Source organism: Lacinutrix sp. C3R15 (genome assembly GCF_018860825.1).
Lineage (GTDB): Bacteria > Bacteroidota > Bacteroidia > Flavobacteriales > Flavobacteriaceae > Oceanihabitans.
The window spans coordinates 403,701-519,043 of the sequence record NZ_JAHKPZ010000015.1 but is presented as its reverse complement, the minus strand read 5'-3'; the positions used below and the strand labels follow the sequence as shown (position 1 = coordinate 519,043).

The following is a 115,343-nucleotide window of genomic DNA, read 5'->3' as shown; positions in this document are numbered from 1 at the left end:
ACAGCATTGATTCTATATTACCAAACACTACGTTATTTGATAATGTTATTGAAGTTGGTGTAATTTACGAAGGCAAGAACCGAGCTATCATATTAAACTCACTAGACATTATTGCTACTCAAGATGCTTTACTAAACGAGCAGAATTTAGCAGAAACATACAGACAAATAGCTATTTACAATTTTAGTGAAGTTTCGCTATTTAATGACGTTTTTTCACCATTAATCACTTTTAAAAATGCTAACTATTATGCCAACATAAATGACTTTTTTGTTTTTACTAATACAAAAGAAGTCTTAGAAAACATTATTGCTAATTACCAAAACAAAACAACATTTAGCGAAAAAGACTATTACAAAAGCACAAAAGAACACCTTACAGACGCCTCCTCTTTACTTGTTGTTGCAAATCCTTCAAGTTTAAAAAACATAATAAACAATAATTTAAAGGAAGATTTAAATCTTAAATTAGAAGATTATAAAACTTCGGCTTTACAGTTTGTTTATGACACCAACTTTGCCCATGTAAACGCTATTATTAAAAAAAGCGAAACAAAGGCGCGAGAAAACTCGGTAACCGAACAATACAACATTAAGCTAGAAGCAGATTTAATAAACAATCCGCAATTAGTCACTAACCACATTACCAAGCAAAAAGAAATTGTTGTACAAGACATAAACAACCATTTATATCTTATTTCTAATAGAGGAAAAGTGCTTTGGAAAAAACAATTACAAGGTGCTATTTTAGGTGAAGTACAACAAATAGACATGTATAAAAACGGAAGACTGCAATTAGCATTTGTAACTCCTAACAGACTTTATGTTTTAGACAGAAACGGAAAAGACGTTGCTCCTTTTCCTTTAAAGTTTAAAGATAAAATTACACAACCGCTTTCTGTTTTTGATTATGATAAGAATAAAAAATACCGACTATTAGTAACCCAAGACAAAAACGTTTTAATGTATGATGCTAAAGGAAAAACAGTAAAAGGTTTTAATTTTTCATCTGCAGAAAGCACCATAAATCACCAACCGCAACATTTTAGAATTGGCCGTAAAGACTATCTAACTTTTAAAACAGACAACAAGCTCTATATTCTAGATCGCGTTGGTAAAACAAGAGTGACTCCAAAAAACAAGTATCTTTTTTCTAATCAAGCTTTATACTTATATAACAACAAATTTACAACTACAACAAAAGATGGTAAATTAGTACATTTTGATACTAAAGGAAACAGCGCTACGCAAAACCTTAACCTTGGTAAAAAACACCATTTAGTAACTACAACCAAAACATTAGTAGCACAGACAGAAAACAAACTAACTATAAAAAATAAAACTTTAGATTTAGATTTCGGAAATTATGATACACCTAAACTCTTTTATATAAACAATAAAATTTACGTTTCTGTTACAGACCTACAAACGCAAAAGGTGTATTTATATGATAGTAATGCAATATTACAAAACAATTTTCCTGTATATGGTAATTCTGCCATAGCACTAGATAATCTAGATAAAGACAGTAATCTTGAGTTTGTTACCAAAGGTGAAAACAACACAATCATCATCTACCAAATAAACTAACAACCAGCAGCTTAAACAAAATAACCTTACTTTTTTTAATGTTTTTTTTGAAAAATTGTTAACTTTAGTTTCTCCTTATTATTAACTAACTACAGTGTAACTCAAAACCAAAACATTAAATTATGAAAACACGTTATGTAGTATTAGTCTTTTTATCCTTGATCTTATTCACAAATATAAGTTGTGAGGAAGATGAAAACAATAATGAAAACGATGAACAAGTAGCATTTACAGCAACCAATTATATTTACGAAGGTGACCTGCGTGCATATTATTTAGAAACAAAAAACACAGAATTAGAAGCACAAATAGCTATTTGGCAACAAGTACCAGATAGCGATCCTGCTTATAATGATGCCCAAGCAAGCATAGCAGAAGCAAATGCTGAGATAGCAAATAATGAAGAAGAAGCTAGTTCTATTGTTAGTCCTTCTAATGCTTTTTTCATCATTAACCCTACATTTCCTCCACTACCTCCTCCATTACCTTGTTTATGTTTAGATGTATTCAATAGTATTGATTATATTGTTTTTCAATCTGGAAATGACCAAGGCAGCATCACTATTACATCTGTTACAGACCAAAGTATTTTAGTAAATACCAATCCTAATTCTACAACAGGTACAATACCAAACACCAATGATTTAGGAAGCTACCAAAGCTTAGAGTTTTCACAATATGAATTTACAGGAGAAGCAATTATTACAGTACAGACAGATACTGGTAGTTACTCGATTCTTTCTTATTTTCAAAATCCATAGTAACTTCTAATAGTAGCTTAAATATTTGTAAATTAGTCTTTAATTCATTTTGAAGACTTTTTTTATGAAAATCAAACTGCTAGTATTACTTACCTTATTTTTATTAAATAATGTGATTGCCCAAAAAGCTACAGATTCTGTTTATCAAAGTAAAATGTATTCTCTTTATGCCAAAGCATACAATTATGTCTACTCGAATAAAGATTCAGCATACCATTATTTTAACAAAATAAATATTGAAGCCATTAAACAAAATGATTTTGAAGCGTTAGTAACCAGTCTTAATGCATACAATAAAAGTGCTGCTCATTTTAACGATTTAGAAATTATGAAAGCTAATTTTAAAAAACTAGATTCTATAGTTTTAAAAAATAAAACCAAACTACAAGAAACCGGAAATGCTTTATTTTATTCTAATTCCATAAACTTAGATAAAGGAATATATTATTTTACTTTAAATGATTATAATTCATCTAGAGTAGCTTTTGAAAACATCATTCATACTACTAAGGCTTTACATGATGAAGATTTAAACACTTATCATATAGACCTGCTAACCAGTGCTTATAGTTTTGTTGCAAAAACGTATGTAAATGATGGCAAATATGATTTAGCTAAAGATTACTATAAAGAAAGTATTCAAATACTTGAGCAAAAAAAACCAGACGATATTAAAAGAATAAATAGAATCTACAGTTTACTTGCCGAGGTTTTAAAAAACCAAAAACAATACAGGCTATCTAATTCGTACTTTAAAAAATCATTAGAATTCAACTTACTCCATAACGGAAACTCTAGCAGTATCATTACAGAAGCAAATCATTTATTAGAAAATTATTTGGTTACTTATAAAATAGACAGCTCTACCTACTATCTAAAAATTATAAAAGATCATTTAACCCAAAACCACCCAAGACAGTATGTTTTTCACGAAGCAAAATCTAAAATTCTACAAGCAGAAAACAACTATCTAGAAGCAGAAAAAGAACTACAAACTGCTTTACAACTTGTAAAGCAAAAATGGCAAAACCAACCTCATAACACTATTGCAGAAGCATATAACAATTTAGGCTTGCTACATGCTAAATTTAATAAACCAGAGAAAGCTTTAGAAAATTACAATCTTGCATTGCAGCAATTTTCAACAAACAAAAACCCTTCAACTATTAACCAAACTACGGTTTTAAGGATTTTAAAAAATAAAGCAAAAGCTTTAAATATTGTAGAAAAAGCATCAGAAAGTATACAAACAGTAAATCAAGCACTTCAAACTTTAGATGCATTAAAGCCTAGTTTTCAAAACAACACAGACAAACTCTTTTTAATGGAAGAAGCTTTTCCTGTTTTTGAGTCTGGTTTAGAAGCAACTTATCATCTATATCAAAAAACAAAACAAGATTCGCTTATTGATAAAGCCTTCTTTTATTCCGAAAAAAGCAAATCTGCATTATTATTAGAAGCCCTTTTAAGTACAAAAGCAACAACCTTTGCTAATATACCCATAGATATAACCGAAAAAGAGCAATTATTAAAATCTAAAATCAATCATATTGAAAAACAATTAAATCGTTCAAGAAACAACAAACTAGAAGATGAATTATTTCAACTAAAAAACAATTACAGAAATCTTATTACTACCATTGAAACCAATTACAAAAGTTATTATAATTTAAAATACAACACACAGGTAATTTCAGTTGCAGAAACACAAAAATTACTACAAGCCCAAGATGTATTGCTTTCTTATTTTTATGGCAACCATGCTATCTACACTATAGCTATTACTAAAAACACTAAAACCATTAAGCAATATAAAACAGACACAACTCTAGAAAATGAGATTATTGCCATCTACCAAATGCTAAACAACCCAAAATCAGATTTAAAAACACTACATACCAAAACCTACCATTTATACAAAAAACTGGTTGCTCCTAGTTTGGCTAATCTGCAACAAAAAAATCTTATTATTATAGCAGATGGTTTATTAAATTACATTCCGTTTTCCAGTTTAAACACAAATCGGGATAGTACTAACTATATAATAGAAAACTATGCTACCTGCTATGCTAATTCGGCAACCTTACTAAAACAATTATTAGAAAAAAAGGAAGCAAACAACAAAGTACTTGCCTTTGCTCCTAGTTTTAATACTGCATCTTCAAACTTATTAGCATTACCAAATAATATTGCAGAAGCTACAGATATTCTACACTATTTTAAAGGAAAAACATTAACCAGTAGCCAAGCTACGCTTGAAAATTTTAATACAGAAAGTAGCAAGTACGGAATTCTTCACTTTGCAACACATGCTATTTTAAATGATAAAACTCCAGAATACTCGTATTTAGCGTTTCAACCAAATAAAGAAAATAACAACCTTTTATATGTAAGTGACTTGTATAATTTAAACCTCAACACCAATTTAGTAACCTTAAGTGCTTGCGAAAGTGGTATAGGAAATTTAAAACGTGGCGAAGGTTTTATGAGTCTTGCTCGTGGGTTTTACTTTAGTGGTGCTTCAAGCATATCTAGTACATTATGGAAAATTAACGATGCTTCTGCCTTAAACATTATGGATGCTTTTTATAAAAACCTGTCTAAAAAAGAAACTAAAAACGTTGCTTTACAAAATGCTCAAGTAGAATTTATACATACCAACAAAGAGAATGCTTTAGTGCATCCTTATTATTGGTCTGGATTTGTAATTTCTGGTAATACTAACGCTTTAGTTACTGGCAGTAATTTTATATGGTATCTGTTAGGTGCTGCTACTTTTATTATTATTGCATTAGCGTATAAAAAACGTAGAAAGTTTAATTAAGTTTTTCTAAAAGTGCTGTTGCTGCATCTTTATTATAACTGTAATTTTCTATTAAATTTTCAAGATGCTGTATTGCTTGGTTTTTGTTTTCTTCTTTTATAGCTATTAAAGCTAAATACCAAATAGACTCTGCAACAAAGCCTGTGCTATCTTTAACAACTTGTGTAAATAATTGTTCTGCTTTTTCTGTATCTTCTAGATTTAAATAGGCTTGTGCTTTATAAAAATTAAAATACGCTTTGTTTGCATCAGCAGGAATAGCGTTTAACTTCTCAATGGTGGTTTTATACTCTTTACTTTCAAAAGCTACAAAGGCTTCACGCTCTAAAGTGTTTTTGGTATCTCCTCTTGTAATGGTATATACTGTATTTGGGTATACACTAAAATTATCATTGTAGATACTAGAATAGTTGGTTTTAAAAAATGAATTATAACCAAACCAACCCATTAAAATTGCAATAGATGCAGCTACAGCAAAGGTTTTATAGTTAAATACAAAGGTTTTAGACTTTGTTTTTTTGGTATTAAAATTTTCTATTCTTGTTGTTTTAGTAGCTGCTAAATCTTTTTCAAAACCTTTAAGTTTTGCTTTTAAAATATCTATTTCATTACTTTTTATTACTTCCTTTAAATTTTGTTCAAACAAAAACTGCGCTTTAAATTCTGCATCATTTTCTAATAATTTTTTAAACACCTCTTCCTGTTCAGCTGTTAAGCTGTTAGAAAAATAATGATATAGTAGGTCTTGATTTTTCATTGCTATTAATTTTGTGCGTTTATTCTCTCTTTTAGGGTTTTCATACATCTGGATTTAGCACTTTTTACTACGTTTTCACTTGTGTAATCTCCAGCTTCAATAATGTCTTTAATAGTAAAACCTCTGTAATAAAATAAGGTTAATAATTCTTGACATTTTTTTCCAAGAGTAACAAAATACTTTTTTAATAAAATTTGTTCTGTAGTCAACTCTTGTTGCTCTAGTTCTAGAGCAGGATCTACAAGCGCTTCCTTTTCTCTAACAATAGACAAATCAAAATCAGGATTTATAGTCTTATTGTTTTTTTTCATTTTATCAAAAATTAAATACTTACCAATGCTAAATAAATAGGTAGAGATACTACTAGTAAACTCTGTAACCTTTCCTTGCATAACATTATTATAAAAGATAATGTATGCGTCTTGATAGACATCAATATTATCATCTTGTGATAAGTTATACTTTTTAGCAAAATTTAAAAACTTGCTTCTGTTTTCTTCATATATACTTTTAAATAATAGATCAGATCCTTGTTTTAAATCTTGAACAGTAATGTTCTCTTGAACTCTATGCATTTAATGTAACTAATTATTAAAGGTTAACACACTACTGCTAATTTAACTTTTTTAATCATAACTACTTCATTTTACACTACATATATATTTACACTGTTTTTGTAATAAAAAATATCAACCTTAAAATACTGTTTGTATTAAACTACACTATTAATCATTAAACCTTATATATTATGGCAACAAAACAATGTACAGCAAACTACTACAAAGCAGCTTTAGGCTATTAAAACGCTACAACTTGCGTAAACATTAGTATTAAAATTCAAGTTTACATTACCTGTTATGGTAGTGACCATAGATTTATTATGTATTTCTTACATAAAGCAAGCCAGGCACCACAACCAACCTACAAGTTGGTGCTATCTTTTTACCTTTTAAAGACATGCATATTTATTTAAACATGGTAAAAAATGGAAACAATCTATGCGTATTTAAATTCTAGTAAACTAGAATGGAATAGCTAAAAACAGGCTCTGAGCTTGTAGGAGAAGAGGAAGAAAGCCAAACACATTTTGTGTATAACCTAAGTGAACATGCTTGTTTTTTTTATGCTGTTATGTTAACCTTTTTCAAACTAATGCATAAAAAAGCTGTATTAATATTTAAACTTAAAGATCATGAAAAATTTAAAATTTTTATTTCTGTTACTATTAGCCTTTAGCTTTTCTTGTGTTACAGATGATAATGCTTCTGAAGAACAAGAGCAAGAACAAGAAGTTGTTGGCTTCTCTACTATTAAAAACGATACTTGGCGAGACCATCTTGGAGAAGAATTTGAAGCAGAAGGTATTCTTGTTGTAGAAAACCAGGCTGCTAAAATATTAGTGAGTGCAGACGATTATTATGTTGACGGACTTTTAGACGAGCAAAATTATATTCATATTAACTTAAATAGCGACTTAGAAAATGAAGTCAACCTATGGGAACACTATGGTAAAAAAGTTAAAATCACAGGGACTCTGGAGGTAAGCAATAACGAAAGCTATTTATCAACTTCGCAAATTCTTGGTGACATTTCTTTAGCCTCATTATTAATAAATAATGTTTCTGGCCTACAAATTTTAGATCCTAGCATATATATTGTTCGACCTGAATTATATAATATATGTACTCGATATCCGCAATTATGTGAGGTAGAATTTTCGCAAGAAAATAAAACCGCTCTTATTTATAGTGGCGGAATTAACGATGGTTATGCTTACTTGCGCTATTGGAACGATGTAAAACTTATGTACTCTATTTTATTAGATAAAGGCTATCCTGAAGAAAATATTCGCGTGGTATATAAAAATGGTATTGGTGAAGACAGTGACATTCCTGTGCATTATGCCGCAAACCAAACCGGTTTAAATAATGCTTTTACTTATTTAGGAAGCAGAATGAATAACAGTACCAAATTCTTTTTAATGATGAATAATCATGGTGGCGGAAATGACACCTACAGCACTAGATATGGTAACTCTGGTGTTACAGATAGTGATGGTGATGACAATAGAGCTGGAATTAATGACAATGTAGACGAACAGTTTTTTTATTATAACTCTTCTACTGCATTAACCGATGATTTTTTAGCCAGTAAAATTAATGAATTACCAATGGGTTCTATGATTGCTGTAGTAAAACCATGTTATAGTGGTGGTGTTATTTGGGATTTTAAAGGACCAAATAGAGTAATCATGACTTCTGGAACAGAATTTCAAGTTACCTACTCACATACTTCTGGACAGTTTGGCGAATTCACTTATCATTTTTTTGCTGCAGTAACAGGTAAAGATCCCCTTACAGGAAACACAGTTAATGCAGATTTAAATGCTGACGGTAATATTTCTATGTACGAAGCACAAGTATATATTCTTGCTAATGACGCTAGAAATGAACAACCACAATATGAAGATGATAATGATGGTGTTGGTACTTCATCACCTAGTGCTTCTGGTGTTGGCGCGTCTACTTACTTATAAAAACAAATCACTAAAATTTAAACCGAAGCTAGTCTTCGGTTTTTTTTATGCCACATGTTAACCTTTTATAAACTAAGCTATTAAATAATGTAATCTAAAAACATATAATCATGAAACTTTTAAAATTAACACTAATCGCTTTATGTATATGCATAACTACAAATATGCAGGCACAACTTTTAAAAAAATTAGGTAAAACAGCAGAACGTGCTGTAGAGCGTACTTTAGACAAAAAGGTAGATAAAAAAACGACCAAAGAAACCGAAAAAACTTTCGATTCTACTTTTAACAACACAAAATCTAGCACAAAAGAAAAAGGTCAAGTTTCTAATAACAGCAATTATACAACACAAGAAACCTACAGCTTTACACATAAATATGTAATGCAAATTGAAGGTAAAAAACATGCAACTACCATTAATTACTTTTTAAATAATGATGCAAACTATATTGGTAGCAGTATCGATTTAGAAAACAACCCTACCTCTATGCTTACGGTAATGAACATGACTAACAAAACAGCAACTATGTTTATGGATATGAATAATCAGAAATCACAAATGTCTATTGCTTTAGATCTAGAAAGTATGACAGATGAGTCTATAGAAGATCAGCAAGTAAAAATTACACCAACAGAAAAAACAAAAACCATTTTAAATTTTACCTGTCATGAATATAAAGTTGAAGGTAAAGATTACTACGGTAATATTTGGGTAACACAAGATGCAGGTGTTTCCTTTTCAAAATCTTTTTACAAAACAAAATCAAAACAAGGATTAAACCAATCTTGGATGGCTATGGTAAACGGATTAACCATGGAAATGCATATTACAAACACATCAAAAAGAAAAGAAGAAAATATTGTTATGAAATGTATCGCTTTAGAAAAAAGCAACCTAATTATTAAAAGTAGCGATTACAAAAAAATGATGTAACCTAAACAAAATACAATAGTTATAAAAATAACAAGCATAACAGTTAACCTTTTGTATCAAAAAAACATAAATCAAAACAACTATAAAACTTAAAAAATGAAAACTACAATTATGAAATTATTAAAACCAAGCAGCAAGCCAATTCTTAAAAACAGATCTCTTTTAATAGTAGCAATGCTCTTTATGTTTGCTACACCAACTATAGCACAAACAGCTGTTGGTGGAGGTTTAGGATATAATGAAAAAATATCTGGACCAGGAATAACCCTTAAAGGCGTATTTAATATTACCGATAATATTGCTATTTCACCAAGCGCTTCATATTTTTTTGGAAGCGAGGTATTTGGTTACAATCGCAATCTATTAGCAGGAGATATAAATGCACATTATTATTTTAATATCATTGAAAGCAAACTAAATGTATATCCTGTAGTAGGTGCTAATTTTTCTAGCTATAAAACCGGAAACTCTTATTATGACATTTACTATGATTACGAAACCGAAGAAATTACAGATAACGCTTTTGGTGCAAACATAGGCGCAGGAGCTACTTGGGCTTTTACAGAAAAACTAAAAGTGTATTTAGAACCAAAATATGTAGTTAGTGACTTTAGTCAAGTGGTTATAAACGCAGGTGTTTTACTAAATCTTTAATCTACATTTTAATTAATATTTAGAATCTATTAGAAACAATTCCTGCTATTTTAATCTATTTATTTTATTTGAATTAGTCTTCAATGGTAAAAGCTTCAGAAGTTTTTCTGAAGCTTTTTACTATTCTGTAAATCTTTGGTTATAAAAACATAACAAGCTATAGTGTTTTTGTTGAGTTACTACAGCCAGACAGAATACTGCTTTATTAAAAAACAGAAAAAGTTTTTTATTTTTTTTTCAAAAAATGTTAACCTTTTAAAAAAGCATCTATTAAACAGTAAATAAATAATAATCAATAAATTTAAAAATTATGAAATTCTCAAAAACAACAATTTCTAAAACAAAGTATTTTCTATTAGCACTTTTAGTGACTTTTAGTTTTTCATGCTCACCAGAAGATGGTGAAGATGGAGCTACTGGTCCTGCAGGACCTGCTGGCGCAAATGGAACTGATGGTAATGCCAACGTGCAAACATTAACTTTTGATGCTACTACTTTTGCAGGTTCTTATGACTCTATAGCAATAACAGAACTAACACAAGATGTAATAGATAACGATGTAGTATTAAGCTATTTAACAGAAAATAACTCTGTATGGGTGCCAATACCTTGCCCTTACGATACTGTTGCCTTTAACTTTTCTGTACATGTAGCTCTTTACAATGGTGGAATGGACTTAGATTACCAAGATGCATCAGGTTCTGCATATACCATTACAGCCGGAGATTTACAAACTCTTAAAGTTGTTATTATAGAATCTACAAGTACAACAGTAGGAAAAACTAATAACGGTAAACAACAAATTTACAACGAGCTTGCTCAAGCTGGTGTAAATATTAAAGACTATCAAGCTGTATGCGAATATTACGGAATTGCATATTAATCTTTATTATCCATTCATTAAAAACCGAAGTTAAAATGCTTCGGTTTTTTTATGTCTTTTTCTATTGAAATGACTAGTATTGTACTTCTAAAAACAAACTTCAATTTCAAGATGATTACACGTAAAAACGCAACCATTTCAAAATTTATTATTCATAAAGTTGGTAATAAACATAACGATACAAAAAATGCATTTTCAGACAAAGAAGTACATTTTGATGAAGAAAGTTATGAGCTTATGCTGCCTTTTTTATTAAGACCTTTTGGTTCTGTGGTGCAGAGTTATCGTTTTAATCACCATTCTAATGTAGAACTTAATGAAATTAATGCTTACGCCAAAACTATTTTTACCGATGACGATGCCTTTGTTGAAACTTCAAAAAACATAGTAAAGCATTTATATGAGCAAAGTGATTCTGCACAAATAAAAACAGGAGATGTTTTAGTTGCTCTTTTTGAAGGCATAGAACACAAAGAAATGGTTACTAATGCTATTGGTATTTTTAAAATTGAAAATAAAACCAGTTTCTTTCAAACCTATTTAGAAAACAATAGTTATGATGTTTTGGTACAACAAGGTATTTCTTCTAAAAAAGTAGATAAAGGCTGTTTAATTTTAAACCAAACAGACATGGAAGGCAATATCATTTTAAGTGTAGATAACAATAGTTATGATGCACAATATTGGTTAGATAAATTCTTGAATATTAAATACGCAGATGACATGAATAACCATACACATAACTACCTAGATATGTGTAGTGAGTTTTCTAGCGAAATATTAAAAACCAGCTATGGCGAACAAGAACGAAACATTTTTCTAGCAAAAACTATTGACTACTTTAAAGAAAATGAAATTATAAACGTTGAAAATTTTAAAGAAGAAGTTTTTACCGAAGAAAAGCACATACAACTGTTTGAAGATTTTAAAAAGGAATATGAAAGCGAACAGAACGTACTGCTACGTAACCAATTTGATCTAGCTGAAGCTGTAGTAAAAAAAGACAAAAAGAAAATTAAAACAGATATTAAACTAGATACTAATATACAGATTAAACTAGATATTGATGCTCCTGATGCTGCTCAAGAATATTTAGAGCGTGGTTTTGATGAAGATAAGAAAATGTATTACTACAAAGTTTTCTTTAATGCCGAAGGCTAACAAAAAAACTCATATTAAAAAAACCATTGTAAAACGCTATAAAAATAAGGTTTTACAATGGTTTTAAATGTATTATTCACTTTCTTGTATTAGCAAGAATTTTACATTCTTTCTGGCACCTGAACTCCTAATAAGCCAAAAGCATTTTTAATAGTATTAGCAACTACTTGCGCTAATTGTACTCTAAACACTTTTTCATTATCTGTATCTGCGCCAAGAATAGAAACATTCTGGTAAAAAGAATTAAACTCTTTTACCAGATCATAGGTATAGTTGGCTATTAAAGCAGGACTATGGTTATCTGCAGCGCTTTGTATAACTTCTGGAAAAAACTGTAATTGTTTTACTAATTCTTTTTCTTTTTCATGTAAAGTAACTTGTTCTACGCTTAAAGAAACAGTAGTATCTACTTCTGCTTTACGTAAAATAGATTGTATTCTGGCATAGGTATATTGTATAAAAGGACCTGTATTACCTTGAAAATCTATAGAACTTTTAGGGTCAAATAAAATACGTTTTTTAGGGTCTACTTTTAATATAAAATATTTTAAAGCACCAAGACCTATGGTTTTGTATAGTTCTTGTTTTTCGGTATCTGAGTAGTTTTCTAGTTTACCTAGTTCTTGTGAAATTTCTCCTGCAGTAGTTGCCATTTCCACAATTAAATCATCTGCATCTACAACAGTACCTTCTCTACTTTTCATTTTACCAGAAGGTAAATCTACCATTCCGTAACTTAAATGAAATAGATTTTTTGCCCAATCAAACCCAAGTTTTTTAAGAATTAAAAACAATACCTGAAAGTGATAATCTTGTTCATTACCTACAGTATACACCATACCACCAACATCTGGAAAATCTTTTACACGTTGTATTGCTGTACCAATATCTTGTGTCATGTAAACAGCAGTACCATCACTACGTAAAACAATTTTTTCATCTAAACCATCTTCGGTTAAATCACACCAAACAGAACCATCTTCTTTGGTATAAAAAACGCCTGTTTTTAATCCTTCGGCAACAAATTCTTTTCCTAATAAATAGGTTTGGCTTTCATAATAAAGCGTATCAAAATCTACACCTAAATTTTTATAGGTAATATTAAAACCATCATAAACCCAATTGTTCATTTTGGTCCATAGTGCAACAACCTGATCATCTCCTGCTTCCCATTTACGCAACATTTCTTGTGCTTCCACTAAGATTGGTGCATTCTTTTTAGCTTCTTCTTCGGTTTGCCCTTTAGCAATTAAATCTTGTATTTCTTTTTTATATTCTTGGTCAAACTTCACATAGTAATTACCAACCAACTTATCTCCTTTTAAGCCTGTAGATTCTGGTGTTTCATTATTACCAAATCGTTTCCAGGCCAACATACTTTTACAAATATGTATTCCTCTATCATTAATAATTTGTGTTTTGTACACTTTTTTACCAGAAGCTTTAATAATTTCTGCAACACTATAACCCAATAAATTATTACGCACATGTCCTAAATGCAAAGGCTTATTGGTATTAGGTGAAGAATACTCTACCATTACAGCTTTTTCATTAGCTGCTGGTGCTACAAAACCGTATGTAGCATTGGTTTTAATACTATTAAAAAAATCTACATAATAGCTATCACTAATTTCTATATTTAAAAAGCCCTTTACTACATTAAAAGCTGTTACATCTTCTACATGTTCTACCAAGTAATTACCAATAGCTTCTCCTATTTGCATTGGATTTCCTTTAATAACTCGTAACATAGGAAAAACAACAACGGTTATATCACCAGCAAATTCTTTTCTGGTAGCTTGAAATTCTATAGTTTCTAAGGTTACATTATAAATAGAGGTAACTGCTTGTTTTATGGTATTTGATAAAGTACTTTGAAGACTCATTTTTCTTTTCATTTTAAAGCAACAAAGATAGTATTTTATTGCCGAAAATATTTGCTAAAAAATAGAAACTAAAAGAGCGATACCTTTTCCTTTTATTTATAAAAAGAAAACACATTTCTTACTTATTTTTAAGGTTCTAACTATCTAATTATTACTCTAATTACAAATATTTTCACTTTATCTATTTTTTTTGCATTAAATCGCTTTAATTAGTTTATTAAATATGTTTTAATCAGTTTTGTGTATTAACGGTTTTATTCTACTTTTAAAATAGAATGATTCTTATTTTATAACTATAATTTAACAAAGCGTTTTTAATTCCCTCAAAAAAAGACTCTTAGTTGATACCTTACATATGTAAATGTATTAAATGAGGAAACTGATTACTCTTATTTTTGGTCTTACTGTCTTTTTTGGTTTTTCACAAACCGAAGACCTTGACAGTCTTACTATTCAACTAGCATTTCAGAAACCTGATACTTCAAAGGTTAATACCTCTATACAGATAATTAAATTATTATACCACAACAAAGAATTTAATAAAGCGCTACAATTTATTAGAGAGAGTGAAAAACTATCTAATAGCTTAAGTTACAATGCTGGTATTGCTGAAATAACTTATTACAAAGCACTTATTTTTGCAAAAAAAGAAGATTATATAAATGCTATTGATAACTACACAAGATCTAAAGAACTTTATATTGAGCTAGGAGACACTTTAGGTGTAGCAAAAATTAACAATTGTATTGGTTTAATTGAAATTGCTAGAGGTAATTATGATAAAGGCTTACAATTTTCTCTTTCTGCAATAGAAGCCCTTGAAAAACGTAATTTAAAAAATGACCTTTGTGATGCTTACAAAAATCTAGCAGAAGCTTACCATAATATGGAAGCTTATGACCAAGCAATTACTTTTTATAAAAAAACACTTAACTGTTCTGAAAGTCTAGATAGAGAAGCAGCTATTATTGAAACCAATAAAAATTTAGGAGATTTATTTTATATCAAAAAAGACTACCAAAAAGCCATTTATTATTTTAATAATGTACTAACTAGTATAGATAGCACAGACTCTATATTAAAAGGTGATGTTTTAACAAAAACAGGAAGTGCTTACTTGGCTTTAAACAATTTAAACCAAGCCAAAGAATATGTTACTAAAGGTTTAAGACTAAGCAGAAAGCTTAATTATGACAAAGGTATTTTACAAGGTTTAAATACTGCAGGAGAACTATACCTAAAAGAAAAGAAACCAATTGTAGCAGAAAGATTATTGTATGAAGCAACAACTATTGCTAGAAATTTAAAAGACAATACTGAGTTAATAAAAAATTACGGCTTAAGAGCACAATTAGATTCTTTAGAAAGCAATTATAAGCTTGCCTATATTTGGCAAAAAAGACACTACGAACTTAAAAGCGAAGTTGAAAAACAACAAGAAGCTGCTTCAAAAAAAATAACTCAAGCACCTATAAATAATACTATTACTCCTGTTGATTTAGATGTTAATTTACAAGAAGCAAATCAAGCATTAATTAGTCAGCATGAAGAAGAAAAGAAAGCAAATCAAGTAGAAATAGAACGGCTAAAGTTTGTTTTTTATGCCTTGCTTGCTGCTTTAGCAATGGTAAGTACTTTTTTAATATTAATTTATTTAAGACGAAATAACAGAATTAAATACACTAAAGAGCTAGAAGCTAAAAACAAGCAAATTAATTTACAAAACGAAGCTATTTTAGACCAGTCTAGAAACTTAGAAGATATAAACACCGTAAAAGACAAGCTCTTTTCTATAGTATCTCATGATTTAAAAGACTCAATTACCTCTATTAAAGGATTTATTGATTTATTAAAAGATGGATCATTAAGCCAAGAAGAGTTTAACCATTTAATACCAGAATTAAGTGATAATGCTAACAATGCATCTTTACTTTTATTTAATTTATTGAATTGGTCTAAATCACAAATGCAATCTTTAGAGTCTAAACCTAGTTTGTTTGATGTACAAGAAGTATTTGAAGATAAAATAAAACTTATTGAACAAAAGACCGAAAAAAAAGGCATTAAGGTAGAAGATAATTCTTTACGCGATTTTGTTTATGCAGACAGAAGTATGGTTGAAATTATTATACAAAATCTACTTACTAATGCTGTTAAGTTTTGCACATATGGAGATATTATAACTATTGAAAACCATATTAGTAATGGTAAATCTTTAATTAGTATTGGAGATACTGGTGTTGGTATATCTAAAGAAAACCAAGATCAATTATTTAAAAACAACTCTTTTACCACAATTGGTACTAAAAATGAAAAAGGCACAGGATTAGGTTTAACAATTTGTAAAGAATTGGTAGAGCTTAATCAAGGTAGAATTTGGGTAGAAAGCACAGAAAATATTGGTAGTACCTTTTATGTAGAACTACCAAAAACAAATCCTGCTGGAGGTTTTTAGTTTTTTGGTAAAAACACCTCTGCCATCATACAACGTGCACTACCACCACCACAAGATTCTATAGTATTTAAACTACTACTAATAATTTGGCAATGCTTTTCAATAAGTTTAATTTGCGACGGAGTTAAACTTGTATGAGCAGCTTCACTCATAATTAAAAAACGCTTTTCATCTTTACCTTTTACTTGTAACATATTACCTGCAAAATTAGTAACCTGGTCTTCGGTTATTCTTATAACTTCTTTACCACTTTCTTGTAAATGTTTTACAACGTTTTTACGTTCTTTTTTATCATCTATACTATCTAAACAAATTACAGCAAAAGTTTCTGCAAGACACATCATAACATTGGTATGATAAATAGCTAGACGTTCTCCTTCTACTGTTTGATTAGCTGTAAAAACTACTGGAGTATACTCAAAATCTTCACAAAACTCTATAAACAAACCTTCGTCTGCTCGAGCAGATAAAGCACAATATGCTATACTATTTTGTCTATCAAGAATTAAGCTTCCTGTTCCTTCAAGAAAAACACCTTCTTCTTCGGCACTAGTATAGTCTACAATATTATCAATTACAAAACCTTCTTTTTCAAGAATTTCTAAAACATCTTCGCGTCTTTCATTTCTTCTATTTTCGGCAAACATTGGGTAAATACCTACGGTTCCGTTTTCATGAAATGAAATCCAATTGTTAGGAAAAATAGAATCTGGCGTATCAAATTCTTCAGTATCACTAACCACTACAACATGAACACCTATACCTCTTAATTTTTCTACAAAAGCATCAAACTCTTTTTGAGCTTTAACATTTTCTGTTTCAGGCAATACATTATCTGCTTCTTTTTGGTAATAATTGTTTACTGCAGTTTGCTCATTCCTCCTAAAGTTTATAGGACGAATCATTAGAATAGTATTTGTAGTTTGTTGCATGTTCTCTTTTTTTAGCAAAGCAAAACTAATCTAAATTATTGAAATTTTCATCTATAAATCAAACCCAATTGAAAATTGCCAAACTCTATTTCTTGGACTTCCTTGATCTTCATATATATCCCCTAAACCTAAATGATATCTTACACCAAGACTTACGCCATTATTTGTTTTAAATCCGCCTCCAAAATTAATTCCCCAATCTAATTTATTAGGTTCAAATTCTTGTGAAGTGTCAAATAAGTTAAAACTACTATCAAAAGTTTCTTTATGTGAGATAGCCAAACCTGCTTGTGGCCCAACCTCTAAATAAAAGCTGTCTTCTGGATATATTTTAAATAGTAATGGTACATTAATATAATCTAATTTTTGAGTAAAAGTTCCTCCATTACTCTTGACTTGATAACCTTGTTGAGAGTATTGTAGTTCTAATTGAAGTGCTACCGCTTTAGAAATAAAAGACTCGCCATATATACCAACATGAAAACTATGTCTTTGTGCTGTTTCTTCTTCTCCATCAAAACTTACTGCGGCTAAATTATATCCTCCTTTTAAACCAAAGTTAGATGCATTTGTGTTTTCTTCTTGTGCATTACTAGTCAAAAAAAGACATAACAATGCTATAGTTATTACATATACTTTTTTCATTTCTTTAAAATTTTATTAATTATTTACCTCCATTAGCTTGCAGGTCTGCAATGCATTGAGCGTCTAATTGTGGAGCAGATCCTCCAGAAATTAAATTGGCAATTCCGTCACCTGTTTCTGCAGACCAATACATTAAGCAATCTTCTTCATTACAATGTTTTGGGTGTGTTGCATCTTCATGATCAGATTGTAAATCGGTTCCTAAGTTAGTTAAGCCTAAAACATGTCCAAACTCATGTGTTATTACTGTAGTTTCTAATACACTTCTATTAGGTTCTAAAGCACTATCACTATAACCATGAATAGTTTCTTCGTATATTACAAAAGAGGTATTTCTATATGCTGTACCTAAAACTACTCCACTACTTGTATTGTTTGCAGAGGCTCCATCTGCAAAAAATGCCCAAACAGCTATTTGATTTTCTGTATTATATGCTGTTCTATTTGCATCTTCAATAGCTCTTATTTCTGTAGTTGTGTATGGTGAATTTCCTGGTGAAGCTATTGCTCTTGTTTCAACCGTTATACCATTTGGTTTAAAGGTTCTTGCTTCTAAAAAAGCTACAAAGTTATTGATTGCTGTTTGTGTTGGTTCAAAACCTTCAACATAAACTAACTCAATTAACATGCTAGTATAAGTAGCATCAGATAATAAGTCATTTGCAGAGCTTCCTGTTGTTTGTTGGTTTGCGCTTGTGTTATTATTGGTATTATTATTAGATGAATTGATTGAAGCATCATCTGTTGTACAAGCTACAATTGCTACCAAAAAACTGATTACAAATACTATCTTTTTCATCTCAGGTATTTATTATAAACAGCTGCTAGAAAATCTAACAGCTGTTTTATTATTATTGTTTTTAATGTATTAAAATACTATTATACTTGTGAAAGCACTAACGTTATTGCTGCATTTGTTGTACTTTGTAATACAATACTAGAATTACTATAACTTACTACTTCCCATTCATTATTTAATAAACTAAAAGTAGCATTACCTGTAAAATTAAGGCTTAAGTAAACTTCCATTTGCGAGGTTACTTCATAAGTACCTTGAACATCACTTACTGTTGTATTTACAATGTTTTCTGCAACTAGAGATAGATCGTTTGCAAAATCTATTGTAAACTCTGCATAATCATTGGCAGAATTAATTCCTGCATTAATAAAAGATTCTACTTGAAAAACACCATCTACTAAAATTTCTTCTAAAGCATCAGCATCTTCTTCTGCATCTTCCATAACTTCTTCATCATTTACACACTCGTTAATACTTGCTTGTAAAGAAGCATCACTAGTTATTGTTGTAGATGTACCACTGGTAAAATCTATATTTATTGGGTAACTAATAGAAAATAACTCATCATTACTAAAATCATTCATATAAGCATATAGTTGTTGTTCTGATTCTAATACAATACTACCTGTTTGTTCTAATGTAAGACTATACGTTAATATAGTAATAGGAAACTCTATATCTAAACAAGATATTGCTGCTTCACCTGCTGCTTCTGCAGCTTCACAAGCATCTACTAAAGCATCATACTCTGCTTGATTTGTTACCACAACTTCTGTATAATTGCTTAAACTAACGGTTAACGGAAACTGAAGTACTACTGTATCATCATCTGTATTAAATTCTCCTAAAATATTAAGAACTTGCTCATAATCTGTTTGGTTAATAATGGTTAACGTAGTTCCGTTTACTGTTGCTGTAACAGGTAATAAAATAGAAGAACATGAAACTCCATCTAAAAAATCATCAAAAGAGCCATCAAACATAGAGGTTCTTATTAGGTTATCTGCTGTTTGTGAATCTGCAGTATTAGTGTTTGGGTTTTCGCCACTTTCATTATCTATTTCGTCTTGACAAGATACCATTGAAAAGAATGTAATAAATAAGATAGAAGTGATTAATTTTAAATTTTTCATAATTTTTTATTGTTTACAAATTTAACTTTATTTTTTTAAAACGATTTTTTCGCTTTCTATAAGTAAGACAACTCATTTTCAATTTACCCTACCTTCATTTTAATTTATTGTACTCAAAATTAATATTGAAGTTACAATCAATGCCATGATAAATACTATTAAAATAAATTCAACAAACTCTAACACTCTGTCTTCCATGATAATTAGCTTTTTGGTTAATATACTTTTAAGACAATTAAAAAACATTGTACCCTACTTGTTTAAAAATATATTATCTTAGAATTTTAATATTTCTTTTTAAGAATATGGACCCAACCACTGATAACCTTTGCAAAGAATCTACTTTTAATACCTTTTACACAAAACAGGTACAAGCAGTAAGTAACTTTGCTTTTTACAAATGTGGAGATAAAGATCACGCCCTAGATTTAGTACAAGATGCTTTTTCTAAAATTTGGCAAAACTGTTCAAAAATTGACTATACAAAAGCAAAAACGTATTTGTTTACTACAGTCAACAATTTGTTTTTAAATACCATAAAGCATAAAAAAGTAGTTTTAGAATATGCAAAAGCTTCGCCTTATATAGATACTAACAACCAAAACCCTGAGTACTTATTAGAAGAAGAAGAATTTAAAATAAAATTGCAAAATGCTATAGCATCATTAACAGATGGACAAAGAGAGGTTTTTTTGTTAAATAGAATTGAAGGTAAAAAATACAGAGAAATTGCAACCTTATTAAACCTATCTCAAAAAGCAGTAGAAAAAAGAATGTCTGGAGCTTTAAAAGCTTTAAGAGCAGAAATAGATAACATTTAATCATATATTATGGTAGGGAAAAAACAAATGTAATTGTCTTACTATTAGAATGCTAAAAAATGAAACAGGAAAAAGACATATTAAAATGGTTTAACCAAGAGCTTTCTGAAAAAGAAATTGCAGATTTAAAAGCAAGCCAAAAAACAGAAACGCTTAGTAAAATAGCGCATTATGCTTCACAACTTGAAGCACCAAAAATTGACGCACAAAAAGCTTTAGAAGATTTTAAAACTAGAAAATTATCTAAAAAAGAAACTAAGGTTAAAACCTTAAACTATACACAGTTTTTAAGAATAGCTGCTGTTTTTGCTATCTTATTAACCTCATCTTATTTTTTGTTTTTTAACAATTTACAATCTTTTGAAACGCAATATGCAGAAACTGAAACCGTACAACTTCCTGATAATTCTGAAGTAATATTAAACGCTGGATCAAAACTGAGTTTCAATAAAAAAACCTGGAAAAACGAAAGAGATTTAGAACTAGATGGAGAGGCCTTTTTTAAGGTTGCAAAAGGCAAAAAATTTACCGTACATACAGATGCAGGAATTGTGCAAGTTTTAGGAACACAATTTAATGTAAAAGAAAGAGAAAACTTTTTTGAAGTTACCTGCTATGAAGGCTTAGTTAGTGTTACCTATAATAAAGAAACTGTAAAATTAGCTAAAGGAAAGTCTTTTAGAATGTTAAACAACAATGTACAATTTAAAGATATTCAAGCTACAAATCCGTCTTGGTTACAACAAGAATCTAGCTTTACTAATATACCTTTAAGCCAGGTTATTAAAGAATTAGAAAGACAATACAACCTACAAATTGATGCCACTAACGTAGACACAAACCAATTATTTACAGGAAGTTTTACACATAGTGACAAAGACATAGCATTACAAGCGGTAACTATTCCATTAAAACTAAGCTATAGTATTACTGGTAAAAAGGTTACTTTCAAAAATTATGAAGCTAACTAAATGTATTTTTTACATACTACTCTTTTTTACATGTATTAGTTATAGCCAAACTACTACAGTAAAAAAACCATTGACAGCTATACTTTACTCTATAGAAGAAAGGTTTGATGTAAAATTTTCATATTCTGTTGATGATGTAAAGAATGTATTTATTGAAAACCCACCAAAAGAATATACCTTAAACCAAACCATCACGTACTTAAATAACAAAACGCTATTAAATTTTAAGATATTAAATGAAAGGTATATAACCGTATCTGTAGTTAACAAAACCATAGATATTTGTGGAATGGTACTAGCACAAGAAAACAATGAGCCCTTATTAGGAACCTCTATTATTATTACTAATACACAAACCGGAACTGCTACTAACTACTCTGGTAAATTTAAACTTACAAATATACCAAGCAATGCTACTCTAAGCATTTCGTATTTAGGTTATGAAACCAAACAACTAAAAGCAACTTTCTTTTTTAATGAAGAAAACAATTGTAAAACCATTGTTTTAAAAGAAACAAATCAAGAGCTAAACCCTATTACCATTACTAAATTTCTAACTACAGGTTTACAAAAACGAATAGATGGTAGCACTGTTTTAAATACCGAAAAATTTGGTATACTTCCTGGACTGATAGAACCAGATATACTAGAGTCTATTCAAGCACTTCCTGGAGTTGAAAGCGCTAACGAAAGCATAGCTAACATAAACGTTAGAGGAGGAACCAATGATCAAAACTTAATGCTTTGGGATAACATTAAAATGTATCATTCTGGACATTTCTTCGGGCTCATTTCGGCTTACAATCCATATCTAACAAACAAAGTTATTGTTAGCAAAAACGGAACAAGCAGTGCGTTTAGTGATGGTGTTTCAAGTACCATAAACATGTTTAGTAAAGATAATATTACAAATACATTTTCTGGAGGAGCAGGTATAAATTTAATTAGTGCTGATGCTTTTTTACAAATACCTATTTCTAAAAAATTAGAGTTTCATGTATCTGGACGTCGTTCTTTTACAGATTATTATAGCACACCAACCTATGATAATTATTTTAAACGAAGCTTTCAAGATAGCGATATAAATACTCAAGAAATAAATGAGAGCAACACCGCATCAAACTTTTACTTTTATGATTACTCTGCAAAACTTTTATTTAATCTAAACAAAAAACATAAATTTCGAGCTAATATAATTGGCATTTTTAATAACTTAGATTATGCTGAAACAATTACAAATACAGACGATGAAACTACATCTAAAAACAGTAATTTATCACAAGAAAATTTAGGGTTTGGAGGAAATTGGCAAGCACAATGGAGTAAAAAATTTAAAACAAAACTAATTGCCTATTCTTCAAAATACACAGTAAATGCAGATGATTACAGAGTACAAACAGACCAACGTTTACAACAAGGTAATGAAGTATTAGAAACTGGGGTAAAACTTAATACACATGTTTTAGTTTCTAAATATTTTTCGCTATTAAACGGTTATCAATTTAATGAAACCGGAATATTAAACAAAACCAAAGTTAGCAATCCGTCATATCTTAAAGAGAAAAAAGATGTACTGTTAAATCACGCCTTTTTTACTGAAGGAGAATACAAAAAAAACAGCACCTACTTAAGGCTAGGTGTACGTGTTAATTACTTTCAAAAGTTTAACAAATTACTTATTGAACCTAGATTAAACTTCAAACAAAATATATTTAAACATCTGGCTGTAAAACTAGAAGGCGAATTTAAAAATCAGTCTACAACCCAAATAGTAGATTTTCAAGATGATTTTTTAGGTGTTGAAAATAGACGATGGATTTTAGCAAACCAAGAAAACATTCCAATAACTACAAGTAAGCAAGGCTCGCTTGGATTAGAGTTTAACAAAAACAATTTTCATGTAGACCTCACTGGTTTTTACAAAAAAGTAGATGGTATAACCGCATCTAACCAAGGCTTCTATAACAACTTTCAATACCTAAATGCTACAGGTAATTACACATCTAAAGGCGTAGAGTTTTTAACGAATATAACTACTACTAAATATAGTACTTGGCTAAGTTACACCTATAGCATAAATAATTACTTTTTTGAAAGTTTTACACCCAAACAGTTTCCTAATAATGCAGATATTAGGCATTCTGTTTCTTTAGCTTTTAATTATAACATTTTAAAAAGCTTACAAATTTCTTTAGGTAGTATTTATAGAACAGGAACACCTTATACTAAACCATTAGAAGATAATGAAACTATACAAGTTGGTAGCTTTTACCAAGTGAATTATGATGTGCCTAACAATGAAAACTTAGATCCTTTTATTCGTTTTGATGCATCTTTAAACTACAAACTTAACATTTCTAAAAAGGTACAATCATCACTTAGGGTTGGTATTAAAAATATCACCAACCAAGACAATGTAATACATCGTTATTATACTGTTGACGAAACCAATAAACAAAAAACAATTCAGGTTGATAACAAATCTTTAAGCTTCACTCCTAATGCTAGCATAAGACTTAATTTTTAAACTCTTTTTACATCAAATCAACAAAAAGAATGTTAAATTTTTATTAAACCAAATTAGATTATATATTTGCGCACAACTTATAAAACCAAAAGAAGTTCTGTTTTATTGTAAATAAAACCTAATCTCTTTTATTATAAGTATCACTATTAATCACACATACTCTCTCTCTCTCTCTCAGTATTAATTTTAATAATTAATACCATTACTATTTAACTTGTATTAACAAGAAGTTTCTGTATTTAAATACAGGTTTCTATCACTATTAACATGGTACTAATTATGCATATAATTAATACCACTCTCTCTCAATAATACTTAACAAAAATTATTCTTGTTAAGAAAACCTTAATTTATGTTAGGGTAAAATTAGATTCAATTGTCTTAACAATGTTAAGGGCATAATTTGTCTGTTTTTGTATTAACAAATCATGTCTTAACCAAAGTATGACACTAAGAGTTAGTGTTTTAATTTTCAACCACTTAATTACTATTATGATGAAACAAATTTTACTTTTTGCTTACTGTATGCTCCTATCTGGATATATGTATGCACAAAACAAAAAACAACAAAATCTTGAAAACAATTTAAAATCAAACTCTAAAATTGAATCGTACTTTATCAATCCGGATCGGCAAACACCATCTATGTTAAAAATGAAATCCAGATTTAATTTAACTGTAGAAAACCTTCCAGAATTTCTTAAAAACACACTTCAAATTGATACCGACTCCTATCAATTTACTATCTCAAACAAATCTACGTCTAAAAATGGTTCAGAAATTATTACTTTTTCTGCTACCTATAATGGTATTAGTTTGGCACATGCTAAATACAAAGCCTTTATTAAAGAAGGTAGTGTAAAGTTTATCACTTTAGAGCATTATTTATTAGACGATAGTATGAATCAATCTGTAAGTCTTTCTAAAGACCAAGCAAGAGATTATGCTACGCAACATGTTGGTGCAGAAAAATACGTTTGGGATATAATTGAAGAACAAATAGAAACTACTATTAATACAAACTTATTAAATGATCTTGAAGCAGAATATAATGCAAATTACCCTGTAGGAGAATTAGTGTATGTAGATGACTACAATACTCCTGAAGCAGATTTAAAACTAGCCTATAAATTTAATATTTATGCCTTTGAACCTGTGTACAGAGCTAATGTTTTTGTAGATGCGCAATCTGGTAAAGTATTACTTGCAGACGCTATTATTAAACATGCAAATGAAATAAACGAAAAAAGAGAAGAGGCTAAAAACAACTACACCTATGCTCCTCCATTTTTTGCTCAAGCCTCAGGGGATACAAGATATGCTGGTACCAGAAATTTTGAAACAACTTTTGATGACCAAGACGATATTGACCCTTTAAATGATAGATATTCTTTAGACGGAACAATAAATCTAGCTCCTTATGGCATTACAGATGACCCTTTAACAACAGAAATAGACGAATCTTTAGTACTTAATGAAACAAGATCTTATGATGGTGTTGGAGGGCTTCCTTTAAGCGTAAACGGAATTCCTTCGTATTCTATATATGATGGTTATTCAAGACCTGAAGAATCACAAATTATTACTGAAGTTGGAGACAATAACTGGTCTTCTGCAGAACATTACAGAAATGACTTTAGTCTTAGCTACCCTATTCATAATGAAACAAACAATGATGACATTGCTTTAGATGCACATTGGGGAGCAGAAATAGTTGTAAGATATTGGGCAGATGTTCATGGTAGAAGCAGTCATGACAATAAAGGAACTAAAATTCTTAACTACGTTCATTATGGTGATGCATATGACAATGCTTTTTGGAACGGTACTGCAATGACCTATGGTGATGGTAGTTACCAAGGAGGAACAAACCCTAATGGTTCTTTTGCTCCATTAACCTCATTAGATGTTTGTGGTCATGAAATCGGACATGGAGTGTGTTCTGCAACGTCAGATCTTGTTTATGCAAGTCAATCAGGAGCAATGAACGAAGGTTTCTCTGATATTTGGGCTGCTGCTGTTGAAAACTATGTATTAACACAAATTGATAACTCTTTACCATATGACCCTTGGGGAGTTGGGGAACAAATTGATGAAAGTGATGGAGGTATACAACCAGGACAAGCTGGAACTGCTGCGTTACGATGGATGGATGACCCTAATGCGGAAGGAGACCCTTCTGCTTATGAAGGTCAAAGCTGGACAGATACAGAAAATTGTGTACCAACTTTAGCAAATGACCAATGTGGTGTACACAGTAATAGTGGCGTGTTAAACAAATGGTTTTATTTATTAGTTGCTGGTTCAGGACAAACATTATCACCAGGAGATGGTAAATTAGCATCAGATCCTAGTGTTTCTGATAGAGGTGCAGGATATCCTTTTTTTGTAGAAGGTCTTGGTTTTGATATTGCAGAACAAATAACTTTTAAAGCAGAGGTGTTATTAACGCCTAATGCTACTTTTGAAGAAATGAGAAATGCAACAATTTTAGTTGCCGAAACAGATTATTCTATTCATGAAGTAGAGCAGGTTACTAATGCTTGGTATGGTGTACAAGTAGGAGATCAATATGTGGCTCCAGATCCTAATGTTTTATATTACGAATCTTCTAGCGTAAGTTTAACTACCGAAAAAACAGAAACAAATGGTTGTAATGAATTTAAAACCATTATTGTATCTGTTTCTGCTGCTTCAGTAACAGAAACACAAACTGCCAACTTTTCATTTGAAAACTCTACAGCTACTTTAGGTGAAGATTTTAACATTTCTCCTTCTAGCTTAACTTTTCCTGTGTCTGAAACTATTAACACACAAGATGTAACAGTTACTATTTATAATGACGGAATTATTGAAGGTACAGAAACCATAGAAATGAATTTTTTAAATGGTCCTAACACAGAAGACTTAAGAAACCATACCATCACTATTTTAGATGATGATTATGAGCCAACTGTAGGTTCTGGAACAATAGAATTATTAAATGAAACTTTTGACACTTCAGATACTCCAGAAAATTGGTTTGTAAATTCAGAGTTTGATGCAAATACATGGTTATTTAATGGTAATGGAGTAAATTCTGCAGGAAGAGCATATGTAGTACCTAGCCTTGCAAACACTACAGAACCTACGTATGATGGTACAGCAGACAGTAATATTCATTTAATTAGTAAAGTTGTTGATGCTCGTGGTATTAATAATGTAACTGTTTCTTTTGATTGGGAAGCTGGTGGTGAATATGATCAAACTGCCTATTTTGATTGGGGAGAATTCATGTATTCTTTTGATGGAGCAACTTATGAATCTGTAGAGAAATTTGCTACAACAGGATCTCCTGCAGGAATAGGTCCTAACGCAACAGGCACATTTAATCTAGTAATGCCAGCGTTAAATGACAAAGCATTTACATTAATATGGAGATGGTATAATGATGCATTAGTTCAAGGTCCATTTAGCTTTTCTATTGATAATGTATTAGTAACTGGTAATGCAACTCCAGTAGAAGGCAATATAGCAGATGCTGATAGTGAAACTGTAAAAGCAGGAAACCAAGTATATTTTATTAGTGACCAAGATGCTGAAGTTATTGGTATTATTGAAAACGCTACTGAAGATTTAGGCTGTGTCACTTTATCTGTTCAAGAAATTGGTTCTTCAGCAGATTTTTCAAACATAACGGGTTCCCATTCTGGTAAAGTATTTAATATTGAGGCTAACGGACCAAATGCAAGTACAGCCACTTATGATGTTACCTTATATTTCACAGATGCAGAATTAAATAGCTTTAGTGACCCAAGTACATTGCAGATAATAAAGGTAAGTAGCACAAATATTGATGATGCTTCAGATATTTCCAACAATTATACCATTGCTGGTGGCCTTTTAGAAACTAATGCAGAACAAGCATACAGAACATATAAAGGTACCTTTACAGGATTTAGCACATTTGCTTTATATGAATCTAACACCTTATCTAATTCAGAATTTGAAACTTCAGCATTTAAAATTTACCCAACCATTTTAAATAGTAGTGAAGTAATACATATTAAAAACACTACAAATACAATTGAAACAATTTCTGTTTACAATCTTAACGGAGCTTTAATTAACTCACAAACTGTTCATGCTAATCAAGCTACAGTTACTACAAACAAATTGTCTTCTGGAATGTATTTCTTAATCCTTAATAAGACCAATGTTTTTAAATTCATTATTAAATAGCATAAATAATAAAAAGCCTGATGGTTACCATCAGGCTTTTAAACCTATTAATTTAAATAAATTATTATGAAAAAAATCCCTATAATTTTTACAGTAATACTTTGCGCTTTTATGAGTATTTCGTGGGCACAAAATAAGACGAATGACTGGTCTAAAATAACACCCAAAAAAGATTTAAAAAATATTAGCTTCAATAAAGATAAAATGCCTACAGCGTATAGTTTATATTCTGTGAACCTTGAATCTATTAAAAATAAATTGCAAAACACTCCCATTCTTGGAGAATTCTTTGGTGCCTCTCCAAACATCATTCAAGTGCCTAATGCAGCAGGAGGATTAGAAAGTTACCGTGTTTTAGATACCGAAATTTTACACCCAACATTAGCTGCTCAACTGCCAAACATAAAAAGTTTTGTTGGGCGTTCTATAGAAAACCCTGGCACTTTTATTCGTTTTAGTGTTTCACAGGCTGGATTTCACGGACAAGTTTTTGAGCCTGGAAAATCAACATTCTTTATTGATCCTTATACTAAAGACAAATCGGTTTATATCGCCTATAAACGTAGTGATTTAGTCAATAGCTCTGATGATATTTTTTCTTGCGAAACAGATAATACAATGTATGAAAAAGCAAGCAATACACCTTCTAGTGAAATACTTCGTGCTACAGACGACAGTAAAATAAGACGTTATGAATTAGCAATGTCATGTACTGGAGAATATGGTGCTTTGTTTATTGGAAGTGCTACTACAGATTTTGAAAAAAAATCGAATATCATGGCACAAATGGTAATAACCATGACTCGTGTAAATGGTATTTATGAAAAAGAAATGGGTGTAACATTTCAGTTTGTACCAAACAATTTTGATATCATGTACTATGATGCAGCCACAGATCCTTTTGATGGAGAGTATAACGACAAAACACAAGAAGTTATAGATAATAATATTGGTGATGCTAATTATGATATAGGTCACAATTTTAATACCGATGGTGGCGGAAATGCAGGTTGCATTGGTTGCGTATGCACCTCTGGTACTAAAGGAAGTGGAATGACAGGTCGTTCTAATCCTACTGGAGATTCATTTGATGTAGATTATGTAGCACATGAAATTGGTCACCAAATGGGAGGTTACCATACACATAACGGAACAACCACTTGTTTAAAAAGTGGTAACAATACAGAAGTAGAGCCAGGAAGTGGTTCTTCTATTATGGGCTATGCAGGAATATGCACAGGACAAAATGTACAAGACAACTCTGATGATTATTTTAATTATGTAAACATTAGAGATATTAGTGCAAACATTCAAAGTGGTGTAAGTTCTACTTGTTTTGATGAAATTGTTGTAACAAACCTACCTCCTACGGCAGATGCTGGTGATGATTATATTATTCCTATTGGTACCGCATTTGTACTTACAGCTTCGGGTTCAGATCCTGATACTGCTACTAATGGAGATGTTATTACTTATACTTGGGAACAAAATGATAATGAAGATATGCAGTCTCCGCTTTTACCTATACCTACTGCAACTGCAGGACCAATGTTTAGATCTAGAAGAGGTAGCACTTCACCTAAAAGATACTTACCACAAATGAGTGATATTTTAAATAATGACCTTACGCCTACCTGGGAAGTAATTCCTTACGCACAACGTGCTTTTGAGTTTGCCTTAACCGTTAGAGATAATGTTATTTATGGAGGACAAACAGCTGATGATTTAATGACTATTAATACCGATATGTCTGCAGGTCCTTTTGAAGTATCTAGTCAAAATGAAAATACTACTTGGACTCAAGGTGCTACAGAAACCATTACTTGGGATGTGGCAAATACAACAAACATACTTACTGTTAATTGTCAATTAATAAACATTTCATTTTCTGCTACAGGTGATTTTACAGACACAGTAATATTAGCCAATAACGTACCAAATAATGGTACAGCAAATATAACTGTTCCTGCTACGCTTACAACAACAGGACGCTTAATGGTAAGTGCTGCAGACAACATTTTTTTAGATGTTAATGATGCTATAATAACTATTGAAGAAGTTAGTACTCCTACATTTTTCTTAACAGCAATAGATGTTACAAAATCAGAATGCAACAATACTAATAGTACTTCTTTTAGCTTTGACTATATACCTTCTTCTGGTTTTTTAGAAACGGTAACATTTTCTGCTACTGGTTTACCTGCTGGAGCGACAACTACCTTTACACCTGTTTCTGCTAGCACTGCAGAAGAAACAATTGTTATGACTATTGATGGTTTTAATGGAGCAACAGCACAAGATTACACCATAACTGCAGAAGGTACTTCTATAAGTACTAACAGAACTGCTGATGTTAATTTAACATTACAAGCTAGCACTTTTTCTGTTCCATCATTGGTAACTCCTGTAAATTATAGCACTAACCAAGCAACGTACCCTAACTATACTTGGAGTACAGATAATACTGAAGCAACAGTAGTTTATGATATTGAAATAGCAAGCGATTCTAATTTTAATACCATTATAGAAACAAGTACAGTAGCTAGTAATACATATACACAAACAACTAGTTTAAATGAAAACACAACATATTATTGGCGTGTTAAACAAAAAAATGAATGTGGAGAAAGTGTTTTTTCTACTGCCTATAGTTTTACAACTGGAGAAACAGAATGTTTAACAGCAAATAGTACTACTCCTTCTTTAATTCTATCTACATTAACAACAAGTAGTACTATTACTATTGAAAATGATATTCCTTTATCAGATATTAATATTAGTGTAGATATAACGCATCCTTATATTGGTGATGTAGTATTAGAGCTCATTAGCCCTCAAGGAACCACCATATCATTAATAGCTACACAGTGTGATTCTAATCCAGATATGCTGGTAACTTTTGATGATGCTGGATCTAGTGCTATTAATTGTTCTTCTACAAGTCCAGCTATATCAGGAACCCTACAACCTATACAAGCGCTTTCTGCTCTTAATGGAGAAAGTAGTCTTGGTGACTGGACATTAAATATTACTGATACTGGTATTGGTGACGATGGTTACCTTAATTCTTGGAGTATTACTTACTGTGGTGTTCAAAATGGCACCTTAGGTATAGATACTTTTTCTGAAAGTAGTATAAAAATGTATCCTAACCCTGCAACTAATTATGTTACTATAACTTCTAATGATGGCGAAGAACTTGCTGTTACTTTGTATGATTTATTAGGAAGAAAAGTACTTTACAAAGAGTTAGATAATACCAATAAAAGCATAAACACCTACAACCTATCTTCCGGAACTTATATTGTTAACATACAAACAAGTAACAACGTTAGAATAATAAAAAAGTTAATTATAGATTGAGAGACTCTATGGTTAATAGTGAAGAAAATGCGTCGCAAATGTGGCGCATTTTCTATTTAACACTAATCTCTTATTAAAGGCATGGTACTACAACGTAGCAATCCTTCTTGTTTAGCTATTTCTGCATAAGGTACTTCTTCTACAGTAATACCATTTTTGCGTAACCATGTGTTTAATCTAGTAAAGTTTTTTTCAGAAATTACTACATCTTCAGCAATAGAAAACACATTACTATTCATACTATACATTTCGTCTTTGGTAATAATAAAGCAGTTTTCTTTTCCAAAATAATGCAACAACCATTCATATTCTTCTTCTTCTAAAAACCCTTCTTTATGTAAAATGGCTTTATTTGTTCCTACTGGCTGAAAACAGCAATCTAAATGCAATGCATTATCTCTAGGATTGGTTTGTGATTTTCTTAGGTTAAAAGATTTTACCTTTTTATGCGGAAAGGTTTTTTCAAGAAATGCTACGCCTTGTATATTGGTTCTAGCAACAATATAATCTGCATAGTCTTCTTCTCTATAGGTACCTACAAAAATATAATCGTTCCACAGCATAACGTCTCCTCCTTCTATATGTACTTCTTCTGGCGGACGAATAACTTTTTCAGGATTAATTTGATCTATAACATATTGTATAGCATCTAATTCTTCTTCTCTATCTGGTAAGATATTTGCTTTTACAAAAACATCGTCTATTACAAAAGCAATATCTCTAGCAAATATTTGATTACAATCTTTTATTAATTCTGGTCTGTAAACCGCAACATCATACTTTTTAAAAACAGCTGCTACAGCTTCCATTTCTTTTACCATATCTTCTTCAACAGGATAGGTTCCTGCTTTTATATGTTCTAAAGATTTTGGATCATAAGCTTCTTCTAAGTTTGGTGTTGGTCCATTACTAACTGCAGTACCCAAAATAACTGCTCTTAACCTAGAAGTTTCATTTTTAACATTTAGTTTTAGCATAATGTAAATATATAAAAAAGCTTCATAATTACTTATGAAGCTTTAATGGATAAAATAAATTATATTATCTGTTTTTTATGTCTTTAAAAGTTCTACTGTTTTCTCCAATATACACTTGTCTTGGTCTTCCTATTGGTTCTTTACGTAAACGCATTTCACGCCATTGTGCAATCCAACCTGGTAATCTTCCAAGTGCAAACATTACAGTAAACATATCTGTAGGAATACCCATAGCTCTGTAAATAATTCCGGAGTAAAAATCTACATTAGGATATAGTTTTCTATCTACAAAGTATTTATCTTCTAAGGCTTCTTTTTCTAATCCTTTAGCTATATCTAAAATAGGATCTTCTACACCTAAATCACCTAAAACTTCATCTGCAGCAACTTTAATGATTTTTGCTCTAGGGTCAAAGTTTTTGTATACTCTATGTCCAAAGCCCATTAAACGGAAAGCATCACTCTTATCTTTAGCTTTTGCCATATATTTTTTAGTATCTCCACCATCTGCTTCAATACCACTTAACATTTCTAAAACCGCTTGATTTGCTCCACCATGTAAAGGTCCCCAAAGTGCAGAAATACCAGAAGAAATAGAAGCAAATAAACCTGTATGTGCAGAACCAACTATACGTACTGTAGAAGTAGAACAGTTTTGTTCATGATCTGCATGTAAGATTAATAACTTATCTAAAGCATTAACTAAAATTGGGTTTTGTGTATATTCTTCATTTGGTTTTTTAAACATCATTTTTAAGATGTTTTCTACATAACCTAAAGAGTTATCACCATAGTCTAATGGTAACCCTTGTTTTTTACGCATTGTCCAAGCTACTAACACAGGAAATTTACCTAGTATTTTAACTACGCTTTTATACATATCTTCTTCAGAATCTACATTTACAGAAGAAGGATTAAATGCTGTTAACGCGCTTGTTAAAGAAGATAACACTCCCATCGGGTGTGCTGTCTTAGGAAAAGCGTCTAATATCTTTTTTATATCGTCATCTACTACAGATTGTGCTTTTATATCTGCATGAAATTTCTCTAATTCTTCTTTTGTTGGTAATTCACCAAAAATAAGTAAGAATGCTACTTCTAAAAAATCTGCTTTTTCGGCTAATTCTTCAATAGAGTAACCTCTGTATCTTAAGATACCTTCTTCACCATTTAAAAAAGTTATTGCACTTTCACAAGAACCTGTATTTTTATAACCAGGATCTATGGTTGTAACACCACCTGTTGCTGTTCTTAACGTTTTAATATCTATAGCAACTTCGTTTTCTGTTCCTACAATTAAAGGAAACTCATACTTTTTTCCATCAATTTCTAATGTAGCTGTTTTTGACATATTTATTTTTGAATATTATTTGTTTTTGCGGAATGCTAAATTACGAAAAATCACACGATTTTTAAAGCGAAGTGACAAAGGTTTTTTCAATATTAATATATTTAAAATTTATAGTATAAAAAAAGTGCTTATTTTAAACAAATAAGCACTTTTTTGGGGTTACTATAAATAGTATTATTTGATTTTAAATGCTTTTTCTTGTGGATAATAAGCTACTTGACCTAACTCTTCTTCAATACGAAGTAATTGGTTATATTTAGCCATTCTATCACTACGTGAAGCAGAACCTGTTTTAATTTGCCCTGTATTTAAAGCAACAGCTAAATCTGCAATAGTATTATCTTCTGTTTCACCAGATCTATGAGACATTACAGAAGTATATCCTGCATTATGTGCCATATTAACTGCAGCAATAGTTTCTGTTAAAGTACCTATTTGGTTTACTTTAATTAAAATAGAGTTTGCTATGCTATTTTCTATTCCTCGTGATAAACGCTCTACATTAGTTACAAATAAATCGTCTCCTACTAATTGTACTTTATCTCCAATTTTTTCGGTTAAATATTTCCAACCATCCCAATCATTTTCATCCATTCCGTCTTCAATAGAAATAATTGGGTATTTAGCAGCTAATTCTGCTAAGTAATCTGCTTGTTCTTTACTAGTTCTTATTTTTCCTTTGTCACCTTCAAACTTTGTGTAGTCGTATTTACCGTCTACATAAAACTCTGCTGATGCACAGTCTAAAGCAATCATTACATCATCTCCTAACTTGTATCCAGCATTAGCTACAGCTTTAGCAATAGTTTCTAAGGCATCTTCTGTACCACCTTCTAAGTTTGGTGCAAATCCACCTTCATCACCAACAGCAGTACTTAAACCTCTATCGTGTAATACTTTTTTAAGATTGTGAAAAATTTCTGTTCCCATTTGCATGGCATGTGTAAAGTTTTTAGCCTTTACTGGCATAATCATAAACTCTTGAAATGCAATAGGAGCATCACTATGAGAACCACCATTTATAATATTCATCATTGGTACAGGAAGTGTGTTTGCACTTACACCACCAACGTATCTGTATAATGGTAAACTTAATTCATTTGCTGCTGCTTTTGCTACAGCTAAAGAAACACCTAAAATGGCATTTGCTCCTAGTTTAGATTTATTTGGTGTACCATCTAAATCAATCATAATTTGATCAATATCGTTTTGTTCAAAAACGGAAACACCTAATAACTCATCTGCAATTATAGTATTCACATTAGTTACAGCTTTAGTAACTCCTTTTCCCATAAATGTATCTCCTCCATCACGTAACTCTACAGCTTCATGTTCTCCTGTTGATGCACCAGATGGTACTGCTGCTCTTCCTAAGAATCCGTTTTCTGTAATAACGTCTACCTCTACTGTTGGGTTTCCTCTTGAATCTAAAATTTGTCTTGCGTGAATATTAATTATAATGCTCATAAAATATGTTTTTGTTACTCAAATTTACTTTTTAATTCTCTTTTTTTAAGTACGTTAATTAAATTATTATATAAAATAATTGCTAAAACGTTTTAGTAAAACAGAAAAGACAACAAATTTCTGTATTTGTTGTCTTTTCTATATTAATTAGATGCCATGTTTTTAATAAACGCATCAAATAAGTATGACGAATCATGTGGCCCAGGACTAGCTTCTGGATGGTATTGTACAGAAAAACAGTTTTTACTTTTCATTTTAATACCTGCAACGGTATCATCATTTAAGTGTACATGTGTAATTTCTATATCTGCATGTGCTTCTGTTTCTTCTCTATTTATTGCAAATCCATGGTTTTGCGAAGTAATTTCACCTTTTCCTGTAATTAAATTTTTAACAGGATGATTAATACCTCTATGTCCATTGTGCATTTTATAAGTAGAAATACCATTTGCTAGTGCAATTACCTGGTGCCCTAAGCAGATACCAAATAAAGGTAAATTTCTTTTAATAATTTCTTTTGCTACCTGTTGAGCTTCTACTAAAGGTTCTGGGTCTCCTGGACCATTAGATAAAAAGTAGCCATCTGGTTGCCATGCTTCTAAATCTTCAAATTTTGAATTATATGGAAATACTTTTATATAGACATTTCTTTTAGCAAAATTACGAAGTATGTTTTTCTTAATACCTATATCTAAAGCGGCTATTTTTAATGAAGCATTTTCATCTCCATAAAAATATGGCTCTTTAGTAGATACTTGTGAAGCAAGTTCTAGACCTTGCATATTTGGTATTTCGGCTAGTTGCTTTTTTAGTGCTTCTACATTTTCTACATCTGTAGATATTACAGCATTCATTGCTCCATGATCTCTTATATAGCTTACAAGAGCTCTTGTGTCTACATCTGAAATTGCTAAAAGGTTATTTTTATCTAAAAATTCTTCTAAGGAAGCGTCAGCAGCATCGCGAGAATATTCATAACTGAAATTTTTACAAATAAGTCCTGCTATTTTAATGTCATCAGATTCTACTTCATCTGCTTTTGTACCATAATTACCTATATGTGCATTGGTAGTTACCATGAGTTGCCCAAAATAAGAAGGGTCTGTAAAAATTTCTTGATAACCTGTCATTCCAGTATTAAAGCAAACTTCGCCAAAGGCTGTTCCTTCTTTATTAGCTACTGCTTTACCATGAAAAACAGTTCCATCTGCTAATAGAATAAGCGCTTTTCTAAGAGATTGGTATTTCATTATATATTTTATGTAGTGTTGTTTGTTTTGCAAAATTGCATAAAAAAAAGGATAAACTAAAATAGTTTATCCTTTATATTTTTTAGGTTTAAAATTTATTAGCTCAAAGTATTATAATAATTTAATATTTCAATAAGATCTTGCTCTTTTGTAATAGACAGTTTATTCTCTTTAATATAGGTTTTAACCTCATTTTTTTTGTCTACCATTACCTCCATTAACACCGCTTTTTTTAATTTTATTGGTTGTGTTTTGTTAGCTTTCTCTACATAATACTTCGTTTGTATTACTATTTTATCTTTTCCCATTTTTTGTTGGGTCATAGGGTTAACAGTAGCTTTAGTTATAGAAATATCATAGGCTTTAAATAAAGTTGTTTTATCACCTTCTTGTAATACTTCTACTAACCTATTATTGCCTTTAGTTGTATTCTTCTTTAAGAATACTTTATTATTAATTTCAACTTTAGTAATATCTCTAGTGTTAAATGCAAAAATTTTATCTTTTACATCATCTAATTGTGCTTCTATACGATTAGATTCTATATTAAAATTACAGTTTGGTAAATTGTAACTTTTACCTGACAAATCATAAATAATAGCATTATTGTTCCAATTTTCAAACAAATAAGAACTTCCTTCCATATCATTTACAACAGATGCGTTTTTAATCCAAAGTCCATTAGTAGAAGCACCATTAATTTCTGAGTTTCCATAACTTGAAGAACCATTAGTTACTATTTCTGCATCTTGACTAAAAGAATTTGTTATTAATAATAACACAGGCAATAAAAATAGATATTTCATAAGTATTTGTTTTAATGTTTATAGAGCAAATATTATACCATATATTTAATATGTGTTTATAAAAAAAGGCAAGCTAAATAGCTTACCTTTTTTATTATTTTTTATAAAGAATGATAATAATTAAATATTTTATGAAGGTCTGCTTCATTAGATACAGATAGCTTATTTTCTTTTATAAAGGTTTTAATTTGTTTCTTTTTACTTGCCATTAAGTTTAATATTACAGACTTCTTTTGTTTAAAAGGAGTAAGTACACCATCTTTTTCTGTATAATATTCTTCTGATATTTTAATCATGTCATTTCCTAACTTTTGAGAAGTCATTGGGTTTACTTGCGCGTAAACTATTTTAGAGCTGTATGCTTTATATAAGGTAAATTCACTTCCTAGAGCTATTAACTCCATAAAATAGTTACTTCCTTTACCATCTACTTTTTTCTTTAAAAATGTCTTGTTTGCAATAACAAACTTATTTATTGTTCTAGAATCAAAAGAGAAAACAGAATCTATAGATGCATCACTTAAATTAGATTCAAATCTATTATATTGAATATTAAAGTTACAATTTGGTAATTTATATCCTTTATCTTCAGTATCATAAACTACAGCTTTGTTAAGCCAATTTTTAAATAGGTAATTAGAGCCAACTAAATCTGTTTCTGTTTGCTTGCTTTTTACCCAAACTCCGTTGTTCATGTTAAAACCTCCATAATTATCTGCATCATGATTTAAAATTATAGATGCGCTTTGTTGCGAGAAAATAAAATTTGCGCATAATAAAAGTGTAATTAAAAGAAGTTTTTTCATAATATAAATATTGTTTTTTTTGTTTGGGTAAATTTAAAAAAAAAAGGCAAACTTATTAAAGTTTGCCTTTTTTACTGTGTTAAAAATATGTTATTTTTACTCTTCTTCGTTTGTAGCTTTAGTATCTACAGCTGGTGCAACAGTTTTGCTACCACCTCTTCTACTTCTACGCGTAGTTTTCTTAGCTTTTTTATCTGCATTATAGATTTCATTGTAATCTACAAGTTCAATCATTGCCATATCTGCGTTATCTCCTAAACGATTTCCTAATTTGATAATACGTGTATATCCACCTGGACGATCACCAACTTTAGTAGCTACTTCTCTAAATAATTCTGTAACTGCTTCTTTTTGTCTTAATCTAGAAAAAACAATACGTCTGTTGTGTGTTGTATCTTCTTTAGATTTTGTAATCATTGGTTCTACAAACTGCTTTAAAGCTTTTGCTTTTGCAACTGTTGTATTAATACGTTTATGCTCTATTAAAGAACAAGCCATATTAGCTAACATTGCTTTTCTGTGTGCTGTTTGTCTACCTAAGTGGTTTACTTTTTTTCCGTGTCTCATGACATTTTAGTTTTAGCTTCATCTTGCTCTAACTCACTATTGAGGAGCAAAATATGAAGTAATTAATCTTTATCTAATTTATATTTTGAAAGGTCCATACCAAAGTTTAAACCTTTAACATTTACAAGCTCTTCAAGCTCTGTTAATGATTTTTTACCGAAGTTACGGAATTTCATTAAGTCGTTTTTGTTGAAAGATACTAAGTCTCCTAAGGTATCTACTTCTGCTGCTTTTAAACAATTAAGAGCACGTACAGATAAATCCATATCTACTAGTTTAGTTTTTAGTAGTTGTCTCATATGAAGAGATTCTTCATCATAAGTTTCTGTTTGTGCAATTTCATCCGCTTCTAAAGTAATACGCTCATCAGAGAATAACATGAAGTGGTGAATTAATGTTTTAGCTGCTTCTGTTAATGCATCTTGTGGAGTAATAGAACCATCAGTAATAATTTCGAAAACTAATTTTTCGTAATCTGTTTTTTGTTCTACACGAAAGTTTTCAATGCTATATTTAACATTTTTTATTGGAGTGTAAATTGAATCTGTAAAGATAGTACCTATTGGTGCAGATGACTTTTTATTTTCTTCTGCAGGAACATAACCTCTTCCTTTTTCAATGGTAATCTCCATGTTAATATTTACTTTAGGATCTAAGTTACAGATTACTAATTCTGAATTTAATACTTGGAATCCTGAAATAAATTTTTGAAAATCTCCTGCTGTAATTTGTTCTTGACCAGAAATAGAAATAGAAACCGATTCGTTATCTACATCTTCTATTTGACGCTTAAAACGCATTTGTTTTAAGTTTAAAATCATTTCTGTTACGTCTTCAACAACACCAGCTATAGTAGAGAACTCATGATCTACACCTTCCATTCTTACAGAAGTGATTGCAAACCCTTCTAAAGAAGAAAGTAAAACTCTTCTTAAAGCGTTTCCAACGGTTAATCCATATCCAGGTTCTAAAGGACGAAATTCAAATTTCCCTTCAAAATCTGTAGAATCAATCATGATTACCTTATCAGGTTTTTGAAAATTAAATACTGCCATTTTTTTCTTCGTTTTAATTGTTATATAGTTGCGCGATTTAAAAGTTTGAAGAGCACTAATAAATCCTTTGGCTATATACCAATATGATTAATTTATTATTTAGAATATAATTCTACGATGAATTGCTCGTTGATGTTTTCTGGAATTTGAATTCTAGCAGGAACAGAAACATAAGTTCCTTGCTTAGTATCATTATTCCAAGTAATCCATTCGTAAACTTGACTTGAATTTGATAAAGATCTATCAATAGCTTCAAGTGATTTTGATTTTTCTCTTACTGCAACAACATCTCCAGCTTTTAATTGGTAAGAAGGAATATTTACTAATTCTCCATTAACCGTAATATGCTTGTGAGATACTAATTGTCTTGCTCCAGATCTAGAAGGAGAAATTCCCATTCTGTATACTACGTTGTCTAATCTAGACTCGCAAAGTTGTAATAAAACTTCACCTGTAATACCTTGTGCAGCAGTTGCTTTTTTAAATAAACCTCTAAATTGACGCTCTAAAATACCATAGGTATATTTAGCTTTTTGTTTTTCCATTAATTGGATTGCGTATTCCGATTTTTTTCCACGACGTCTAGCGTTTCCGTGTTGTCCTGGAGGGTAATTTCTTTTTTCAAAAGATTTATCTTCTCCATATATAGCTTCTCCAAATTTACGAGCTATTTTAGTTTTAGGACCAGTATATCTTGCCATAATAAATTGTTTTTTTAAGAGTGTTTGTGAATTAAGGTCTTAATCTTATCCTTCGACAAACGTTGATCTCTTTTTTTGATACTTGTTTGTAATAATTTTTTCAGTTTGCAAATTTACATATAAAAAATTAAATACCAACTATATAAAACAGTTGGTATTTATTTTTTTTTATAAAGTAAATTATACTCTTCTACGTTTTGGAGGACGACATCCATTATGTGGTAAAGGAGTAACATCAATAATTTCTGTTACTTCAATTCCTGCATTATGAATAGAACGAATAGCAGATTCTCTACCATTTCCTGGTCCTTTAACATAAGCTTTCACTTTCTTTAAACCAGCTTCTTGTGCTACACCTGCAGCATCTTCTGCAGCTAATTGTGCAGCATATGGAGTGTTCTTTTTAGAACCTCTAAATCCCATTTTACCAGCTGAAGACCATGAAATAACGTCTCCTTTTTTATTGGTAAGTGAAATAATGATGTTATTAAAAGAAGCAGTTATGTGCGCTTCTCCAACAGCATCTACTATAACTTTACGTTTTTTAGTACTTGACTTTGCCATATTATATTTAGCTTTTAGTTTTAGTTAATAGTCGCTAGAATCCTAAACCTTTAAATTTCAAACAGATTCTTTCCAACGTCTAAAGACTAAAGACTATATTATTATTTAGTTGCTTTTTTCTTGTTAGCAACAGTTTTTCTTCTACCTTTTCTAGTTCTAGAGTTGTTTTTAGTTCGTTGTCCTCTTAATGGAAGACCAGATCTATGACGAATACCTCTGTAACATCCAATATCCATTAATCTCTTAATGTTTATTTGAGTTTCAGAACGTAATTCACCCTCAATTGTGTACGTACCAACAGCATCACGAATGGCTGCTATTTGGTCATCGTTCCAATCTTGAACTTTAATACTTTCGTCAACTTTAGCTGCTGCTAAAATTTCTTTTGATCTGCTTCTACCTACTCCGTAGATATAAGTTAGAGATATTACTCCTCTTTTCTGTTTTGGTATGTCTACACCTGCAATTCTTGCCATAATTACCCTTGTCTTTGTTTGAATCTAGGATTCTTTTTGTTAATCACGTAAAGTCTACCTTTTCTACGCACTATTTTACAATCTGCGCTTCTTTTTTTAACTGATGCTCTTACTTTCATCGTATTGGTATTAGTATCTATAAGTTATACGAGCCTTCGTTAAATCGTAAGGACTCATTTCTAATTTTACTTTATCTCCTGGTAATAATTTAATGTAATGCATTCGCATTTTACCCGAGATATGTGCTGTCACAATGTGACCATTTTCTAATTCAACACGAAACATTGCATTAGATAATGCTTCAATAATTGTTCCGTCTTGTTCTATTGCTGCTTGTTTTGCCATAGTATTATAATTAAGCTACTGCTTTTCTATTTTTACCAGTTTTCATTAAGCCATCATAGTGTCTATTTAACAAGTAAGAATTTACTTGTTGCATAGTGTCAATTGCAACTCCAACCATAATTAATAGTGATGTACCACCAAAAAATAAGGCCCAACCAGATTGCACATTCATTAGCTTAACTATAAATGCTGGGAACACAGCAATAAGTGCTAAAAATATAGAACCAGGTAATGTTATTTGCGACATGATTTTATCTAAATATTCTGAAGTTTCAGACCCAGGACGTATACCAGGAATAAATCCTCCGCTACGTTTAAGATCATCTGCCATTTTATTTGTTGGTACTGTAATTGCTGTATAAAAATAAGTAAATATTATTATTAATAAAGCAAATATTAAGTTGTACCAAAAACCAAACATATCAGAAAAATTTGTTTGCATCCATTGTCCAGCTGCAGTATCTTTTAAGAATGAAGAGCTACCTATTAAACCTGGTACAAACATGATTGCTTGTGCAAATATAATTGGCATTACTCCTGAAGCATTAAGTTTTAATGGAATATATTGTCTTGATCCGAAAACATTCTTTTCATAACCTCCAGATGCTGTTCTTCTAGCGTATTGTACTGCTATTTTTCTAACAGCCATTACTAACATAATACTTGCTGCAATGATTGCTAACCAAATTACAAGTTCAAAAAGAATTAACATAACGTTATTTCCTTCTAATCTAGAAGAGGCGTTTAATAAGAAGTTTTTAGGTAAGGTTGCAATAATACCAACCATAATTAATAATGAAATACCATTACCAATACCTTTGTCTGTAATCTTCTCACCTAACCACATTGCAAAAATACATCCTGTTACTAAAATAATAACAGAAGAGAAATAGAATAAACCTCCTTGCCCTAATAAAAAGGCAGATTGAGGAATACCTAAAGCTGGTAAACTTGCTAAATATCCTGGTGCTTGTACCAAACATATTGCAATGGTTAACCAACGTGTAATTTGCGTGATTTTCTTTTGTCCACTTGCTCCTTCTTTTTGTAGTTTTTGTAAATAAGGAATAGCTATTCCCATTAACTGTACTACAATAGAAGCAGAAATGTAAGGCATGATACCAAGAGCAAAAACAGATGCATTAGCAAATGCTCCACCTGTAAATGCGTTTAGTAAACCTAATAAACCATCTTCAGTATTACCTTGTATACCTTCTAATTGTGAAGCATCTATACCTGGAAGTACTACTTGTGCTCCAAAACGATATACTAAGAGTAAACCTAATGTTAAAATGATTCGGTTTCTTAGTTCTTCAATTTTCCAAACATTCTTTAATGTCTCTATAAATTTCATGCTTCTTAATTAAATTATAAAGTTACTGCTTCTCCTCCAGCTGCTTCAATAGCTGCTTTTGCAGTTGCTGTAAATTTATGCGCTGTTACTGTTAATTTAGATTTTAATTCACCACGTCCTAATATTTTAACTAGTTCATTTTTACCAGCTAAACGTAACGTAATCATTGTATCTAAATCAAGAGTATCTTTAATTTTTTTATCGTCAATTAACTGTTGTAGCGTATCTAGGTTAATTCCTTGATATTCCTTACGGTTAATATTAGTAAAACCAAATTTAGGTACACGACGTTGAATAGGCATTTGCCCTCCTTCAAAACCTACTTTTTTAGAGTAACCAGAACGAGATTTAGCTCCTTTGTGACCACGTGTTGCAGTACCACCTTTTCCAGAACCTTGTCCACGACCTATACGTTTACCTTGATTTTTTACTGAACCTTCTGCAGGTTTTAAATTACTTAAATCCATTTGTAAGTGTTATATTATTTTGCTTCTTCAACAGAAACTAAATGTGAAACTTTAGCAACCATACCAAGGATATTTGGTGTGGCATCGTGCTCTACTACTTGACCAATCTTTTTAAGACCAAGAGCTTCTAATGTTCTCTTTTGTCTTTGCGTACGATTGATTGCACTCTTTACTTTTTTAACTTTTATCTTTGCCATCGTTTTCCTTTATTATCCTTTAAAAACTTTTTCAAGAGAAACTCCTCTATCACGAGCAATTGATCTTGCATCTCTTAATTGTAATAAAGCATCAAAAGTTGCTTTTACTACGTTATGAGGGTTTGATGAACCTTGAGATTTAGATAATACATCGTGTACTCCTACTGCTTCAAGAACAGTTCTTACTGCTCCACCAGCAATTACTCCTGTACCAGGAGCTGCAGGAATGATGTTTACTCTTGCTCCACCAAATTTTCCTTTTTGTTCATGTGGTAAAGTACTTTTTACTAGAGGAATACGTACTAGGTTTTTCTTTGCGTCTTCTACTGCTTTTGCAATTGCACTAGCAACGTCTTTAGATTTTCCTAATCCGTGTCCTACTACACCTGCTTCATCACCAACCACAACGATTGCTGAAAAACCAAATGCTCTACCACCTTTAGTTACTTTAGTAACTCTTTGTACACCAACTAAACGATCTTTAAGATCTAATCCACTTGGTTTTACTAGCTCTGCGCTTTTGTATTTTTGATACATAATTTCTTAGAATTTAAGTCCTGCTTCTCTAGCTCCTTCAGCTAATGATTTTATTCTACCATGATATAAATAACCACCTCTATCAAAAGAGATTGTATTAATACCAGCTTTTATTGCTTTATCGGCAACAGATTTACCTACTAAAGTAGCTATTTCAGATTTATTACCTTTTGCAGAACTAATGTCTTTATCTCTTGAAGATGCAGCACTGATAGTTTTACCAGTTACATCGTCAACTATTTGAGCATAAATTTCTTTATTACTTCTAAAAACAGATAATCTTGGTCTTGTAGCTGTACCAGATACAGTCTTACGAATTCTGTTTTTTATTCTTATTCTTCTTTCGAATTTTGATAGTGCCATAACTTACTTATTAAGCTGATTTACCTGCTTTTCTTCTTAATACTTCTCCTACAAACTTAACACCTTTTCCTTTATAAGGTTCTGGTCTACGGAAGCCACGAATTTTAGCAGCAACTTGACCTACTAGTTGTTTGTCAAATGAAGTTAATTTTATAATTGGATTTTTTCCTTTATCTGAAACTGTTTCAATTTTCACTTCTGGAGCAATATCCATTACTATATTATGCGAAAAACCTAAAGCTAAATCTAATTTTTGCCCTTGGCTTGAAGCTCTATATCCTACACCTACTAACTCTAAATTTTTAGTCCATCCTTTTGATACACCTTCAATCATATTATTGATTAAAGATCTATACAAACCATGTTTTGCTTTTTGATCTTTAGAGTCTGAAGAACGTGTAACTAATACGTTACCATCTTCTACTTTGATATCAATAGTATCAAAGTTTTGTGTTAATTCTCCTAATTTACCTTTTACAGTAACAACATTATCTTTAATGTCTACTGTTACGCCTTCTGGAATGGCTACTGGATTATTTCCTATTCTTGACATTTCTTTTGGGCTTTAAATTAGTAAACGTAACAAAGTACCTCACCACCTACATTCTCTCTTTGTGCTTGTTTACCTGTCATTACTCCGTGAGAAGTAGAAACAATGGCAATACCAAGACCGTTTAAGATTCTAGGCAATTCTTTTGAACTTGCATACTTACGTAAACCTGGTTTACTGATTCTTTGAATTTTCTTAATTACTGGTTCTTTTGTTTCTTTATTGTACTTAAGGGCAATTTTAATTGTTCCTTGTACTGAAGAATCATCAAACTTGTAACTTAAAATATATCCTTGATCGAATAATATTTTAGTAATTTCTTTTTTCAAGTTAGATGCTGGTATTTCCACCACTCTGTGGTTTGCTCTTACCGCATTTCTAACTCTAGTTAAATAATCCGCTATTGGATCTGTGTACATAACTAATTGATTTTGTGATCTTGGTTTTCAACGTTGGTGTTGAACCTAAAATCTGATTATATTTAAATTTACCAACTTGCTTTTCTAACTCCTGGGATTAAGCCTTGATTTGCCATTTCTCTAAATGTAACACGAGAGATACCAAAGGTACGCATGTATCCTTTTGGTCTTCCTGTTAATTTACATCTATTGTGCATACGCACTGGCGAAGCATTTTTAGGTAGTTTTTGTAATGCATCATAATCTCCAGCTTCTTTTAAAGCTTTACGTTTTTCTGCATATTTTGCTACTGTTTTTGCTCTTTTAACCTCGCGGGCTTTCATTGATTCTTTAGCCATAACTTAGTTCTTTTGAAAAGGTAATCCTAGTTCTGTTAATAATGATTTTGCTTCTTTATCTGTATCTGCAGAAGTTACAAATGTAATATCCATACCAGAGATTTTGTTTACCTTATCGATATCAATTTCTGGAAAGATAATTTGTTCTACAACACCTAAGTTGTAGTTTCCTCTTCCGTCAAATCCAGTAGCTTTAATTCCGTTAAAGTCTCTTACTCGTGGTAAAGCAGTTGTTATTAAACGGTCTAAAAACTCATACATTTTTTCTCCTCGTAAAGTAACTTTTGCACCAATTGGCATTCCTTTACGTAATTTAAAAGTAGCAACATCCTTTTTAGAAATTGTTGCTATAGCTTTTTGTCCAGTTATAGTTGTTAATTCTTCTAACGCGTAGTCGATTAACTTTTTATCTGCAACTGCAGCACCAACTCCTTTAGATAATACTATCTTTTTAAGTTGTGGTACTTGCATTACATTTTTATAACCAAATTCTTCTGTAAGAGCAGCAATTATTTTGCTTTTATACTCTTCTTTAAGTCTAGGTGTATATGCCATAACTATATTACTTCATTAGATTTTTTTGAAAATCTTACTTTCTTATCGCCTTCCATTCTGTATCCAACTCTTGTTGTTTCTCCTTTTGAAGTTAACAATGATAAGTTAGATATTTGAATTGCAGCTTCTTTTTCTACGATTCCACCTTGAGGACTTTGTGCACTTGGTTTAGTATGTTTCTTCACCATGTTTACGCCTTCAACGATCGCTTTGTTCTTATCTATTAATACTTTAAGTACTTTACCTTCTGATCCTTTGTGATCTCCAGCAATTACTTTTACTGTATCTCCTGATTTTATTTTAAGCTTTGTCATCTTTATAAATGTATTAAAGCACTTCTGGTGCTAATGATACAATTTTCATGAATTGTTTATCACGAAGTTCTCTAGCAACAGGTCCAAATACACGTGTTCCTCTCATTTCACCCGTTGGGTTTAAAAGTACACAAGCATTGTCATCAAATCTTATATAAGATCCGTCTGGACGTCTTACTTCTTTCTTAGTACGTACTACAACTGCAGTAGAAACAGCTCCTTTTTTAATGTTTCCATTAGGAGTTGCGTCTTTTACTGTAACAACTATTTTGTCACCTACAGATGCGTATCTTCTTTTTGTACCACCTAGAACACGAATGGTTAAAACCTCTTTTGCTCCAGTGTTATCAGCTACCTTTAATCTTGATTCTGTTTGTACCATAATTATTTAGCTCTTTCAATTATTTCAACTAATCTCCAACATTTAGATTTAGATAAAGGTCTTGTTTCCATGATCTTTACTGTATCTCCAATGTTACAGTCGTTTGTTTCGTCGTGTGCAACATATTTTTTTGTTTTTAACACGAACTTACCATACATAGGGTGTTTGACTTTTTTTACTTCGGCAACAACGATTGATTTCATCATTTTGTTGCTAGTAACTACACCTATACGTTCTTTTCTTAAGTTTCTTTTTTCCATCTTTTCAGCTGAATTATTGTAGTTCTCTTTTAGTTAATTCAGTCGCAATTCTAGCTACTGCTCTTCTTACAGAACGTAACTGTATTGGATTCTCTAAAGGGGATACTACATGAGCCATTTTAAGGTCTGAATAACTTCTTCTTGTCTCACTAAGTTTCTCTTGTAACTCAGCAGTAGATAATTCTTTAATTTCTGATTGTTTCATCATCTTAAATTATTATGCTTGATAATCTCTAGCAATTACAAACTTAGTTTTTACTGGTAGTTTTTGTGCTGCTAAACGTAATGCTTCTTGCGCTACTTCTAATGGCACTCCACCAATTTCGAATAAGATTCTTCCTGGTTTAACTACTGCTGCCCAATATTCTACAGCACCTTTACCTTTACCCATACGTACTTCTAGAGGTTTCTTTGTGATTGGTTTATCTGGAAAGATTTTAATCCACAATGATCCTTCTCTTTTCATGTAACGAGTAGCAGCAATACGTGCAGCTTCAATTTGACGTGAAGTTAAAAAGTTTGAATCTAATGATTTTATTCCAAAAGTACCGTATGATAATTGGTGACCTCTACCAGAGTTCCCCTTCATACGTCCCTTTTGCATTTTTCTAAATTTTGTTCTTTTAGGCTGTAACATTTTTTCTTTTCTTTAAAAAATTACTTTCTACGACGAGATTGATTCTTATTATCTCTTCCGCCTCTTCCACCTTTTCCTTGCTTCTTAGATAACCCAACAAGCGGAGAAAGTTCTCTTTTACCATATACTTCGCCTTTCATGATCCATACTTTTACACCCAATCTACCATAAGTAGTGTGTGCCTCAACTAAAGCATAGTCAATATCAGCTCTAAAGGTTGATAAAGGAATACGTCCTTCTTTATAGTGTTCGCTACGTGCCATTTCAGCACCATTTAAACGACCACTAATTTGAATTTTAATTCCTTCAGCATTCATTCGCATTGTAGCAGCAATTGCCATTTTGATTGCACGTCTGTATGAAATTCTGTTTTCAATTTGACGAGCAATACTTGAACCTACTAAAAATGCGTCAAGTTCTGGTCTTTTGATTTCAAATATATTAATTTGAACCTCTTTACCTGTAATCTTTTTAAGCTCTTCTTTTAACTTGTCTACCTCTTGTCCACCTTTTCCGATAATGATACCAGGTCTAGCAGTAGTGATAGTAACGGTTACAAGTTTTAAAGTTCTTTCAATGATTACTCTTGAAACACTAGCTTTAGATAAACGTGCGTGAACGTATTTTCTGATCTTATCGTCTTCGGCAAGCTTATCACCATAATCGTTTCCTCCGTACCAGTTAGATTCCCATCCTCTGATAATTCCTAAGCGATTTCCGATTGGATTTGTTTTTTGTCCCATATCTATCTTAGCTTTGTGTATTATTGTTTGCTCCTACCACTAATGTTACGTGGTTTGAACGTTTTCTTATTCTATGTGCACGACCTTGAGGTGCTGGACGCAATCTTTTTAACATTGCTCCACCATCTACTCTGATCTCTTTAACTATTAATTCTGCCTCTTCTATATTAGCGTCTTCGTTTTTAGCTTGCCAGTTTGCAATTGCAGACAATAACAATTTTTCTAAACGATTAGAAGCTTCTTTTTGGCTAAATTTTAATATGTTAAGTGCTTTTTCTACGCGTTCACCTCTTACTAAATCGGCTACTAAACGCATTTTTCTTGGTGATGTAGGACAGTTATTAAGTTTTGCAAAAGCGATTTCCTTTTTTGCTTCCTTAATAGCGTCTGCCATTTGTTTTTTACGACTTCCCATAGCTTTCTACTTTTTACCTTTATTTTTAGCACCAGCGTGACCTCTAAAAGATCTTGTTGGTGAAAATTCTCCTAACTTATGTCCTACCATGTTTTCTGTTACGTAAACTGGCACAAATTGACGACCGTTATGTACTGCTATTGTTTGTCCTACAAAATCTGGAGTAATCATACTTGCTCTTGACCAAGTTTTGATTACTGTTTTTTTGTTAGCTTCAACGTTAGCTTCAACTTTTTTCTCTAATTTATAATGAACGTAAGGTCCTTTTTTTAATGATCTTGACATGTCTTATTTCTTTCTACGTTCTACAATATATTTATTACTTGCTTTTGTTTTAGAACGGGTTCTATAACCTTTAGCAGGTATACCGTTTCTTGAACGAGGATGTCCTCCAGCAGATTTTCCTTCTCCACCACCCATTGGATGATCAACAGGATTCATTACTACTGGTCTAGTACGTGGACGTCTACCTAACCATCTTGTTCTACCAGCTTTACCTGATACTAACAATTGATGATCTGAGTTAGAAACCACACCTATTGTTGCCATACAAGTCACTAACACTAAACGTGTTTCACCTGATGGTAATTTAACTGTAGCAAATTTACCATCTCTTGCCATTAATTGAGCAAATGCTCCAGCACTACGCGCCATAACAGCACCTTGTCCAGGACGTAACTCTACACAAGAAATAATAGTACCTAATGGTATATTACTTAAAGGCATTGCATTTCCAATTTCTGGAGTTGCAGTTTCACCTGACACTACTGTTTGACCAACTTTAAGGCCGTTTTGAGCAATGATGTATCTTTTCTCGCCATCTTGATAATTCAATAACGCGATAAAAGCGGTTCTGTTTGGATCGTATTGAATAGACATAACTTCACCAGGAACTCCTGCTTTATCACGTTTAAAATCGATAATACGATACTTTCTTTTATGACCACCACCAATATAGCGCATGGTCATTCTTCCTTGACTGTTTCTACCACCAGACCTTTTATTCGGAGCTAATAAACTTTTCTCCGGCTTATCAGTAGTTATGGCGTCATACCCATTTACTACTCTAAATCGCTGTCCTGGTGTGATTGGTTTTAATTTTCTTACTGACATTTTAGTCTAATTACATGTTAGTGTATAAATCAATTATCTCACCTTCCGCCAGTTGTACAATTGCTTTTTTAACAGCATTTGTTTTACCATGTTGAATACCAGTTTTTGTAAACTTAGTACTTCTATCTGGACGGACATTAATAGTACGAACTTTTTCAACAGAAACTCCATAAGCAGCTTCCACCGCTTTTTTAATTTCTACCTTGTTCGCCTTAGTGTTCACTTGAAAAGTATAGCAGTTGTTTAACTCGCTATTAGCTGTCGCTTTTTCTGTGATTATCGGTTTAATTAAGATATTCATTTGTTTCTTATTTACTTAAATTCGTTTCAATTCCTTCTAAAGAACTCTCTAAAAGAACTACTTGATTTGCATTTAAAATCTTGTAAGTGCTTAATTCTGAGTTTGTTATCACATCAGAGCCTTTTAAATTGCGTGACGACAAATATACATTATTATTTGACGCACCCAACACAAACAGTGATTTTTTGTTTTCTAAACCTAAAGCTTTTAAAATTGCAGTGAAATTTTTAGTCTTTGGAGTATCAAAATTTAAATCTTCTAATACTACAATTGATTTTTCACTTGCTTTAATACTTAAAGCTGATTTACGTGCTAAACGTTTTAGGTTTTTATTTAATTTAAAACTGTAGTTTCTTGGTCTTGGACCGAACATACGACCTCCTCCTTTAAAAACTCCAGATTTAATAGATCCAGCTCTTGCTGTACCTGTTCCTTTTTGCTTTTTAATCTTACGTGTACTTCCAGTAATCTCACCTCTTTCTTTCGCTTTGTGAGTACCTTGTCTTTGGTTTGCTAAATATTGTTTAACATCCAAATATACAGCATGATTATTAGGTTCAATAGCAAACACATCTTTAGAAAGGTCTACCTTTCTTCCTGTGTCTTTTCCGTTAATATCTACAACTGCTACTTTCATTATTTTCTAATAATTACATAAGCGTTTTTATGGCCAGGAACACATCCTTTAACCACAAGTAGATTCTTATCAGTAACTACTTTTAAAACTCTTAAATTTTGAACTTTTACTGTGTCTCCACCCATTCTTCCGGCCATTTTCATTCCTTTGAATACTCTCGCAGGATATGAAGCAGCACCAATAGATCCTGGAGCTCTTAAACGGTTATGTTGACCATGCGTAGCTTGACCAACTCCACCAAATCCATGACGTTTTACAACACCTTGAAATCCTTTTCCTTTTGAAGTTCCTGCTACATCAACAAATTCACCTTCTGTAAAGTGATCTACTGTTATAGCATCTCCTAATTTGTACTCCTCATCAAAACCTTGAAATTCAACGATTTTACGCTTAACAGAAGTACCCGCTTTTTTAGCATGACCTAAGTCTGCTTTTGTAGCGCTTTTCTCTGTCGCGTCATCGAAACCAAGTTGTACAGCTTTATAACCGTCAACTTCTTCAGTTCTGACTTGGGTAACGATACATGGTCCAGCTTCGATTACTGTACATGGAATATTTTTTCCATTTTCATCAAAGATGCTGGTCATACCGATTTTTTTTCCAATTAACCCAGACATAATTATTATTTATTTATTTGTTACTATTTATTAAAAAACAAGGCTGAAAATACGTTTCAGCCTTGAATTGTATTTTTTCCGTTTTTCCCTAACCATCGTTAAGGACATGTAAGTTTAAACTTAAACTTTGATCTCTACTTCAACACCACTTGGCAACTCTAATTTCATTAGAGCGTCAATTGTTTTAGAAGATGAAGAGTAAATATCTAATAAACGCTTATAAGAGCTTAATTGAAATTGTTCTCTTGACTTCTTGTTTACGTGCGGTGAACGTAATACAGTGAAAATCTTTTTGTGCGTTGGTAATGGTATTGGACCAGTTACAACAGCTCCCGTACTTTTAACGGTTTTTACAATCTTTTCAGCAGACTTGTCTACTAAGTTATGATCGTAAGACTTTAATTTTATTCTAATTTTTTGACTCATTTTCTTAACTTTTTAAGATTGTTCTCCTTTAGCTGCTTTAATTACTTCTTCAGAAATATTAGAAGGTGTTTCCGCATAGTGTGAAAATTCCATTGTTGATGTTGCACGACCTGAAGATAATGTTCTTAATGTTGTTACATAACCAAACATTTCTGATAATGGTACGGTAGCTTTTACAGTTTTTGCTCCTGCTCTGTCTCCCATATCACTTACTTGACCTCTTCTTCTGTTTAAATCACCTACAATATCACCCATATTTTCTTCTGGAGTAATAACTTCTAGCTTCATAATAGGCTCCATGATTACCGCTTTTGCAGCTTTAGCACAGGCTTTAAATCCTAATTTAGCAGCTAATTCGAAAGATAACTGATCTGAATCCACATCGTGGTAAGAACCATCTTTTAATGTTACTTTCATTGCATCAATCTCGTAACCTGCTAAAGGTCCGTTTATCATTGCTTGTTTGAATCCTTTTTCAATTGAAGGGATAAATTCTTTAGGAACGTTACCACCTTTAATTATAGATTCAAATTGAAGTCCTTCTACACCTTCATCCGCTGGTTCAACAGTAAATACGATATCTGCGAATTTACCACGACCACCAGATTGCTTTTTATAAACCTCTCTATGATCTGCTGCTTGAGTAATAGCTTCTTTGTACTCAACTTGTGGTTGTCCTTGATTAACTTCTACTTTAAACTCACGTTTTAAACGGTCTACAATTACATCTAAGTGAAGCTCACCCATTCCTGATATAATTGTTTGTCCTGAAGCTTCGTCTGAACGTACTGTAAATGTAGGATCTTCTTCAGCTAATTTAGCTAATCCAATTCCTAATTTATCTACATCAGCTTTAGTTTTTGGTTCCACTGCAATACCAATTACTGGATCTGGAAAGTCCATAGATTCTAAAACAATAGGATGTTTTTCATCTGTAAGAGTATCTCCTGTTTTAATAGATTTAAATCCAACAGCAGCTCCAATATCTCCAGCTTCTATATATTCAATTGCATTTTGCTTATTAGCGTGCATTTGATAAATACGAGAAATACGTTCTTTTTTTCCAGAACGGTTATTTAACACGTAAGAACCTGCATCTAAACGACCTGAATACGCTCTAAAGAATGCTAAACGACCAACAAAAGGGTCTGTAGCAATTTTAAATGCTAAAGCAGCAAATGGCTCCTTTACATCTGGCTTACGTAATTCTTCTTTTTCAGTATCCGGGTTAATACCTCTAATACCTTCTTTATCTATTGGAGAAGGTAAATAACGACAAACAGCATCTAATAAGAACTGTACACCTTTATTTTTAAAAGCAGAACCACAAATCATAGGAATGATAGCCATATCCATTACAGCAGCTCTAAGTGCAGCATGCACCTCTTCTTCTGTAATTGAATCTTCATCTTCCATAAACTTTTCTAAAAGATTCTCATCATAACTTGCTACTTCTTCAATTAAAAGTGCACGATATTTACGAGCTTCTTCTTTCATATCCTCAGGAATATCGATTACATCGAAAGTTGCTCCTTGAGTCTCATCATGCCATACAATAGCACGGTTTTTTACTAAATCAATGATACCTTTAAATTCATCCTCGTCACCAATATTTAAAACGATTGGCACCGCGTTTGATTTTAACATATCTTTTACTTGTTGACAAACACCTAAAAAGTCTGATCCTTGACGGTCCATTTTATTAACGAAACCAATTCTTGGCACTTTATAGTTATCTGCTAGTCTCCAGTTAGTTTCAGATTGAGGCTCAACACCGTCAACTGCACTAAATAAGAAAACCAAACCATCTAATACACGTAAAGATCTATTTACCTCTACAGTAAAATCTACGTGACCTGGAGTATCAATAATATTAAAGTGATATCCTTTTGTTTCTGGAGTTGGCTGTGCATTTTCTAATGGAAACCTCCATGTACAAGTTGTCGCTGCAGACGTAATAGTAATACCACGTTCTTGCTCTTGCTCCATCCAGTCCATAGTTGCAGCACCATCATGTACTTCACCAATTTTATGTGAAACTCCTGTGTAATATAGTACACGCTCTGTTGTTGTTGTTTTACCAGCATCAATATGAGCCGCAATACCAATGTTTCTTGTATATTTTAAATCTCTAGCCATTTCTTATTAAAATCTAAAGTGAGAGAATGCTTTGTTTGCCTCTGCCATTTTATGAGTATCTACTCTTTTCTTAACAGCTGCCCCTTCTTCTTTAGCTGCTGCTAAAACCTCTGAAGCTAAACGTTGTGCCATAGATTTCTCGTTTCTTTTACGAGCATAACTAATTAACCACTTCATTGCTGTTGATACTTTTCTATCTGGACGAATTTGCATTGGTATTTGAAATGTTGCACCACCTACTCTACGACTACGTACTTCTACGTGAGGCATAACATTAGATAAAGCGTCTTTCCAAACCTCTAATCCTGTTTTCTCGTCATCTGTTTTCTTTTCTTCTACAATAGCAATTGCATCATAGAATACTTTAAAAGCTATAGACTTTTTACCATCCCACATCATCATATTAACGAAACGAGTTACTAACTGGTCGTTAAATTTAGGATCTGGTAAAAGCGGTCTTTTCTTCGCTGCTCTTTTTCTCATGTCTTCTTCTTAAAGTTTAAATTACTTCTTAGGGCGTTTTGCACCATACTTAGATCTACGTTGCGTTCTACCTGCAACACCTGCTGTGTCTAAGGCACCACGAACAATGTGATATCTAACTCCTGGTAAATCTTTTACCCTTCCACCTCTAACCAATACTATCGAGTGCTCTTGTAAATTGTGTCCTTCTCCACCAATGTATGCATTCACCTCGTTACCGTTTGTTAAACGAACCCTTGCTACCTTACGCATTGCTGAGTTAGGTTTTTTAGGTGTTGTTGTATAAACACGAGTACACACACCACGTCTTTGTGGACACGAATCTAAAGCAGCCGATTTACTCTTCTTGGTTATTTTGGCTCTTCCTTTTCGTACTAATTGTGAAATTGTTGGCATATATATTATATATAATTTTTTAAAATCCTCTTCTTAGAGGGCTGCAAATGTAGGAATTAATTTGAAAGAATCAAACTCTAAACCATTAATTTTTAATAGATTTTAAAATTTACTTTTCAAAGTATATTATTCCTATTGTTTTTCCGTTAGATTTACACAATTAAAAAAAGCGAAAACAGCATCGTGTCTAAATCTTTATTTTTAACAATATTATTATGCCTTTTATTTTCTTCGGAAATAATTAGCCAAAATTTTTATTTAAAAATCACAGGAGAAACCGAAGAAGAAAACAAAGTAATTGATTCTATATCTTATAAGAAATCTCTTGTAGATTATAATAGCGTTAAAGAAGAAGTAAATATGCTTCAGCAAAAACTTTTTCAAATTGGTTATATTGAAAATGAAGTAAAACCATTAGAAAAAGAAAATGATTCCTCTTACCTGGCATTTTTCAAATTAAAAAAACAATTTGTTGATATATACATTTATTACAACGATAGCATTGTTAAAAAAAACATTTTACAACAAGTCTCTAATAAAGTATATGATGATTATTTTATCTTACCTTTTAAGGATTTAGAAAACAGTCTTTATACTTTAAATTCTAAAATTAGCGATTTAGGTTTTCCTTTTAACAAAATTCAACTTCAAAATATCTCAATAAAAAACAAGACTAACTTAAAAGCTAATTTAATTTCTGAAACAAGTATTGAAAAAAGAAGTATTGATAAAATTATCATTAAAGGATATGATAAATTTCCAAAAGCTTTTTTAAAACACTATTTAAAATTAAAAAATAATACAACTTTTAATCTTTCTGAAATCAAGAGCAAAACGGAAGCGTTAAATGAATTAAATTTTGCAAATAAAATTAAAGATCCGGAAGTACTTTTTACAAAAGACTCTACCATCTTATATATGTATATAGAAAAAACTAAAAGCAATAATTTTGATGGCTTTTTAGGTTTTGGCACCAACGAATCTAACAATAAGATTGATTTTAATGGATATCTAAACTTAAACCTTAATAACAATTTAAATTCTGGAGAATCATTTGGACTAATTTACAAAAGTGATGAAAGTGAGCAAAAAACCTTTACTGTTAACTTAAACGTTCCATATTTATTTAATTCGCCAATTGGTACCGAAGTAGGTTTACAAATTTTTAAAAAAGACTCTTCCTATACAAATGTAAATCAAGTAGCCAAATTGTATTATCAAATAAATCCGCAAACCAATATTTACTTAGGGATTAAGAACACAAACTCCAATAATCTATTAAGTGATGAAAACGCAGTTTCTGAGATACAAGATTACAAGTCTAACATGTATACCTTAAAATTTAACTTTATTAAATTACAGAACAATTATCTTTTTAATAAAAATCTGTTTTTTTCTTTTGAAATAGGAAACGGAAAAAGAAGCTACCTTAACCAATCTGAAAATCAAACCAGCTTATCTATAGACGCTTTTAAAATATTTAATTTAAACCCAAAAAACAGTGCCTACATCAGGCTAAATGCATCTAGTTTGTTTTCTAAAAACTACTTAGAAAACGAATTGTTTTTATTTGGAGGCATAAACTCTATTAGAGGTTTTGAAGAAAACAGTCTTAATGCCTCTATGTATGGACTAGTAAACACAGAATATAGATACCAATTAAGCAACTCTCTCTACCTACACTCTATTATTGATTTTTCCTATTTTGAAAACAAACTAACAATACAAAAAGAAAAACTTTACGGTTTTGGGTTTGGTTTTGGATTATTAACCAAGGCAGGATTATTAAAATTTAATTATGCAAATGGTAAAAATGAAAATCAAAAATTTGTATTTTCTAATTCTAAGATTCATTTAAGTTTAACTGCAATTTTTTGAGTTATTAGTAAGCTTAAAAGCTTTACTTTGAAAAAAAATTCAAAATTTTAACCTATAATTATTGTTTTATTAACTTTTTATTATGATTTTTGGCATAGACTAATTCAAATAAAATATAAAATGAAAACAAAGTTTAGTGGAATTTTAACGCTATTACTGGCGTTTGTTGTGCAATTTACGTTTGCACAAGAAAAAACAATTTCAGGAACAGTTTCTGATGAAAACGGCTTGCCTCTTCCAACGGCAACAGTTATTATTCAAGGAACTAGTACTGGAGCATCAACCGATTTTGATGGAAACTATTCAATTAGTGCAAAACAAGGTGATGTTTTAATTTTCAGTTATGTTGGTTATGCTAACCAATCACAAACTGTAGGTGCATCTAGTAAAATAGATGTTTCATTACAACCAGACAACACTTTAGATGAAGTTGTTGTAACTGCTCTTGGTATTAAAAGAGAAGAAAAAGCACTTGGTTATGCATCTCAACAAGTTAAATCGGAAGAATTAACAACTGTAAGAGATGGTAACATTGTTAACTCTTTAAGTGGTAAAGTAGCTGGTGTTAATGTAACAAGCGCATCTGGAGCTGTAGGGGCAGAAAGTAGAATCGTTATTAGAGGTATTACTTCTATTAGTGGTGATACACAACCTCTAGTTGTTGTTGATGGTGTTGTATTAGATAACGGAAGTTATGGTAACTCTACAAGTAGTGGAGGTACAAGTACACCAAACGGTTTAGCTGATTTAAATCAAGATGATATTGAGTCTATAAACGTATTAAAAGGTGGTGCTGCAACTTCTTTATATGGTATGCGTGGTGCTAACGGTGTATTAGTTGTTACAACTAAATCTGGAAGAACTAAGTCTGATAAATTAGGAATTGAAATTACTTCAAGTGCTAGTTTTGAAAACCCATTTATCTTACCAGATTACCAAAACTCTTACGGTCAAGGTAACAGTGCTTCATATTTTGAATATGTTGATGGTGTAACTGGTGATGGTGGTGTTGATGAAAGTTGGGGTCCTGCTTTAGATGCTGGATTAGAATTTGTTCAATGGGATTCTGTTAACGGTGAAGCTACTCCATGGGTATCTTATCCTGATAACGTAAAAGATTTCTTTGAAACAGGTATTACTACTAACAACAACATAGCTTTTACTAAATCAAGTGAAACAGTAGATGCTAGATTATCTTTAGGATTAACAGATCAACAAGGTATTCTTTATAATACAGACCTTAGAAAATATAACATTTCTACTAAGGTTAATATGAAATTATCTGACAAATGGACTGCAGGTGTAAGTGTAAACTATATTAAAACAGAAAGTAGTAACTTACCATCTGTAGGATATGGTGATGCTAACAACCAATTAGGTCAGTTAGTATGGTCTGCAAGAAATGTAGATTACACAGCTTTAAAAGACTGGAGAAACTTACCAACAGGTTTTGCTGCTGGAACAGATGATGCAACTCCTATTAACTGGAATTTAGCATATAACAATAACCCATACTGGTCATTAGATACTAATACTAATGCATTTGATAGAGACCGTATTAATGGTAATGTAAACTTAGCTTACCAAATTAGCGAGAAATTTAGCGTTTCTGCTCAAACAGGTCTTGATTACTTCAACTCTTTAGATGCTAAAAAACGTGCTTTTGGTACTTATGAAACTCCTAGAGGTTCTTACCAAGAAGTAATCCGTACACGTTCTGAAATTAATTCACAAGCTATATTAAGTTATAACACTAACATAGGTGAAGATTTTAAAACGAGTTTAAACGTGGGTGGTAACATGATGGTTAACGACTACCACTTAAACAACATGGTTGCTGGTGAATTACAAGTTCCTGGTGTATATAATATTTCTAATACTAGAGATGGTGTTACTCCAACATTACAACAATTTACTTCTAAGCAACAAATAAACAGTATATTTGGTTTTGCTCAATTATCATATAGAGATTATCTATTTATTGATGTAACAGGAAGAAATGACTGGGCATCTGTATTACCAGAACAAAATAATAACTTCTTTTACCCAAGTGTAACTGGTAGTGCTATTGTAACAGATATGTTTGACATTTCTGGTGAAGCTGTTTCTTATTTAAAACTAAGAGGTGGTTGGTCTAAAGTAGGTAGTGCAGGTCCATTATCTCCTTATAGTATTGCTCCTTCTTTTGCATTCTCTACTTCTCCATGGGATTCAACTCCTGTAGCTTACTTACCTGGTACTTTATATAACCCAGAAATTGGTAATGAGGATACAACAGAATATGAAATTGGATTAGAGACAAGATTATTCAATAATAGAATTAACTTAAACGCTACTTACTACGATAAAGAAACTACAGATGTAATCATGGCTAAAGATATTGATCCTGCTTCTGGTTATACTGCATTTTGGGATAACGTAGCAGATATTACAAATAAAGGTGTTGAGTTATCTTTAGGAGCTAAAATCTTAAGAAGTGATGATGGGTTTAACTTAGGTGTAAACATTAATTTTGCTAAAAACACCAATGAAGCAAGCAACATTGATGATGATCCAACAACAAACGACGGTCAAGTTGTATTAGGTGGATTATGGAATGTAGATGTTGTTGCTCGTGAAGGAGAAGCAGTAGGTGCATTATACGGTCCTGGTTTCTTAAGAGATGATGCAGGAAATATCATTTATGAAAATGGTTTACCACAAGCAGATGCTACTAATAAAATATTAGGTAACATTAACCCAGATTGGACTGGAGGTTTAGGTATAAACATGTCTTACAAAAACTTTAGCTTATCTACTTTATTTGATGTAAAATCAGGAGGAGATATTTACTCTCAAACAAACTCTTGGGGTAAATTAGCTGGTGTATTAGAAGAAACTACTCAAGGTCGTGAAACTGGTATAGTTGGACAAGGTGTAATGGATGATGGTACAGGAAATTATGTTCCTAATACTGTTGTAACAAGCGCACAAAGTTTCTTCTCTACTACATATTCTCAAAACATTGCAGAATCTTCAGTATATGATGCATCTTTCGTTAAATGGAGAGAGCTAGCTTTAACTTATACTATTCCAAGTAGTTTATTTAAAAACACAGGAATTGATAACATTTCTGTTGGAGCAACAGTAAGAAACGTAGCTATTCTTTACAAAAAAGTTCCACATATTGATCCAGAATCAGCATTTAGTAGTGGTACAGGTAACCAAGGACTTGAATATGCTCAAATACCATCTACAAGAAGTATTGGATTCAATTTAAACCTTAAATTCTAAAAAAAAAGAATATGAAAAAAATAAAATATTTATTAGCGCTTGTAATACTAGGGCAAGCCCTTACGTTTACAAGTTGTGATGGTGATTTTGAAGAGACAAACACCGATCCTAATAATCCTGTTTCTGTACCTTCTGAGTTATTATTAGCTGGTATTACAAGATCTGCAGGAGATAGAGTACAAGATATCTTTTTAGCTGGTGAGGCTGGTTCATGTTGGGCACAGCACTTAGGAAAACCAGTATATAATACCAATGAGTTATACGTACCAAGAACAGCTTCTATTGAAACCTTATGGACTGTATTATATTCATCTGTAATTAAAGATGCTGTTGTAATGCAAGAATTAGCTGAAGAAGAAGGTAATAGTAATCTGCAAGGTGTTGCCTTAGTAATGCAAGCTTATGCTTACCAATTGTTAACAGATACTTTTGGAGATATTCCAATGAGTGAAGCTTCTCAAGGAGATTCAGGATTAATTACTCCTAAATATGACGATAGTGAAACAGAAGTTTATCCTGCTATTATTAGCATGCTTACAGAAGCTAATACTTTATTAAACGGTAATGGTAGTATTGATGCTAGTCAAGATTTAATTTACGGTGGTGATTACTCTAAATGGAAAAAATTCGCTAACTCTTTAAAATTTAGAGTATTAATGCGTGCTTCTTCTGGAGGATATGATGCAGCTGGTGAATTACAAGCTTTAGTTAATGCAGGTAACATGTTTACAAGCAATGACGATGAAGCTAAATTAGTATACTTATCTGCATCTCCTAATGCTAACCCTTATTTTGAAGGTTTAGTAGATGGTGGTCGTGTTAACGAATGGTGTTTAGGTGAAGAATTAGTTAATTATATGACTGCTACTTCTGATCCAAGATTACCAGTTTACGCTCAAGAAGTTGGAGGTAACGGTTCTGGTAACGGTTATGTAGGTAAGCCTGCAGGTATTCAAGCAATTGGAGATTCTTTTTACGGAGATTCTAACAATGTTTCTCTTATTGGAGAAAAATACTTAGAAGCTGAAGAACCTGCTTACTTATTAACTTTTGCTCAATTAAACTTTTTAATGGCTGAAGCTGCTGAAAAAGGGTATATAAGTGGTAGTGCTGCAGATTACTTTGCTGCAGGTATCGCTGCTTCATGTGCTTCTAACGGTGTAGGTGCTTTATCTATTTCTTATAGCGGAGGAGCTGCAGGGTTACAACAAATTGCTGAACAATCATGGGTATCTTTATACTTACAAGGATTTGAAGCATGGACAGAATACAGACGTACAGGATTTCCTGATTTACCTTTAGCTATTGATGCTCAAGAGTCTTCTATTCCATCACGTTTAACTTACCCAATTTCACAACAATCTGTTAATGGTGTTAATTATTCTGAAGCTGTATCTTCACAAGGTGCAGATGTATTAACTACGCCATTATGGTGGACAAACTAATTTTAAAAAAAAATAAAATGAAAAATTTAAAAAATATATTTTTAGCATTCGCAGCATTATTTAGTATTGTTGCATGTGAGACTGATGCAGATACTGTAGCAGAAATCGCAGATGAAGCTGGATTAATAGTAGATGTAACTGCTACAGCAAATAGTTCTATCTTAGGTAGTCCTGAAGCTGGAGTAGATTTAGAAGACGCCATAGTAACTATTACTAATGCGTATTTAGACATGACTGTTTCTCAAACAGCAGGAACTACTGCTAGTTTAGAAAAAATTGAAATTGTAAAATCATTTAATGGTGGTACAGAAATTTCTTTAGCAGAATCAACTACTTTACCTTACAACTTAGTTATTAGCGACCTAGAATCACTATTAGCTGGTACAGGTGTTACTGAAAGTGACTTACGTATTGGTGATGTTTTAAGCTTTAGAACTAAAGTGTACAAAACAGATGGATCTGTATACTACTTTAACTCTTCAATGGGAGATTATAGTTTAGTTGTTAATTGTTCTTCTGATTTAGCTGGTACTTATGCTATTAACTATACTTCTGGACTTCAAAATCATATTGTTACAGAATTAGGTCCTGGATTATATGAAATAGATTCTATGATGGGATGGCCAGGTGCTGGTTATGCAGTTACATTTACTGATACTTGTGGTGAACTTAGTTTAATAGATGAGTGGCAATACTCTAACCCTATCTATGCTGAAGGATATGTAGATAATGATGGTAACATTGTTTGGACTACTTCTGGAGTAGATGGTGTTTACGATGGTAGTGCTTGGGTTATGTACAAGCAATAATTTTAATATAAAAAAAGAAAGAATATTATGAATAAAATATTTAAAAATATTGGATTATTAGCTCTTACAGGGATATTATTTACTGCTTGTAATGAAGATGATAATACAAATGAATCTGTTGTAGATTATAGTACTGCTACTGTAACTCTTTCAACGTTATCACCTACTTCAATTGATGAGAGTGCAATTGATACTGACGTAGAAAGCACTTACCAAATTGAAATAGTTGCAACATTAGCTGAAACACAACCTGTAAATGCAGTAATTGACTTAGTGCAAACTGGAGGTACAGCTGATAGTGCGGATTTTGAAGGACACACAATTACTATTCCAGCTGGAAGTTTAAGTGGTTCTGCTACTGTTGACATATTACAAACTGGAGATATAGAAGGTGATGAAACATTAGTTATTGGTGGTTCTTCTAGAGCTAACTTTAACATTGCATCTTTTGAGCATACTGTAACTATCACTAATGACTATATCAATACTTTTATTGATTTAGATTTAGATTGGGATGGTCAAGTAACTATTGAAGAAGAAGATGTTTCTTCTACTACAGTAGAACTATGTGCTATTGATTTTGATGTTGTACTTTTTGATGCAGCAACTTTTGCTAACTTAGGTTACCTAATGGCAACTGCTTCATGTCCAGAAAGTGATTCATACTTCTTTGGTGATGGTGAATACCTTCTTATTGCTGAATTATATGACAATCCACATGCTGGATTTGGAGACACTACAGATGTACCACTTACTTTAAACTTTAACCATGAATATTTTGACAATAGTGGTTCTATTGAAGTTGCAGGTGCATTTAACTTATCTTCAACATCAGGACAATATCCTATAGCATACTTAACAGTATCTAATGGAGGTCAAACTTATGAAGTTACTGCTTATTAATTTTAAGTAATTAAATCATATTAAAAACCACCTCTTTTTGAGGTGGTTTTTTTATATCCTTAAATTAGTAAACTGTTACAGTTTTATACAATACTATAAAGTGAAATTATATTTTTTATGGTGTAAATAACCTAAAATATATCTTATAAAAAACCAACTAATACAAGTTGGTTTTTTTATACCTTTGCATGAATGGAAAATAGTACACAAATATTTGGTATCAGAGCAGTTATTGAAGCAATAAATGCAGATAAAGCAATTGATAAGGTTTTTATTCAAAAAGGTCTTAAAGGAGAACTATCTCATGAATTAGAGTCTTTAATTAGAAAAGAAGGTATTAATACTTCTTATGTTCCCGTAGAAAAACTAAATAAATTTACTAAAAACAACCATCAAGGAGTTGTTGCGCAAATTTCTCCTATCGCGTTTTATAATATAGAAGATCTAGTTGTAAATGTTTTAGAATCTGGTAAAACACCTTTATTTTTACTTTTAGACCAATTAAGTGATGTTAGAAACTTTGGTGCTATTATTAGAACCGCTGAATGTACTGGAGTTGATGGTATTATTATTCAGAAAAGTGGAAGTGCCCCAGTAAATGGAGATACTATAAAAACCAGTGCTGGTGCTGTATTTAAAATACCAATTTGCAAAGTAGACCATATAAAAGATGCTATGTTTTATTTACAAGCATCAGGTATAAAAGTAATTGCTGCTACAGAAAAAACAGAAAATACTATTTATGATGTATCTTTTAAGGAACCTTGTGCAATAATAATGGGAAGTGAAGGACGTGGTATTAACCCATCAGTATTAAAATTGGTAGATGCTAAGGCAAAATTACCTTTATTGGGTGAAATACAATCTTTAAATGTTTCTGTTGCTTGTGGTGCTTTTTTATATGAAGCCATAAGGCAACGTATGTAAGTAGCCTACTCTACTTTTTAGTTTGTTTATAAATATAATGAATTGTTGGGCTTTGCTCCTTTTTATTTACATCTTGAATTTCAGGTTTATCTTCTAAAATATTTTCTTGTTCTGTATCTGATTCAAGCAATTCTATAAAGTTACCGTTTTCATCAAAATGTTTTAAAAAAGGGTCCTCATCTTCATTGTAATCTTTTTGTTGCCAAACATATTTTTGGGGTTTTGCAATTTCTTTTCTAAAAATGAAAGCAAAGAGCAACCCTGTAATTAGACCAGACAAATGGCCTTCCCATGATATACCTTTTTCTATTGGCATAGTATACCAAACCATACTACCATAAAGAAAAATAATCAATAAAGAAAGTGCTATTAATCGGTAATGTTTAGCTAATATTCCTTTAAAAAAAGTAAAACTTACTAGTACATAAATAAGACCACTAGCACCAATATGGTACGATGGCCTACCAATACACCAAGTTAAAAAACCGGAAAGTAAAATACCATAAAAAAGAACTTTCCAAGCAATAGGTCTATAAAAATAAAAAAGAGCTGTTGATAGAACAAATAAGGGAATAGTATTAGAATACAAATGTTTTATACCAGAATGAATAAATGGGCTAAAAACCACACCTTGAAGTCCTGAGAGTCTTTTTGGATATATACCATGGCTGTTTAAATTTACATGAAAACGTACTTCAAACCAAAAAACAACCCACAACAATAATACAAATGCTATTGGATAGCCTAAAACTCCTGGAGTAAACTTAAATTGTTCTTGCATATTTTAAAGATAGCAAATAGTTATCCAATGTAATTCAGAATGTTAAATTGTCAGCAAGATCTATTTCACTAAAAGTATCGTTAAAATTATCCACAAGAAGATTACTGACAACTCAGGAATTTGTATTTTTACCATTATGAATGAACCATTAGCAGAACGTTTAAGACCTAAAACTTTAGATGACTATATTAGTCAATCACACTTAATTGGTGAAAATGGTTCTTTAACTAAACAGATAAAATTAGGCTTAATTCCGTCATTAATTCTTTGGGGACCACCAGGAATTGGTAAAACCACGCTTGCCAACATTATAGCAAATGAGTCTGGCAGACCTTTTTATACTTTAAGTGCAATAAATTCTGGTGTTAAAGATGTACGTGATGTAATTGAAAAGGCTAAACAAAGTGGAGGTTTATTTACAACCAAAAACCCTATTTTATTTATTGATGAAATTCATAGATTTAGTAAATCACAGCAAGATTCCTTATTACAAGCTGTAGAAAAAGGTTGGGTTACTTTAATTGGTGCTACCACAGAAAACCCTAGTTTTGAAGTTATTTCTGCACTTTTGTCTCGTTGCCAAATATATATTTTAAAGGCTTTTAATAAAACCGATTTAGAGAACCTTTTAAAACGTGCTATAGAAAAAGATGAATACTTATCTAAAAAACACATAATTCTTGAAGAAACAGACGCCTTATTAAAGCTGTCAGGTGGTGACGCAAGAAAATTATTAAATATTTTTGAATTACTAGTAAATGCTGAAGATGCAGATAAAATAGTTATTACTAATGCTAGCGTTTTAGAAAAAGTACAAAACAATACAGTACGTTATGACAAAACTGGCGAACAACACTATGATATAATTTCAGCTTTTATAAAATCTATACGTGGTAGTGACCCAAATGGTGCAGTGTATTGGTTAGCAAGAATGATTGAAGGTGGTGAAGATGTAAAGTTTATTGCTAGACGTTTATTAATTGCTGCTAGTGAAGATATTGGTAATGCAAACCCAACGGCTTTAGTAATTGCAAATAACACCTTTCAAGCAGTTTCTACAATTGGATACCCAGAATCAAGAATTATATTAAGTCAATGTGCTACCTATTTGGCTTGCTCTCCAAAAAGTAATGCAGCATACCAGGCAATTGGTAAGGCACAGCAATTAGTTAGAGAAACAGGAGATCTTTCTGTGCCTTTAGAAATTAGAAATGCACCTACCAAATTAATGCAAGAGTTAGGTTATGGTGACAACTATAAATATGCACATAATTATGAAAATAACTTTGCAAATCAAGAATTCTTACCTGATGAAATAAAAAACACCAAACTGTACGACCCAAGTAACAACACCAGAGAAAATGCTCATCGAGAGTTTTTAAAAAAACGTTGGAAAGATAAGTATGGTTATTAGTTTTTTATTTAAACTAAAATTTAATGTTATATGTTTTTGATTGTAGTTTTTGGTTTTCATAATACTCCATTACCCAACTAGCATTTAACATATAGATTATTGCTTCTTTATTTTCTACTATATACACATTAGGGATTCCTGTTTTTTTAATGGTATAAACCACCTGAAGCATATTGTCTTTTAATTGATAACCGTTAGCAATACTTACTGCTGTTAAAACATCTATAGTATTAGTATCTTTAACCTCAGCAATATTATCTTTTACTTTGGTTTCTTCTTTTAATGTACTATCTACTATAGCTATACTGTTTTGAGCTTCTTTTTCTTCTTTTAAAACTTTTATCTCTTCTTTTAATTTTTCAATTTCAATTTTATCTACTTTGTCTCCTTTTTTACTATATACTAATATCTCTGGATTTTCTTGATATTGATAATTAATCTTGTGGAAAGATCTAAAAGCTTCTCTTAATGCCAAAGTATAAGCAACTTGATAGAGCTTTTCTCTAGAAGACCCTATATCACTTGTAAAAACAATTTCATTTTTACAATTTTTTAATTGTATTTTTAGTTTAGAGTTAAAAATCCCAGATTCATTTAACACATTAGCTTTTAGAGATAAACAATTATTTAAAACTGCGTCTTCAGGAAATTTTTCATCTTCTGTTATGGTAGTAAAACCATGCTTTTCTAAAAGTAATTTTGTTAATGTATTTAATCTATATTGATCTGGTTCATTTAAAAAATCGAACTTGTTTGGTACAATTACATATTTGTAATCATTAATATTAATTTGAGCTTGTATTGTACTACATGTAAATACTGTTATAAAAAGGAAAAAGATAATTTTAGTTTTCATTGCTTTTAAATATATAGTTAAACCCTAATTGCAAAGATACACTTTGTGCTTTTGCTAGGTTTTTATATTTTAATAAATTATCTACTGCTATATAAAAATTTACATTTTTAATATTTGCCGATAATGCCATACCTACATTACTAAAAGAATAAGAATCTAATGTATAGCTGGTTTTTATACCTAGATTAGAAAGCAGTCTTCTATAATAAAATGCGGTTAATGCTGCTTGTGGTTTTCTTGGTCTCTGCATTAAAAACAAATGTGCTCCTACCCTGTTTTTATAGGCTTCTTGTACTGCTAAGCAATTACACTCTTTATTATTTTTTTTACCAAATGCATATTGTAAAACGGCATTAAACTTAATAGGTTTAGCCAAGGTGTATTTGGTATTAGTGGTATCTATTTTAAATAATTCTTCAAAGTCTGCTTCTACAGCATCCCAATATTCTTCTGCTGTTTGTCCTTCTCCTGATTTTGGAAACAAAGGATTTATTCCTTCAAATCTAAGATTTCCATCTAATTTAAAATTTTCAACATCTTTTTTATAATTAATAAAACCAACATCCTGAACACTCGCTTCTAAAACCCATTGTTCTGTAAAGTTATATGTAAAGCCAATATCTAAACCTAGCCCTAAATTACCGCCAAAAAAGGCGCGTTTCATTATTGTGTTTATATCGTTACTTAATTCTGAATTTTCATCGTCTAAAAGGCTTTTAAATCCTGTTGTTTGCACTTCTAAATCTAAATAAAATTGGTGGTTTAAAAAGTTATTTTCACCAACTGTAGTTTGAAAAGTTCCGCTATTTTTTGTAGCATTAACATTAAAAATGCTAGAATAAATTTTTCCTCTTAAACCGTAGCTTAGTTTTTTATTGACTTTTTTATTAAATCCTAGATGAAAAACAGCAAGCATCTCTCCACTAAGATTTAAATCACTTAAATCAAAAATTCTATTTATATTTTGATGGTTTCCTTCATAGGCTAAAGTGGCATAATCTTTAGGGAAATATATAAAAGCATTAGTTTCTTTATACATACCAAAAGAAATGTATTTATTTTTTTCAAAACCTTTTCCAAAAGCAAAACCTGCAGAAAACAAATCTAATTGTTGGTTAACAGCAAAATAATCGGTGTCTTTCATTGCGTAAATAGCCTCTTTTAATTTACTATTAAAATCACGACCATCGTCTACAAAAATATCATATATAGTAAGATTAGACATACCAATATTGGCGTGTATATGAGACAAAAATGGTATACCAATATACCCATCATTAGCTACTGGAGCTCCTGGGTTTATTAAAAGGGTTTGTGGTATATCATGAAAGCCATACAAAAGCTGCTTGTTTTGCGAAAAGCATACACAACAAGTAGTTATTAACAATAACATACTTAATTGTTTCATGTAGAGGAATCAATATTAAGATAAAATGTAGCTTTTGACCTAAATTGTAAGTTTCCAGGACTATCTTCGGTTAAAATAGAACCATCATTACTTGGCATTAATGTAAGTGTAATTACTAATTTTGTGGTTTGTTTAAAAGCTTGTAAAGATTGGTTTTCAAAAATTTCGAGGTGTTCTGCTAGAATTTCTTCTTGATTTAAGGAAGCTGCAACAGAAAAAGTAAAAGTATGCTGCAATACGTTTGCCTGATCCAGCAAATCTACTTGTGCTTGAAAGTTTCTGTTTATAGTATTTGTTGCTTCAAATAGAAATAGCACTTTTGCTACATTATCTACAATAAATGCATCTGTAAAAACATCTACATTAACAGAATCTCTAACTATTGTTTGTTCTTCACCTTCACCTACAAAAGTGCTTGCTGGTGTATCAAAATAAATTACACTAGCATCTAATGTTGGTGAAATTGTTAAACTTTCGCTTTGTGAAAAATCTATATCACTTACACAAGCTGTTATACATATTACACTAAAAAAAAGAAGTATCCGATATTTTAAAACACACTTAAACATAACATAAACTACTTATTATTAGCAGCTTACTAAATTTAAGGTATTTTATTTAAAAATACTTTTTTAATTCTATTAAAGTTTCAATTTTTTTAATTTTTGAGTCTAAAGGAAAGTTGTGATAATTAAAACATATAGCGTCTATACCAAAATCTAAAGCACCAAGTATATCTGCCTCATAATTATCACCAATCATGATACTTTGTGCTTTTGTTGTATTAGCTAAACCTAAAGCATGGTTAAAAATTTTAGGATTTGGTTTTTTAACACCTACCATTTCACTATTGGTTACTGTTTTAAAGTAATTATTGATGTTGGCTTTTTCTAACTTTTTATGTTGTACTTCTTGAAATCCGTTAGTAATAATATGCAAATTATAATTGGGTTTCAGGTATTCTAAAATATCAACAGTACCATCAAACAAATGATTAAAACTAGAGAGATGCTTAATATAATCTTCTGAAAGCTGATGAATTAATTCTTGTTTTGCTGTAAAATTTATAGCTTCAAAAGTATCAGAAAGTCTTTTGTAGCGTAAATTTACTTTATCTATTTTTTCCTCTCTAAAAAGCTTCCAATAATTAAGATTTATTGGTTCATAATGATGTAAAAATTCTTCCGTATTGATAGCAACATTATTTATTTCAAATATTTTTTGAAAGGTTAAGGCTGAGTTTTTATCAAAATCCCAAAGGGTATGATCTAAATCAAAAAAAATATCTGTTATGTTTTTATACATGGTTTGGAGATTCTATTATTATATTAAAAAGTTCTTTAAATCCATGCCATCTTTCTACATCACTAAATGTATAATTATGAAACACAGGAATAAAACAACCATTTACTTTTTTAATTTCATGTATTACCTGGTTTAACACCTTCTTTTTGTCTAAAAGCGAATTGGTTTTAAACAAGGCATAATCTAAAAGGTGGTATGAGTAAATTTTTAAAGGCGTTTGCACTTCGTAATCTAAATCATAAAAGAAAAAAGGAGTACAGGTTCCTGCTCTAAAACCTATATGGTTTACAAAACCCATGGTATAATCTTCTGGTACTTCTAATTCTACCAGATTTCTATAGGTATCTGGCAAATTTAATTTTGAAAACGAATTTCTAGAAGCTAATAAGGATGTGTTTATAACAGCTTCTAATTTTTCTTTTTCTTTTTTTAGTATTTTAAAATTAGAGATTGCAAAATAAGATGCTTTTAAACCTACAATACTATAGTCAGACACCTGTTTAATTAACGAAACAAACTGGGTTTTATTTATATTAATATTTTTATCATAGGTGGAATAATCACCAATTAAAAAGAAAAACACAAACTTAAATTTAGTTTGTTTTTGTTTGTTTAATATGTACTTAAAAGTATCATACGTATCTCTTTTAAACCCAAATAAAACCGAAAACCTAGTATACAACCTTTTAAATTTAAAGCTTACTAAATCATGTAATGTACCACCAAAACTACGCATAAGTCCCTTGTTTTTAAAAGTAAATGCTTCAGGAACGTCAATTACAGGAATTACTTGGTATTGTTTTGTGGCAAACTGAAAATCGGGATAGTTTTCTTGTAGTATTTTTTTAAATTTATATGCCCAAACATCTACAATAGGTTGTTGTAAAAAATGATGTTTATAGGCTAAACTTTCTTCTGCTGTAAAACGACCATAATCATCTTTTACATGAGGTAAATACTCTTCATACCTAGAAAGCAGATAAAAGGAAGCCGCAAAAACATCATAAGGTAAAACGCTTTTATCTCCTGCAGCAAAAAAACCTTTGGTGTCTTCCCAGTTTTGCACATTAATATCTACATCACTTAACCCTTGCTCAAATAGTAAATCATGACTACGAATAAAAATTTCATGGCTTAATGGTTGTTTAGTGTATGATATTTTTAAACTATCATGTCCAATAAACTCTTCTATAGTGGTAGTAAATGTTACAGGAAGCCCTAAAATTCTAGTACATATATGTTTAAAAACATATTTAACTCTAGGTGTAATTTTATGTGTATATACTAATAACATTCGTTATTTTAATTCCAATTTTTAATGCTTTTACAATAAGGATTCATCTGCAAAGCTAAAGTATGCTTTTTCGGTTATAATTAAGTGGTCTAGTACTTTTATATCTAAACTTTGTGCTGCTGTTTTAAGTTTTTGAGTAATTTGCTTATCTGCTTCGCTAGGCTTTAATGTTCCTGATGGGTGGTTATGTGCCAATATAATTCCTGTAGCACCAACCTCTAATGCGGTTTTTAGTGCTAAACGCACATCTACTAAAGTTCCTGTAATACCACCTTTACTCAATTGGTTTTTCTGTATTACTTTATTAGAGTTATTTAAGTACACAATCCAGAATTCTTCATGAGATAAATCACCAATAACCGGTTGCATAAGCTCAAAAACCGAAACACTAGAGGTTATTTTCTTTTTCTCTAGAGCTTCTCCTGCTCTACGCCTTCTTCCTAATTCTAATGCAGCAGTAATACTTATTGCTTTAGCTTCACCAATACCTTTAAATTGCATGAGTTGTTTTACAGACAGTTTGCCAAGTTCGCCTAAATTATTGTCTACACTAGCCAAAATACGTTTACATAAAGCCACAGCACTTTCTTCTCTATTACCAGAGCCTATTAAAATAGCAACCAATTCTGCATCACTTAAAGCAACCTTGCCTTTGTCGCGAAGTTTTTCGCGAGGCCTATCATCTTGGCTCCAATTTTTTATGGAAAAGGAAGGAGATTTTTCTTGCATCTTATAAATATAATTATTGTAAATTGATAAATCAAAAATCATACATTTAAATTCATTTTCCTTTTGAAGTATCCTCCTAAACATCATCAAGATAATAATAGAAATCATTTATTAGAAGTGATTAAAACCTATCCTCTTGCCACTGTAATTTCTGTAAAAGAAAATTCACCTTACATTACACACTTGCCATTAATATATAGAGAAACAGATGGAAAACTTATTGGTCATATTGATATTTACAATCCGCAAACCAAGTTCTTACAAGATAATAATGAGGTAACGGTTATTTTTTCTGGTCCACAATGCTATATTTCGCCAAGCATTTATACTACCACACAATTACCTACTTATAATTATGTAAAAGTGCACCTAAAAGGAAGTGTTAAAGCAATTGAAAATAAAGAAGCTTTAAAAGAATCTTTAATTAAAATGACCGAATTTTTAGAAGCTCCAGAACACAAATATATTCTAGAAGTAGACAACCCAAGAATGGAAGCTAATCTAGAATACATTAAACTATTTGAAATTACTATAGATTCTTGGGAGGGTAAATTTAAACTCTCACAAGACAAAAAAGCTATAGATACAGCTTATGCTAAAGCAGAATTAATACGTGCTAATCAAGAAAGTATCCAGGTATTTTTAGATACTATATTTAATTAACCATAGTATACGACTCTAATCGTCTTTCAAGAAAATGTTGAGCAGTAGAAACAAAAGTTCTTGTATTTAAAACCAAGCCTATACCATCTGCATAGTAATAATGAGTAATTCCTGGATACTGAATACCATCTTGACCCCTTGCATATAATTCCATATCTAAAGCATCAAATGTTCCTGCAGTAGTGGTAACATTATAGCTATTTTCTGCTAAACGAAGGTACTGAAAAAGAGAAGTATCAAACGAATCTATTAATCGTTCTTCATGATCTTCTCTAAGAAAAATAATGTCGTTTCTATCATCTACCAAATTCCCTAAATCTTCTCTAAAATACCTAAAAGACTCTCCATTTGCTGGATAATTGGGTGAGTTAATATCGTTACCTCTTGTAAAATATCTAAATTTAAAATAAGTTTCACCTTCTATTTCTTCAGTAGAAACAATAGATACAGATTCGGTAATAGTACTAGCTACAAAACTATTACTAGATGTATTATAATCATAATAGCGATACTCCCAAGAATTACCAACCGTTAAGGCGTAAAATCCAGCCTCTGGAGTTACCACACTATTATTAGTATCATCATCAGAATTACACGAAAAGAAAAGGGTAAAAAAGCATACAGAAAAAAGAATACGTTTCATATTTATTTGGTTTGATTAATAGTTAAAAAACGTAATTATGCTTTATAAAATACTGGTTTGATTGGTTTTAGCATAACGTATCTATCCTTATTTTATTTTGTAGAACTCTATAATTTTTAACTAAGATGCTGAATCTTCCGAAAAGAGCGACTTCTACAAGCTCAGGTATGACAATATCTTAATGGATTAACTCTTTAACCTCATCAAAATCTAAACCTCCATAATTACCAGAACTCATTAGCAATAAGGCTTTGTTATCAAAATTTTGTTTGAACAAAAAATCTTTAAACTCCTCAGGATTAGTACAAATAACTAAATCATCGCGTTGAAAAGCATTGGCGATTTGGTCATGCGACACTTCTTCAAGTTTTTTAATTTCTACGGCATGTGGTGAGTAAAAAACAACTGCAACATCTGCTGCATCTAAAGCTCCTTTGTATTCTTTTAAAAACTCTGCATTTAAACTACTATAAGTATGCAATTCTAAACAAGCAACCAATGTTCTGTTTTTATATTGTTCTTTAACTGCTTTGGTTGTAGCTTCTACTTTACTTGGCGAATGCGCAAAATCTTTATAAGCTACACTAGTGGCACTTTCTGCAATTTTTTCTAATCGTTTGCTAGCTCCTTTAAAGGTAGAAACTGCTTCATAAAAATCGTCCTCATCAATTCCCATGTGTTGGCAAATCCATTTTGCTCCTGCTAGATTATTAAGATTATGTTTACCAAAAATTTCAATTGGCATTAAACCTTCAGGTGTATCTAACAAGGTTTCACCATCTTCAACGGTATATTCTGGTGTGTGGTAAGCAATTTTACGAATAGGATTTTCTGATGCTTCTACTACGCGTTTTACCTCAGCATCTTCTTCGTTATAATTTATACTTCCGCCTTTAACAATGCTATCTACAAAAATGCTAAACTGCTCTACATAATTTTCATAGGTAGGAAACACATTAATATGGTCCCAAGCAATACCACTTAGTAAAGCAATATTGGGTTTATATAAGTGAAATTTTGGTCTTCTGTCTATTGGCGAACTTAAATACTCATCACCTTCTAAAACAATAAAGTCATTGTCTTCTGTTAATTTTACCATAACATCAAAACCTTCTAATTGTGCACCAACCATATAATCTACATCTCGATCATGATAATGCATAACGTGTAAAATCATAGATGTAATGGTTGTTTTACCATGACTTCCGCCAATAACAACTCTGGTTTTGTGTTTAGACTGCTCGTACAAAAACTCAGGATAACTGTAAATTTTTAAGCCTAACTCTTGGGCTTTTAACAATTCTGGATTGTCTGCTTTAGCATGCATACCCAAAACAATAGCATCTACATCTGCTGTTATTTTTTCTGGAAACCAACCAAAAGACTCTGGCAAAAGGTTTTTAGCTGCTAATCTAGATTTAGAAGGCTCGAAAATGGTATCATCACTTCCTGTTACTTGATATCCTTTGTTGTGTAATGCTAGGGCTAAATTGTGCATTGCAGAACCACCAATAGCTATAAAATGTACGTTCATATTTTATTTTTGAAGATGCTTCAAAGATAGTTTTTTGACCTGAATTTCACTAATTTTCAAGAATCTGTTACTGTAAATTATTAAATACCAACAGCTAAATTATTAAATAACTTGGCTTTAGTTTCAAAATAACTGTTTTCTAATAGAATTGCTTTTAATCTCGCCTCCATAAGTTTTCGTTCTCTAGAGTTTACTAGAAACAAAGAGCTTTCACCTAAAGTAAATTTACGTTCTTCGGCACTAACCATTTGTTCATAATCTTGTATCATTTTAGCTGTTAAGTCGTTTTGAATAACATACGATTGCAACTCGTTTTTTATAGCATCTACCTTATTTTTAATACTAAGTTTAGACAAACTAATATCTAAAGTTGTGTTTTGTAGTTTTAGTTTTGCTAGTTTTAAGTCTCCTCGTTCTTTTCTTAAAAACAAGGGAAAAAGTATAGATACACCACTTTTATAATTTGCAGTATTAAAACTATTAGTTGCTTCTGGTGTTTGTGATAAAAAATTATATTGCAAGTCTATTTTAGGCAATAGCATATTTGCTTTTAAGCGCTTTTCTATTTTTAAACTTTCGTATTTATAGCTTAAAGACTGTAGTTTTGGATGCGCTTCTATATCAAAATTAAAAATTTCTAATGTTGTAATATGTAAGCTTTCATCTATACTTTCTTCGCTATATACATTAGGAATCATATTTTCTTGCAACTCAACTGGTATATTATTTTCTAGCCACAAGTAATTAGACAATTCTAAAGTTGCTTTCATGAATTTTACTTTTGCTTTTTCATGTAACAACGCCCTTTCGTTTACAACAATTCTTGCTTCTACTGCATCTATTGCTGCACTTTCACCTACTTCTACATTTTGCTGAACACCATTAAACCTAACCTGTGCATTGGTTAAAAACTCCTGGTAAAGGTTCACTTCGTTAAATGCTTTTAACCAATTAAAATAAACTAAAGAGGCTTGATAAAGAATGTTATTTACAATAATATCGCGATCTGCTTTTGCTTGTTGCTTAAAAAGCTTTGCTTGTTTTAAAGAAGCCATACGCTTATTAATAAGAAGACCTTGTGCTACAGAAAACGAAATTCCTGCACTATACAAACCATCTTGAGGAAGTGTGGATTCTTGATTTAAATATACACCATCTGCTTCTTCAAAGTTTGCCTTAAGCTCTACACCATACCAAGTAGGTATTTTAAAAGAGGTGTTTAATTTATCATAATACGCTGTACCTTTAAATTTCTTTCTATTATAATCTAGTGCTAACTTAGGATCAAAAGCTCCTCTTGCTTTTAATAGTTTTGCTTCACTTTCACTAATTACCAATTGTGCTTGTTTAGCAATAGGATGATACTTTTTTACAAAAGCCAAATACTCATCAAATCGCAACACTGAAAGGTCTTCTTGCGCAAAAATCACACTTGAAAAACAAAGAAAAAATAGAGTTAATAGCTTTTTCATTCTTTTGCTTTTTTATCTGTTGTGTTTGTTTCTGGCTGATAATAATTAGGAGGAAAACCATTTAGCTTTCTCCATAATTCAAACCAAATTGGCACATCTTCTAACAAGGCCATTGTTTTGGCTCCAGAACCAACTCGAATAGCTTCTGGCCAACTAGCATCTTTGGTATCTGGAGCTAGTAACACTCTATATTTTCCGTTAGAGCTTATAAAATTTTCTATGGCAACTACTTTTGCTCCATACGTACCATAAGACACGTTAGGCCAACCACTAAAAACAATTGCAGGCCAACCGTCAAACTCTACACGTACTTTTTCACCTACATGCAACAAGGGTAAATCTAAGGGTTTTACGAAAGTTTCTACAGCTAAATCATATTGAGAAGGCATGATATTTACTAGACTTTCTCCTTCTTTAAAGGTTTCACCTAAACCTCCTCGAATAGCTTTGTTTATAAAGCCGTTTTGAGGAGCAGTTACATAACGAAGTTTGTTTCGCATTTCGTAATTAGAATAACTAGTTTCTAATTTACTCACTTGTGCTTCGGTTTCAAACTGACTAGATTGTGCGGTAAACTTATCACTCTGTGCTTTAGATACTTTATCGTTAAACGAAGCATTAACACTAGCTATTTCTACTTGTGCATTAATAACATTGTTTTTACTTGCTAATAATTTATTTTCTTGCGAAATAAGTTTTGCTTGGGTTTCTTGAAGTTTCAACCTTTTTTCTTCTACATCTTTTAATGCTTTTAAGCCTTCTTCCTGAAGTGTAACTGTTCTATCAAATTGTTTTTGCGCTATTTTTAAATTGGTATGTGCTGCTTCCAGCTCAATACTATCACTTTTCACTTTTAAGTGGGATTGCATCAATTTATTTTTGGCTTGTTCCATCTTTAAGGTTCTTGCTGCATTTAATGCTGCAATTTGCCTATCTAGAGCTTTTACTTTTTCAGAATAAGAGGTTACAGATGCGGTTTTAGAGTTTATTTGATTTCCTGTTCTTGTTACTAGATTAGGGTCAAAATAATCACTTTTCACTTCAGAAATTTCAAGAATAGTATCTCCTTTTTTTACTTGATCTCCTTCTTGCACAAACCATTTTTCTATTTTTCCAGGAATTGGAGATTGTATAGTTTGTGGTCTTTGATCTAGTCTTAAAGTAGTTACTTTGCCTTGACCACTTATATTTTGGGTCCAAGGAAAAAATAACACTATAAAACAAAAAATGGCAAAGCCTAAAAGAAACCTATTAAAATACTTATAGTATTTTTTATTAAAGGTTTTTCGTCCCGATTTATAGCTATTAAAATCGAACTCTTTATGTAATGTGTTGTTAGATATATTTAGCATAACCTTGGTAAATTAAATCATTTTTCCTTTTTGTAATGTAATGGTATTATGGCATTTCTCTTTCCATCTTTTATTACCACTTACTACTATAACTGCCCAATTGTTTGCCTTATCTAATAAAAAATTCATAACCTTTTCCCACTCGGCAAACTCAAACTGGTCTAAAGGGTCTTCAAGAATTAAAAGTTTTGGTTTTCTAACAATTGCTCTAGCTAAAATTATTTTTTTTGCGTCTGTATAAGCAATTTGTTTTCCTTCTGGGTTAATTATAGTGTTAAGCCCTTTAGGTCGCTCTTTAACAAACTTTTTGAGCCCAACTTTTTCTATTGCCCAAAAAATTTCTTCATCTGTAAGGCTATCATCTCCAAAGGTGATGTTTTCACGAAGCGTAGCTTGAAAGGGAGTTTCGTCTGATAAAGACATTCCTATTTGTCCTCTATATTTATTTAAATGAATATTATTTAAAGAAAAGTTATCTAAAAAAACAGTTCCTTTTGTTGGTTTTATTAATCCTGCAAACAAACGCAACAAACTAGATTTACCTGCTCCACTTTCACCACGAATCAAGGTACTGGTATTGGCTTGTACTTGCATGGATATATTTTCTAATATATTTTTATCTCTTTCAGGTACATTATAGCATACATTTTCTAATTCTATTATAAAATTATCTTTAAAAATAGGATCCTCTCCTATTTGACTTTCTAATTCTTTATCTACTACCTGACCAATTTTTTCTAAAGAAGTTAAAATATCATAAAAAGATTCTAAACCAAGTATTAGTTTTTCAACAGAGCTAATTACCAATAGTATAATTATTTCTGCTGCTACAAATTGCCCAATATTCATTTCTTGATTTAAAACTAAAGCACCTCCAATAGTTAATAAACCTGCAGTAACAATAACCTTAAAACCAATCATTTGTATAAACTGTATAACTAAGACTTTAAAATGTGATTCTCTTGAGTTTAAATACTTATCTACTAAAGCATCGTTTTTGGTTAATGCTAAATTGGTTTTTCCAGACAATTTAAAACTTATAATAGTTCTTGCTACTTCCTGAATCCAGTGCGCAACTTTGTATTTATTTTTAGATTCCTGAAGACTAGTTTCCATTCCTCTACGCGCTGTAAATTTAAAAACCACATATACCAATATTAATAGTATAATACCAAAAGCAATAAAAAAAGGATGGTAAAAAGAAAGCAATATAAGAGCAAACACAATTTGTAAAACTGCCGCAGGAATATCTACTAATATTTTAGCTAACCCCTTTTGCACAGTTAGTGTATCAAAAAAACGATTTGCTAATTCTGGCGGATAATAACTACGTAACTCTTCCATAGTGATTTTTGGAAAACGATAGATAAACTCAAAAGACGCTCTTGTAAAAACACGTTGTTGCAGCGTTTCTATAATACGCATTTGCATCAATTGTAATACACCTACAAATGCAACACCTAGAGTAACAAGAACCACTAAAACAATCCAAGAAGTTGTTATTTGCGCTCCTTGTAATAAATTAATAATTGCTTGTATACCTAACGGTAAAGACAACGAAACTAATCCTGCAAAAATGGCATAGTAAAAAACTTGCAAAACGGCACGCTTTTCTAATTTAAGCAAACCAAAAAGCCTTTGCCAAGGCGTCATTGTAATATTTTTCATAAATTTATTTTAAAGCATTAAAGGTGAGTTCTGTAAAAAATTGGGTTGGTGTAGTGCTAGTATCACAATCTGTAATAGTTTTAAAATGTTCCTTTAAAAAATGTTGATGCAAAGCGCCTTCAACAACCGTACTTGCTAGGCTTGATGGAAATTTATATTTAGGGTTTATTTTAATTATCATATCTCTTAACCTAGTTACCAACCTTTTATAGATTATAAAATATCCTTCTTTATTTTCTACATCTACTTCTTTGGTTAAGTATGATTTAGAATACTCATTAATAACAATTCTATTTAATACAACTTCATTAATATGTAAAAAGGTACTATCTTCTTTTATCGTTCTTGTAACTACTTCTATAGCTTTTTGTAGTTGTAATTTTTCATCAGAAATATTGTGTGTAGCAAATACCAGTTGATACTCTATCCAAGCCCAATACCAAGAAGTTAAATACAGTAACAACTTATGCTTACTTTCAAAATAACGATATATAGAACTTTCATTAGAACCAATTTTTACACCTAACTTTTTAAACGTATAATTATCAAAGCCAATTTCATCTATTAATAATATACTTTGCTCTATAATACGTTTCCCTAATTTAGAAGACTCAGGATCTTTAAGAAAGATTTTTTCTGGTACATTAATCTTTAAATTTGATAGTAAATTAATCATAATTATACATTTTGATTGCAAATATAATAGTATTACTATTAAAACAAGAATTAAAATAAAAAAAACTGCTATTGCAGTCTTTAGTAAAATTTACAATTGATTTATTTCAAGCTTCTCTTCTTTAAAAACCTCTATTTCCGGAAGCTCAGAAATTGCCAATACAATAGCTTGTAATGCTTTTTCTTTTTGTTTTTGATGCTTATATATTTGTGCCAACCTATAATTTGCCCAAGCAATTGGCACACCATCTTCTGCAGAATAATTTTCTATATACTTTTGCAAACACTGTTCTCCTTTAGCTAGTTGAATATTGTACTCTGCTGCTACTTTTCCTATTTGATAATGCAAAGCATTTCGTTGATGTTTCTCTTGCGAAGCCTCCATTGTTGCTACTGCTTTTTCTGGCGCATTGTTACTTTCATAAAAACTAGAAAGTTTCTGGTAACAGGTAAATGATCCTCCTTCTGTAATAGCAAGTTTATAGTATTTTTCGGCTAATTCTGGCTTATCATCGTATTCATAAATATAGCCTTTTGCTAAATAACCATCTACTTTAGATAAAGCTTCTAACTCATTGGCATATTGTAAAGATTTGGTTTGACTACCTCCTACAACTACAGGTAACTGCATATACAATTCTACCAAAGCCCAACGTGTGTTTATATGCTTAGCATCTAATTTTGCTGCAGTTAAAAAGGCTTCTTTAACATCTCCTATAATAGTTAAAGCAATAAACTTGTTTACTTGTAAAGCCTTCATTCCTAGAGCACCTCCATACTTATAATGGTAATTTGCTTCTAATGGTTTTGCTTGTACTAATTTTTTATATTGCGTAATGGCATCGTCCCATTTTTGTTGGTATCCATAAGCATCACCAAACAACTCAATGGCTTTTAAGTTCTCTGGATGCTCTTTAACAATTAATTGGAGTACATTTTCTGCGCTTACATATTTTTTTTGCATTAAAAGAGCTTCTGCTTTGCCAATATTATGTTGACTAAAACCAAACAAAGGAAGCATTATAAGAACAATAAATTTTCGCATACTGTTTAAGTTGATTTCACAAATATAATCTTTCAAAAATTAATTTCAGAAAGTTCTAATTCCTTAAAAATAAGTTAACTTCACTCAACCAAACGCATAATTCGCTAATTCTGTATTTTTTGGAACACATTTTGAAGTTAGCTTTGAAGGCATTTATTTACAAAACGAAGCACATGAAAAAAACCATCACTATATTTATGATTATCTTTTTTGCAACTTTCACTCAAGCACAAACGAACAATTACGAAAGTCTTTGGAAAGAAATTGCGCAATTTGAAAAAGAAGGATTAACAAAATCTGCTTTAAAAGCTGTAGAACTAATTAGCGCAAAAGCAAAAGCAGATAAAAATGCACCACAAATTATAAAAACGCTTCTTTACAAAAGCAAGTACGCCTTAATCTTAAAAGAAGATGCGCAATTAAAAATTATAAACGATTTTAAAAAAGAAATAAATGAAAGTGTTTCTCCTACTAAAAACGTATTAGAGAACATGCTAGCCAACTTGTATTGGCAATATTTTAATCAAAACCGTTACCAATTTTATAACCGAACAAAAACTGAAGACAAAGTAGATACAACAGATTTTAGAACCTGGGATTTACAAACGCTTTTCACAGAAATAAACACACATTACCAACATTCTTTAGAAAACAGTTTTGTACTACAAAAAACTAGCTTAAACAACTACGAAGCACTTTTACTAGAGCAAAAAAACTCTAAAATATTTAGACCTACGCTTTATGATTTATTAAGTCATAATGCCTTAGAATTTTATAAAACAACAGAAAACAGCATTACCAAACCTGCGTATAAATTTGAAATAGACAATGAAGAATATAGTAGTAAAGCATCCGTTTTTTCTAAACTAAAAATCACATCAAAAGACAGCACGTCTTTACAGCTTCAAGCATTAAAAATATATCAGAAACTTATTCAATTTCACAACAAAGACAAAGCAGCAGAAGCACTTGCAGACGTTAATCTAGAAAGACTAAAATACGTAAAAGAACATGCTACATTCAAAAATAAAGAGGCTATTTATTTAAAAGCATTGCAGGCAGAAAGTAAAAGATTAAACTCAAATCCTGTTTCTGGTTTATATGATTTTGAAATTGCTACATTATTCGTGCAACAAGCAGGAGATTACCAGCCAGAAGTAAAAGTAGAAAACCGTTGGAAAAACAAAGAAGCACTCGCGCTTTGCAATACAGTATTAAAACAATTCCCTAAAAGTATTGCTGCTCAAAAATGTGAAGTTTTAAAACAACAAATTCTTCAGCAAACCCTTCAAATCACAACAGAATCTTATGTGCCTATACAAAAAGATGCCAGGTTTTTAGTTCGTTACAAAAACGTAGATGCCTTATCTTTTGTAGTGTATACAATCAGTGAAAATCAATTTGAAAAATTAAACAAAACCTACAAAAAAGAAGAACAACTTGCCCTTATAAACAATCTGGAGCAAGTTACTAAATGGCAAAGCACGCTTCGTAACGAACAAGATTACCAAACACATACAACAGAAGTTATTTTACCAAAATTAATTAATAGTCGTTATGTAATTTTAGCAACGCCAAACAACACCACAAACACTTTTGGTTTTGCAACTATTCAAGTAACCAACTTGGCAGTTGTAGAAAACGCTGCACAAGACAAAACAACATTTCAAGTTATTGATAGAAACAACGGAAAACCAATTGCAGAAGCAAAACTTAAAATCACATATTTAAAGAATAACAATCGCACACTACAAACCGAAAACGTTATTACAAATAGCAAAGGAGAAGCTGTTTTTTATAAAGAAGCAGATAGATATAGAAGTGTAAAAATTGAAGTAACACACCAAGGTGAAAAAGCTTATTTTGGCGACTATTACATATACCAAAACCATTACAACAACACAAAAGACAAAGAAACATACAAAGGTTTTTTATTTACAGACAGAAGTATTTACAGACCAGGACAAACGGTTTTCTTTAAAGGTATTGCTATAAAAACCAATAACGATGTTTCAGAAGTGTTTCCAGATGCAAAATTAAATGTGCGTTTAACAGATGCTAATGGTCAAGAAGTAAAAACGTTAAAATTTGTAACCAATGCATTTGGTTCTATTCAAGGAGAATTTATTCTACCAAACACAGGATTAACAGGTGATTTTCATATTCGTATTTCTTCAGAAAAAGTACAAATAAACGGAATCACAAATATTTCTGTCGAAGAATATAAACGCCCAAAATTTGAAGCAAAATTTCTTCCTATAACAGAAACCTATAAAGTAAATGACGAGATTACCATAAAAGGAAATGCACTTGCCTACGCAGGAAGCAACATTACAGATGCTAAGGTAGTGTATCGCGTACACCGAAAAGTACAGTACCCAAGATGGTATTATTGGTATCGACCATTTTTTACTAGCGAACCTCAAGAAATCAAACATGGAGAGAGCAAAACCAATGATAAGGGAGAATTTGAAATAAAATTTAATGCACAACCAGACCAAAGTGTAGATAAAAAAAACTTACCCGTTTTTCATTATGAAGTCACAGCAGATATTACCGATTTAAATGGCGAAACACGAAGCGCAACCACCACTGTAAATGTTGGTTACCATGCTTTATTGGCAAATCTTTCTATTGCAGATAAACTAGACAAAAACAACAAAGACCATACTTTAAAAATAGACACCAAAAACCTAAATGGCCAATTTGCTCCAGCAAAAGGAACTATTAAAATATATAAACTAGAAGCACCTCAACAGGTTTTAAGACCAAGACCATGGGCTGCTCCAGATTATCAAGACATATCAGAAAGTAAATTTAAAAACAAATTCCCACATGAAGCATATAAAAAAGAACACAACAGTACAAGCTGGAAAAAAGGCACACTAGTTCTAGATGAAAAATTTGATACTTCAAAAAAGAAAGAATTAGATTTTAGAAATATTAAAAAATGGGAATCTGGCGCTTATGTCATTCTTCTAGAAAGTAAAGATAAATTTGGTCAAGAAGTAAAAGACGAAATTAAAACCACGCTCTTTAGTGATAAAGACAAAACACTTGCAGACAAGCAACTGTTTAGCGTCACCACAAACAAAGAAACCTACCATGTTGGAGAAACTGCTATAGTAACTTTTGCATCTGCAGCTCAAGATGTATATGTTTCGGTTTCTGTAGAAAAAGGTCATAAAATAATTCAAGAAGAAACTATTCATTTAAACAATAACAAAAAAAAACTACGTATTCCCATTAACAAAGAAGATGTTGGTGGCTTTGTATTGCATTATAGTTTTTCGGCTTTTAACAGCTATCAAAGTGCTAGTGTAAATATTATTGTTCCGTACGCAAAAACAGCATTAGAAATAGAAACGCTAACTTTTAGAGACAAACTTCAACCAGGAACCAACGAAACCTGGAGTTTTAAAATTAAAGGTCCGCAAGGCGAAAAAGTAAGTGCAGAATTACTGGCAAGTATGTATGACGCTTCCTTAGATCAATTTAAATCACATACATGGAATTTTAACCCAATTACCCAACAAAATTACTATACTCGAAATAGAACAAATGCAAGACAAAGCTTTGGTGCTATTGGTTTTAGAGTACACAACAAAAACAATTACACAGCTACATATTCGCAACAAAATTATGACCAACTGGATTGGTTTGGATTTTATTTTGGGCATTCTAGAATGTTGTATGAAGCAAATAATATGATGATGGTGAAACGCAGAGCTTCGCAACAAAAACAAGTTGCTGGAGCTCCTGTTGCTGAAATGATAGAAATGGAGGAAATGGAAGAAGCTTTGGTTGTAGCTGATGCATTAGATGGAAAAGTTTCTGGAATACAAACTACAGATAAGGTAGAAAAAACAAAAGATGAATCGGATTTCTCTGGAATATCCATTAGAAAAAACCTGCAAGAAACCGCTTTTTTCTTTCCGCAATTACAAACAGATACAAACGGAAACATAAGTTTTAGTTTTACCACTCCAGAAGCATTAACCAAATGGAATCTGCAATTATTAGCACATACAAAAAATCTGGAAAGCACAGTTACTAGTTTAGAAACGGTTACCCAAAAAGAGCTAATGGTAATACCAAATGCGCCTCGTTTTTTACGGGAAGGAGACGAAATTGTAATTAGTTCTAAAATTGCAAACCTTACCGAAAAACAAATTTCTGGAGAAGCTGTTTTACAACTTTTTGATGCTACAACTGGCGAGCGAATAGACAAAAAACTATTTACAGAAGCCGAAATACCAAGCCCTAATTACTCTGGAACCTATGGTACAAGAGCATTTACAGTAGACGCCAAAGGAAACACACAAGTATCTTGGCTATTATATATTCCTGAAGATATTACTGCTGTACAATATAAAATCATTGCAAAATCAGAAGCATTTAGTGATGGCGAGCAAAATGCACTTCCGGTATTAAGCAATAGAATGTTAGTGACCGAAACGTTACCAATGTGGATTAAAAGTAACCAAACAAAAACATTTATATTAGATAAGCTTAAAAACAACCATTCAACAACGCTTAAAAACCATAATCTAGCTTTAGAGATGACCAGTAATCCTGCTTGGTATGCTGTGCAAGCGCTTCCGTATTTAATGGAATATCCTTATGATTGTAATGAACAAACCTTTAGCAGATATTACGCAAATGCACTGGCTAGTCATATTACAAATAGTAACCCGAGAATACAGGAAGTTTTTAATCAATGGAAAAACACAGACGCGTTACTTTCTAACCTAGAAAAAAATGAAGAATTAAAATCTTTATTAATTCAAGAAACACCTTGGTTACGTGATGCACAAAGTGAAACCGAACAGAAAAAACGCATTGCCTTACTGTTCAATTTAAATAAAATGAATAACGAGCTACAGGCTGCAAAACGAAAACTAGAACAAAATCAAATGCAAAATGGTGCTTGGTCCTGGTTTGCTGGAGGAAGAGAAAACAGATACATTACACAACATATTATTACTGGATTTGGGCACCTTAGTAAACTTGGTGTCACTCTCAGCGCAGCAGAAGAGTCTCAAAAACAAATAATTGAAAAAGCTATTGATTATTTAGATGCTGAATTTGTACAAGAATACAAAGACATCAAAAAATATAACAATAATATAGATTTAACTAAAGACCATTTAAGTTACACACAATTGCATTATTTATACATGCGAAGCTTTTTTCCAGAAATTAAAAAGAGTAAAGAAGTTCAAGACATTACCAATTATTACAAAACACAAATTGAAAAATATTGGTTATCTAGAAGTTTATACGCAAAAGGAATGATGGCTTTAGTTTCTGAAAGATTAAATGCAAATGCAACTGCTAAAGCAATTTTAAAATCCTTAAAAGAAAATAGCATTACTAGCGAAGCATTAGGAATGTATTGGAAAGAAAACACCCATTCTTGGTATTGGTATCAAGCACCAATTGAAACACAAGCTTTATTAATTGAAGCCTTTGCAGAAATTGAAAATGACACAAAAACCATTGACAATCTTAAAATATGGCTACTTAAAAATAAGCAAACCAACCGTTGGAAAACCACCAAAGCAACCACAGAAGCTGTATATGCTTTATTGCTACAAGGAAGCGATTGGTTAAGCGTTACAGAAATGGTAAACATTACTATTGGCAACCAGGAGCTAGCTGCTAAAAAACTAGAAAATGTAAAAGTAGAAGCAGGAACTGGTTACTTTAAAACATCTTGGAAAGGTGCAGAAATTAAACCAGAAATGGCAGAAGTAAAAATCACTAAAAAAGGAAAAGGAATTGCCTGGGGAAGCTTGTATTGGCAATACTTTGAAGATTTAGATAAAATTACAACTGCAGAAACACCTTTGCAATTAAAGAAAAAACTATTCTTAAAAAAGAATACAGACCTTGGCGAAGAACTACAAGAGGTAAGCTTAGACACCAAATTACAAATTGGTGATGTAGTTCGTGTTCGTATAGAGTTAAGAAGTGATCGTAATATGGAATTTGTACATATGAAAGATATGCGAGCAGCAGGATTAGAACCAATAAACGTATTATCAAAATACAAATGGCAAGATGGTTTGGGGTATTATGAAAGCACCAAAGATGCTGCCACTAATTTCTTTTTTGATTATTTACCAAAAGGTGTTTTTGTCTTTGAATATGACTTACGCGTTAATAACTCAGGATATATGAGTAATGGTATTACAACCATTCAAAGCATGTATGCTCCAGAATTTAGTAGCCATAGCGAAGGGGTAAAAATCACTGTAGAGTAACAAATTACAAAGTATATAATAACCTCATGACACCAAGAATATTACACAAAATTCATGAACCTAATATGTTTTATCTATTTCATAAAAAAAAGAGGATTTTAAATCCTCTTTTTTTTATTTATAAGGTTTTAAATTTTTATTAATCCTTAACTTTACACCTAATTATTTATTTTCATAATTCATTTATGCTATCACCTAAAGTATATCTAAAATCTTGTGCTATAGTAGTACTATTATGTATATTTTCTTGTGCTTCTAACAAGCAAGTAATAGCAGAATCACCTGAAACTATTTCAACATCACAAATTCTTTTTCTCAATTATGTATTGGTTAAAAATGATCAAGACGAAAAAAGCATTACGCTAATCAATAAAATTAATACCGAAGGAATATTAAAAGGAAAACCTGAAAATATTCAAAATCCTGAAGTTGAAGATTTAGAATATTCTATTTTAGATAAGGATTTTAATGAATTAGAAAAAGGTGCTTTAAAAAATCCGTTAAAAAAAACAGTAGAATTTGTAAACGATTTTGGTAATTTTGAAAAAAGAGTTTTAGATTTAGACAGTGTACAATTTAACATTAGACTGCAACTACCTGCTAAAGCAAAATACATTGTTATTACAGAACTTACAAACACAGAATCCATACAACACATTACCACTAAAATAGAATAAACATGAAAAGACTATTACTTTTATTACTTCTTGTTTTTAACTTTCAGCTTGCAATTTCGCAGACTTTTGATGTGGTAAAAATTAAAGATTCTGGTGCTGATGATAAACGTATAAACCTTGTTATTCTAGGAGATGGCTATACATCTAGTGAACTTAGTCAATTTGAAACAGATGCTACTACTTTTATGAATGATTTGTTTGCTGAAGAACCTTTTGCTAGCTATGAAAATTACTTTAATGTACATATTATAAAAGTAATATCTACAGAAAGTGGCGCATCGCATCCAGGAACTGCTTCAGATGAAACAAGTTATTCTGTACCAACACAAACAGTAAATAATTATTTTGGCACTACTTACGATAGTTTTTCTATTCATAGATTACTTTACACTTTAAACCAAGGAACTATTTCTACTGTTTTAGCGGCTAATTTTCCAGCCTATGACCAAGCGCTTATTTTAGTAAATTCACCTTATTATGGTGGTAGTGGAGGATCATTTCCTATTGCATCAACCGGACAAGACTCTGGAGAGATTGCTATTCATGAACTAGGGCATTCTTTTGTAGATTTAAAAGACGAATATTATCCTGGTGATGCACTTGCTGCTGAAGCCATTAACATGACACAAGAAACAGACCCTTCATTAGTACGATGGAAAAACTGGATTGGTATAGACAATGTTGGCGTGTATTCTTATGCTACTTCTGGTACTGCTTCTACATGGAATAGACCACATCAATCCTGTAAAATGCGCTATTTAGGATATCCTTTCTGTTCTGTTTGCAAAGAGGGTATTATCGAGAAAATTCATGATTTAGTTTCGCCAATAGACGCTTACACTCCTACAGAAACTACAATTAGCGAAGCTTCTTTTCCTTTAAATTTTGAAATAAATACCATAGCAACGTTGCCTAGTAACACATTAGAAAACACATGGACTTTAAACACAAATAGTTTTGCTTCAAATATAGATATTGTAAGTATTGAAGAAAGTGATTTAAATACAGGTACCAATAACTTAACAGTAGTGGTGCATGATGCAACTACGCAATTAAATATAGACAATCACGAATCTATTCACGTGGCAACGGTTTCTTGGACTATAGACAATACTCTAGGCGTTCAAGATGCAATAGCTAATGATTTTAATATAATCATGTATCCTAATCCTTCTAATGATATTGTACATTTCACATTAGAAAACACATTAGGTAATGATGTATTGGTTGAAATTATTAGCACAGAAGGCAAGAAGATAAAAACAATTAATTTATCTAATCTAGAAACATCGCAAACAGATATTAGCACATTAAGTCAAGGAATATACATTGCCAACTTCTACCAAAACAATGTTTTAATTGCAAGTAAAAAACTGGTAAAAAATTAAAAAAACTCCTTATTCTTTTGTTTTTAGAGGGTATTTTTTTAGCACCTTTTCAACTATATTCTGCAAAATGGCTTCGCGCTTTTCTGGTGTTGCATTTGGGTTATAACTACTTTCGGTTTCTGCTTGCCAAAAAAGACCAATTCCGTTTTCATCAATAAACTCAAATAAAATCTGTCTTGTAATTTTTGCCTGACCAACAGGAATACCAATAGAAACTCCTCCGCCAACATTATTTCCTGTTCCTCCAACTCCTACTCCAACTGTACTTTTTTGTTCTACAGGATATTCCTTACTTACAATATTTATATAAAAATCTGGGGTTTCAGCAATATCCATTCCTTGAAGTTGCAATTGCTTTTCCAAAACGTTTAATAAGCGTTTGGTATCTAATTCACTTAATCCTGTTTCAATTTCTGAATAGTAATTGTAGGTTTTATATTTTGAAAAATCAGTACCTTTTTCAAAATCAGTAGATACATAAACGGGAGCACAACTAGTAAAAAGAACTACTAGCACTACTATATTAATAGATTTCATAGAAATTAATTTCCTTAAATTTAAGGAAAAAATGATACCAATAAAACCTAATTAACTTTTTGTATTACATTATTAACAACCTGCATACAACCTGCTATATCTGTAGTTTTTGCATCTATAGCAACGCCATTAAAATAAGGAGCATATTTACTAATCTTGGTTACACCAAACAACCCAATGGTAGGAGCTCCAGATGCACTTGCCAAATGCATAATACCAGAATCTGCCCCAATAAAAGCTTTTGTATTTGCAATTACAGCAGCTATTTCACGCACATCATGACTATAAAAAGAAGGTGCTTTAAACTGAATTTGAGAAACGTTTTCTTTAGGAAGAATTTCTATAATATTATAATTAGAATAGGATTTTTTTAATTTATCATAAAATGGCAGCCACCATTTTTCAGGATAACATTTTACTCCTGTAGCATAGGTAAAAATGCAAATAGTAGGTTTATCATTTTTAACCAAATCTTTAAGAATATCTTTGCCTGATTGCAGCTCTTTATATGATAATTTAATACTTAAGGGAGCTATGGGTTCTTTAATTTCACTATACCCTAATTTATATAAATACTCTCTTAAGCTATACACTTGCTTTTTTGCTTTATGATTATAATCAGGATATTTCAATTTCAAATGTCCCTCTTCTTCTTCACCAAATACTTTGTAGGTAGCATTAGAAAAAAGAGTAAACAACTTACCCGAAGAAGATTTTTTTACAGCAGTAATTGCAATGTCATATTTGTATTTTTTAATAGCAAAAACACCTTTTATATAGCGTAACGGATACTTGAATGCTCTTTTAGGAAGCATAATTATTCTATCTACACTTTTAAACTCTTGAAATAAAATGGGTGCTAAGCCACCTTGAACAACAAAATCTATAGTAGCCTCTGGAAACAATCTATTTACTTCTTGAAGTAGCGGTGTGGTTAATATCAAATTACCTAACCTATGATTAGGCCTACATATTAAAACTCTTTTTACAACCTGCCTATTAGAGGTATCTATATTCTTAAAATGCGCATTACCAACTCTTTTGGATAGTTTTTGCATCAAGCTTCTTCTAAAATTATTTACTTTTTTATGAAAACTCATGCGCTTTTAATATTTTTCATTTTGGTTCATTATTTGCGCAAAATAATTAGAATATTTTGAAGCAGCTTAATTTTTATGCTTGCTTTATTAGAATTACTTACTTTAAAAATTAACAAACAATAGCGAAGAACAACAGAAAAGCAGTAGTTTATTTATCTTCGCTTTTATCAATAGATTTTGTAAGTGCAGAAGTGATAATACCTGTTGGTATTGCTACAATACCTAAGCCTATTAATAATATAAAAAAAGTAAATACTCTGCCACCAATAGTAATTGGGTAAACATCACCATAACCAACTGTAGTTAGCGTTACAATAGCCCACCATAGGCTATCAAAAATAGAAGAAAAATGTTCAGGTTGCGCTTCGTTTTCAAAATAATAAATACCTACTGCAGAAAAATAAATTAAAATTAGTGTAATGAAAAAAAAGAGCAATATTTCTTCTTTTGCTGCTTTTATAGCACGAGAAAAATGAGTCATTGCCTTATTATAACGCACCAATTTTAAAACCCTAAATAAACGTAAAAAACGTAAAGCTCTTAAAGACCTTAGGTCTAATCCAAAAGATAAATAAAACGGAATAATTGCTAGAAAATCTATAATACCATAAAAACTAAATACAAACTTTAGTTTGTTATCTGCTACATAAATTCTTAAAAGATATTCTAAAGTAAAAACCACAACACAAAATATCTCTACATATTGTAAAATATCTTTTACTTGTGGTTTTAAGTTTGGAATAGTTTCTATAGAAAAAGTAACAATAGAAAGTAATATTAATGATTGAATAAAAACAGCAAAAAACCGGCTTGCTTTATTGTCATTTATTTCTACTATACTTTTTATATAGTTTCTCATTACAATGCTTTTAGTTATTTAACATGTTCCAGAGTTTATCTTTAAGTTCTGTTAATCCCTTTTGAGCAACCGAAGAAATAAACATATAGTCAATTGGCAAGGTATTATCTAACTCTTCTTTTAATTCGGCTTGCAATTCTTCGTCTAACATATCACATTTAGAAATTGCTATCATACGTTCTTTATCTAGCATTTCTGGGTTGTAACGTCTTAATTCATCTAACAGAATATCATATTGTTTTTTAATATCTTCTGCATCTGCAGGAATTAAAAACAAAAGAATAGAATTACGCTCAATATGACGTAAAAAATAGTAACCAAGCCCTTTCCCTTCTGCAGCTCCTTCAATAATACCAGGAATATCTGCCATTACAAAAGTTTGAAATTCTCTGTGTTTTACAATCCCTAAGTTAGGTTTTAATGTAGTAAACTCATAATCTGCAATTTTTGGCTTTGCAGAAGTTACTACAGAAAGTAAGGTAGATTTTCCTGCGTTAGGGAAACCTACTAACCCAACATCTGCTAAAAGTTTTAACTCTAACGTGATATCTTTTTCTTCTAACGGAATTCCTGGTTGTGCATAACGAGGTGTTTGGTTGGTTGACGATTTAAAATGCCAATTACCACGACCACCTTTTCCTCCTTCTGCTATAATTCTTTCTTCTCCATCTTTTGTGATTTCAAAAAGAATCTCATTGGTTTCTGTATCTCTTACAACAGTACCTAGTGGCACTTCTACATATTGGTCTTGACCATCTGCACCAGAACTTCTACCACTACTACCATGTTCACCATGAGTAGCTCTTATGTGTCTTTTAAACTTTAAGTGTAAAAGTGTCCATAGATTAGAGTTTCCTTTAAGAATTACGTGACCTCCACGACCTCCATCTCCTCCATCTGGACCTCCTTTTTCTAAATATTTTTCGCGGTGCAAATGCGTAGATCCTTTTCCTCCATTTCCAGAAGAAACGTGCATTTTTACGTAGTCAACAAAGTTCCCTTCAGTCATAATAATTCCCCACAAAAGTGGGAATATTTTTAGTTAATTTCTTTTGTTAATAAACAGGCTTTATACCTCATGATGGTTTACAAACCACCATGAGGTATATTTTATATTAAAGCTTATCTATTACTGTATTTAATCGTTTTGTAATATCTTCAATACTACCAACTCCATCTACACCAAAATATTTATCTTGTGCTGTATAGAAGTTTTTAAGAATAGCTGTTTTAGTATAGTATTCTTTTATTCTGTTTCTAATTATGCTCTCATCTGCGTCATCTGCTCTTCCACTAGTTTTACCACGTTCTAACAAACGCTCTACTAACACTTCATCATCTACTTCTAAGGCTACCATGGCATTAATTTGAGAATCTTTACGCTTCATTAAAGCGTCTAAAGCTTCTGCTTGTGCATTGGTACGCGGAAAACCATCAAAAATAAAGCCTTTAGCATCTGCATTTTTTTCTACTTCTGCTTCTAACATATCTATAGTCACTTGATCTGGCACTAATTCTCCTTTATCCATAAAAGATTTAGCTAGCATACCTAAAGCTGTTTCGTTTTTTATATTAAAACGAAACACATCTCCTGTAGAGATATGTACTAAATTATAGGTTTCTTTTAAAAAGTTAGCTTGTGTTCCTTTTCCTGCTCCAGGAGGTCCAAATAGGACTAAATTTGTCATGTGTTGTGTTGTTTTTAATTGATATATTTCTGGTAAATCTCTTCCTAAATTATTATAATCTAAACCATAGCCAACTATAAATTTATCTGGAATTTCTATACCAACATAATGAAGTTTAAAATCTTTTTTATATGCCTCTGGCTTAAAAAACAAGGTAGCAATAATTAGAGATTTAACGTTTTCATTTTCAAAAATCCTATGTACTTCTGCTAGTGTTTTTCCAGAATCTATAATATCTTCCAGAATTACAACTGTACGTCCTGTTAAATCTTGCGTTATACCAATTAATCTCTGTATGTCTTCTGTAGATTTTAACCCTTCATAAGAAGCCAGTTTTATAAAAGTAACTTCACAAGGTTTTGGGTATTTTTTTACAAAATCACTAACCAACATAAAAGATCCATTTAAAATACCTATAAATACAGGCACCTCATCTCCTAAGTCAGCAGCAATATCATCCGCCATTTTTTGCACTGCTGCATCAATTTTTTTAGCAGAAATAAATGGCTTAAAATATAAATCGTCGAGCTTAATCATGTAAGTCTAACTTGTTTTTTATTAATTTCTAGCAAAGATAATCTTTTAGTTTTAAGACAGAAGCTAGAAACTGGAAGTTTTTAAAACTACGCCTAATTTAAAACCTGAGTCTATCTAAAATTTAATTTACAGACCCCAAACTAAAGAAGAGGTTTGAAATATAAAATTAAAAGGAATATCTAAATATTTTAATAATTTTAGAAAAAAAATCATCTTTTATTTGATTTTTTAAAAGATTTGGTACGTTTTTTAGAATTCTTATTACATTTTATTAAACCAACTTATTAACCCTTAAAAAATAAACCTGAGAATGGAGTAAAAATTCATTCAAACTGTATTCAAATATTAGGTGAGACTCAGCTTTTAAGTGTATTTTTGTAAAACAAATCGACTTTTAAAACAAATGTTTCATTAAAAAACAAATTTTCGCTTTCGCGGAAAAACTTATGAATTATTTTTCTTCAAATTTTAAACTTGGTATTCTTGGTGGCGGACAACTTGGAAAAATGCTATTGACCGAAACTAGAAAACTAGATATTTATACTTGTATTTTAGATAGCAATACCGAAGCTCCTTGCAAAATAGGAAGTAATGAATTTCACCTAGGAAGTCTAATGGATTTTGACACTGTTTATCAATTTGGTAAACAAGTAGATGTACTAACCATAGAAATTGAAAATGTAAATATAGACGCTCTTGAAAAATTAGAAAAAGAAGGAGTAACTGTTTTTCCTGCTTCTAAAACACTTCGTATTATTCAAAATAAAGCAAAACAAAAACTATTTTATGTAGACAAAAACCTACCTACTGCTCCGTTTTCTCGTTTCGCCTATGTTTCAGAAATTGAAGATGCAATAGACAATGGTGGCTTAAAATTCCCTTTTGTATGGAAAGCTGCTCAGTTTGGTTATGATGGTAATGGTGTAAAAGTGGTTAGAAACCTAAACGATTTAAACGAGTTACCAAAAGGAGAATGTATTGCTGAAGAGTTGATTCCTTTTAAAAATGAATTAGCTGTCATTGTTTCTAGAAACGCTAAAGGAGAAGTAAAAACTTTTCCTGTGGTAGAAATGGAATTTCACCCAGAAGCTAACCAAGTAGAATATGTAATTTGTCCTGCTAGAATTGCCCCTGAAATTGCTAAAAAAGCAGAACTTATTGCTTTAAAAACATCGGAAGCTTTTAAACATGTTGGCCTATTGGCTGTAGAAATGTTCTTGACGCAAGACAATGAGATTTTAATAAATGAAGTAGCACCAAGACCTCACAATTCTGGGCACCAAACTATTGAAGCAAATTACACCTCACAATTTGAACAACACATAAGAGCTATTTTAAATCTACCATTAGGAAACACTACAAATAAAGCTGGTGGTATTATGGTTAACCTTGTTGGTGCAGAAGGCTACACAGGTAATGTTATTTACCAAAACATAGAAGAAATTATGAATATGGAAGGCGTAACACCACATATTTATGGTAAAAAAGAAACACGCCCTTTTAGAAAAATGGGACACGTAACCATTGTAAATAAAGATATAAACGAAGCTCGTAAAATTGCCGAAAAAGTTAAAAACACAATTAAAGTAATAAGTAAACAATAAAACAATCTTCAAATATTTAAAACAATTATGAAAGTAGGAGTAATCATGGGAAGCAAAAGTGATCTTCCAGTAATGCAAGAAGCAATAGACATTTTAAAAGGATTTGATATACAAGTAGAAGTAGATATAGTTTCTGCTCACAGAACACCTGAAAAAATGTTTGATTACGGAAAAAATGCACATAAAAATGGTATTGCTGTAATTATTGCTGGAGCTGGTGGAGCTGCTCATTTACCAGGAATGATAGCTTCATTATCCCCTTTACCTGTAATTGGTGTTCCTGTAAAAAGCAGTAATTCTATAGATGGTTGGGACTCTGTTTTATCTATTCTGCAAATGCCAGGAGGAGTTCCAGTTGCAACTGTAGCTTTAAATGGTGCAAAAAACGCAGGAATACTTGCAGCACAAATTATCGGCACATCAGACACTTGTGTATTAGATAAAGTAATTGCTTATAAAGAAGGCTTAAAGATAAAAGTAATAGATTCTGCAAAAGGCCTATAACCCAATAACCCCAAGATAAATCTTGAGGTTATATCGCTATTAATCAATTTCTTAAACATGAGACACTAATCTCATATGAAAAAACTTAATGTAAAGATTAAATTAATTCAAATTGTTTTATATTAAATATGATGATTTTTATTTTTTTTCGACAAAACGCAAATAAATAAGATAAAGTGTATTTATTTTATTTTTTAAACAAAAAAAACCTTGATTTGCATCAAGGTTTTTAGCTATTAATCAATAATTTTAACAATGAGTAACCAGCTCTTATGAAAAAATCAATACAAAGATATATATAAAGGTTTTTGCAATCTAAACTTAACACACTTTTAACATAAAATTAAATAATGAACAAGAATATACTTACAGAAAAGTTTACAACAGCATTTCAAACGGCTCCTTTTTCTGAAATTGCTACTAAAGATTTTCTTCCAGCTTTTAAACTATGCATAAAAAACGCAAAAGCAGAAATAGATACTATAATTAAAAACCCTGAGACTCCTAACTTTAAAAATACCATTGAGGCTCTAGATTTTTCTGGCGAACAATTAGATAGAGTATCTAGCATATTCTTCAATCTTAACTCGGCAGAAACCAATGAAGAAATTCAAAAAATAGCACAAGAAGTTTCTCCTTTACTTTCAGAGTTTGGAAATGACATTACACTTAATCAAGATTTATTTGAACGTGTAAAAACAGTTTACAACAACAAAGCAGCTATAGAGCTAACTACAGAACAAGAAACCCTTTTAGATAAAAAATATAAAAGTTTTTCTAGAAACGGAGCAAATCTTCCTGAAGATAAAAAACAAGAACTTAGAGAAATTGACAAGCAGTTAAGTAAATTAAAGTTACAATTTGGCGAAAATGTATTAGCAGAAACTAATAAATTTGAAATGCTAATTACCAATGAAGATGACTTAGCAGGATTACCAGATGGAGCTAAAGAAGCAGCAAAGCAATTGGCAGAATCTAAGCAAAAAAAAGGCTGGCTAATTACTTTAGATTACCCAAGCTATATTCCGTTTATGACGTATGCAGATAATCGTGAGTTACGTAAAAAACTATCTTTAGCTGCAGGAAGTAAATCCTTTAAAAACGACGATTTAGACAATCAAGATATTGTTTTACAAATAGCAACACTTCGTTATAAAAGAGCTAATCTTTTAGGTTATAAAACACATGCGCATTTTGTTCTAGAAGAACGCATGGCTAAAACACCAGATAAAGTAAAAAGCTTTTTAAATGAATTATTAGAAAAAGCAAAACCTGCTGCAGATAGAGAATACGCTAACCTAGAAAGTTTTGCTAAAGAGCTAGATAATATAGACACTTTACAAAAATGGGATTCTGCTTATTATTCCGAAAAGCTAAAACAAAAACTTTTTAATTTAGATGACGAACAACTTAAACCATACTTTAAACTAGAAAACGTAATTGAAGGTGCTTTTACTATTGCTAATAAATTGTTTGGTTTACAATTTGAAGAAATTCATACAATAGACAAATACCATGAAGATGTATTAACCTATAAAGTAAAAGATGATAATGGCGAATTAGTTTCTATTTTCTATGCCGATTTCTTTCCTAGAAAAGGAAAAAGAAATGGTGCCTGGATGACAAGCTACAAATCACAAAGCATTAAAAACGGAGTAAACGACAGACCACATGTTTCTATTGTTTGTAACTTCACCAAACCTACAAAAAGCAAGCCTTCACTTTTAACGTTTAATGAAGTGACTACATTATTTCACGAGTTTGGTCATGCATTACATGGTATGCTTGCTAACACAACTTACCCAAGTTTATCTGGTACTAGTGTTTACTGGGATTTTGTAGAACTACCTAGTCAAGTTTTAGAAAACTGGTGTTATGAAAAACAAGCTCTAGAACTTTTTGCAAAACACTATGAAACTGGTGAAGTGATTCCTATGGAATTGGTAGACAAAATAAAAGAATCTGCAACTTTTCATGAAGGTATGCAAACACTACGACAAATTAGTTTTGGCTTGTTAGACATGTCTTGGCATGCTATAAACCCTTCTAATATTAAAAATGTAAAAGCACATGAAAAAGATGCTTTTGTCGACACGCAATTGTATCCAGATGTAGCAGAAAACTGCATGAGTACTGCATTTTCACACATTTTTCAAGGAGGTTATTCTTCCGGATATTACAGTTACAAATGGGCTGAAGTATTAGATGCTGATGCTTTTGAGTATTTTAAAGAAGAAGGTATCTTCAATAAAGCTGTAGCAAACAAATTTAAAGACAACGTTTTAAGTCAAGGAGGTACAGAAAATCCAATGACACTTTACAAGCGCTTTAGAGGACAAGAACCAAAACCAGAAGCCTTATTAAAAAGAGCTGGATTGATTAAGTAATTCAGTAAGAAACTAAATATTCTATGCAGAATATTTAGTTTCTTCTTTTACATTTTAGTATTTTCATTTTACAGCATCACCAAACAAAAACTTATATGAAAACAATACTAATAGCAGGAGGAACCGGATTTATTGGTAAAACCTTAGAAAAGCATTTTTCTAAAAAAGGCTTTTATGTTAAAATATTAAGCAGAAATCCAAAACGGGATAACGAAATCCTTTGGGATGCAAAAACCTTAGAAGGCTCTTGGGTTTCGCATCTAGAAAACTTAGATGTACTTATAAACCTTACCGGAAAAACAATCAACTGCAGATTTACAGATGCTAACAAAAAAGCAATAAAAGAATCGAGAGTTATTGCTACAGAATTACTTGGTAAAGCTATAGATTCTTGCAAAAACCCACCAAAACTATGGATGAACTCCTCCACTACCTCTATCTACAAAGAAGCTTTTACAGAAGAACAAACAGAAGACAGTACTGTATTTGGCAATGATTTTGAAGCAGAAGTAGCAACCGTTTGGGAAAAAGCTTTCTATAAAACAAAAAACCCTAAAACAAGAAAAATAGTAATACGTACTTCTATTGTTTTTGGCAATGATGATGGTGCATTTGTACCATTAAAAAAACTAACACAATTTGGCTTAGGAGGAAAACAAGGTAACGGAAAACAAATGGTTAGCTGGATTCATGAAACAGATTTTGCCAGAGCTGTAGATTTTTTAATACATAAAGAAGACACAAAAGGAGCTTTTAATTTTTGTGTACCAAAACCAACAGACAATGCAACCATGATGAAAGATTTTAGAAAAGCAATGCAAGTTCCTGTTGGTATTCCTAGTCCAAAATTCATATTAAAAATTGGTGCTTTTTTTATGCAAACAGAACCTGAGCTTATTTTAAATAGCAGAAATGTAGTTCCTAAAAAACTTTTAGAAAATGGTTTTAAATTTCAATTCCCAACAATTAAAGCTGCTGTAAAAGATTTAATAGATTAGATATAAATACTTTTCATTACTTTTGCTTAAACTAGCTATAAAAGTATATGCCAAATCATCAAATAGATCCTAATAAATGGATCGATTTATATTCCGATTACCTCTTTAACTACACCATTTCTCGTGTTAACGATAGAGATCTGGCTAAAGACTTGGTACAAGACACTTTTTTTGCTGGTTTAAAGTCAATGAAAAATTTTAAAGGAGAAGCTAGTGAACGTACCTGGCTAATCTCTATTTTAAAACGTAAAGTTATAGACCATTATCGGAAAATAAATTCTAACAAAGGAAAAGCAGAAGTACGAATGAGCTATAATAGCGATTCTGAAACCGAAGGAGATTGGCTAGAAGAACGCGTTGCAGACCCTTTTGATAAAACAGCAGAAGACACTCTTGAAAATGAAGAACTTGGTGACGCTATCTACAGTTGCTTAGACAAACTTCCTAAAAAACAAGCAACGGTTTTTAAAATGAAAACTATAGAAGGAATAGATACCGAAACTATTTGTAATGAACTGAATATTACAGCGTCTAATCTTTGGGTTATCATTCATAGAGCAAGAACAACTATGGCATCTTGTATGGAGAAAAACTGGTTTTAATATGCGTACAAAAATGAAAATACATAAAGCTTGTGAAAAAGCAAATCATGTTTGCGACAAATCACAATACAATGAAGCAACTTTTTTAGAAAAACTGAAGCTTATGCTACACTTATTATTTTGTAGCGCTTGCAGGAAATACTCAAATAACAACAAAAAACTTACAGCAACACTAGAAAACTCAAAGGTTGATTGTATGCATAAAAAAGAAAAAGAAGCTTTAAAAGAAAACCTAGAAAAAGCCATACATAAGCAACAACACTAACCATAAAATTGGTAATCCCTCTACAAAAAAAGAACTATAGTATTGGGCTTGATTCTTTTTAGAGAATAAAACAAATAAGCATGTAATTAGTGCAAACAAGGCTAATACAAATACGTTTACACTACTAGTTTGATCTTTAAAAAATTCTAAAAAGAAAAAAACAACCAATAAAACAAAACCAATAACCTTTGTTTTACGTATTCCAATACTTTGAGGTATTGTTGACAGTTTTAAACTATCAAATTGCAAATCTCTTATTTCAAAAGGAATCATTAATACTAGCACAAGAATAAATCGTTGTAAAACAGTTATAAATACATCTGCATTTAACAAAAAAGCATTATCTACTAACGGAAGCAATACAGTAGCAACAGACCAAACCAAAGCAATTACATATATCTTCAATCCGCTTATTTGTCTTAAATTCTGATTATTATCTACAAAAACATTTCTAGGCAAAAAAGGAATAGCATAAAAAAAGGTAATAACTCCAAGTATTAAAATATACACCCAAGTTTTAATTTCTAACTGAAAGGCATAATAACACAGCGCAAGAAAACAGAAAAAAGAAAACACCTGTATTACTTTTAACTTATTAGCTAAACTTCTATGATGAAACTTAGCCAAGCCAAAGTATTTCACAAAATTATAGCCTGTTATTGTTGCAAAAAAATTAAAATATAAAACTGTGGTTTCCTGAGAAATATCAAACTCAAAAAGCGTAATCCATGTTAAAGCACATACACTTAAAGCCACATGAATACTAGCATTTATATAAAAATCGAAAAAGTCTTTTACAATTCGCATAAAACAAAAATACACAATCCCTTTTACCAATAGAATATGATAAAAAAGAAAAATCAAACCTAGTAATAACAAGTACATTATCACACACTAACAAACCCTCTAAAAACCAGTGTTTTTCAGCCTATTTAATTGATAAAAAGCGTGTTCTGTTAATAACCATTTAATTTGGTTAAAAACTTTCAAATTTCAAAACTAAAAACCTTTATTATTTGCGTATTTTTGCGCCACAAAACACAACTTTTTTTTAAGAATGAATACAAACACTTTTGCACTTCGCCATATTGGTCCTAGAGAAGAAGACCAAGAACAAATGCTAAAAACCATAGGTGTAGATAATTTAGACCAACTTATTTACGAAACGATTCCAGATGACATCCGTTTAAAAAAAGACCTGGATCTAGAAAAAGCTATGAGTGAGCAAGAATACTTAGTTTACCTAAATGAGGTTGCTAAAAAAAACAAAGTATATAAAACATATATTGGTTTAGGGTATCACCCAACCATTATACCTGCAGTAATACAACGTAACATTTTAGAAAACCCAGGTTGGTACACAGCCTATACGCCATATCAAGCAGAAATTGCACAAGGTCGTTTAGAAGCACTTCTAAACTACCAAACCATGATTACAGATCTTACAGGAATGGAACTTGCAAATGCATCACTTTTAGACGAAAGTACTGCTGCCGCAGAAGCCATGAGTTTACTCTTTGCTGTTAGAGATAGAGCACAAAAAAAAGCTGGAATAAATAAGTTTTTTGTTTCAGATAACATTTTACCTCAAACCCTTTCTTTATTACAAACAAGATCTAAACCTATTGGTGTAGAGCTTGTTGTTGCAAATGAAAACACTTTTGATTTTTCTTCTGAATACTTTGGAGCAATACTTCAATACCCTGGGAAAAACGGACAAGTTACAGACATACAAGCTTTTATTAGCAAAGCAAAAGAAGCACAAATTAAAGTAGCTATTGCTGCAGACCTTTTAAGCTTAGTAAAATTAGAAGCTCCTGGTAAATTTGGAGCAGATATAGTACTAGGTACCACACAACGTTTTGGTATACCAATGGGTTATGGAGGTCCACATGCTGCATATTTTGCTACTAAAGAAACTTACAAACGCGATATTCCTGGACGTATAATTGGTATCACTAAAGACGCTAATGGAAACAGAGCTTTACGTATGGCTTTACAAACCAGAGAGCAACATATAAAACGTGATAGAGCAACATCTAACATTTGTACTGCACAAGTATTGTTAGCTGTTATGGCAGGAATGTACGCTGTATATCACGGACCAAAAGGCTTACAATTTATTGCCAATAAAGTACACAATGCAGCCGCTACTTTAGCTACATCTTTAGAAAAATTAGGATTTAAACAAACTAATACTTCTTATTTTGATACGCTTCAAATTAAAACAAAAGCCAAAAAAGTACACAAAGTCGCTAAAGACAAAAAGGTAAACTTCTTTTATCCAGATGATGAAACCGTTACTATTTCTATAAACGAAACCACTTCTGTTAAAGATATAAATACTATCATTTCTATTTTTGCTAAAGTAGCAGACAAAAAAGCATTTACAATTTCGTCTTTTACCGAAGCAAACCATATAGACAACCATTTACAAAGAACTACAGCGTTTTTAAACCTTGATGTTTTTAATTCGTACCATTCTGAAACCGAATTAATGCGTTACATAAAAAAACTAGAACGTAAAGATTTATCTTTAAATCACTCTATGATTTCTCTTGGTTCTTGCACAATGAAATTAAATGCTGCTGCAGAAATGCTACCTTTAAGCCAACCAGAATGGGGAAACATTCATCCTTTTGCTCCTTTAAAACAAGCTAAAGGATATACTACTATTTTAAAAGAACTAGAAGACCAACTTACAGAAATCACTGGTTTTGCTGCAACATCCTTACAACCTAATTCTGGTGCCCAAGGAGAGTTTGCAGGTTTAATGGTTATCAAGGCATACCACGAATCTAGAAATGACCACCATAGAAATATTTGTTTAATTCCTAGCTCTGCACATGGTACAAATCCTGCAAGTGCTGTAATGGCAGGAATGAAGGTAGTAGTTACAAAATCTACAGACGAAGGTAATATAGATGTTGAGGATTTACGTGAAAAAGCAATTTTACACAAAGATAACCTAGCCTGTTTAATGGTTACTTACCCATCAACACATGGTGTATATGAGGCTTCTATTAAAGAAATCATCAAAATTATTCATGAAAACGGTGGTCAGGTATATATGGATGGAGCAAACATGAATGCCCAAGTAGGATTAACTAATCCTGGAAATATTGGTGCAGATGTTTGCCATTTAAATCTACACAAAACCTTTGCTATTCCTCATGGTGGCGGAGGTCCTGGTGTTGGACCAATTTGTGTTGCAAAACAACTAGCTCCTTTTTTACCTGGAAACCCAATAGTAAAAACAGGAGGAAAAGACGCTATAACAGCTATTTCTGCAGCTCCTTTTGGCTCGGCTTTAGTTTGTTTAATTTCTTATGGCTATATAAAAATGCTTGGTGCAAAAGGCTTAACAGCTTCTACCAAAATTGCAATCTTAAACGCAAACTACATCAAAACCAGATTAGAAGGTCATTTTGATACTTTATACTCTGGTGAACGTGGTCGTGCAGCGCATGAAATGATTGTTGATTGTCGTGCTTTTAAAGCTAACGGAATTGAAGTAACAGATATAGCAAAACGTTTAATGGATTATGGTTTTCATGCTCCAACAGTATCTTTTCCTGTAGCAGGAACTTTAATGATAGAACCTACAGAAAGTGAAAGTAAACAAGAAATAGATCGTTTTTGTGATGCTTTAATTTCTATTAAAAAAGAAATTGATACCGCAAGCAAAGAAGACGCTAATAACGTACTTAAAAACGCACCACACACTTTAGCAATGGTAACTGCTAACGACTGGAATTTCCCGTACTCTCGTGAAACAGCTGCATACCCTTTAGATTATGTGCAAGACAATAAATTCTGGCCTAGCGTAAGACGTGTTGACGATGCGTTTGGTGACAGAAATTTAATCTGTACATGTGCTCCTATTGAGGAGTATATGGAAGTAAATTAACGGTTGAACATCGTAAATTATTGCTTTTTTAAAATTGCCTTTAATTTTTTACTGCTTATCTTAGCAGTCAAACAATTAAAGGCAATCCTTTTTTTTATGAATATTAAGATTACAGGTACAGGTAGTTACATACCTAGTACTATAGAAAAAAACGAAGATTTTTATAATCACGAATTTTTAAATGCAAATGGCTCAAAAATAAACAGTACAAATGAAGTTATTGTTAGAAAATTTAAAGCTATAACTGGTATTCAAGAAAGGCGGTATATAGAGCCTGAATTATCAAATTCAGACATTGCTTTTTATGCTGCAGAAAATGCTATAAAAGATGCTAAAATTGACAAAGAAACCTTAGACTATATTATTGTAGCTCATAACTATGGTGATATAAAATATAACACAGAACAAAGTGATACTGTACCAAGTATAGCATCACGTGTAAAACATTTATTGCAGATTAAAAACCCAAAATGTGTTGGTTATGATTTGCTTTTTGGATGTCCTGGTTGGATTGAAGGAGTTATTCAAGCCAAAGCATTTATTGCCTCAGGAGTAGCAAAACGTTGTTTGGTTATCGGTTCTGAAACACTTTCTCGTGTTATAGATAAACACGATAGAGATTCTATGATATATAGTGATGGCTCTGGTGCTGTTATTGTTGAAGCAACTACTGAAGAAGGTGGTATTATTAGTCATGAATCTGCCACTTTTGCTTTAGACGAAGCTCATTTTATTTATTTTGGCGAAACCAACAACCAAGACAGCTCAAGCAAACGAAAGTACATTAAAATGTATGGACGAAAAATATATGAATTTGCTTTAAAAAACGTGCCTTTAGCACTAAAATCGTGTTTAGAAAAAAGTGGTTACTCCATAAATGATGTTAAAAAAATACTGATACATCAGGCTAATGAAAAAATGGACGAAGCTATAATAGAACGTTTTTACAAACTTTATGATATGAAAATGCCAGAAGGCATTATGCCAATGTCTATAAACATGCTTGGTAATTCTAGTGTAGCAACGGTTCCTACCTTATATGACCTAATTTTAAAAGGGAAACTTGAAAATCAAGAAATAAAAAAAGGAGACCTTATTATGTTTGCTAGTGTTGGTGCTGGTATGAATATTAACGCTATAGTTTACAAACACTAGTTGTAAAATTATTGCCTTTAAAAAGTTTCCGCTTTCGCGGAAAATAAATATGTACGAACAATCATTTCCGCATAAAAGATATAAGCTTACCTATCAATTTTTAGAAAAACACATTTCTAAATCACAGTCTATTTTAGATTTAGGTGTAGAAAATCCGTTTACTAAAATTTTAAAAAGCAACAATTATTTGGTTACAAACACCAAAGGAGAAGATTTAGATTTAGATACTTCAACTATAAAAAATTCGGATGCTGAAGTAGTTACTGCTTTTGAAATTTTTGAGCACCTACTCTCTCCTTTTACCGTTTTACAAAGCATTAAAGCCAAAAAACTAGTAATTAGTGTTCCTCTTAGATTATGGTTTTCTTCGGCATACCGAAGCAAAACAGATCCATGGGATAGACACTATCACGAGTTTGAAGATTGGCAATTAGATTGGTTACTAGAAAAAACAGGGTGGAAAATTATAGACAGACAAAAATGGACCAATCCTACCAAAAAAATTGGCATTAGGCCTATTTTACGTTGGTTTACACCAAGGTATTATATAGTGTATGCTGAAAAAATTAATTAACCTATATCCTAATCCAAAAAAAGAAGAAAATTCCAAATTTTAAAACTTACTCGTATAGTTTTGGAATTTGGAATTTGGAATTTTAATATTGTAATTTGTTTTATGAATATTTCTATTGTCATTCCTGCGCATAACGAAGAAAAGTATATTGCACAAACCTTACACTCTTTAGTAAAACAAACCTTACAACCTAAAGAAATTGTGGTTGTTAATGACAACTCATCAGACAACACTAAAAGTATTGTTGAAGACTTTCAGAAAAAACACCATTATATAAAATTAATAAACACCACCTCATCTAATAAACATTTACCAGGAACTAAAATTATTAATGCATTCTACAAAGGCTACACTATTATAGATACTAATTATGATGTAATTTGTAAGTTTGATGCAGATTTAATCTTTCCTAAAAACTATTTAGAACAATTAGCAAAACACTTTCAAGCAAACCCTAAGTTAGGAATGGCTGCAGGATTTTGTTATATAGAAAAAAACAAGCAATGGGTTTTAGAAAACCTAACTAGAAAAGACCATATTAGAGGTGCTTTAAAAGCCTATAAAAAAGAGTGCTTTGAGCAAATAGGAAAACTTAAACCCTCTATGGGTTGGGACACTGTAGACGAGCTATTATCTAAATATTACGATTGGCAAATACTTACCGATAAAACCCTGCATGTAAAACATTTAAAGCCCACAGGTATTAGCTACAATAAAGCCTCTAAACACATGCAAGGTGAAGCTATGTATAAAATGCGTTATGGCTTTACCATCACCCTGATTTCTGCATTAAAATTGGCCTACAAAAAAGGAAGTTTTACTTTATTTAAAGATTATATGTCTGGCTATTTTAAAGCAAAAAACAACAAAACAGAATATCTGGTAACCAAAGACCAAGGTGCATTTATTAGAAAACTGCGTTGGAATGGAATGCTAAGCAAGTTAAAATAAAGAGGTTTAGACAGCACTCAGCATAATAGATGAATTATTAAAAACTCCAATTATTATATACCGCTGAAGCTTCTAACCTATCTTCAATAGTATCTTCTAATTGAGAAAAGAAATCAATTCCTGTACGTTTTTCAATTTCATCAACAGAAACCACAAACTTGTATAAAGGCTCCTTAGATTCCTTATGATCTAACAAAAACGCAAGCATTTTAGCTTCGCCTGAGTTAACATCTATCAATACTTTATAAAACTGGTTTGGTACAGATACTTTTTCTTCACCAATAGTTTTTAAATTTCCTTTTAATATTCCGCCAGAAACTACAAATACGCCATCATATTTACTTGCCCAATAGCGTGTTTTTTGTTCTAATCGGTTCCACACACCAGCATTAAAATCATGTTTTTGTGGAGTAATATTACTCGTTAAAAAAGTTTCGTCATGTGCTTCTTGACTATATTTTCTATCTCCTGCAGGACAAAGATGCCCTCGATCATAGCCAGATTGTTTATAATTTCTCCAATGTGCAGCTCCTGTTTTTACAGCCTTATCTATTTCAAAATAGGGTCTTTTAAAGTTAGTATTGGATAAGTGTGTTTTTTTTAACTCATAAGCAACCCATTCTGGTTGTTCATGGCTTTCACTATAACTTAAACTGTAACCTTCATGATGTACAACCTGCCCTGTTGTACTGGTTGGTAAAAAATACTCGTTGGTATTGCTTTTTGCAGTTGCTCCTTGCGCAATGGTTTTTTCTGCTACTTGCTGATCAAAGTAGGCGTCATACCCATAAACAGCAACCAGAATTACAATAGCAATTATGGAGTATATTTTTTTGTTCATTTAAATACAAACCTACAAGGTTTGGTATACCTTGTAGGTTATTGTTTTTTATTTTAAACTAGCTAAGCTGCTTTTTAAGGTTTCAATCTTAGCCAAAGCATCTGCTTCTTTTTTCTTTTCTGCTGCAACTACTTGCTCTGGAGCTCCTGCAACAAAACGCTCATTTGAAAGTTTCTTTTGTACTGATTTTAAGAATCCTTCGGTATAATTTAACTCTTCTGTTAGTTTTTTAATTTCTGCTTCTACATCAATAGCTCCTTCCATTGGAATAAAGTACTCGTTAGATTTTACTCTAAAAGTTAAAGCTCCATCTACAGGCTCAGACACATACTCTATAGCTTCTAAGTTTCCTAATTTTGCTATTACTGCATCAAATGCTGTATTTGAATTTTCATTATTTATAACCGAAAAACCTATAGCGTCTTTAAAAGCAATATTCTTTTCTTTTCTAACGGTTCTAATTCCTGAAATAACTTCTGCTGCAAACTCAAATTGGGTAATAATTTCTGTGTTTACAGGTTTTACTTCTGGCCATTTTGCTATAATCAATGCTTCTTCTGGAGTTCTTTCAGAAATATATTGCCAGATATCTTCAGTTAAGAAAGGCATAAATGGATGTAATATTTTTAAGTTATCCTCAAAAATAGCCATTACCTTATTATAGGTAACAGCATCTATTGGTTGTTGGTATGCTGGTTTTACAATTTCTAATAGCCAACCACAAAAATCATCATAAATTAATTTATAGATTGCCATTAACGCATCACTTAAACGGTATTTACTAAAGTGATCTTCAATTTCTACTAAAGCAGTACTAAACTTCGCTTCATACCACTCTAAAGCTATTTTGCTTGATTCTGGCTGCTCGATACTATCACTAACTTCCCACAAATTAGTTAAGTTAAAGGCATTCCATATTTTATTACCAAAACCTTTTCCTTGTTGGCAAAGTGCCTCATCAAACATTAAGTCGTTTCCTGCTGCACTGCTTAATAACAACCCAACACGAACACCATCTGCACTGTAATCTTCAATAAGTTTTAGGGCGTCTGGAGAATTCCCCAAAGATTTAGACATTTTTCGGCGTTGTTTATCACGTACCAACCCCGTTAAATACACATTGTTAAATGGTTTTTGGTCTTTGTACTCATAGCCAGCAATAATCATACGTGCTACCCAAAAGAATAAAATATCTGGTCCTGTTACTAAATCATTAGTTGGATAGTAGTATTTTATTTCTTCGTTTTCTGGGTTACGTATACCATCAAAAACAGACATTGGCCATAACCAAGAACTAAACCAGGTATCTAATGCGTCGGTATCCTGACGTAAGTCTGTTAATTTTAATGTGGTATTATTCGTTTTAGCCTTGGCTTTTTCTAGTGCTTTCTCAATGGTTTCAGCAACAACAAAATCTTCTTTTCCGTCGCCATAGAAATAAGCAGGAATTTGTTGTCCCCAAAGTAATTGACGTGAGATATTCCAATCGCGAATATTCTCCATCCAATGACGATAGGTATTTTCGAATTTCTTTGGAAATAATTTAATCTCGGCATCTTCACCTAAAACAGCTTCAATAGCTGGTTTTACAAGGTCTTCCATTTTTAAGAACCATTGGTCACTTAATCTTGGCTCAATAACTGCTTTGGTACGTTCAGAAGTACCAACTTTATTTAAATGTGTTTCGGTTTTAACCAAAGCACCAATAGCTTCTAATTCTTTAGCCACTGTTTTTCTTGCTACAAAGCGATCTTGTCCTTCAAATTGCAATCCAAAGCTATTTAAAGTAGCATCTTCATTAAAGATATCAATAACTTCTAATTGATGTTTATCACCAAGATTCTTATCATTTTCATCATGAGCAGGAGTTACTTTTAAGCAACCTGTACCAAATTCTACATCTACATATTCGTCTTCAATAATTGGAATAACGCGATTACAAATAGGCACAATGGCTTTTTTTCCGCGTAAGTGAGCAAAACGCTCATCTTCTGGATTAATACAAATTGCGGTATCTCCAAAAATAGTTTCAGGACGTGTGGTTGCAATGGTTAGCGTGTCCTCACTTCCTTCAATTTTATAATTGATATAGTATAAGTTTCCTTGTCGTTCTTCATGAATTACTTCTTCATCAGAAAGTGTTGTTTTCGCCTCAGGATCCCAGTTTACCATTCGGTACCCTCTATATATCAATCCTTTTTCATGTAAATCAACAAACACTTTAATTACAGCTTCAGACATATCGTCATCCATCGTAAACTTTGTTCGGTCCCAATCACAAGAACATCCTAACTTTTTAAGTTGGTCTAAGATTACACCTCCATATTCTTCTGTCCATTCCCAAGCGTGCTCTAAAAACTCTTCTCTTGTTAGGTCGTTTTTATCTATTCCTTGCTCCTTCAATTTAGCAACAACTTTAGCTTCTGTTGCAATAGATGCATGGTCTGTTCCAGGCACCCAACAAGCATTTTTACCTAACAAACGCGCACGACGTATAAGAACATCTTGTATAGTATTGTTAAGCATATGTCCCATGTGCAAAACTCCTGTTACGTTTGGTGGAGGAATTACAATGGTATATGGTTCTCTTTCATCTGGTGTGGAATGAAAATAATTATGCGCTGTCCAGTAGCTGTACCACTTATTTTCTACACTAGTTGCATCATATTTTGATGGAATGTTCATACTTTGGAATAGTTTTTGAATAATATCATGCAAAAGTACTTATAATTTATATTTTGAAAAATATTAATGCTGTTTAATGTACCTATAACCACAATGTTTTTATTAAGTTTAGGTATTACAACTAATATTTTTGCAGAATGCATTAAAAGTAATTAGATTTACAATAACAATAAAAACTAAAACCACACAAACAACTACTCTACAGTTGTTTATAAACTTAACAATAAGAATCATTTAAATTATAAAAAGATGAAACAGTTAATTACAATTTTATTTATCGGAATATTTAGCTTTTCAATGACTGCACAAGAAAAAGTAGCAAAAATTGAATTTAAAGAAACGACAGTAGACTATGGTACCATAGAGAAAGGAGCTAATGGTGTTAGAACATTTGAATTTACTAATACTGGAGATGCACCTCTTATTATCTCTAAAGTATCTTCTAGTTGTGGTTGTACTGTACCAAAAAAACCAGACGGACCAATTTTACCTGGTGAAACCGGAGAAATACAAGTAAAGTATGATACCAAACGTGTAATGCCAATTAGAAAAACAATTACTGTACTTTCTAACGCAGAAACACCAACAGTAGCTTTAAAAATTAAAGGAGAGGTTATTGATCCTGGTAAAACAAGTGTTCTTGAAAAAAGACAAAAAAGTGTTATGGAAAATTAATTTACTCATAACCATTTAATACAAAGGGTTGTTTACGTTATTGTAAACAACCCTTTTTTATTAAAATAAACTTTCTAAAGTAAATTTAAAATCTAGTATTTTTCCTAACCTATCTATTTTTAGTTTAATTATTTTTCCTTCTTTTTCATAAAAATACTGTGTGCTTTTTTGAAGTGTTAAGTTATACGTTTCTTTACCGTTTATTTTTAAAACAATATCACCTACTTGCAAACCTGCTTTTTCTGCAGGAGAGTTTTTGCGCAATTCTACAATGGTATAAGCAGGTTTTACAGATAGTTTATAATTAGCGTTATAAACCACTCTTGTTTCTTCATTATTGATTGCATTAGCATCATCTAAAGTGGTAATTCTTCTTGAGTTATCTTTTTCACGCACCAACCTAATGCCATTTTGCTCTAACTCAATTCCGCTTTTATTATAAGTAAAATCATCATTAAAAAATTTACTTTTTTTAAGTAGAATAGAAGATTTTTTATAGTTAAAAACAATACGAAATCTTTTTAAAACATTACCTGCAAGACTTCCGTTTCTATCTTTATGGTTTCTTGCAAAAGAAATAGATGTAGAATCAGGAAAAGCAACATTTGCATTATGCAAGGTAAAATCACGTATTGTAAAGGCATCTACTTTAGAGCGTTTTCCGTAAACGCTCCCGCTTAATCCATGCCCTAAAAAATCGGTAAAATATCTTTCATTTGCATGTATACCCAAAGAAGTATTTTCAAACAACCAAATAGAATCACTCCCTCCAGAATCTATCAATAATTTAACAGGTATTGGTTTATCATCAATGGTTACCTCTGCATTTATATAAGGTTTTTTATTGTAAAAATACAAAGGTAAAATTTCACATTTTTTGCATTTTTTTTGCTTGTAAATTTCGTTTTCAAAAATCTTAATAAATTTTGAAGAATAATTTATTTCAACAACTAAATCTTTAAAAAAATCATACCCAATAATACCATGAATAGGGATTCCTAACTTTGGTGCAAAATTTAATTTAGAATTATACACTACAAATAAATCTTGGTTAATATTAACTGCTTCACCAATTTCTATTATGTTCTTTTTAGATCGTAATGCTTCAACAGGCTCTCCTTCTCCTAAACCACGAATTACAATCTTTTGCGCATTATTAATCTTTAACGTTTCATTGATATTAAAAATATTAAACAAAATGGGTTTACTTACTCCTGTATCTAAAATAAAAGATAATTCTACACCATTAATTTTAACAGGAATTACAACTAAATTATTAATTAATTTAAACTTTATCTTATCGGTTTTCTTTTTATTTTGAATAACAAAAGTGCCTTGAGATAAACAATAAAAGCAAATCCCAAATAACAATATAAAAGTAAAAACGATTCTTTTCATATTAAAAAAATAACGTCACTATCAATTTACGAATCTTTCTTCTTAAAACCGTATTTAGTATTACTTTTTAAAAACAATTTGATTTAATTTTCGCAACTTTGCACTTTAATACATATAAGATGCCAGCAATTTCAAAAAAAGGGCAATTAATGCCACAATCGCCAATTAGAAAGCTAGTTCCTTTTGCAGAGGAAGCTACTAAAAATGGAAAGACTATATACTATTTAAATATTGGGCAACCAGATATCAAGACACCTCAAATAGCCTTAGATGCTGTTAAAGTACACTCTCTTGAAGTCTTAGCCTATACAAGATCTGAAGGTTCTGAAGAATACAGAAAAAAAATAGCTAACTATTATTCTAATAAAGATATTGATGTAAATCATGAAGACATTATTGTAACCACAGGAGGAAGTGAAGCCTTGCTTTTTGCCTTTGGAAGCATTATGGATGTGGACGATGAAATTATTATTCCAGAACCTTTTTATGCAAATTACAATGGTTTTTCAACTTCTTCTGGAATACAAGTAGTTCCTGTAATATCTAAAATTGAAGATAATTTTGCATTACCAGCAATTGAAGAATTTGAAAAACTGATAACACCAAAAACCAAAGCCATACTTATCTGTAACCCAGGAAACCCTACAGGTTACCTATACTCTAAAGAAGAAATTAAAAAACTTGCAGCAATTGTAAAAAAGCATGATTTGTTTTTAATTGCCGATGAAGTATATAGAGAATTTACTTATGATGGTAATACGCACTACTCTATCATGCAAGAAGAAGGATTAGAAGAACATGCAATAATGATTGATTCTGTTTCTAAAAGATATAGCATGTGTGGTGCTAGAATTGGATGTTTAGTTTCTAAAAACAAAGCCGTAATACAAACAGCTTTAAAATTTGCACAAGCAAGACTAAGCCCACCTACCTTAGCACAAATTGCTAGTGAAGCAGCTTTAAACACACCACAAAGTTATTTTGATGATGTTATTGAAGAATACGTAGAAAGACGTAACATATTAATAGAAGAGTTACAAAAAATAGAAGGTGTACAAGTAGCAACACCTAAAGGAGCTTTTTATTGTATTGCACAACTACCTGTAAAAAACAGCGATGCATTTGCCCAATGGCTTCTAGAAAATTTTGACGTAGATGGAGAAACCGTTATGGTAGCACCTGCTGGTGGTTTTTACTCTACTCCTGGAGTTGGCTTAAACCAAATACGTATTGCTTATGTACTTAAAAAGGAAAGCTTAATTAAAGCTGTACACATTATAAAAGAAGCTCTTAAAGTTTACAAAGACTAGTGCAAATACAACATAACATATCTTTAAAAAAGCACAATACTTTTGGTATTGATGCTAAAGCGAAGCATTTTGTTGCTATAAGCTCTATTGAGAGCTTAAAAAACGTACTTCAACTACCAGAATATACTAAAAGGTTTATTCTTGGTGGTGGAAGTAATATGCTACTAACCAAAGATATTGATGCTTTAGTTATGCACATTCAATTAAAAGGAAAAACAATTGTTAGCCAAGAGGAAACATCGGTTTTAGTAAAAGCCCAAGCTGGCGAAAACTGGCATGAGTTTGTACTATGGTGTTTACAAAATGATTTTGGAGGATTAGAAAATCTATCCTTAATCCCTGGAAATGTTGGCACAGCTCCTATACAAAATATTGGCGCTTATGGTATAGAGCTAAAAGATACTTTTGTTTCTTGTGAAGCTTTAGAAATTGCAAGTCAAAAAACCAAGACATTTACCAATATAGATTGTAATTTTGACTATAGAAATTCTATT

The 115,343-nt window shown here is 31.4% G+C and carries 106 protein-coding genes (2 of these 106 cut by a window edge); 38 read left to right on the top strand and 68 right to left on the bottom strand.

Annotated features, from left to right (window positions below; genetic code table 11):
• From KO494_RS07740 to KO494_RS07730, 3 genes are all read left to right on the top strand, one after another.
• On the top strand, positions 1–1,589 hold the 3' portion of the coding sequence (locus tag KO494_RS07740) for a ribonuclease HII (RefSeq protein WP_215967010.1). The gene continues 847 nt to the left of window position 1, outside the view; the window shows 1,589 of its 2,436 coding nt (coding positions 848–2,436); its start codon lies off the left edge, out of view; it ends in the stop codon at positions 1,587–1,589.
• Positions 1,590–1,711: 122 nt separating this feature from the next.
• Complete coding sequence (locus KO494_RS07735; RefSeq protein WP_215967009.1) at positions 1,712–2,350, top strand: hypothetical protein; 639 nt, start codon at positions 1,712–1,714, stop codon at positions 2,348–2,350.
• A 64-nt stretch (positions 2,351–2,414) separates the two neighbouring features.
• Positions 2,415–5,174, top strand: a complete 2,760-nt coding sequence (locus tag KO494_RS07730) for a CHAT domain-containing protein (RefSeq protein ID WP_215967008.1) — start codon at positions 2,415–2,417, stop codon at positions 5,172–5,174.
• Here KO494_RS07730 and KO494_RS07725 read toward each other — a convergent pair.
• Together KO494_RS07725 and KO494_RS07720 are read right to left on the bottom strand one after the other, a co-directional pair.
• Positions 5,167–5,931, bottom strand: coding sequence for a tol-pal system YbgF family protein (locus tag KO494_RS07725; RefSeq protein ID WP_215967007.1), 765 nt, complete (start codon positions 5,929–5,931; stop codon positions 5,167–5,169). The genes KO494_RS07730 and KO494_RS07725 overlap by 8 nt on opposite strands.
• A gap of 5 nt (positions 5,932–5,936) precedes the next feature.
• Entirely contained in the window at positions 5,937–6,506 is a 570-nt protein-coding gene (locus tag KO494_RS07720; protein WP_215967006.1) for an RNA polymerase sigma factor, read from the bottom strand.
• 617 nt (positions 6,507–7,123) lie between these two features.
• On the opposite strand from KO494_RS07720, the gene KO494_RS07715 reads away from it, so the two are divergent.
• From KO494_RS07715 to KO494_RS07695, 5 genes are all read left to right on the top strand, one after another.
• Positions 7,124–8,467: a hypothetical protein gene (locus tag KO494_RS07715; RefSeq protein WP_215967005.1), complete on the top strand. Its 1,344-nt coding sequence runs from the start codon at positions 7,124–7,126 to the stop codon at positions 8,465–8,467.
• A 110-nt stretch (positions 8,468–8,577) separates the two neighbouring features.
• Positions 8,578–9,402 carry a DUF4412 domain-containing protein gene (locus KO494_RS07710; protein ID WP_215967004.1) on the top strand — a complete coding sequence of 275 codons (825 nt, stop codon included), beginning with the start codon at positions 8,578–8,580 and terminating at the stop codon, positions 9,400–9,402.
• Positions 9,403–9,498: 96 nt separating this feature from the next.
• Positions 9,499–10,056, top strand: coding sequence for an outer membrane beta-barrel protein (locus KO494_RS07705; protein ID WP_252730348.1), 558 nt, complete (start codon positions 9,499–9,501; stop codon positions 10,054–10,056).
• Between the two features lie 310 nt (positions 10,057–10,366).
• Positions 10,367–10,939 (top strand): collagen-like protein, encoded by a 573-nt coding sequence (locus tag KO494_RS07700; RefSeq protein WP_215967003.1) that lies wholly within the window; start codon positions 10,367–10,369, stop codon positions 10,937–10,939.
• Between the two features lie 111 nt (positions 10,940–11,050).
• Positions 11,051–12,100 carry a nucleoid-associated protein gene (locus tag KO494_RS07695; RefSeq protein ID WP_215967002.1) on the top strand — a complete coding sequence of 350 codons (1,050 nt, stop codon included), beginning with the start codon at positions 11,051–11,053 and terminating at the stop codon, positions 12,098–12,100.
• Positions 12,101–12,201: 101 nt separating this feature from the next.
• Here the strand turns inward: KO494_RS07695 and argS are convergent, their stop codons facing one another.
• Entirely contained in the window at positions 12,202–13,986 is a 1,785-nt protein-coding gene (gene argS / locus KO494_RS07690) for an arginine--tRNA ligase (protein WP_215967035.1), read from the bottom strand.
• Between the two features lie 370 nt (positions 13,987–14,356).
• On the opposite strand from argS, the gene KO494_RS07685 reads away from it, so the two are divergent.
• Positions 14,357–16,441 carry a tetratricopeptide repeat-containing sensor histidine kinase gene (locus KO494_RS07685; RefSeq protein ID WP_215967001.1) on the top strand — a complete coding sequence of 695 codons (2,085 nt, stop codon included), beginning with the start codon at positions 14,357–14,359 and terminating at the stop codon, positions 16,439–16,441.
• Here KO494_RS07685 and ctlX read toward each other — a convergent pair.
• The 4 genes from ctlX to KO494_RS07665 form a co-directional block, all read right to left on the bottom strand.
• Complete coding sequence (ctlX, locus tag KO494_RS07680; RefSeq protein WP_215967000.1) at positions 16,438–17,373, bottom strand: citrulline utilization hydrolase CtlX; 936 nt, start codon at positions 17,371–17,373, stop codon at positions 16,438–16,440. The genes KO494_RS07685 and ctlX overlap by 4 nt on opposite strands.
• Before the next feature lie 51 nt (positions 17,374–17,424).
• Entirely contained in the window at positions 17,425–18,018 is a 594-nt protein-coding gene (locus KO494_RS07675; RefSeq protein WP_215966999.1) for a porin family protein, read from the bottom strand.
• Between the two features lie 19 nt (positions 18,019–18,037).
• Positions 18,038–18,817, bottom strand: a complete 780-nt coding sequence (locus tag KO494_RS07670) for a membrane metalloprotease (protein WP_215966998.1) — start codon at positions 18,815–18,817, stop codon at positions 18,038–18,040.
• An 80-nt stretch (positions 18,818–18,897) separates the two neighbouring features.
• On the bottom strand, positions 18,898–19,950 hold the full coding sequence (locus KO494_RS07665; RefSeq protein WP_215966997.1) for a hypothetical protein: 1,053 nt from the start codon (positions 19,948–19,950) through the stop codon (positions 18,898–18,900).
• A gap of 305 nt (positions 19,951–20,255) precedes the next feature.
• Here KO494_RS07665 and KO494_RS07660 point away from each other — a divergent pair, with 305 nt between their 5' ends.
• The 5 genes from KO494_RS07660 to KO494_RS07640 all read left to right on the top strand — a co-directional run bounded on the left by KO494_RS07660 (position 20,256) and on the right by KO494_RS07640 (position 31,853).
• Positions 20,256–20,771, top strand: coding sequence for an RNA polymerase sigma factor (locus KO494_RS07660; RefSeq protein WP_215966996.1), 516 nt, complete (start codon positions 20,256–20,258; stop codon positions 20,769–20,771).
• A 59-nt stretch (positions 20,772–20,830) separates the two neighbouring features.
• The gene (locus tag KO494_RS07655) at positions 20,831–21,742 is read left to right on the top strand and encodes a FecR family protein (RefSeq protein ID WP_215966995.1); all 912 of its coding nucleotides are present in this window, start codon (positions 20,831–20,833) and stop codon (positions 21,740–21,742) included.
• Positions 21,729–24,269: a carboxypeptidase-like regulatory domain-containing protein gene (locus tag KO494_RS07650; RefSeq protein ID WP_215966994.1), complete on the top strand. Its 2,541-nt coding sequence runs from the start codon at positions 21,729–21,731 to the stop codon at positions 24,267–24,269. Before KO494_RS07655 ends, KO494_RS07650 begins: the two co-directional genes overlap by 14 nt.
• Before the next feature lie 492 nt (positions 24,270–24,761).
• Positions 24,762–28,490 (top strand): M4 family metallopeptidase, encoded by a 3,729-nt coding sequence (locus KO494_RS07645; protein WP_215966993.1) that lies wholly within the window; start codon positions 24,762–24,764, stop codon positions 28,488–28,490.
• Between the two features lie 66 nt (positions 28,491–28,556).
• The gene (locus KO494_RS07640) at positions 28,557–31,853 is read left to right on the top strand and encodes a zinc-dependent metalloprotease family protein (protein ID WP_215966992.1); all 3,297 of its coding nucleotides are present in this window, start codon (positions 28,557–28,559) and stop codon (positions 31,851–31,853) included.
• Between the two features lie 62 nt (positions 31,854–31,915).
• Here the strand turns inward: KO494_RS07640 and KO494_RS07635 are convergent, their stop codons facing one another.
• From KO494_RS07635 to rpsL, 38 genes are all read right to left on the bottom strand, one after another.
• A complete protein-coding gene (locus tag KO494_RS07635; RefSeq protein WP_215966991.1) occupies positions 31,916–32,830 on the bottom strand; it encodes a dimethylarginine dimethylaminohydrolase family protein in 915 nt (304 codons plus the stop codon).
• A 64-nt stretch (positions 32,831–32,894) separates the two neighbouring features.
• Entirely contained in the window at positions 32,895–34,181 is a 1,287-nt protein-coding gene (locus KO494_RS07630; protein ID WP_215966990.1) for a citrate synthase, read from the bottom strand.
• Positions 34,182–34,355: 174 nt separating this feature from the next.
• Positions 34,356–35,648, bottom strand: a complete 1,293-nt coding sequence (gene eno, locus KO494_RS07625) for a phosphopyruvate hydratase (protein WP_215966989.1) — start codon at positions 35,646–35,648, stop codon at positions 34,356–34,358.
• A gap of 143 nt (positions 35,649–35,791) precedes the next feature.
• Positions 35,792–36,898: a glutamine-hydrolyzing carbamoyl-phosphate synthase small subunit gene (carA, locus tag KO494_RS07620; protein ID WP_215966988.1), complete on the bottom strand. Its 1,107-nt coding sequence runs from the start codon at positions 36,896–36,898 to the stop codon at positions 35,792–35,794.
• Between the two features lie 98 nt (positions 36,899–36,996).
• Positions 36,997–37,704, bottom strand: coding sequence for a hypothetical protein (locus KO494_RS07615; RefSeq protein ID WP_215966987.1), 708 nt, complete (start codon positions 37,702–37,704; stop codon positions 36,997–36,999).
• Between the two features lie 101 nt (positions 37,705–37,805).
• Complete coding sequence (locus tag KO494_RS07610; RefSeq protein WP_215966986.1) at positions 37,806–38,510, bottom strand: hypothetical protein; 705 nt, start codon at positions 38,508–38,510, stop codon at positions 37,806–37,808.
• 96 nt (positions 38,511–38,606) lie between these two features.
• Positions 38,607–39,077 (bottom strand): 50S ribosomal protein L17, encoded by a 471-nt coding sequence (gene rplQ / locus KO494_RS07605; RefSeq protein WP_215966985.1) that lies wholly within the window; start codon positions 39,075–39,077, stop codon positions 38,607–38,609.
• Positions 39,078–39,139: 62 nt separating this feature from the next.
• Positions 39,140–40,132, bottom strand: a complete 993-nt coding sequence (locus KO494_RS07600) for a DNA-directed RNA polymerase subunit alpha (protein WP_215966984.1) — start codon at positions 40,130–40,132, stop codon at positions 39,140–39,142.
• A gap of 95 nt (positions 40,133–40,227) precedes the next feature.
• Positions 40,228–40,833: a 30S ribosomal protein S4 gene (gene rpsD, locus KO494_RS07595; protein WP_215966983.1), complete on the bottom strand. Its 606-nt coding sequence runs from the start codon at positions 40,831–40,833 to the stop codon at positions 40,228–40,230.
• Between the two features lie 180 nt (positions 40,834–41,013).
• A complete protein-coding gene (gene rpsK / locus KO494_RS07590; RefSeq protein WP_215966982.1) occupies positions 41,014–41,397 on the bottom strand; it encodes a 30S ribosomal protein S11 in 384 nt (127 codons plus the stop codon).
• A 101-nt stretch (positions 41,398–41,498) separates the two neighbouring features.
• Entirely contained in the window at positions 41,499–41,873 is a 375-nt protein-coding gene (rpsM, locus tag KO494_RS07585) for a 30S ribosomal protein S13 (protein WP_215966981.1), read from the bottom strand.
• Positions 41,874–41,875: 2 nt separating this feature from the next.
• The gene (ykgO, locus tag KO494_RS07580) at positions 41,876–41,992 is read right to left on the bottom strand and encodes a type B 50S ribosomal protein L36 (RefSeq protein WP_013305171.1); all 117 of its coding nucleotides are present in this window, start codon (positions 41,990–41,992) and stop codon (positions 41,876–41,878) included.
• Between the two features lie 10 nt (positions 41,993–42,002).
• On the bottom strand, positions 42,003–42,218 hold the full coding sequence (infA, locus tag KO494_RS07575) for a translation initiation factor IF-1 (RefSeq protein ID WP_007094967.1): 216 nt from the start codon (positions 42,216–42,218) through the stop codon (positions 42,003–42,005).
• 10 nt (positions 42,219–42,228) lie between these two features.
• Positions 42,229–43,572 carry a preprotein translocase subunit SecY gene (gene secY / locus KO494_RS07570; RefSeq protein WP_215966980.1) on the bottom strand — a complete coding sequence of 448 codons (1,344 nt, stop codon included), beginning with the start codon at positions 43,570–43,572 and terminating at the stop codon, positions 42,229–42,231.
• A gap of 14 nt (positions 43,573–43,586) precedes the next feature.
• Entirely contained in the window at positions 43,587–44,039 is a 453-nt protein-coding gene (gene rplO / locus KO494_RS07565; RefSeq protein WP_215966979.1) for a 50S ribosomal protein L15, read from the bottom strand.
• 14 nt (positions 44,040–44,053) lie between these two features.
• Positions 44,054–44,236 (bottom strand): 50S ribosomal protein L30, encoded by a 183-nt coding sequence (gene rpmD, locus KO494_RS07560; RefSeq protein ID WP_215966978.1) that lies wholly within the window; start codon positions 44,234–44,236, stop codon positions 44,054–44,056.
• 12 nt (positions 44,237–44,248) lie between these two features.
• Entirely contained in the window at positions 44,249–44,773 is a 525-nt protein-coding gene (gene rpsE, locus KO494_RS07555; protein ID WP_215966977.1) for a 30S ribosomal protein S5, read from the bottom strand.
• Between the two features lie 6 nt (positions 44,774–44,779).
• Positions 44,780–45,136, bottom strand: a complete 357-nt coding sequence (rplR, locus tag KO494_RS07550) for a 50S ribosomal protein L18 (RefSeq protein ID WP_215966976.1) — start codon at positions 45,134–45,136, stop codon at positions 44,780–44,782.
• Between the two features lie 10 nt (positions 45,137–45,146).
• Positions 45,147–45,689: a 50S ribosomal protein L6 gene (gene rplF, locus KO494_RS07545; RefSeq protein ID WP_215966975.1), complete on the bottom strand. Its 543-nt coding sequence runs from the start codon at positions 45,687–45,689 to the stop codon at positions 45,147–45,149.
• A gap of 17 nt (positions 45,690–45,706) precedes the next feature.
• Positions 45,707–46,105 (bottom strand): 30S ribosomal protein S8, encoded by a 399-nt coding sequence (gene rpsH, locus KO494_RS07540; protein WP_215966974.1) that lies wholly within the window; start codon positions 46,103–46,105, stop codon positions 45,707–45,709.
• Positions 46,106–46,173: 68 nt separating this feature from the next.
• Positions 46,174–46,443, bottom strand: a complete 270-nt coding sequence (gene rpsN / locus KO494_RS07535; RefSeq protein ID WP_069831950.1) for a 30S ribosomal protein S14 — start codon at positions 46,441–46,443, stop codon at positions 46,174–46,176.
• Positions 46,444–46,446: 3 nt separating this feature from the next.
• Positions 46,447–46,998, bottom strand: a complete 552-nt coding sequence (gene rplE / locus KO494_RS07530; RefSeq protein ID WP_215966973.1) for a 50S ribosomal protein L5 — start codon at positions 46,996–46,998, stop codon at positions 46,447–46,449.
• A gap of 2 nt (positions 46,999–47,000) precedes the next feature.
• A complete protein-coding gene (gene rplX / locus KO494_RS07525; protein ID WP_215966972.1) occupies positions 47,001–47,312 on the bottom strand; it encodes a 50S ribosomal protein L24 in 312 nt (103 codons plus the stop codon).
• A gap of 13 nt (positions 47,313–47,325) precedes the next feature.
• The gene (gene rplN, locus KO494_RS07520; RefSeq protein ID WP_183486600.1) at positions 47,326–47,694 is read right to left on the bottom strand and encodes a 50S ribosomal protein L14; all 369 of its coding nucleotides are present in this window, start codon (positions 47,692–47,694) and stop codon (positions 47,326–47,328) included.
• Between the two features lie 2 nt (positions 47,695–47,696).
• Positions 47,697–47,954: a 30S ribosomal protein S17 gene (gene rpsQ, locus KO494_RS07515; protein ID WP_013869035.1), complete on the bottom strand. Its 258-nt coding sequence runs from the start codon at positions 47,952–47,954 to the stop codon at positions 47,697–47,699.
• A 13-nt stretch (positions 47,955–47,967) separates the two neighbouring features.
• Complete coding sequence (rpmC, locus tag KO494_RS07510) at positions 47,968–48,159, bottom strand: 50S ribosomal protein L29 (RefSeq protein WP_215967034.1); 192 nt, start codon at positions 48,157–48,159, stop codon at positions 47,968–47,970.
• Between the two features lie 12 nt (positions 48,160–48,171).
• Entirely contained in the window at positions 48,172–48,591 is a 420-nt protein-coding gene (gene rplP, locus KO494_RS07505) for a 50S ribosomal protein L16 (RefSeq protein ID WP_055442878.1), read from the bottom strand.
• Positions 48,592–48,611: 20 nt separating this feature from the next.
• Positions 48,612–49,334, bottom strand: a complete 723-nt coding sequence (gene rpsC, locus KO494_RS07500) for a 30S ribosomal protein S3 (RefSeq protein WP_215966971.1) — start codon at positions 49,332–49,334, stop codon at positions 48,612–48,614.
• A 7-nt stretch (positions 49,335–49,341) separates the two neighbouring features.
• On the bottom strand, positions 49,342–49,749 hold the full coding sequence (rplV, locus tag KO494_RS07495) for a 50S ribosomal protein L22 (RefSeq protein WP_215966970.1): 408 nt from the start codon (positions 49,747–49,749) through the stop codon (positions 49,342–49,344).
• 6 nt (positions 49,750–49,755) lie between these two features.
• The gene (rpsS, locus tag KO494_RS07490; RefSeq protein WP_215966969.1) at positions 49,756–50,034 is read right to left on the bottom strand and encodes a 30S ribosomal protein S19; all 279 of its coding nucleotides are present in this window, start codon (positions 50,032–50,034) and stop codon (positions 49,756–49,758) included.
• A 3-nt stretch (positions 50,035–50,037) separates the two neighbouring features.
• Positions 50,038–50,862, bottom strand: coding sequence for a 50S ribosomal protein L2 (gene rplB / locus KO494_RS07485; RefSeq protein ID WP_215966968.1), 825 nt, complete (start codon positions 50,860–50,862; stop codon positions 50,038–50,040).
• A gap of 10 nt (positions 50,863–50,872) precedes the next feature.
• A complete protein-coding gene (gene rplW, locus KO494_RS07480; protein WP_055442882.1) occupies positions 50,873–51,163 on the bottom strand; it encodes a 50S ribosomal protein L23 in 291 nt (96 codons plus the stop codon).
• A 7-nt stretch (positions 51,164–51,170) separates the two neighbouring features.
• Positions 51,171–51,800, bottom strand: a complete 630-nt coding sequence (rplD, locus tag KO494_RS07475; protein WP_215966967.1) for a 50S ribosomal protein L4 — start codon at positions 51,798–51,800, stop codon at positions 51,171–51,173.
• The gene (gene rplC, locus KO494_RS07470) at positions 51,800–52,417 is read right to left on the bottom strand and encodes a 50S ribosomal protein L3 (RefSeq protein WP_215966966.1); all 618 of its coding nucleotides are present in this window, start codon (positions 52,415–52,417) and stop codon (positions 51,800–51,802) included. The genes rplD and rplC overlap by 1 nt, the downstream gene beginning before the upstream one ends.
• 120 nt (positions 52,418–52,537) lie before the next feature.
• Positions 52,538–52,843, bottom strand: a complete 306-nt coding sequence (rpsJ, locus tag KO494_RS07465) for a 30S ribosomal protein S10 (RefSeq protein ID WP_010181931.1) — start codon at positions 52,841–52,843, stop codon at positions 52,538–52,540.
• A 12-nt stretch (positions 52,844–52,855) separates the two neighbouring features.
• The gene (gene fusA, locus KO494_RS07460) at positions 52,856–54,982 is read right to left on the bottom strand and encodes an elongation factor G (protein ID WP_215966965.1); all 2,127 of its coding nucleotides are present in this window, start codon (positions 54,980–54,982) and stop codon (positions 52,856–52,858) included.
• A 6-nt stretch (positions 54,983–54,988) separates the two neighbouring features.
• Positions 54,989–55,465, bottom strand: a complete 477-nt coding sequence (rpsG, locus tag KO494_RS07455; protein ID WP_215966964.1) for a 30S ribosomal protein S7 — start codon at positions 55,463–55,465, stop codon at positions 54,989–54,991.
• A 21-nt stretch (positions 55,466–55,486) separates the two neighbouring features.
• Complete coding sequence (rpsL, locus tag KO494_RS07450) at positions 55,487–55,861, bottom strand: 30S ribosomal protein S12 (RefSeq protein WP_008269190.1); 375 nt, start codon at positions 55,859–55,861, stop codon at positions 55,487–55,489.
• 183 nt (positions 55,862–56,044) lie between these two features.
• On the opposite strand from rpsL, the gene KO494_RS07445 reads away from it, so the two are divergent.
• The 6 genes from KO494_RS07445 to rlmB all read left to right on the top strand — a co-directional run bounded on the left by KO494_RS07445 (position 56,045) and on the right by rlmB (position 65,096).
• Positions 56,045–57,739: a POTRA domain-containing protein gene (locus tag KO494_RS07445; RefSeq protein ID WP_252730347.1), complete on the top strand. Its 1,695-nt coding sequence runs from the start codon at positions 56,045–56,047 to the stop codon at positions 57,737–57,739.
• Between the two features lie 120 nt (positions 57,740–57,859).
• The gene (locus tag KO494_RS07440; protein WP_215966963.1) at positions 57,860–61,012 is read left to right on the top strand and encodes a SusC/RagA family TonB-linked outer membrane protein; all 3,153 of its coding nucleotides are present in this window, start codon (positions 57,860–57,862) and stop codon (positions 61,010–61,012) included.
• A gap of 11 nt (positions 61,013–61,023) precedes the next feature.
• Positions 61,024–62,457: a SusD/RagB family nutrient-binding outer membrane lipoprotein gene (locus KO494_RS07435; protein ID WP_215966962.1), complete on the top strand. Its 1,434-nt coding sequence runs from the start codon at positions 61,024–61,026 to the stop codon at positions 62,455–62,457.
• Positions 62,458–62,474: 17 nt separating this feature from the next.
• The gene (locus KO494_RS07430) at positions 62,475–63,266 is read left to right on the top strand and encodes a hypothetical protein (protein ID WP_215966961.1); all 792 of its coding nucleotides are present in this window, start codon (positions 62,475–62,477) and stop codon (positions 63,264–63,266) included.
• A 27-nt stretch (positions 63,267–63,293) separates the two neighbouring features.
• A complete protein-coding gene (locus KO494_RS07425) occupies positions 63,294–64,169 on the top strand; it encodes a hypothetical protein (protein WP_215966960.1) in 876 nt (291 codons plus the stop codon).
• 192 nt (positions 64,170–64,361) lie between these two features.
• Positions 64,362–65,096, top strand: coding sequence for a 23S rRNA (guanosine(2251)-2'-O)-methyltransferase RlmB (rlmB, locus tag KO494_RS07420; protein ID WP_215966959.1), 735 nt, complete (start codon positions 64,362–64,364; stop codon positions 65,094–65,096).
• Positions 65,097–65,106: 10 nt separating this feature from the next.
• Here rlmB and KO494_RS07415 read toward each other — a convergent pair whose 3' ends face one another.
• Positions 65,107–65,877, bottom strand: a complete 771-nt coding sequence (locus tag KO494_RS07415) for a rhomboid family intramembrane serine protease (RefSeq protein WP_215966958.1) — start codon at positions 65,875–65,877, stop codon at positions 65,107–65,109.
• Between the two features lie 136 nt (positions 65,878–66,013).
• Between KO494_RS07415 and KO494_RS07410 the strand changes: the two genes are divergently transcribed.
• Positions 66,014–67,291 (top strand): replication-associated recombination protein A, encoded by a 1,278-nt coding sequence (locus KO494_RS07410; protein WP_215966957.1) that lies wholly within the window; start codon positions 66,014–66,016, stop codon positions 67,289–67,291.
• Between the two features lie 13 nt (positions 67,292–67,304).
• On the opposite strand, the gene KO494_RS07405 is transcribed toward KO494_RS07410, so the two are convergent.
• Genes KO494_RS07405 through radC form a run of 6 tightly spaced genes read right to left on the bottom strand, consistent with a single transcriptional unit; the run spans position 67,305 to position 72,883 of the window.
• Positions 67,305–68,147, bottom strand: coding sequence for a hypothetical protein (locus KO494_RS07405; protein ID WP_215966956.1), 843 nt, complete (start codon positions 68,145–68,147; stop codon positions 67,305–67,307).
• Entirely contained in the window at positions 68,137–69,540 is a 1,404-nt protein-coding gene (locus tag KO494_RS07400) for a DUF5723 family protein (RefSeq protein WP_252730346.1), read from the bottom strand. Before KO494_RS07400 ends, KO494_RS07405 begins: the two co-directional genes overlap by 11 nt.
• A gap of 11 nt (positions 69,541–69,551) precedes the next feature.
• Positions 69,552–70,124, bottom strand: coding sequence for a hypothetical protein (locus tag KO494_RS07395; RefSeq protein WP_215966954.1), 573 nt, complete (start codon positions 70,122–70,124; stop codon positions 69,552–69,554).
• A 49-nt stretch (positions 70,125–70,173) separates the two neighbouring features.
• Positions 70,174–70,860, bottom strand: coding sequence for a YjjG family noncanonical pyrimidine nucleotidase (locus tag KO494_RS07390; protein ID WP_215966953.1), 687 nt, complete (start codon positions 70,858–70,860; stop codon positions 70,174–70,176).
• On the bottom strand, positions 70,853–72,154 hold the full coding sequence (locus KO494_RS07385; RefSeq protein ID WP_215966952.1) for a polysaccharide deacetylase family protein: 1,302 nt from the start codon (positions 72,152–72,154) through the stop codon (positions 70,853–70,855). Before KO494_RS07385 ends, KO494_RS07390 begins: the two co-directional genes overlap by 8 nt.
• A gap of 30 nt (positions 72,155–72,184) precedes the next feature.
• Positions 72,185–72,883, bottom strand: coding sequence for a DNA repair protein RadC (radC, locus tag KO494_RS07380; protein WP_215967032.1), 699 nt, complete (start codon positions 72,881–72,883; stop codon positions 72,185–72,187).
• 63 nt (positions 72,884–72,946) lie between these two features.
• Here radC and KO494_RS07375 point away from each other — a divergent pair, with 63 nt between their 5' ends.
• Positions 72,947–73,546 (top strand): FMN-binding negative transcriptional regulator, encoded by a 600-nt coding sequence (locus KO494_RS07375; RefSeq protein WP_215966951.1) that lies wholly within the window; start codon positions 72,947–72,949, stop codon positions 73,544–73,546.
• Here KO494_RS07375 and KO494_RS07370 read toward each other — a convergent pair.
• The 7 genes from KO494_RS07370 to KO494_RS07340 form a co-directional block, all read right to left on the bottom strand.
• Positions 73,539–74,189, bottom strand: coding sequence for a hypothetical protein (locus KO494_RS07370; RefSeq protein WP_215966950.1), 651 nt, complete (start codon positions 74,187–74,189; stop codon positions 73,539–73,541). The two genes, KO494_RS07375 and KO494_RS07370, sit on opposite strands and share 8 nt — an antisense overlap.
• 178 nt (positions 74,190–74,367) lie before the next feature.
• The gene (murC, locus tag KO494_RS07365) at positions 74,368–75,723 is read right to left on the bottom strand and encodes a UDP-N-acetylmuramate--L-alanine ligase (RefSeq protein WP_215966949.1); all 1,356 of its coding nucleotides are present in this window, start codon (positions 75,721–75,723) and stop codon (positions 74,368–74,370) included.
• Positions 75,724–75,803: 80 nt separating this feature from the next.
• Positions 75,804–77,195 carry a TolC family protein gene (locus KO494_RS07360; RefSeq protein ID WP_215966948.1) on the bottom strand — a complete coding sequence of 464 codons (1,392 nt, stop codon included), beginning with the start codon at positions 77,193–77,195 and terminating at the stop codon, positions 75,804–75,806.
• Positions 77,192–78,547 carry an HlyD family secretion protein gene (locus KO494_RS07355; protein ID WP_215966947.1) on the bottom strand — a complete coding sequence of 452 codons (1,356 nt, stop codon included), beginning with the start codon at positions 78,545–78,547 and terminating at the stop codon, positions 77,192–77,194. Before KO494_RS07355 ends, KO494_RS07360 begins: the two co-directional genes overlap by 4 nt.
• 12 nt (positions 78,548–78,559) lie before the next feature.
• Positions 78,560–80,215: a peptidase domain-containing ABC transporter gene (locus KO494_RS07350; RefSeq protein ID WP_215966946.1), complete on the bottom strand. Its 1,656-nt coding sequence runs from the start codon at positions 80,213–80,215 to the stop codon at positions 78,560–78,562.
• A 4-nt stretch (positions 80,216–80,219) separates the two neighbouring features.
• Positions 80,220–80,891 (bottom strand): TetR/AcrR family transcriptional regulator, encoded by a 672-nt coding sequence (locus KO494_RS07345; protein ID WP_215966945.1) that lies wholly within the window; start codon positions 80,889–80,891, stop codon positions 80,220–80,222.
• A 90-nt stretch (positions 80,892–80,981) separates the two neighbouring features.
• Positions 80,982–81,935 (bottom strand): lipopolysaccharide assembly protein LapB, encoded by a 954-nt coding sequence (locus tag KO494_RS07340; protein WP_215966944.1) that lies wholly within the window; start codon positions 81,933–81,935, stop codon positions 80,982–80,984.
• A 173-nt stretch (positions 81,936–82,108) separates the two neighbouring features.
• Here KO494_RS07340 and KO494_RS07335 point away from each other — a divergent pair, with 173 nt between their 5' ends.
• The 3 genes from KO494_RS07335 (at position 82,109) to KO494_RS07325 (ending at position 90,269) form a co-directional block, all read left to right on the top strand.
• Positions 82,109–88,204 carry an alpha-2-macroglobulin gene (locus KO494_RS07335; protein WP_215966943.1) on the top strand — a complete coding sequence of 2,032 codons (6,096 nt, stop codon included), beginning with the start codon at positions 82,109–82,111 and terminating at the stop codon, positions 88,202–88,204.
• A gap of 185 nt (positions 88,205–88,389) precedes the next feature.
• On the top strand, positions 88,390–88,881 hold the full coding sequence (locus KO494_RS07330) for a hypothetical protein (protein ID WP_215966942.1): 492 nt from the start codon (positions 88,390–88,392) through the stop codon (positions 88,879–88,881).
• A 2-nt stretch (positions 88,882–88,883) separates the two neighbouring features.
• Positions 88,884–90,269: a M64 family metallopeptidase gene (locus tag KO494_RS07325; protein ID WP_215966941.1), complete on the top strand. Its 1,386-nt coding sequence runs from the start codon at positions 88,884–88,886 to the stop codon at positions 90,267–90,269.
• Positions 90,270–90,278: 9 nt separating this feature from the next.
• Here the strand turns inward: KO494_RS07325 and KO494_RS07320 are convergent, their stop codons facing one another.
• From KO494_RS07320 to KO494_RS07300, 5 genes are all read right to left on the bottom strand, one after another.
• Positions 90,279–90,806 (bottom strand): DUF4136 domain-containing protein, encoded by a 528-nt coding sequence (locus KO494_RS07320; RefSeq protein ID WP_215966940.1) that lies wholly within the window; start codon positions 90,804–90,806, stop codon positions 90,279–90,281.
• A 47-nt stretch (positions 90,807–90,853) separates the two neighbouring features.
• On the bottom strand, positions 90,854–91,906 hold the full coding sequence (locus KO494_RS07315; RefSeq protein WP_215966939.1) for a glycosyltransferase family 9 protein: 1,053 nt from the start codon (positions 91,904–91,906) through the stop codon (positions 90,854–90,856).
• A gap of 148 nt (positions 91,907–92,054) precedes the next feature.
• Positions 92,055–92,765, bottom strand: coding sequence for an ion transporter (locus KO494_RS07310; RefSeq protein WP_215966938.1), 711 nt, complete (start codon positions 92,763–92,765; stop codon positions 92,055–92,057).
• Between the two features lie 10 nt (positions 92,766–92,775).
• Complete coding sequence (obgE, locus tag KO494_RS07305; protein WP_215966937.1) at positions 92,776–93,774, bottom strand: GTPase ObgE; 999 nt, start codon at positions 93,772–93,774, stop codon at positions 92,776–92,778.
• A gap of 106 nt (positions 93,775–93,880) precedes the next feature.
• Complete coding sequence (locus tag KO494_RS07300; RefSeq protein WP_215966936.1) at positions 93,881–94,990, bottom strand: adenylate kinase; 1,110 nt, start codon at positions 94,988–94,990, stop codon at positions 93,881–93,883.
• Between the two features lie 446 nt (positions 94,991–95,436).
• On the opposite strand from KO494_RS07300, the gene KO494_RS07295 reads away from it, so the two are divergent.
• The 6 genes from KO494_RS07295 to KO494_RS07270 all read left to right on the top strand — a co-directional run bounded on the left by KO494_RS07295 (position 95,437) and on the right by KO494_RS07270 (position 101,350).
• Positions 95,437–96,594 (top strand): 5-(carboxyamino)imidazole ribonucleotide synthase, encoded by a 1,158-nt coding sequence (locus KO494_RS07295; protein ID WP_215966935.1) that lies wholly within the window; start codon positions 95,437–95,439, stop codon positions 96,592–96,594.
• 24 nt (positions 96,595–96,618) lie between these two features.
• On the top strand, positions 96,619–97,098 hold the full coding sequence (purE, locus tag KO494_RS07290) for a 5-(carboxyamino)imidazole ribonucleotide mutase (protein ID WP_215967031.1): 480 nt from the start codon (positions 96,619–96,621) through the stop codon (positions 97,096–97,098).
• A gap of 350 nt (positions 97,099–97,448) precedes the next feature.
• Positions 97,449–99,485 (top strand): M3 family metallopeptidase, encoded by a 2,037-nt coding sequence (locus tag KO494_RS07285; protein WP_215966934.1) that lies wholly within the window; start codon positions 97,449–97,451, stop codon positions 99,483–99,485.
• 95 nt (positions 99,486–99,580) lie between these two features.
• Positions 99,581–100,483, top strand: a complete 903-nt coding sequence (locus tag KO494_RS07280) for a TIGR01777 family oxidoreductase (protein WP_215966933.1) — start codon at positions 99,581–99,583, stop codon at positions 100,481–100,483.
• A gap of 47 nt (positions 100,484–100,530) precedes the next feature.
• Positions 100,531–101,085: a sigma-70 family RNA polymerase sigma factor gene (locus KO494_RS07275; RefSeq protein WP_215966932.1), complete on the top strand. Its 555-nt coding sequence runs from the start codon at positions 100,531–100,533 to the stop codon at positions 101,083–101,085.
• A 13-nt stretch (positions 101,086–101,098) separates the two neighbouring features.
• Positions 101,099–101,350: a hypothetical protein gene (locus KO494_RS07270; protein ID WP_252730344.1), complete on the top strand. Its 252-nt coding sequence runs from the start codon at positions 101,099–101,101 to the stop codon at positions 101,348–101,350.
• On the opposite strand, the gene KO494_RS07265 is transcribed toward KO494_RS07270, so the two are convergent.
• Entirely contained in the window at positions 101,318–102,157 is an 840-nt protein-coding gene (locus tag KO494_RS07265) for a hypothetical protein (protein WP_215966930.1), read from the bottom strand. The two genes, KO494_RS07270 and KO494_RS07265, sit on opposite strands and share 33 nt — an antisense overlap.
• A gap of 250 nt (positions 102,158–102,407) precedes the next feature.
• On the opposite strand from KO494_RS07265, the gene gcvP reads away from it, so the two are divergent.
• The 4 genes from gcvP to KO494_RS07245 all read left to right on the top strand — a co-directional run bounded on the left by gcvP (position 102,408) and on the right by KO494_RS07245 (position 107,940).
• Complete coding sequence (gcvP, locus tag KO494_RS07260; protein ID WP_215966929.1) at positions 102,408–105,260, top strand: aminomethyl-transferring glycine dehydrogenase; 2,853 nt, start codon at positions 102,408–102,410, stop codon at positions 105,258–105,260.
• 96 nt (positions 105,261–105,356) lie between these two features.
• On the top strand, positions 105,357–106,415 hold the full coding sequence (locus KO494_RS07255) for a 3-oxoacyl-ACP synthase III family protein (RefSeq protein WP_215966928.1): 1,059 nt from the start codon (positions 105,357–105,359) through the stop codon (positions 106,413–106,415).
• 49 nt (positions 106,416–106,464) lie between these two features.
• On the top strand, positions 106,465–106,989 hold the full coding sequence (locus KO494_RS07250; protein ID WP_215966927.1) for a methyltransferase: 525 nt from the start codon (positions 106,465–106,467) through the stop codon (positions 106,987–106,989).
• A gap of 102 nt (positions 106,990–107,091) precedes the next feature.
• The gene (locus KO494_RS07245) at positions 107,092–107,940 is read left to right on the top strand and encodes a glycosyltransferase family 2 protein (protein ID WP_215966926.1); all 849 of its coding nucleotides are present in this window, start codon (positions 107,092–107,094) and stop codon (positions 107,938–107,940) included.
• Between the two features lie 37 nt (positions 107,941–107,977).
• Here the strand turns inward: KO494_RS07245 and KO494_RS07240 are convergent, their stop codons facing one another.
• Together KO494_RS07240 and KO494_RS07235 are read right to left on the bottom strand one after the other, a co-directional pair.
• Positions 107,978–108,781: a DNA/RNA non-specific endonuclease gene (locus KO494_RS07240; protein ID WP_215966925.1), complete on the bottom strand. Its 804-nt coding sequence runs from the start codon at positions 108,779–108,781 to the stop codon at positions 107,978–107,980.
• 48 nt (positions 108,782–108,829) lie between these two features.
• A complete protein-coding gene (locus KO494_RS07235; protein ID WP_215966924.1) occupies positions 108,830–111,466 on the bottom strand; it encodes a valine--tRNA ligase in 2,637 nt (878 codons plus the stop codon).
• A gap of 249 nt (positions 111,467–111,715) precedes the next feature.
• On the opposite strand from KO494_RS07235, the gene KO494_RS07230 reads away from it, so the two are divergent.
• A complete protein-coding gene (locus tag KO494_RS07230) occupies positions 111,716–112,141 on the top strand; it encodes a DUF1573 domain-containing protein (protein WP_215966923.1) in 426 nt (141 codons plus the stop codon).
• Positions 112,142–112,201: 60 nt separating this feature from the next.
• On the opposite strand, the gene KO494_RS07225 is transcribed toward KO494_RS07230, so the two are convergent.
• Positions 112,202–113,539: an aspartyl protease family protein gene (locus tag KO494_RS07225; RefSeq protein WP_215966922.1), complete on the bottom strand. Its 1,338-nt coding sequence runs from the start codon at positions 113,537–113,539 to the stop codon at positions 112,202–112,204.
• 119 nt (positions 113,540–113,658) lie between these two features.
• Between KO494_RS07225 and KO494_RS07220 the strand changes: the two genes are divergently transcribed.
• Positions 113,659–114,849, top strand: a complete 1,191-nt coding sequence (locus tag KO494_RS07220; protein ID WP_215966921.1) for a pyridoxal phosphate-dependent aminotransferase — start codon at positions 113,659–113,661, stop codon at positions 114,847–114,849.
• Positions 114,849–115,343: the 5' end (the start) of a UDP-N-acetylmuramate dehydrogenase gene (gene murB / locus KO494_RS07215; protein WP_215966920.1), read on the top strand. The gene runs 519 nt beyond the window's last position; the window shows 495 of its 1,014 coding nt (coding positions 1–495); the start codon lies at positions 114,849–114,851; its stop codon lies beyond the right edge, outside the window. Before KO494_RS07220 ends, murB begins: the two co-directional genes overlap by 1 nt.

Bases quoted from the DNA above. Each gene is read 5' to 3' on its own strand.
- KO494_RS07230 (WP_215966923.1), top strand. From the start codon at position 111,716: ATGAAACAGTTAATTACAATTTTATTTATCGGAATATTTAGCTTTTCA.
- KO494_RS07705 (WP_252730348.1), top strand. From the start codon at position 9,499: ATGAAAACTACAATTATGAAATTATTAAAACCAAGCAGCAAGCCAATT.
- KO494_RS07665 (WP_215966997.1), bottom strand. From the start codon at position 19,950: ATGAAAAATTTAAAATTAATCACTTCTATCTTATTTATTACATTCTTT.
- KO494_RS07275 (WP_215966932.1), top strand. From the start codon at position 100,531: ATGCCAAATCATCAAATAGATCCTAATAAATGGATCGATTTATATTCC.
- KO494_RS07725 (WP_215967007.1), bottom strand. From the start codon at position 5,931: ATGAAAAATCAAGACCTACTATATCATTATTTTTCTAACAGCTTAACA.
- KO494_RS07295 (WP_215966935.1), top strand. From the start codon at position 95,437: ATGAATTATTTTTCTTCAAATTTTAAACTTGGTATTCTTGGTGGCGGA.
- rplB (WP_215966968.1), bottom strand. From the start codon at position 50,862: ATGTCAGTAAGAAAATTAAAACCAATCACACCAGGACAGCGATTTAGA.
- KO494_RS07405 (WP_215966956.1), bottom strand. From the start codon at position 68,147: ATGAAAACTAAAATTATCTTTTTCCTTTTTATAACAGTATTTACATGT.
- KO494_RS07655 (WP_215966995.1), top strand. From the start codon at position 20,831: ATGAAACAGGAAAAAGACATATTAAAATGGTTTAACCAAGAGCTTTCT.
- murC (WP_215966949.1), bottom strand. From the start codon at position 75,723: ATGAACGTACATTTTATAGCTATTGGTGGTTCTGCAATGCACAATTTA.
- KO494_RS07675 (WP_215966999.1), bottom strand. From the start codon at position 18,018: ATGAAAAAAGTATATGTAATAACTATAGCATTGTTATGTCTTTTTTTG.
- KO494_RS07355 (WP_215966947.1), bottom strand. From the start codon at position 78,547: ATGCTAAATATATCTAACAACACATTACATAAAGAGTTCGATTTTAAT.
- KO494_RS07660 (WP_215966996.1), top strand. From the start codon at position 20,256: ATGGACCCAACCACTGATAACCTTTGCAAAGAATCTACTTTTAATACC.
- KO494_RS07440 (WP_215966963.1), top strand. From the start codon at position 57,860: ATGAAAACAAAGTTTAGTGGAATTTTAACGCTATTACTGGCGTTTGTT.
- KO494_RS07280 (WP_215966933.1), top strand. From the start codon at position 99,581: ATGAAAACAATACTAATAGCAGGAGGAACCGGATTTATTGGTAAAACC.
- rpsN (WP_069831950.1), bottom strand. From the start codon at position 46,443: ATGGCTAAAGAATCAATGAAAGCCCGCGAGGTTAAAAGAGCAAAAACA.
- fusA (WP_215966965.1), bottom strand. From the start codon at position 54,982: ATGGCTAGAGATTTAAAATATACAAGAAACATTGGTATTGCGGCTCAT.
- KO494_RS07670 (WP_215966998.1), bottom strand. From the start codon at position 18,817: ATGAAAAAGATAGTATTTGTAATCAGTTTTTTGGTAGCAATTGTAGCT.
- KO494_RS07285 (WP_215966934.1), top strand. From the start codon at position 97,449: ATGAACAAGAATATACTTACAGAAAAGTTTACAACAGCATTTCAAACG.
- rpsH (WP_215966974.1), bottom strand. From the start codon at position 46,105: ATGTACACAGATCCAATAGCGGATTATTTAACTAGAGTTAGAAATGCG.
- rpsG (WP_215966964.1), bottom strand. From the start codon at position 55,465: ATGAGAAAAAGAGCAGCGAAGAAAAGACCGCTTTTACCAGATCCTAAA.
- KO494_RS07600 (WP_215966984.1), bottom strand. From the start codon at position 40,132: ATGGCAGTATTTAATTTTCAAAAACCTGATAAGGTAATCATGATTGAT.
- KO494_RS07635 (WP_215966991.1), bottom strand. From the start codon at position 32,830: ATGCTAAAACTAAATGTTAAAAATGAAACTTCTAGGTTAAGAGCAGTT.
- obgE (WP_215966937.1), bottom strand. From the start codon at position 93,774: ATGACTGAAGGGAACTTTGTTGACTACGTAAAAATGCACGTTTCTTCT.
- KO494_RS07370 (WP_215966950.1), bottom strand. From the start codon at position 74,189: ATGAAACGTATTCTTTTTTCTGTATGCTTTTTTACCCTTTTCTTTTCG.
- rplD (WP_215966967.1), bottom strand. From the start codon at position 51,800: ATGAAAGTAGCAGTTGTAGATATTAACGGAAAAGACACAGGAAGAAAG.
- KO494_RS07400 (WP_252730346.1), bottom strand. From the start codon at position 69,540: ATGTTATTGTTAATAACTACTTGTTGTGTATGCTTTTCGCAAAACAAG.
- KO494_RS07685 (WP_215967001.1), top strand. From the start codon at position 14,357: ATGAGGAAACTGATTACTCTTATTTTTGGTCTTACTGTCTTTTTTGGT.
- KO494_RS07735 (WP_215967009.1), top strand. From the start codon at position 1,712: ATGAAAACACGTTATGTAGTATTAGTCTTTTTATCCTTGATCTTATTC.
- carA (WP_215966988.1), bottom strand. From the start codon at position 36,898: ATGAAATACCAATCTCTTAGAAAAGCGCTTATTCTATTAGCAGATGGA.
- KO494_RS07395 (WP_215966954.1), bottom strand. From the start codon at position 70,124: ATGTTTAAGTGTGTTTTAAAATATCGGATACTTCTTTTTTTTAGTGTA.
- KO494_RS07335 (WP_215966943.1), top strand. From the start codon at position 82,109: ATGAAAAAAACCATCACTATATTTATGATTATCTTTTTTGCAACTTTC.
- rplV (WP_215966970.1), bottom strand. From the start codon at position 49,749: ATGGGAAGTCGTAAAAAACAAATGGCAGACGCTATTAAGGAAGCAAAA.
- rpsE (WP_215966977.1), bottom strand. From the start codon at position 44,773: ATGTATCAAAAATACAAAAGCGCAGAGCTAGTAAAACCAAGTGGATTA.
- rplO (WP_215966979.1), bottom strand. From the start codon at position 44,039: ATGGATTTAAGTAATTTAAAACCTGCAGAAGGTTCAGTAAAAAATCAA.
- KO494_RS07240 (WP_215966925.1), bottom strand. From the start codon at position 108,781: ATGAACAAAAAAATATACTCCATAATTGCTATTGTAATTCTGGTTGCT.
- KO494_RS07415 (WP_215966958.1), bottom strand. From the start codon at position 65,877: ATGCAAGAACAATTTAAGTTTACTCCAGGAGTTTTAGGCTATCCAATA.
- rpsC (WP_215966971.1), bottom strand. From the start codon at position 49,334: ATGGGACAAAAAACAAATCCAATCGGAAATCGCTTAGGAATTATCAGA.
- radC (WP_215967032.1), bottom strand. From the start codon at position 72,883: ATGCAAGAAAAATCTCCTTCCTTTTCCATAAAAAATTGGAGCCAAGAT.
- KO494_RS07250 (WP_215966927.1), top strand. From the start codon at position 106,465: ATGTACGAACAATCATTTCCGCATAAAAGATATAAGCTTACCTATCAA.
- rplQ (WP_215966985.1), bottom strand. From the start codon at position 39,077: ATGAGACACGGAAAAAAAGTAAACCACTTAGGTAGACAAACAGCACAC.
- rpsQ (WP_013869035.1), bottom strand. From the start codon at position 47,954: ATGGAAAAAAGAAACTTAAGAAAAGAACGTATAGGTGTAGTTACTAGC.
- KO494_RS07390 (WP_215966953.1), bottom strand. From the start codon at position 70,860: ATGTATAAAAACATAACAGATATTTTTTTTGATTTAGATCATACCCTT.
- rplE (WP_215966973.1), bottom strand. From the start codon at position 46,998: ATGGCATATACACCTAGACTTAAAGAAGAGTATAAAAGCAAAATAATT.
- rpsM (WP_215966981.1), bottom strand. From the start codon at position 41,873: ATGGCAAGAATTGCAGGTGTAGACATACCAAAACAGAAAAGAGGAGTA.
- KO494_RS07330 (WP_215966942.1), top strand. From the start codon at position 88,390: ATGCTATCACCTAAAGTATATCTAAAATCTTGTGCTATAGTAGTACTA.
- rplR (WP_215966976.1), bottom strand. From the start codon at position 45,136: ATGGCACTATCAAAATTCGAAAGAAGAATAAGAATAAAAAACAGAATT.
- KO494_RS07615 (WP_215966987.1), bottom strand. From the start codon at position 37,704: ATGAAATATCTATTTTTATTGCCTGTGTTATTATTAATAACAAATTCT.
- KO494_RS07710 (WP_215967004.1), top strand. From the start codon at position 8,578: ATGAAACTTTTAAAATTAACACTAATCGCTTTATGTATATGCATAACT.
- rplP (WP_055442878.1), bottom strand. From the start codon at position 48,591: ATGTTACAGCCTAAAAGAACAAAATTTAGAAAAATGCAAAAGGGACGT.
- rpmD (WP_215966978.1), bottom strand. From the start codon at position 44,236: ATGGCAAAGATAAAAGTTAAAAAAGTAAAGAGTGCAATCAATCGTACG.
- rplX (WP_215966972.1), bottom strand. From the start codon at position 47,312: ATGACAAAGCTTAAAATAAAATCAGGAGATACAGTAAAAGTAATTGCT.
- eno (WP_215966989.1), bottom strand. From the start codon at position 35,648: ATGAGCATTATAATTAATATTCACGCAAGACAAATTTTAGATTCAAGA.
- infA (WP_007094967.1), bottom strand. From the start codon at position 42,218: ATGGCAAAACAAGCAGCAATAGAACAAGACGGAACAATTATTGAAGCA.
- KO494_RS07700 (WP_215967003.1), top strand. From the start codon at position 10,367: ATGAAATTCTCAAAAACAACAATTTCTAAAACAAAGTATTTTCTATTA.
- rpsK (WP_215966982.1), bottom strand. From the start codon at position 41,397: ATGGCAAAGTCAAGTACTAAAAAACGTAAAGTTATAGTAGATGCTGTT.
- KO494_RS07410 (WP_215966957.1), top strand. From the start codon at position 66,014: ATGAATGAACCATTAGCAGAACGTTTAAGACCTAAAACTTTAGATGAC.
- KO494_RS07720 (WP_215967006.1), bottom strand. From the start codon at position 6,506: ATGCATAGAGTTCAAGAGAACATTACTGTTCAAGATTTAAAACAAGGA.
- KO494_RS07350 (WP_215966946.1), bottom strand. From the start codon at position 80,215: ATGAAAAATATTACAATGACGCCTTGGCAAAGGCTTTTTGGTTTGCTT.
- KO494_RS07645 (WP_215966993.1), top strand. From the start codon at position 24,762: ATGATGAAACAAATTTTACTTTTTGCTTACTGTATGCTCCTATCTGGA.
- KO494_RS07300 (WP_215966936.1), bottom strand. From the start codon at position 94,990: ATGATTAAGCTCGACGATTTATATTTTAAGCCATTTATTTCTGCTAAA.
- KO494_RS07325 (WP_215966941.1), top strand. From the start codon at position 88,884: ATGAAAAGACTATTACTTTTATTACTTCTTGTTTTTAACTTTCAGCTT.
- KO494_RS07695 (WP_215967002.1), top strand. From the start codon at position 11,051: ATGATTACACGTAAAAACGCAACCATTTCAAAATTTATTATTCATAAA.
- KO494_RS07235 (WP_215966924.1), bottom strand. From the start codon at position 111,466: ATGAACATTCCATCAAAATATGATGCAACTAGTGTAGAAAATAAGTGG.
- KO494_RS07430 (WP_215966961.1), top strand. From the start codon at position 62,475: ATGAAAAATTTAAAAAATATATTTTTAGCATTCGCAGCATTATTTAGT.
- KO494_RS07385 (WP_215966952.1), bottom strand. From the start codon at position 72,154: ATGTTATTAGTATATACACATAAAATTACACCTAGAGTTAAATATGTT.
- rpsD (WP_215966983.1), bottom strand. From the start codon at position 40,833: ATGGCAAGATATACTGGTCCTAAAACTAAAATAGCTCGTAAATTTGGA.
- rplN (WP_183486600.1), bottom strand. From the start codon at position 47,694: ATGGTACAAACAGAATCAAGATTAAAGGTAGCTGATAACACTGGAGCA.
- KO494_RS07425 (WP_215966960.1), top strand. From the start codon at position 63,294: ATGAATAAAATATTTAAAAATATTGGATTATTAGCTCTTACAGGGATA.
- rplC (WP_215966966.1), bottom strand. From the start codon at position 52,417: ATGTCTGGGTTAATTGGAAAAAAAATCGGTATGACCAGCATCTTTGAT.
- ykgO (WP_013305171.1), bottom strand. From the start codon at position 41,992: ATGAAAGTAAGAGCATCAGTTAAAAAAAGAAGCGCAGATTGTAAAATA.
- rlmB (WP_215966959.1), top strand. From the start codon at position 64,362: ATGGAAAATAGTACACAAATATTTGGTATCAGAGCAGTTATTGAAGCA.
- argS (WP_215967035.1), bottom strand. From the start codon at position 13,986: ATGAGTCTTCAAAGTACTTTATCAAATACCATAAAACAAGCAGTTACC.
- KO494_RS07320 (WP_215966940.1), bottom strand. From the start codon at position 90,806: ATGAAATCTATTAATATAGTAGTGCTAGTAGTTCTTTTTACTAGTTGT.
- secY (WP_215966980.1), bottom strand. From the start codon at position 43,572: ATGAAATTTATAGAGACATTAAAGAATGTTTGGAAAATTGAAGAACTA.
- KO494_RS07220 (WP_215966921.1), top strand. From the start codon at position 113,659: ATGCCAGCAATTTCAAAAAAAGGGCAATTAATGCCACAATCGCCAATT.
- KO494_RS07265 (WP_215966930.1), bottom strand. From the start codon at position 102,157: ATGCGAATTGTAAAAGACTTTTTCGATTTTTATATAAATGCTAGTATT.
- rpmC (WP_215967034.1), bottom strand. From the start codon at position 48,159: ATGAAACAATCAGAAATTAAAGAATTATCTACTGCTGAGTTACAAGAG.
- KO494_RS07435 (WP_215966962.1), top strand. From the start codon at position 61,024: ATGAAAAAAATAAAATATTTATTAGCGCTTGTAATACTAGGGCAAGCC.
- KO494_RS07315 (WP_215966939.1), bottom strand. From the start codon at position 91,906: ATGAGTTTTCATAAAAAAGTAAATAATTTTAGAAGAAGCTTGATGCAA.
- rplW (WP_055442882.1), bottom strand. From the start codon at position 51,163: ATGAATATCTTAATTAAACCGATAATCACAGAAAAAGCGACAGCTAAT.
- KO494_RS07360 (WP_215966948.1), bottom strand. From the start codon at position 77,195: ATGAAAAAGCTATTAACTCTATTTTTTCTTTGTTTTTCAAGTGTGATT.
- KO494_RS07255 (WP_215966928.1), top strand. From the start codon at position 105,357: ATGAATATTAAGATTACAGGTACAGGTAGTTACATACCTAGTACTATA.
- KO494_RS07610 (WP_215966986.1), bottom strand. From the start codon at position 38,510: ATGAAAAAACTTCTTTTAATTACACTTTTATTATGCGCAAATTTTATT.
- KO494_RS07270 (WP_252730344.1), top strand. From the start codon at position 101,099: ATGAAAATACATAAAGCTTGTGAAAAAGCAAATCATGTTTGCGACAAA.
- gcvP (WP_215966929.1), top strand. From the start codon at position 102,408: ATGAATACAAACACTTTTGCACTTCGCCATATTGGTCCTAGAGAAGAA.
- KO494_RS07310 (WP_215966938.1), bottom strand. From the start codon at position 92,765: ATGAGAAACTATATAAAAAGTATAGTAGAAATAAATGACAATAAAGCA.
- KO494_RS07640 (WP_215966992.1), top strand. From the start codon at position 28,557: ATGAAAAAAATCCCTATAATTTTTACAGTAATACTTTGCGCTTTTATG.
- rplF (WP_215966975.1), bottom strand. From the start codon at position 45,689: ATGTCAAGAATAGGAAATAATCCAGTAGCCATTCCAGAAGGCGTAACA.
- KO494_RS07340 (WP_215966944.1), bottom strand. From the start codon at position 81,935: ATGCGAAAATTTATTGTTCTTATAATGCTTCCTTTGTTTGGTTTTAGT.
- KO494_RS07650 (WP_215966994.1), top strand. From the start codon at position 21,729: ATGAAGCTAACTAAATGTATTTTTTACATACTACTCTTTTTTACATGT.
- KO494_RS07225 (WP_215966922.1), bottom strand. From the start codon at position 113,539: ATGAAAAGAATCGTTTTTACTTTTATATTGTTATTTGGGATTTGCTTT.
- KO494_RS07245 (WP_215966926.1), top strand. From the start codon at position 107,092: ATGAATATTTCTATTGTCATTCCTGCGCATAACGAAGAAAAGTATATT.
- rpsJ (WP_010181931.1), bottom strand. From the start codon at position 52,843: ATGAGTCAAAAAATTAGAATAAAATTAAAGTCTTACGATCATAACTTA.
- KO494_RS07715 (WP_215967005.1), top strand. From the start codon at position 7,124: ATGAAAAATTTAAAATTTTTATTTCTGTTACTATTAGCCTTTAGCTTT.
- KO494_RS07345 (WP_215966945.1), bottom strand. From the start codon at position 80,891: ATGATTAATTTACTATCAAATTTAAAGATTAATGTACCAGAAAAAATC.
- rpsS (WP_215966969.1), bottom strand. From the start codon at position 50,034: ATGTCAAGATCATTAAAAAAAGGACCTTACGTTCATTATAAATTAGAG.
- KO494_RS07630 (WP_215966990.1), bottom strand. From the start codon at position 34,181: ATGTCAAAAACAGCTACATTAGAAATTGATGGAAAAAAGTATGAGTTT.
- KO494_RS07730 (WP_215967008.1), top strand. From the start codon at position 2,415: ATGAAAATCAAACTGCTAGTATTACTTACCTTATTTTTATTAAATAAT.
- rpsL (WP_008269190.1), bottom strand. From the start codon at position 55,861: ATGCCAACAATTTCACAATTAGTACGAAAAGGAAGAGCCAAAATAACC.
- ctlX (WP_215967000.1), bottom strand. From the start codon at position 17,373: ATGCAACAAACTACAAATACTATTCTAATGATTCGTCCTATAAACTTT.